95 protein-coding genes and 1 riboswitch (1 of these 96 running past the window's edge) are annotated in these 115,343 nt (G+C 61.5%); of the genes, 34 read left to right on the forward strand and 61 right to left on the reverse strand.

Annotated features, from left to right (window positions below):
* From EFQ99_RS21370 to EFQ99_RS21380, 3 genes are all read left to right on the forward strand, one after another.
* On the forward strand, positions 1-818 hold an 818-nt coding region (locus EFQ99_RS21370; RefSeq protein ID WP_164736418.1), incomplete at its 5' end, for a substrate-binding domain-containing protein.
* A gap of 56 nt (positions 819-874) precedes the next feature.
* Positions 875-2,080 (forward strand): NAD(P)/FAD-dependent oxidoreductase, encoded by a 1,206-nt coding sequence (locus EFQ99_RS21375; RefSeq protein WP_126923223.1) that lies wholly within the window; start codon positions 875-877, stop codon positions 2,078-2,080.
* Positions 2,077-2,910: a sugar phosphate isomerase/epimerase family protein gene (locus EFQ99_RS21380; protein WP_164736419.1), complete on the forward strand. Its 834-nt coding sequence runs from the start codon at positions 2,077-2,079 to the stop codon at positions 2,908-2,910. The genes EFQ99_RS21375 and EFQ99_RS21380 overlap by 4 nt, the downstream gene beginning before the upstream one ends.
* Before the next feature lie 100 nt (positions 2,911-3,010).
* Here EFQ99_RS21380 and EFQ99_RS21385 read toward each other — a convergent pair whose 3' ends face one another.
* Positions 3,011-3,199 carry a hypothetical protein gene (locus EFQ99_RS21385; protein ID WP_126923224.1) on the reverse strand — a complete coding sequence of 63 codons (189 nt, stop codon included), beginning with the start codon at positions 3,197-3,199 and terminating at the stop codon, positions 3,011-3,013.
* 536 nt (positions 3,200-3,735) lie between these two features.
* Between EFQ99_RS21385 and EFQ99_RS21390 the strand changes: the two genes are divergently transcribed.
* The 7 genes from EFQ99_RS21390 to EFQ99_RS21420 all read left to right on the forward strand — a co-directional run bounded on the left by EFQ99_RS21390 (position 3,736) and on the right by EFQ99_RS21420 (position 10,932).
* A complete protein-coding gene (locus EFQ99_RS21390; RefSeq protein ID WP_126923225.1) occupies positions 3,736-5,082 on the forward strand; it encodes an extracellular solute-binding protein in 1,347 nt (448 codons plus the stop codon).
* A gap of 63 nt (positions 5,083-5,145) precedes the next feature.
* Positions 5,146-6,447: a carbohydrate ABC transporter permease gene (locus tag EFQ99_RS21395; protein ID WP_126923226.1), complete on the forward strand. Its 1,302-nt coding sequence runs from the start codon at positions 5,146-5,148 to the stop codon at positions 6,445-6,447.
* Positions 6,448-6,449: 2 nt separating this feature from the next.
* A complete protein-coding gene (locus tag EFQ99_RS21400) occupies positions 6,450-7,292 on the forward strand; it encodes a carbohydrate ABC transporter permease (protein WP_126923227.1) in 843 nt (280 codons plus the stop codon).
* Complete coding sequence (locus EFQ99_RS21405; RefSeq protein ID WP_126923228.1) at positions 7,292-8,341, forward strand: ABC transporter ATP-binding protein; 1,050 nt, start codon at positions 7,292-7,294, stop codon at positions 8,339-8,341. Before EFQ99_RS21400 ends, EFQ99_RS21405 begins: the two co-directional genes overlap by 1 nt.
* Complete coding sequence (locus EFQ99_RS21410) at positions 8,341-9,114, forward strand: glycerophosphodiester phosphodiesterase (protein WP_126923229.1); 774 nt, start codon at positions 8,341-8,343, stop codon at positions 9,112-9,114. The genes EFQ99_RS21405 and EFQ99_RS21410 overlap by 1 nt, the downstream gene beginning before the upstream one ends.
* The gene (locus EFQ99_RS21415; protein WP_126923230.1) at positions 9,104-10,108 is read left to right on the forward strand and encodes a LacI family DNA-binding transcriptional regulator; all 1,005 of its coding nucleotides are present in this window, start codon (positions 9,104-9,106) and stop codon (positions 10,106-10,108) included. Before EFQ99_RS21410 ends, EFQ99_RS21415 begins: the two co-directional genes overlap by 11 nt.
* Positions 10,108-10,932 carry an inositol monophosphatase family protein gene (locus tag EFQ99_RS21420; protein ID WP_126923231.1) on the forward strand — a complete coding sequence of 275 codons (825 nt, stop codon included), beginning with the start codon at positions 10,108-10,110 and terminating at the stop codon, positions 10,930-10,932. Before EFQ99_RS21415 ends, EFQ99_RS21420 begins: the two co-directional genes overlap by 1 nt.
* On the opposite strand, the gene EFQ99_RS21425 is transcribed toward EFQ99_RS21420, so the two are convergent.
* The 10 genes from EFQ99_RS21425 to EFQ99_RS21470 all read right to left on the reverse strand — a co-directional run bounded on the left by EFQ99_RS21425 (position 10,922) and on the right by EFQ99_RS21470 (position 22,118).
* Positions 10,922-11,791 carry a glycerophosphodiester phosphodiesterase gene (locus EFQ99_RS21425; RefSeq protein WP_126923232.1) on the reverse strand — a complete coding sequence of 290 codons (870 nt, stop codon included), beginning with the start codon at positions 11,789-11,791 and terminating at the stop codon, positions 10,922-10,924. The two genes, EFQ99_RS21420 and EFQ99_RS21425, sit on opposite strands and share 11 nt — an antisense overlap.
* A gap of 105 nt (positions 11,792-11,896) precedes the next feature.
* A complete protein-coding gene (locus tag EFQ99_RS21430) occupies positions 11,897-12,991 on the reverse strand; it encodes a pyridoxal-phosphate-dependent aminotransferase family protein (RefSeq protein WP_126923233.1) in 1,095 nt (364 codons plus the stop codon).
* Positions 12,992-13,004: 13 nt separating this feature from the next.
* Entirely contained in the window at positions 13,005-13,787 is a 783-nt protein-coding gene (locus EFQ99_RS21435) for an ABC transporter ATP-binding protein (RefSeq protein ID WP_126923234.1), read from the reverse strand.
* The gene (locus tag EFQ99_RS21440; RefSeq protein WP_126923235.1) at positions 13,784-14,569 is read right to left on the reverse strand and encodes an ABC transporter ATP-binding protein; all 786 of its coding nucleotides are present in this window, start codon (positions 14,567-14,569) and stop codon (positions 13,784-13,786) included. Before EFQ99_RS21440 ends, EFQ99_RS21435 begins: the two co-directional genes overlap by 4 nt.
* The gene (locus tag EFQ99_RS21445; protein ID WP_126923236.1) at positions 14,566-15,399 is read right to left on the reverse strand and encodes an ABC transporter permease; all 834 of its coding nucleotides are present in this window, start codon (positions 15,397-15,399) and stop codon (positions 14,566-14,568) included. The genes EFQ99_RS21440 and EFQ99_RS21445 overlap by 4 nt, the downstream gene beginning before the upstream one ends.
* A complete protein-coding gene (locus EFQ99_RS21450) occupies positions 15,396-16,385 on the reverse strand; it encodes an ABC transporter permease (RefSeq protein WP_126923237.1) in 990 nt (329 codons plus the stop codon). The genes EFQ99_RS21445 and EFQ99_RS21450 overlap by 4 nt, the downstream gene beginning before the upstream one ends.
* A 40-nt stretch (positions 16,386-16,425) precedes the next feature.
* Complete coding sequence (locus tag EFQ99_RS21455; protein WP_126923238.1) at positions 16,426-18,036, reverse strand: ABC transporter substrate-binding protein; 1,611 nt, start codon at positions 18,034-18,036, stop codon at positions 16,426-16,428.
* Between the two features lie 124 nt (positions 18,037-18,160).
* On the reverse strand, positions 18,161-19,558 hold the full coding sequence (locus EFQ99_RS21460; protein WP_126923239.1) for an LLM class flavin-dependent oxidoreductase: 1,398 nt from the start codon (positions 19,556-19,558) through the stop codon (positions 18,161-18,163).
* A 17-nt stretch (positions 19,559-19,575) separates the two neighbouring features.
* Positions 19,576-20,637, reverse strand: a complete 1,062-nt coding sequence (locus EFQ99_RS21465; protein WP_126923240.1) for an ABC transporter permease — start codon at positions 20,635-20,637, stop codon at positions 19,576-19,578.
* Positions 20,634-22,118, reverse strand: coding sequence for a sugar ABC transporter ATP-binding protein (locus EFQ99_RS21470; RefSeq protein ID WP_126923241.1), 1,485 nt, complete (start codon positions 22,116-22,118; stop codon positions 20,634-20,636). Before EFQ99_RS21470 ends, EFQ99_RS21465 begins: the two co-directional genes overlap by 4 nt.
* Positions 22,119-22,351: 233 nt before the next feature.
* Here EFQ99_RS21470 and EFQ99_RS21475 point away from each other — a divergent pair, with 233 nt between their 5' ends.
* The gene (locus tag EFQ99_RS21475) at positions 22,352-23,398 is read left to right on the forward strand and encodes a substrate-binding domain-containing protein (protein WP_126923242.1); all 1,047 of its coding nucleotides are present in this window, start codon (positions 22,352-22,354) and stop codon (positions 23,396-23,398) included.
* A gap of 79 nt (positions 23,399-23,477) precedes the next feature.
* Positions 23,478-24,686 carry an acyl-CoA dehydrogenase family protein gene (locus EFQ99_RS21480; RefSeq protein WP_126923243.1) on the forward strand — a complete coding sequence of 403 codons (1,209 nt, stop codon included), beginning with the start codon at positions 23,478-23,480 and terminating at the stop codon, positions 24,684-24,686.
* A 229-nt stretch (positions 24,687-24,915) separates the two neighbouring features.
* Here the strand turns inward: EFQ99_RS21480 and EFQ99_RS21485 are convergent, their stop codons facing one another.
* Positions 24,916-26,133 (reverse strand): SfnB family sulfur acquisition oxidoreductase, encoded by a 1,218-nt coding sequence (locus EFQ99_RS21485; protein ID WP_126923244.1) that lies wholly within the window; start codon positions 26,131-26,133, stop codon positions 24,916-24,918.
* Between the two features lie 322 nt (positions 26,134-26,455).
* Between EFQ99_RS21485 and EFQ99_RS21495 the strand changes: the two genes are divergently transcribed.
* Positions 26,456-27,784 carry an LLM class flavin-dependent oxidoreductase gene (locus EFQ99_RS21495; RefSeq protein WP_126923246.1) on the forward strand — a complete coding sequence of 443 codons (1,329 nt, stop codon included), beginning with the start codon at positions 26,456-26,458 and terminating at the stop codon, positions 27,782-27,784.
* Between the two features lie 73 nt (positions 27,785-27,857).
* Here EFQ99_RS21495 and EFQ99_RS21500 read toward each other — a convergent pair whose 3' ends face one another.
* Complete coding sequence (locus EFQ99_RS21500; RefSeq protein WP_126923247.1) at positions 27,858-28,952, reverse strand: substrate-binding domain-containing protein; 1,095 nt, start codon at positions 28,950-28,952, stop codon at positions 27,858-27,860.
* A gap of 135 nt (positions 28,953-29,087) precedes the next feature.
* On the opposite strand from EFQ99_RS21500, the gene EFQ99_RS21505 reads away from it, so the two are divergent.
* The 7 genes from EFQ99_RS21505 (at position 29,088) to EFQ99_RS21535 (ending at position 36,240) form a co-directional block, all read left to right on the forward strand.
* A complete protein-coding gene (locus EFQ99_RS21505; protein WP_126923248.1) occupies positions 29,088-30,122 on the forward strand; it encodes a Gfo/Idh/MocA family protein in 1,035 nt (344 codons plus the stop codon).
* A gap of 11 nt (positions 30,123-30,133) precedes the next feature.
* Positions 30,134-31,036 (forward strand): sugar phosphate isomerase/epimerase family protein, encoded by a 903-nt coding sequence (locus EFQ99_RS21510; protein ID WP_126923249.1) that lies wholly within the window; start codon positions 30,134-30,136, stop codon positions 31,034-31,036.
* 62 nt (positions 31,037-31,098) lie between these two features.
* Positions 31,099-32,331 carry an ABC transporter substrate-binding protein gene (locus tag EFQ99_RS21515; protein WP_126923250.1) on the forward strand — a complete coding sequence of 411 codons (1,233 nt, stop codon included), beginning with the start codon at positions 31,099-31,101 and terminating at the stop codon, positions 32,329-32,331.
* A 179-nt stretch (positions 32,332-32,510) separates the two neighbouring features.
* Complete coding sequence (locus tag EFQ99_RS21520) at positions 32,511-33,413, forward strand: carbohydrate ABC transporter permease (RefSeq protein ID WP_126923251.1); 903 nt, start codon at positions 32,511-32,513, stop codon at positions 33,411-33,413.
* Complete coding sequence (locus EFQ99_RS21525; protein WP_126923252.1) at positions 33,410-34,237, forward strand: carbohydrate ABC transporter permease; 828 nt, start codon at positions 33,410-33,412, stop codon at positions 34,235-34,237. Before EFQ99_RS21520 ends, EFQ99_RS21525 begins: the two co-directional genes overlap by 4 nt.
* Positions 34,234-35,304, forward strand: coding sequence for an ABC transporter ATP-binding protein (locus tag EFQ99_RS21530; protein ID WP_126923253.1), 1,071 nt, complete (start codon positions 34,234-34,236; stop codon positions 35,302-35,304). Before EFQ99_RS21525 ends, EFQ99_RS21530 begins: the two co-directional genes overlap by 4 nt.
* A gap of 111 nt (positions 35,305-35,415) precedes the next feature.
* Positions 35,416-36,240, forward strand: a complete 825-nt coding sequence (locus EFQ99_RS21535) for an inositol monophosphatase family protein (RefSeq protein ID WP_126923254.1) — start codon at positions 35,416-35,418, stop codon at positions 36,238-36,240.
* Here the strand turns inward: EFQ99_RS21535 and EFQ99_RS21540 are convergent.
* Genes EFQ99_RS21540 through EFQ99_RS21555 form a run of 4 tightly spaced genes read right to left on the reverse strand, consistent with a single transcriptional unit; the run spans position 36,237 to position 40,210 of the window.
* Positions 36,237-37,316: an ABC transporter ATP-binding protein gene (locus tag EFQ99_RS21540; RefSeq protein ID WP_126923255.1), complete on the reverse strand. Its 1,080-nt coding sequence runs from the start codon at positions 37,314-37,316 to the stop codon at positions 36,237-36,239. The genes EFQ99_RS21535 and EFQ99_RS21540 overlap by 4 nt on opposite strands.
* Before the next feature lie 34 nt (positions 37,317-37,350).
* A complete protein-coding gene (locus tag EFQ99_RS21545; RefSeq protein ID WP_126923256.1) occupies positions 37,351-38,178 on the reverse strand; it encodes an ABC transporter permease in 828 nt (275 codons plus the stop codon).
* Positions 38,175-39,065 carry an ABC transporter permease gene (locus tag EFQ99_RS21550; RefSeq protein WP_126923257.1) on the reverse strand — a complete coding sequence of 297 codons (891 nt, stop codon included), beginning with the start codon at positions 39,063-39,065 and terminating at the stop codon, positions 38,175-38,177. Before EFQ99_RS21550 ends, EFQ99_RS21545 begins: the two co-directional genes overlap by 4 nt.
* Positions 39,065-40,210 (reverse strand): extracellular solute-binding protein, encoded by a 1,146-nt coding sequence (locus EFQ99_RS21555; RefSeq protein WP_126923258.1) that lies wholly within the window; start codon positions 40,208-40,210, stop codon positions 39,065-39,067. Before EFQ99_RS21555 ends, EFQ99_RS21550 begins: the two co-directional genes overlap by 1 nt.
* A gap of 186 nt (positions 40,211-40,396) precedes the next feature.
* Between EFQ99_RS21555 and msrA the strand changes: the two genes are divergently transcribed.
* Positions 40,397-40,906 (forward strand): peptide-methionine (S)-S-oxide reductase MsrA, encoded by a 510-nt coding sequence (gene msrA, locus EFQ99_RS21560; protein WP_126923259.1) that lies wholly within the window; start codon positions 40,397-40,399, stop codon positions 40,904-40,906.
* Between the two features lie 89 nt (positions 40,907-40,995).
* Here msrA and EFQ99_RS21565 read toward each other — a convergent pair whose 3' ends face one another.
* Entirely contained in the window at positions 40,996-42,021 is a 1,026-nt protein-coding gene (locus EFQ99_RS21565) for an alpha/beta fold hydrolase (protein WP_483475685.1), read from the reverse strand.
* Here EFQ99_RS21565 and EFQ99_RS21570 point away from each other — a divergent pair.
* Positions 41,974-42,753, forward strand: a complete 780-nt coding sequence (locus tag EFQ99_RS21570) for a class I SAM-dependent methyltransferase (RefSeq protein ID WP_126923260.1) — start codon at positions 41,974-41,976, stop codon at positions 42,751-42,753. The two genes, EFQ99_RS21565 and EFQ99_RS21570, sit on opposite strands and share 48 nt — an antisense overlap.
* 52 nt (positions 42,754-42,805) lie before the next feature.
* Here EFQ99_RS21570 and EFQ99_RS21575 read toward each other — a convergent pair whose 3' ends face one another.
* Genes EFQ99_RS21575 through EFQ99_RS21600 form a run of 6 tightly spaced genes read right to left on the reverse strand, consistent with a single transcriptional unit; the run spans position 42,806 to position 50,038 of the window.
* The gene (locus tag EFQ99_RS21575) at positions 42,806-44,095 is read right to left on the reverse strand and encodes an amidohydrolase family protein (protein ID WP_126923261.1); all 1,290 of its coding nucleotides are present in this window, start codon (positions 44,093-44,095) and stop codon (positions 42,806-42,808) included.
* Positions 44,096-44,121: 26 nt separating this feature from the next.
* On the reverse strand, positions 44,122-45,066 hold the full coding sequence (locus tag EFQ99_RS21580; protein WP_126923262.1) for an ABC transporter permease: 945 nt from the start codon (positions 45,064-45,066) through the stop codon (positions 44,122-44,124).
* Positions 45,063-46,112, reverse strand: a complete 1,050-nt coding sequence (locus EFQ99_RS21585; RefSeq protein WP_126923263.1) for an ABC transporter permease — start codon at positions 46,110-46,112, stop codon at positions 45,063-45,065. The genes EFQ99_RS21580 and EFQ99_RS21585 overlap by 4 nt, the downstream gene beginning before the upstream one ends.
* Positions 46,102-47,634: an ABC transporter ATP-binding protein gene (locus EFQ99_RS21590; protein WP_126923505.1), complete on the reverse strand. Its 1,533-nt coding sequence runs from the start codon at positions 47,632-47,634 to the stop codon at positions 46,102-46,104. Before EFQ99_RS21590 ends, EFQ99_RS21585 begins: the two co-directional genes overlap by 11 nt.
* Positions 47,631-49,043: an amidase gene (locus EFQ99_RS21595; protein ID WP_126923264.1), complete on the reverse strand. Its 1,413-nt coding sequence runs from the start codon at positions 49,041-49,043 to the stop codon at positions 47,631-47,633. The genes EFQ99_RS21590 and EFQ99_RS21595 overlap by 4 nt, the downstream gene beginning before the upstream one ends.
* A gap of 8 nt (positions 49,044-49,051) precedes the next feature.
* Positions 49,052-50,038 (reverse strand): BMP family protein, encoded by a 987-nt coding sequence (locus EFQ99_RS21600; RefSeq protein WP_126923265.1) that lies wholly within the window; start codon positions 50,036-50,038, stop codon positions 49,052-49,054.
* A 310-nt stretch (positions 50,039-50,348) separates the two neighbouring features.
* Here EFQ99_RS21600 and EFQ99_RS21605 point away from each other — a divergent pair, with 310 nt between their 5' ends.
* From EFQ99_RS21605 to EFQ99_RS21615, 3 genes are read left to right on the forward strand one after another with little or no spacing between them, the layout of a single operon-like run.
* Positions 50,349-50,978 (forward strand): CDP-alcohol phosphatidyltransferase family protein, encoded by a 630-nt coding sequence (locus EFQ99_RS21605; protein WP_126923266.1) that lies wholly within the window; start codon positions 50,349-50,351, stop codon positions 50,976-50,978.
* Positions 50,975-51,595, forward strand: coding sequence for a lysophospholipid acyltransferase family protein (locus tag EFQ99_RS21610; RefSeq protein ID WP_126923267.1), 621 nt, complete (start codon positions 50,975-50,977; stop codon positions 51,593-51,595). The genes EFQ99_RS21605 and EFQ99_RS21610 overlap by 4 nt, the downstream gene beginning before the upstream one ends.
* The gene (locus EFQ99_RS21615) at positions 51,592-52,521 is read left to right on the forward strand and encodes a phosphatidate cytidylyltransferase (protein WP_126923268.1); all 930 of its coding nucleotides are present in this window, start codon (positions 51,592-51,594) and stop codon (positions 52,519-52,521) included. Before EFQ99_RS21610 ends, EFQ99_RS21615 begins: the two co-directional genes overlap by 4 nt.
* A 27-nt stretch (positions 52,522-52,548) precedes the next feature.
* On the opposite strand, the gene EFQ99_RS21620 is transcribed toward EFQ99_RS21615, so the two are convergent.
* The 3 genes from EFQ99_RS21620 to EFQ99_RS21630 all read right to left on the reverse strand — a co-directional run bounded on the left by EFQ99_RS21620 (position 52,549) and on the right by EFQ99_RS21630 (position 54,329).
* Entirely contained in the window at positions 52,549-52,872 is a 324-nt protein-coding gene (locus EFQ99_RS21620) for a chaperone modulator CbpM (protein ID WP_126923269.1), read from the reverse strand.
* Between the two features lie 2 nt (positions 52,873-52,874).
* On the reverse strand, positions 52,875-53,789 hold the full coding sequence (locus EFQ99_RS21625; RefSeq protein ID WP_126923270.1) for a DnaJ C-terminal domain-containing protein: 915 nt from the start codon (positions 53,787-53,789) through the stop codon (positions 52,875-52,877).
* A 93-nt stretch (positions 53,790-53,882) separates the two neighbouring features.
* Positions 53,883-54,329: a universal stress protein gene (locus EFQ99_RS21630; RefSeq protein WP_126923271.1), complete on the reverse strand. Its 447-nt coding sequence runs from the start codon at positions 54,327-54,329 to the stop codon at positions 53,883-53,885.
* Here EFQ99_RS21630 and EFQ99_RS21635 point away from each other — a divergent pair.
* A complete protein-coding gene (locus EFQ99_RS21635; RefSeq protein WP_126923272.1) occupies positions 54,304-54,513 on the forward strand; it encodes a hypothetical protein in 210 nt (69 codons plus the stop codon). The genes EFQ99_RS21630 and EFQ99_RS21635 overlap by 26 nt on opposite strands.
* A gap of 110 nt (positions 54,514-54,623) precedes the next feature.
* A complete protein-coding gene (gene yghU / locus EFQ99_RS21640; protein ID WP_126923273.1) occupies positions 54,624-55,499 on the forward strand; it encodes a glutathione-dependent disulfide-bond oxidoreductase in 876 nt (291 codons plus the stop codon).
* Positions 55,500-55,579: 80 nt separating this feature from the next.
* On the opposite strand, the gene EFQ99_RS21645 is transcribed toward yghU, so the two are convergent.
* The 10 genes from EFQ99_RS21645 to EFQ99_RS21690 form a co-directional block, all read right to left on the reverse strand.
* On the reverse strand, positions 55,580-56,491 hold the full coding sequence (locus EFQ99_RS21645; RefSeq protein WP_126923274.1) for an acetamidase/formamidase family protein: 912 nt from the start codon (positions 56,489-56,491) through the stop codon (positions 55,580-55,582).
* Between the two features lie 169 nt (positions 56,492-56,660).
* Complete coding sequence (locus EFQ99_RS21650) at positions 56,661-57,197, reverse strand: OmpA family protein (RefSeq protein ID WP_126923275.1); 537 nt, start codon at positions 57,195-57,197, stop codon at positions 56,661-56,663.
* A 12-nt stretch (positions 57,198-57,209) separates the two neighbouring features.
* Positions 57,210-57,875 carry a L,D-transpeptidase gene (locus EFQ99_RS21655; protein WP_126923506.1) on the reverse strand — a complete coding sequence of 222 codons (666 nt, stop codon included), beginning with the start codon at positions 57,873-57,875 and terminating at the stop codon, positions 57,210-57,212.
* Positions 57,876-58,238: 363 nt separating this feature from the next.
* Positions 58,239-58,586 carry a cupin domain-containing protein gene (locus EFQ99_RS21660; protein WP_126923276.1) on the reverse strand — a complete coding sequence of 116 codons (348 nt, stop codon included), beginning with the start codon at positions 58,584-58,586 and terminating at the stop codon, positions 58,239-58,241.
* A complete protein-coding gene (locus EFQ99_RS21665; RefSeq protein WP_126923277.1) occupies positions 58,579-59,247 on the reverse strand; it encodes a cysteine hydrolase family protein in 669 nt (222 codons plus the stop codon). The genes EFQ99_RS21660 and EFQ99_RS21665 overlap by 8 nt, the downstream gene beginning before the upstream one ends.
* Entirely contained in the window at positions 59,247-60,797 is a 1,551-nt protein-coding gene (locus EFQ99_RS21670) for an ABC transporter ATP-binding protein (RefSeq protein ID WP_126923278.1), read from the reverse strand. The genes EFQ99_RS21665 and EFQ99_RS21670 overlap by 1 nt, the downstream gene beginning before the upstream one ends.
* Positions 60,794-61,495 (reverse strand): biuret amidohydrolase, encoded by a 702-nt coding sequence (gene biuH / locus EFQ99_RS21675; RefSeq protein WP_126923507.1) that lies wholly within the window; start codon positions 61,493-61,495, stop codon positions 60,794-60,796. Before biuH ends, EFQ99_RS21670 begins: the two co-directional genes overlap by 4 nt.
* Before the next feature lie 104 nt (positions 61,496-61,599).
* Entirely contained in the window at positions 61,600-62,526 is a 927-nt protein-coding gene (locus tag EFQ99_RS21680) for an ABC transporter permease (RefSeq protein ID WP_126923279.1), read from the reverse strand.
* Positions 62,526-63,656 carry an ABC transporter permease gene (locus EFQ99_RS21685; RefSeq protein ID WP_126923280.1) on the reverse strand — a complete coding sequence of 377 codons (1,131 nt, stop codon included), beginning with the start codon at positions 63,654-63,656 and terminating at the stop codon, positions 62,526-62,528. Before EFQ99_RS21685 ends, EFQ99_RS21680 begins: the two co-directional genes overlap by 1 nt.
* Before the next feature lie 21 nt (positions 63,657-63,677).
* The gene (locus EFQ99_RS21690; protein ID WP_126923281.1) at positions 63,678-64,808 is read right to left on the reverse strand and encodes a BMP family ABC transporter substrate-binding protein; all 1,131 of its coding nucleotides are present in this window, start codon (positions 64,806-64,808) and stop codon (positions 63,678-63,680) included.
* A gap of 335 nt (positions 64,809-65,143) precedes the next feature.
* Here EFQ99_RS21690 and EFQ99_RS21695 point away from each other — a divergent pair, with 335 nt between their 5' ends.
* Positions 65,144-65,836, forward strand: coding sequence for a GntR family transcriptional regulator (locus EFQ99_RS21695; protein WP_126923282.1), 693 nt, complete (start codon positions 65,144-65,146; stop codon positions 65,834-65,836).
* A gap of 64 nt (positions 65,837-65,900) precedes the next feature.
* Here the strand turns inward: EFQ99_RS21695 and EFQ99_RS21700 are convergent, their stop codons facing one another.
* The 14 genes from EFQ99_RS21700 to EFQ99_RS21765 form a co-directional block, all read right to left on the reverse strand.
* A complete protein-coding gene (locus tag EFQ99_RS21700; RefSeq protein WP_126923283.1) occupies positions 65,901-66,698 on the reverse strand; it encodes an ABC transporter ATP-binding protein in 798 nt (265 codons plus the stop codon).
* 12 nt (positions 66,699-66,710) lie between these two features.
* Positions 66,711-67,604 (reverse strand): nitrate ABC transporter permease, encoded by an 894-nt coding sequence (gene ntrB / locus EFQ99_RS21705; RefSeq protein WP_126923284.1) that lies wholly within the window; start codon positions 67,602-67,604, stop codon positions 66,711-66,713.
* Positions 67,605-67,661: 57 nt separating this feature from the next.
* Complete coding sequence (locus tag EFQ99_RS21710) at positions 67,662-68,960, reverse strand: CmpA/NrtA family ABC transporter substrate-binding protein (RefSeq protein ID WP_126923285.1); 1,299 nt, start codon at positions 68,958-68,960, stop codon at positions 67,662-67,664.
* A 484-nt stretch (positions 68,961-69,444) separates the two neighbouring features.
* Complete coding sequence (atzF, locus tag EFQ99_RS21715) at positions 69,445-71,256, reverse strand: allophanate hydrolase (RefSeq protein WP_126923286.1); 1,812 nt, start codon at positions 71,254-71,256, stop codon at positions 69,445-69,447.
* A 3-nt stretch (positions 71,257-71,259) separates the two neighbouring features.
* Positions 71,260-74,799, reverse strand: coding sequence for an urea carboxylase (gene uca, locus EFQ99_RS21720; RefSeq protein WP_126923287.1), 3,540 nt, complete (start codon positions 74,797-74,799; stop codon positions 71,260-71,262).
* Positions 74,800-74,801: 2 nt separating this feature from the next.
* Entirely contained in the window at positions 74,802-75,452 is a 651-nt protein-coding gene (locus EFQ99_RS21725) for an urea amidolyase associated protein UAAP2 (RefSeq protein ID WP_126923288.1), read from the reverse strand.
* A 10-nt stretch (positions 75,453-75,462) separates the two neighbouring features.
* Complete coding sequence (locus EFQ99_RS21730; protein ID WP_126923289.1) at positions 75,463-76,284, reverse strand: urea amidolyase associated protein UAAP1; 822 nt, start codon at positions 76,282-76,284, stop codon at positions 75,463-75,465.
* Positions 76,281-77,105, reverse strand: coding sequence for an ABC transporter ATP-binding protein (locus EFQ99_RS21735; protein WP_126923290.1), 825 nt, complete (start codon positions 77,103-77,105; stop codon positions 76,281-76,283). The genes EFQ99_RS21730 and EFQ99_RS21735 overlap by 4 nt, the downstream gene beginning before the upstream one ends.
* Positions 77,102-77,920 carry an ABC transporter permease gene (locus EFQ99_RS21740; protein WP_126923291.1) on the reverse strand — a complete coding sequence of 273 codons (819 nt, stop codon included), beginning with the start codon at positions 77,918-77,920 and terminating at the stop codon, positions 77,102-77,104. Before EFQ99_RS21740 ends, EFQ99_RS21735 begins: the two co-directional genes overlap by 4 nt.
* A 58-nt stretch (positions 77,921-77,978) precedes the next feature.
* Positions 77,979-79,052 carry a putative urea ABC transporter substrate-binding protein gene (locus EFQ99_RS21745; RefSeq protein ID WP_126923292.1) on the reverse strand — a complete coding sequence of 358 codons (1,074 nt, stop codon included), beginning with the start codon at positions 79,050-79,052 and terminating at the stop codon, positions 77,979-77,981.
* 74 nt (positions 79,053-79,126) lie between these two features.
* Positions 79,127-79,238, reverse strand: a riboswitch (guanidine-I (ykkC/yxkD leader).
* A gap of 371 nt (positions 79,239-79,609) precedes the next feature.
* Complete coding sequence (locus EFQ99_RS21750; protein ID WP_245441556.1) at positions 79,610-79,888, reverse strand: transposase; 279 nt, start codon at positions 79,886-79,888, stop codon at positions 79,610-79,612.
* A 7-nt stretch (positions 79,889-79,895) separates the two neighbouring features.
* A complete protein-coding gene (locus EFQ99_RS21755; protein ID WP_126923294.1) occupies positions 79,896-81,341 on the reverse strand; it encodes an HlyD family type I secretion periplasmic adaptor subunit in 1,446 nt (481 codons plus the stop codon).
* A gap of 14 nt (positions 81,342-81,355) precedes the next feature.
* Positions 81,356-83,071: a type I secretion system permease/ATPase gene (locus EFQ99_RS21760; protein ID WP_126923295.1), complete on the reverse strand. Its 1,716-nt coding sequence runs from the start codon at positions 83,069-83,071 to the stop codon at positions 81,356-81,358.
* A 103-nt stretch (positions 83,072-83,174) separates the two neighbouring features.
* Positions 83,175-83,747 carry a PE-PGRS family protein gene (locus EFQ99_RS21765; RefSeq protein WP_126923296.1) on the reverse strand — a complete coding sequence of 191 codons (573 nt, stop codon included), beginning with the start codon at positions 83,745-83,747 and terminating at the stop codon, positions 83,175-83,177.
* Between the two features lie 571 nt (positions 83,748-84,318).
* Here EFQ99_RS21765 and EFQ99_RS21770 point away from each other — a divergent pair.
* Together EFQ99_RS21770 and EFQ99_RS21780 are read left to right on the forward strand one after the other, a co-directional pair.
* A complete protein-coding gene (locus tag EFQ99_RS21770) occupies positions 84,319-85,410 on the forward strand; it encodes a hypothetical protein (RefSeq protein WP_126923297.1) in 1,092 nt (363 codons plus the stop codon).
* A 765-nt stretch (positions 85,411-86,175) separates the two neighbouring features.
* Positions 86,176-86,883, forward strand: coding sequence for a response regulator transcription factor (locus EFQ99_RS21780; RefSeq protein ID WP_208722801.1), 708 nt, complete (start codon positions 86,176-86,178; stop codon positions 86,881-86,883).
* A 198-nt stretch (positions 86,884-87,081) separates the two neighbouring features.
* Here EFQ99_RS21780 and EFQ99_RS21785 read toward each other — a convergent pair whose 3' ends face one another.
* From EFQ99_RS21785 to EFQ99_RS21800, 4 genes are all read right to left on the reverse strand, one after another.
* On the reverse strand, positions 87,082-89,328 hold the full coding sequence (locus EFQ99_RS21785) for a transglycosylase domain-containing protein (protein ID WP_245441551.1): 2,247 nt from the start codon (positions 89,326-89,328) through the stop codon (positions 87,082-87,084).
* A 94-nt stretch (positions 89,329-89,422) separates the two neighbouring features.
* A complete protein-coding gene (locus tag EFQ99_RS21790; protein WP_126923299.1) occupies positions 89,423-95,395 on the reverse strand; it encodes an alpha-2-macroglobulin family protein in 5,973 nt (1,990 codons plus the stop codon).
* A gap of 7 nt (positions 95,396-95,402) precedes the next feature.
* Positions 95,403-101,048, reverse strand: a complete 5,646-nt coding sequence (locus EFQ99_RS21795; RefSeq protein WP_126923300.1) for a lysozyme inhibitor LprI family protein — start codon at positions 101,046-101,048, stop codon at positions 95,403-95,405.
* A gap of 471 nt (positions 101,049-101,519) precedes the next feature.
* Positions 101,520-102,125: a CDP-alcohol phosphatidyltransferase family protein gene (locus tag EFQ99_RS21800; RefSeq protein WP_126923301.1), complete on the reverse strand. Its 606-nt coding sequence runs from the start codon at positions 102,123-102,125 to the stop codon at positions 101,520-101,522.
* 200 nt (positions 102,126-102,325) lie between these two features.
* On the opposite strand from EFQ99_RS21800, the gene EFQ99_RS21805 reads away from it, so the two are divergent.
* From EFQ99_RS21805 to EFQ99_RS21815, 3 genes are read left to right on the forward strand one after another with little or no spacing between them, the layout of a single operon-like run.
* Positions 102,326-104,110, forward strand: a complete 1,785-nt coding sequence (locus EFQ99_RS21805; RefSeq protein WP_126923302.1) for a bifunctional alpha/beta hydrolase/class I SAM-dependent methyltransferase — start codon at positions 102,326-102,328, stop codon at positions 104,108-104,110.
* Positions 104,111-104,120: 10 nt separating this feature from the next.
* Positions 104,121-105,443, forward strand: a complete 1,323-nt coding sequence (locus tag EFQ99_RS21810) for a phosphatase PAP2/dual specificity phosphatase family protein (RefSeq protein ID WP_126923303.1) — start codon at positions 104,121-104,123, stop codon at positions 105,441-105,443.
* Positions 105,440-105,880: a hypothetical protein gene (locus tag EFQ99_RS21815; protein ID WP_126923304.1), complete on the forward strand. Its 441-nt coding sequence runs from the start codon at positions 105,440-105,442 to the stop codon at positions 105,878-105,880. Before EFQ99_RS21810 ends, EFQ99_RS21815 begins: the two co-directional genes overlap by 4 nt.
* A 292-nt stretch (positions 105,881-106,172) precedes the next feature.
* Here the strand turns inward: EFQ99_RS21815 and fcl are convergent, their stop codons facing one another.
* From fcl to EFQ99_RS21845, 6 genes are read right to left on the reverse strand one after another with little or no spacing between them, the layout of a single operon-like run.
* A complete protein-coding gene (gene fcl / locus EFQ99_RS21820; RefSeq protein ID WP_126923305.1) occupies positions 106,173-107,237 on the reverse strand; it encodes a GDP-L-fucose synthase in 1,065 nt (354 codons plus the stop codon).
* On the reverse strand, positions 107,230-108,333 hold the full coding sequence (gene gmd / locus EFQ99_RS21825) for a GDP-mannose 4,6-dehydratase (RefSeq protein WP_126923306.1): 1,104 nt from the start codon (positions 108,331-108,333) through the stop codon (positions 107,230-107,232). The genes fcl and gmd overlap by 8 nt, the downstream gene beginning before the upstream one ends.
* 55 nt (positions 108,334-108,388) lie before the next feature.
* Positions 108,389-110,593: a GumC family protein gene (locus EFQ99_RS21830; RefSeq protein ID WP_126923307.1), complete on the reverse strand. Its 2,205-nt coding sequence runs from the start codon at positions 110,591-110,593 to the stop codon at positions 108,389-108,391.
* Positions 110,590-111,732, reverse strand: a complete 1,143-nt coding sequence (locus EFQ99_RS21835) for a glycosyltransferase family 4 protein (protein WP_126923308.1) — start codon at positions 111,730-111,732, stop codon at positions 110,590-110,592. The genes EFQ99_RS21830 and EFQ99_RS21835 overlap by 4 nt, the downstream gene beginning before the upstream one ends.
* Entirely contained in the window at positions 111,726-112,826 is a 1,101-nt protein-coding gene (locus EFQ99_RS21840; RefSeq protein WP_126923309.1) for a glycosyltransferase family 4 protein, read from the reverse strand. Before EFQ99_RS21840 ends, EFQ99_RS21835 begins: the two co-directional genes overlap by 7 nt.
* Positions 112,823-113,773 (reverse strand): glycosyltransferase family 2 protein, encoded by a 951-nt coding sequence (locus EFQ99_RS21845; protein WP_126923310.1) that lies wholly within the window; start codon positions 113,771-113,773, stop codon positions 112,823-112,825. Before EFQ99_RS21845 ends, EFQ99_RS21840 begins: the two co-directional genes overlap by 4 nt.
* Before the next feature lie 560 nt (positions 113,774-114,333).
* Here EFQ99_RS21845 and EFQ99_RS21855 point away from each other — a divergent pair.
* On the forward strand, positions 114,334-115,343 hold the 5' portion of the coding sequence (locus tag EFQ99_RS21855) for an O-antigen ligase family protein (RefSeq protein ID WP_126923312.1). Its footprint extends 310 nt past the window's final position; the window shows 1,010 of its 1,320 coding nt (coding positions 1-1,010); its start codon is at positions 114,334-114,336; its stop codon lies beyond the right edge, outside the window.

A 115,343-nucleotide genomic window follows, 5' to 3' on the forward strand; every position in this document is an offset into this window, starting at 1 on the left:
GCGCAAGAGCTACCCAGGTGGGCGGGGTCAGCCTCCAGATCGAGGATGCGCAGACCGACGTCTCCAAGCAGCTCAACCAGGTCAACAATTTCATCGCAGCGGGCGTCGATGCGATTATCGTGACACTGGCGGATACTTCCGCGGCACCTGGCATCAGCGAAGCGGCGCAAAAAGCCGGCATTCCGCTCGTCTATCTCAATCTTCAGCCGGACAATATCGACCGGCTTCCCGAGAAGCAGGCCTATGTCGGCTCCAAGGAAACCGACTCGGGACGACTGGGCGCCGAGGCCGCCTGTGCGCTCTTGAAGAAGAATGGAAAGGCAGGCGACGCACAGGCCTACATTCTTATGGGCGATCTTGCCCACCAGGCCTCGCGCGACCGCACCTCGTCGGTCAAGAAAACGCTCGCGGCAGGTGATTGCAAGGGTGTGACCATCGCCGACGAGCAATCCGCCGCCTGGACGCGGACCAATGCGATGGACCTGACCACGAACTGGATCACCGCAGGCCGTCCTATCGACGCGGTCTTTGCCAACAATGACGAGATGGCGATCGGCGCGATCCAGGCACTCAAGGCCGCGGGGGTGTCGATGGACAGTGTCGTTGTGGTCGGTATCGACGCAACGCAGGATGCCCTGGCCGCCATGGCGAACGGCGATCTTGACGTCACCGTGTTCCAGAATGCCAAGGGGCAGTCCGCCGGGGCGCTCGATGCTGCCGTCGCGCTTGCCCGCGGTAACAGCGTCGACAAGCAGGTCATGGTGCCGTTCGAATTGGTCACGCCCACAAACATGGCCGAGTACGCACACCAGAACTGAACCTGCCTGGCCGGCGTCTCTTCCTCACGAGCGCCGGCCTTTTTTCGGAGAGCACAATGAACGGCATCGTCATCATCGGCGCGGGGGAATGCGGCACGCGCGCAGCATTCGCGCTACGAGAGGCGGGATATTCCCGATCCATCAAACTGGTCGGCGCCGAGCCCCATCTGCCATATGAACGGCCGCCGCTGTCGAAGCCTGCGAGCGGTGCGGTGCAGATGAAGCTGATCTGTACGGAAGACATGCTCGAGGCCGCCGGCATCGATTATATTAAAGGGCTGTCGGCCTCGAAGGTCGATACCGAAGCCGGCGCCGTAACCCTGAGTAATGGACGGGTGGTGGCTTATGAAAAGCTGCTCTTCGCCACCGGCGCGCGGCCGAGGCGGCTTACCTGCCCTGGCAGGGAACGCACACTCGACTTTCGCAGCCATGCCGATGCCGAAGCGATCTTCGCCAATGCCAGGGCCGGCCGCAACGTTGCCGTCATCGGCGGCGGCCTGATCGGCATGGAGCTTGCTTCAGTCCTTCGCGGCAAAGATATCGCCGTCAGTGTCATCGAAGCGGCACCGAAGCCCCTGGGACGCGCCGTCCCTCCACGCTTTGCAGAAAAGCTGCATGCCAGGCACGTAGCCGAGGGCGTCGAATTTCACCTGGACCGCGGCGTGGCTGGGATCACGGAGGATGGCGTCATCCTGACTGATGGCCGCGTGGTTCGAGCCGATCTTGTTGTCAGCGCAATCGGCGTTGCCCCGGATATTGCGTTGGCGCACGAGGCCGGATTATCGACGGGAAACGGGATCTTGACGGATGTCCATCTTCGAACCAGCAGGCCGAACATATTTGCGGCGGGCGACTGCGCTGCCGTGGGCCAGCCCGATGGAGGCCACATGCGTTTCGAGAGTTGGCGAAATGCGAGGGCCCAGGCCGAGACTGCGGCACGCAACATGATCGGTGCCGCGGAAGCTTTCGCCGCACTCCCCTGGTTCTGGTCGGACCAGTATGATCTCGGCCTCCAGGTCGTCGGGCTGCCGCAGCCGACACATCAAAGCGTGCTGCGTGCCACTATCGACGGCGAGCTTGAATTCTATCTTGATGCAAGCCGGCTCGTTGCTGCAGCCGGTCTTGGCGTCGGCAATGGCGTCGCCAAGGACATCAAGCTTGCGGAGATGTTGATTGCAGCCGGCATCAATCCCGAACCAGCCGCCCTGGCCGATCCGAGCCTGAACCTCAAGGCTCTGCTGAAAGGCACAAGGGCCGCATGATGCAGAAGCTGCTGATTTTCCAGTCGCTCTGGGCCATGGAGCGAAGACATACGGATGGGTATGAGCGCAGCCTTGACGAAAACATCGCGATGATCGCAGAGGCTGGCTTCGATGGCATCAGCGCACATTATACCAACCGGATCGAGACCATCAGGCTGAATGAAGCGATCCGAGGGACCGGATTGAAGGTCGAAGGCATTTGCTTCCCGCGCAGTGTCGAGGATTTGCGTCTGCCGCTCGAGCTTGCCGTTGAATTTCCGGTCAGCCACATCAACCTGCAACCCGATATCCGTCTGCGCCGCATCGAGGATTGCCTGCCACTTCTGGACGGCTGGATGCAGCTCGCCGAGGATGCCGGCATTCCCGTGTTCATCGAGACCCACCGCGACAGGATGACGACGGACCTGTTCTTCACCCTGGACCTGCTGGAGCGGCGGCCTGATCTGCCGCTGCTTGCCGACCTGTCGCATTTCCTCGTCGCACGCGAATTTCCTTATCCGGTCGATGCGGAAAGCCATGCCATGATCCATCGCATCCTGCGCAATGCCCGGGCTTTCCATGGCCGGGTCGGTTCGTGCGAGCAGGTGCAGATCGAGATCTCGTTTCCGCACCATCGGCCCTGGGTCGATCTGTTCCTTCAATGGTGGGACCTCGGCATGCGAGAGTGGCGCAGTCGTGCGGCTTCGAACGCCGAACTGGTTTTTACATGCGAACTCGGACCAAAGCCCTACGCGATCACCGGGCGCGACGGCAACGACAGCACCGATCGATGGACGGAAGCATTGTTGCTGCGGCAGATGCTTCGCGATCTCTGGGCGGGGATTTCCTGATTTCTACCCCAAGTGTGGCTGGCGATAAGCCGAACAGGGATGGTTTTCGCATCGAACCATCCCTGTCGGATACAATTCGCCCGGCGAAAATCACGAGGACTCAGACCTGTTCGTCGGACAAAGCGAGATCGCGGCGCAGCCATGATGGAAAGGGGCCGAGGCTGTTTGCCATGCGACGGCGTTTCCACCGGGCAATGACGGTTGCGACAAGAATCTCTCGAAAGCTAAATCGCGAGCAAAGCTCGCTCATGGATGTCGCCAGGCTCTCGCCGGCGTGCTGATTGTTCATGATCAATCGCGGTCAGAATTCTGAACCGCCCTTCTTTCAAACCTGAAGAGCGCAGCGCCGTATCGCGCGGACGTCGCCGTGCGCAGAGGCTGCGTGCGAAACGCGTGCCGTCTTCGGATGGTGAAGCTTGAAAGGTCTCGGATGTGATCGAGGGTAGGAGCTTCGGAAGCCTATGCCAAAGAGGCGTTGGACGAAGAAATATCTGTCATTGCACGCCTCCATTGTTGGTTGGTTCCTGCACTACCAATAGCTGATTGGGAAAAAGGAGGCAAGGGGGCACCTCATTCAAGCCTTCAAGATCGCCATCGATACTGATTTTCACCCGGAACCGATGTCGCCTCTGCATCGGCAATTGACCACGTCGAGAACATCGTCATAATAATTTTTGCACACGTGCTCAATTTTGTCACTCGGTCGTTACGTTCACCCCCTAGAGCAGGATACGCCACGTTCTCGCGGGGTCTTCGGAACGGTCGTCAAAACCGGTGATGACCCGCCAAGAGGCCTCACACCGCTCTTCCAGGGAGACGAAGAAGATGACCATTTTGCCGACATTGAAATCCCTTACCGTCGCAGCCGCCATCCTGGCCTCGACCTCTGCTTTTGCACTCGCCAAGGACGTTCACATCGGCGTCTGGGCCGGCGGCACCGGCCCCAACGACGTCTATCGCCTCGACGCCATCGAGATCGCAGCCCAGCAGCTGCAGCGCCAGGCCTCTCTCAAGGGCGAAGACCTGAAAATCACCGTCGAGAAGAAGGCCTATTCCGGCTGGGACGACTTCAAACAGGCGCTGACCCTTGCCGCCGAAGCCAAGACCGCCCCGAACATCGTCGTCAGCGGCCATGAAGATATTGCGCCGTGGTCGCAGGCCGGCCTCATCGTTCCGGTCGAGGATTACGTCGATCTCGACGCCTGGCCGCTCAACGGCATCTATGAAAACCTGTTGAAGATCGCCTCCTACAACGGCGCCGTCTACGGTGTCCCGCAGGACGCCGAATCCCGCCCGATGTTCTTCTGGAAGCCTTATATGAAGGCAATCGGCTACAGCGACGCCGATCTGGACGCGCTGCCGCAGAGCGTTCAGGACGGCAAGTATACGATGAAGAACCTGCTCGAAGACGCCAAGAAAATGCAGGACAAGGGTCTCGTCCAGCCGGGCTACGGCTTCTATCCGCGCACCAGCAACGGCCCTGACTATTGGCAGTTCTACACTTCGTTCGGCGGCACGATGGAAGAAAACGGCAAACTCGTTTTCGACAAGGCCGCCATGACCCGCACCTATCAGTTCTTCGCCGACGCCGTTAAGGCAGGCGTCACCAAGAAGAACCACATCGGTATGCCGGGCGACCAGTGGTGGAAAGAAGTCGCCACCGGCAAGGCCGGCATCTGGGACGGCGGCACCTGGCACTATGCCCGCCTCGTCAACCAGGAAGGTCTCAAGGACTTCTTCGGCAACGTGATCTTCACGCTGATCCCCGCCGGCGAAGGCGGCAAGGCCAACACGCTGACCCATCCGCTCGTCTACCTCCTGACCGCAGGTCACGACAAGGAAGACACCGATATCGCAGCCCAGCTGATCACCATCGCCTCCGAGCCGCGCATCAACGCGCTGCACGCGGTCAAGTCAGCCCATCTCGGCATTTCCGAGGCGGAATCGGAAGTCGACTTCTACTCGGCCGACCGCTGGACCCGCGAAGCGACCGAGCGCCTGTTGCCGCATGCCAATGCGATGCCGAACAATTCCGATTTCGGCAAATATTGGAACATCATGTGGAAGAACCTCGAAGCATCCTGGACCGGTGCCAAGACCGTCGACGCCGCCATCGGCGACGCCGAGAGCGAGCTGAAGAGCACGCTCGGCGACAAGATCGTCATCCGCTAAGACTGAAGCATTCCTCCGGGCGGCGGCAACCCGCCGCCCGGTCGATCCCGCGAGGAGGCTTCCATGAAATCGTCCAGAAGACTCGGACTGGTGATGATCGCACCCGCGGCGATCATGATCGTCCTCTTCTTCCTGCTGCCGGTCGTTCTGACGGCGGTCTTCTCGATGACCAACATGTCGACCGCGACGGGCATATCGGGCGGGGTCTACCAGATCGCCCCCAATTCGCTGATCACGCTGAAATCGGCAATGCCCGACATCGCCGCCGAATTGGCCGAACCGCGCTATGCGATCGATGAGGCGGGCCTCAAATCCGTGGAAGGCCTCGGGCTGGCGCCCGGCATCGCCGCGGAATTGCGCGCCAAACACAATGGCGAAGTCTTCCCGACGCGGCGCGACGCCGAGCGCATGATCAAGGATCTTGCCGAACGGCCTTCGACGCGCGACGTCAAGCAGATTTCCGAACAGTTCAACCGCTCCGTCGTCAACACACGCTTCGACAGCAAGGGTGAGCTCTTTTCGGCTCTCGATACGCTGGGCCTCAAGCTGACGCCGGAACAGAAGGAAACCGTCGCAGGCGCCACTTATACCGGCTGGACCTGGACGACCGACAATTTCTCGCGCATCGCCACCTCGCCCGACATGGCGCGCGTGCTTTTTAATACGGCGCTCTACGTCGCCCTGGTTCTGATGCTCTTCAATGTCGGCTACGCGCTGCTGCTGGCGATCTGGACGCATTACATGCCGCCGACGCCAGCCTCGATCTTCCGCGGCATTTGGCTGCTGCCGCGCATCACTCCGGTCGTCATCTATGTGATGCTGTGGAAATGGCTCGCCTGGGATACCGGCTTCATTTCGGTGCTGATGGGCAAATTCGGCTATCCCCCGAAGAATTATCTGCTCGACACCGCCTATCATGCCTGGTTCTTCGTCGTGCTGATCAACGGCTTCATCGGAGCCTCGATGGGCATGCTGGTCTTCTCCTCGGCGATGAAGGCCATTCCGAAGAGCCAGTTTTATGCGAGCGAGGTCGACGGCGCCTCACGCTGGCAGCAGATCCGCTACATCATCCTGCCGCAGATGCGCTGGCCGATCCTCTTCGTCACCTGCTACCAGACGCTGTCGTTGCTCGCCTCCTTCAACGAAACCCTGCTTTCGACAAATGGCGGGCCGGGTAATTCGACCGAGATCTGGGCGCTCGCCGCCTATCATACCGCATTGAGAAACTATGCCGGCAATCTCGAATACGGGCTGGGGGCCGCCATGGCGCTGGTGCTCGTCGTCATCGGCGTGACGCTGTCGCTGCTCTACCTGCGCGTCTTCAACTACGGCACGCTTGTCGCCAAGCCCCTGATCGAGGATTGACCATGGCCGAACGATCGCAGCCATCGGCAAATTACCGCAGCTGGCCTGTCATATCGGCACTGACCATCATCAGCCTGCCGCTGCTCCTGATGTACGTCTATCTCTTCCTCGACACCGTGACGGTGAAGCAGCCGGACGCGCTGCTGCCTTCCGGCTTCACGCTCCAGCACTGGCGCTTCCTGTGGCAGACGACGGCGGGCAAGGCCAACATCTGGCAGGTGACTGTGAACACGCTGCTGTTTTCGGCCTGCACCACCAGTCTCGTGCTCCTAATATCGTCGATGGCGGGTTACGTTCTCTCGCGATTGAACGTGCCGGCGCGAGGCTTCTTCCTCGCCGGCGTCATGGTGCTGCACGCCTTCCCGTCGGTGACGCTGATCATTGCCATCTTCATCGTGCTGCAGATGATCGGCCTCTACAATTCGCTGATCGGCGTCATCCTGGTGAAGGCGGCGATCGACCTGCCGCTCGGCATCTGGCTGATGAAGGGCTTCTACGACACCGTGCCGTGGGAAATCGAAATGGCCGGCGTCGTCGACGGCGCCTCGCGTTTCCGTGTCTGGAAGAGCCTCGTGCTGCCACAGGTCAAGCCCGGCATCATGGCGCTCGGCCTGTTCTCCTTCCTCGCCGGCTGGGGCGAGTTCATCCTGCCGCAGGTGCTGGCGCCAGGCAATGAGGTGCAGGTGCTCTCGGTCTATCTCGCGGGTTTCCTCGCCGACGACAACAATTACGATTTCAACATGTTCAAGGCGGTCGGCCTCTTCTACCTCGTTCCGGTTCTGATCGCTTATGCGCTCTTCAACAAATATCTCATGAATATCTACGGCGGCGGGAGCAAAGGCTGATGCGCATCCTCCTCGACAATTTTTCGAAGAGCTTCGGCTCGACCAAAGTCATCGAGAACATGCGGCTCGAAGTCGGCAGCGGCGAGATGCTGGCGCTGCTCGGCCCCTCCGGCTGCGGCAAATCGACGACGCTCTTTTCCATCTGCGGCATTCACCGGCCGACCGGCGGACGCATTCTCTTCGGCGACCGCGATGTCACCGACCTGCCGAGCCAGGCCCGCAATGTCGGCGTCGTCTTCCAGTCCTATGCGCTCTATCCGCATATGACGGTTACTGAAAACATCGGCTTTCCCCTGAAGGTCAAAGGGATGCCGGCTGCCGAAATCCGCAAGGAAGTCGACCGGATCGCCGCCCTCGTCCAGATCGGCAACCTGATGGGCCGACGGCCGGCCGAGCTTTCCGGTGGCCAGCAGCAGCGCGTGGCGCTGGCGCGCGCGCTGATCCGCAAACCCGACGTGCTGCTGCTCGACGAGCCGCTCGCCAATCTCGACGCCAAACTTCGCCTCGAAATGCGCTCGGAGATCCGCCGCCTGCAGCGCGAGACCGGCATCACCGCCATCCTCGTCACCCACGATCAGGTGGAGGCGATGAGCATGTGCGACCGCATCGCCATCATGAAGGAAGGCGAGATCGTCCAGATTGCCACGCCGGCCGAGATGTACAACGATCCTCGCACCGCTTTCGTCGCCGGTTTCCTCGGCAATCCGCCGATCACCTTCCTGCGCGGCATCATGCAGAACGGCGCCTTCACCATGCCGGAAAGCGAGATCCGCGTTCCGGTTTCGGTCAATGCCGCCGAAGGCACGAAGCTCACCCTCGGTGTGCGGCCCGAGCATTTCAACCCGGCCGGCGACGTCGCCGTTGCTGGCAAGGTCACCTTCGCCGAGACGCAGGGCCGTGAAAATCTCTACGACGTGCAGCTTAACGGAGGTTCGCTGCTCCGCTCCATCCAACCGGTCCGCAACGACGTCCATGTCGGCGACGATGTCCGTTGGGCGATCGACAGCCGCGGCGTGCTCGTCTTCGACGAAAATGGCAGGAGGCTCTGATGACCCGTGATTTCTCTCCGTTTTTTGCGCGTTACGCCTGGCCAACGACCAAGGGCCGGCTGCCCTTCTGCATCGGCCATCGCGGCGCCAGCGGCCATGAACGCGAGAACACGATTGCCGCCTTCCGGCGCGCCGCCGAACTTGGCGCGGAGATGTGGGAGCTCGACACGCAGCTGACCAAAGACAGCGTCGTCGTCGTTTCGCATGACGACCATCTGGAACGCGTCTTCGGCATCGACCGGCGCATTTCCGAGATGACGGCCGCCGAGCTCGCCGCGCTTGACGGCGTCGATGTCCCGAGTTTTTCGGAGGTCGCCGCCCTCGGGCGCAAGACGGGAACCGGCCTCTATGTCGAACTCAAGGCGCCCGGAACCGGCATGCTCTGCTGGCGCCGTCTTGTCGAAATGAACCAGCGTTTCGCCTGCCTTGGTTCCTTCGATACGGCGCAGGTGCGCGAACTCCGTGACGCAGGCTGCGAATTTCCGCTCTCGGTGCTGGTCCGTGTCGGCCACGATCCGCATGCTCTCGGCGACGAGGCCGGTGCCGATATCCTGCATCTTTGTTGGGAGAGGGCAGGGGAACGGCCGCAAGACCTGGTCACCGACACGTTGATGCGCCGCGCCTTCGAAGCGGGCCGCGAAATCGTGCTCTGGCACGAGGAGCGACCGGCCATTCTCGGTGAGATCATGAAGCTTCCGGTTCTCGGCATCTGCACGGATCTGCCCGATCTGATGCGGCCGTCGGCAGAGAGGGAAAAGGCAGTTGGCAGATAGGGACAAGGGACCGCGCAAGGTAACCTCCTTCGACGTGGCGCGTGTCGCCGGCGTCTCGCGCGCCGCCGTCTCGCGCGCTTTCACGCCGGATGCCAGCGTCTCCCCGAAGACCCGCGAAAAAGTCTATCAGGCCGCCAAGGAACTCGGCTATCGGGTGAATTATCTCGCCCGAAGCCTCACCAACAAGCGCTCCGATCTCGTCGGCCTCGTCGCCGCCGGCCTCGACAATCCGTTCCGCACGTTGCAGATCGAGCACCTCGCAAGAGCGCTGCTCGCCCGCAATTTCCGCCCCATCCTGCTGCCGACCTCGCCGGAGGCGGATACCTCGACGGTTATCGGCCAATTGCTGCATTACGCGGTCTCGGGCGTCATCGTCACCTCGGACGCTCCGCCGACCGAGATCTGCGAACAGTGCGCGGCCGAAGGCGTGCCGATCGTGCTGATCAACAAGGGCGACGACATTCCCTTCGTCGACCGCATCATCTCCGACGACCGCATGGCCGGGCATCTGGCGGCAAGTCACCTGATCGACAGCGGTGTACGAAAGCCCGCCGTGATGGCGGCGTCCGCGATATCCTATACGGCGCGGCGTCGCAGCGAGGCCTTCGTCGCGCGCTGCAAGCAACTCGGCGTCGAGGCTGAGTTTCTGCATGTCAGGATCAACGACTACCGAAGCGGCTATGATGCGGCGGGCGAGCTTGCCGCGTCGGGCATCGACGGGCTGTTCTGCGCCAACGACTACATGGCCTGCGGCGTGGTCGACCGCATCATGCAGGGCCGCGGCCGCGATGACGCGCCGCCGCTTGCCATCATCGGCCATGACGATATTCCGCAGGCGAGCTGGAGCGCCTACGAGCTTACGACCATTCGCCAACCCTGCGATCTCCAGGCCGAACAGACGGTCGATCTGCTGATGAGCCGGATCGCAGAACCGGATTTAACGGCGCGTGTCGAATTCACGCCGGTGACACTGATAGAAAGAAGGACTGCCTGATGAAACCCGCATTCGACGCCGCCGCCTTCCGCGCACGGGCGGAGGTCGCGATCACCATCGCTCTCGAGGTCGGACGGGAAGCAGCCCGGTTCCGGCGCGACTCCAATCCCGGCACACTGGCCGTCGAGAACAAAGGATTGCAGGATTTCGTCACCGTCGCCGACAGAAGGGCCGAGCAGGCCATTCGCGACGGGCTGCTGTCACGCTTTCCGAACGATACCTTCATGGGAGAGGAGAGCGGCGGGCAATCGGGTGGGACCGGCACCTGGGTGGTCGATCCGATCGACGGCACGACCAATTATATCAGGGGCTTCCGCCACTGGGGCGTCTCGATCGCCTTCGTCGCGAGCGGCAACGTCGAGATCGGCGTGGTCTACGACGCCGCCGAGGATAAGGTCTTCCACGCCGTCAGCGGCGGCGGTGCCTTCAAGGACGGCAGGCCGGTCCATGCGGCGGCGACCGCCGATCCGGCCAATGCGCTCGTCATTCTCGGTCATTCCCGCAAGACAAGCTTCGACGATCATCTCGCACTCTCCAGGCGGCTCCACGAACGCGGCATGGACTATCGCCGCATGGGTGCCGCCGCCATCGATCTCGTCCGCGTCGCCGAAGGCACTGCCGATCTCTATTACGAACGCCATCTCAACGCGTGGGACATGCTCGCTGGCGCGCTGATCGCTAGAGAAGCCGGTGCGATGGTGGCAATGCCGCCGGTTGAAAGACTGCTTGCGGATGGCGGACCAGTCATTGCCCATTCGCCCGGCCTTGCCGGCGAATTCGCCTTCATCCTCGATCTCGAAGGACTGGCGCCCGTTACTCGTTAATGCGCCTGCGCCATGCGCGTTCGGTCGCCGGCGCCTCGTCGGTGGTGATCTGATCCGGCTTGAGCGCCATCAGCGCCGAGAAGTTCAGCCATTCCTCCTCGCTGAACCCGGCCTCCGGATCCTTCAGGGTGAAGGTCCAGGCATCGACGCGTTTGCCGTGGTCCTGGCAGAGCGCGATCATATCGAGCCCCTCTTTGGCGGCATCCAGAATCAAACGCCAGTGCAGATAGACCGTGTCCGGTTCGGTCGGGCCGGTGAGGTCGGCGCGCAATTCCGCCTCGACCGCCTTCCAGCCATTGGCCTTCCAGATGTCATAGAGCTTGTCGGTGGGATCGATGCCGCGCAGCAGGTGCGGCAGCTTCTCCTTGACGGCAACGATGAGATCGAGGCTGCCGCCGCTGACGATCACCGATGCGGCGACATCCCGGAAGTGCGCGGCAAGATGCTCAATGCCTTTGGCACCGATCGCTTCATAATCGTCCTTCATGTCGAATTGCAGCAGTGCGTCCGGATGCGTCGATTGCATCATCGCGGCGAGATCCTCACTGAGGATCAGCGGCCGTCCGCCTTCCTTCATCAGCACACCGCTGAAGTCATCGATGCTCTTCTCGGCGATCGGTCCATGGCCCGTCGTCTCGCCTTCGAGCTCTCTATCGTGCAGCACGACGAAGCCGCCATCGGCGCGCACGCGCAGATCGAGCTCCATCGAAGCGCCAGCCGCAAAACCCTCCGCCATCACCTCGGCTGAGAACAGCGGATCGGCAAAGCGCTTGCGCAGCCGATGCCATTTCAGCCGGGTGCGATGCCCCTCATGCGAAATCTCAAGGCCCTGAACATTCGCCACGTCAGTCATCTGCATCAGCCTCCGCGATGCCAATCTCCTGCCTTGACTGCTGCCGATTCTCAAGGGCCGAAAAATGCTTTCATCGGGATGCCGGACAGTTTTCGCCAGGCCGGCCGGACCTCAGCGGCTATAAGCCGCGGCGATCGCCTCGGAGGCGGCTGATATATCCGCGGAATGGCCGGCCTGCCTGAGCGCAATTCCATAAGCCACGACATTCGAAAGCACCGTCTGCAATGTGGCGCGCGGGCCGGTGTGGTTGAACCGTATCAGACGGGCCGGAGCGGTTCCCACGCCTTCCGTGAGCTCGACGCCCACGCGCACGGCGGTTGCGATCAGCGAAGCGGGCGTGAGCGTTTCGGGTACAGGCACCGCCGTCACCAGGTTCGAGGCCTTTGCCGGCGGCACCCAAGCCCCAGCACCGAGTGCTGCAAGCCCCGCCTGTGTCGCCGATGCCGCCAGCGCGTGACGGGCGATAACGTTTTCCAGCCCTTCGGCCTCGATGCGGTCGAGTGCCGCTTCCAGCGCGAAGAATTCCAGCGGCGCCGGCGTTCCGGGCAGATCACGCCGGCCGCCGTCGAGCCACACCTTCAGATCGGCCAGCGACAGGATCGAATCGCGCGGTGCGCCGTCCCTCAGGATCAGCTCCCAGGCGCGGCGGCTGACAGAGAGCGCGGATATCCCAGCGGGACCGGCGAGCGCCTTCTGCGGGCCGATCACTGCGATGTCGATGCCGAGAGCGTCGACGGAGAGTGGATGGCCGCCGACCGAGGCGACCGCATCGACGACGGTGACGATGCCGCGGGCACGTGCGAGCGCCAGGATCTCGGGCAAAGGATTGAGAATACCGCTCGCGGATTCGGCATGAACCAGGGCGAGCACATCGATGTGAGGAGCCGCGTTTAGTGCTTTGGCCACGGCTTCGATCTCAATCGGCAGGCCTGGTTCGGCAACGATTTCCCTGACCGTCGCACCGCCCCGGCGCAGCCATTGCCCGAACCAGCCGCCATAAGAGCTGGTGACGATATTGAGGGCCGAAAGGCCGGGGCGGGCAAGGCTGGCGGCCACGGCTTCCAGCGCGACGACGGCCTCGGCCTGGACGAATACGATATCGTTGCGGCTCAGCAATATCCTGCCGATCCTGTCGGCGAGGCAGGCATAGTGCTCCGCGGGATAGGAGGGGACACCGTGCAGGGGATTCCAACCGGGATCGGGCATGACGACTGCTCCTTCAGGACGGTTCGGTCACGAGACGGGGGACGGCGGCAACAAGCGCACGGGCGGCATCGGATTGCGGCGCGGCAACGACGGATGCCGCAGGACCGGTTTCCACGATCCGCCCGCCATCCATGACGGCGATGCGGTGGGAGACGGCGCGGACCACGGCAAGATCGTGCGAAATGAAGAGGCAAGCGATACCCATTTCCCTTTGCAGGTCGACCAGAAGCTCGAGAATCCTGCCGCGCACGGTGACGTCGAGTGCAGACACCGCTTCGTCGAGCACCAGCAACGAGGGCCGCGTCGCTATCGCCCGGGCAATCGCCACGCGCTGGCGCTGGCCGCCGGAAAGCGATCTTACAGGGCGAAAGGCATAATCGGCGGGCAGGCCGACGCGTTCGAGAAGCATCGCGATCTCGCTGGCGCGCCGGTCCCGTGGGACGACGTCATGGATGCGCAGCGGATCGTCGAGCACAGTATCCACGGCTGCCAGCGGATTGAAGGCGGCAAGCGGGTCCTGGAACACCATCTGCATACGCGCCCGCTTGCGGCGAAGCGCGGCACCTTTCAAGGCGAGCCAATCCTCCCCCTCGAAGCCGATCGCACCAGTATCGGCGGCAAGCAGCCGCAGCAGGACGCGCGACAGCGTCGATTTTCCGCTGCCGGAGGCGCCGACGAGACCGAGGGTTTCCCCGGCTGCGATCGTCAGCGAAACATTGTCGAGGGCGGCAATCCGGCGGCCGGAGGAGGAAAAACCTTTCGACAGGTTCTCGATGGAAAGCAGCACATCGCTCATGACGCCGCCTCCGCAACCAGCGGCGGCGTCGCAAGATCGCGATGGCTGGCGATGAGCGCGGCAGTATAGTCGTTTTCCGGGGCCGAAATCACCGAACGGACAGGCCCGGCCTCGACCAGCCTCGAATTTTGGAAGACGGCGATGCGATCGACGAAGCCGGAAGCGAGCGCGATGTCGTGGGTGATGAAGAGCAGCGTCGTGCCGTCCTCGCGCACCAGCCCGTCGAGCAGGCGGACGATCTCTGCCTGGACCACGACGTCGAGCGCGCTCGTCGCCTCGTCGGCGATCAGCAGCGCCGGCTTTGCGGCGATGGCCGCCGCGATCGCCACGCGCTGGCGCTGGCCGCCGGAAAGCTGATGGAAAAAAGCCCGCATCGCCTTGTCAGGCTGCGGCATTCGCACCCGCCCGAGCAACTCCTCAGCTCTGGCATAGGCCTGCTTCCAGCTGAGGCCGAGATGGCGCCTGGCGCCTTCGGCAATCTGCTCGCCGATTGTCAGCACGGGATTGAGGCTGGAGCCCGGGTCCTGGAAGACGAAGCCGAAATCGCGGCCGGGGCGGGGCGGATGACCAAGCCCGGGCCAGAGGATCTCGCCACTGACCTTTGCTCTCTCCGGCAGCAAGCCGGCGAGCGCACGGGCGAGCGTGCTCTTGCCGGAACCGCTTTCGCCGATGATCGCCAGCCTTTCACCGGTGAGGATATCGAGATCGATGCAGTCGAGTGCGCCAGCGCCGCGCCCGTAGGTGACCGAAAGCTGCTTCAGGCTGCAGAAGATGCCGCTCATGCTGCCCTCGCGCCGTCATTGCCGAGCGCCTTGCCGAGCCCTTCGCTGAAGAGATGGACGCCGAGCACGGTCACGGCGAGCGCTGCGCCCGGAATGATGGAGAGATAGGATGCCGAACGCAGCACGCTGCGGCCCTCGGCGATCATCGAACCCCAGGTGGCGATATTGGGGTTGCCGAGACCGAGGAAGGAGAGCGCCGCCTCGGTGAGGATCGCGCCCGCGACGATGGTGGCCGAGAGCGCCAGCACCGGCGGAAGCGCGTTCGGCAGGATTTCCCGGAAAGCGATCTCAGCCGGATGCATGCCGATCACCCTTGCCGAGGCGACGTAATCCTGCTCGCGGATCGCCAGCACTTGTGCTCTCGTCAGCCGCGCCGGGTCGGCCCAGGCGCCGAGCGCGATGGCAAGAACAATGATAGGCGTCGAGACCCCGATGGTGCTGACGAAGGCAAGGGCGAGCAGAAAGCCCGGCACGATCTGGAAGGCATCGACCACGCGCATCAGCGCCTCGTCGACGATCCCGCCGGCAAAACCGGCCGCCATGCCGACGCAGACGCCGAGGATCATGGCCGAAAACGCCGCTGCGAGACCGACGACAAGCGAGGTTCGCGCGCCATAGAGCAGGCCCGCCAGGACGTCGCGTCCGAGGCGGTCGGTACCCAGCGGGAAAGCCCGATCGGTAAACGGCGCCAGCAGCGCGCGGCCGGCAATTCTCAGCGGATCGCCTGGCGAGATGATAGAGGCGAGCAGGCCGGCCGACAGCAGGACGAGAAGGATCGCAAGTCCTGCCAGACCTTCCGGCCTGCGGAGGAGGCGCCGCGGCCAGCTCATGCGCCGCCCTCCGATGCGCCTATGCGCGGGTCGAGCGCAGCATAGACGAGATCGACGAGGAAATTGACCGAAATGACGAGGGCGGCGCTGGTGATAATGATGCCCATCAGCAGCGGGGCATCACGGCCGTTGACCGCTTCCTGCGCCAGCCGCCCGAAACCGGGAATCGCAAAGACACTCTCGATCACCACGCTGCCGCCGAGCATCGCTGCCGATTGCAGCCCGAGCATGGTGACGAGCGGCAGCAGCGCATTGCGCGCGACGTGGCGCAGCACGATGCGGCTGCGCGATAGGCCTTTGGCACGGGCGAAGAGCACGAAATCGAGTTTCCACGCCTCGGCCATGCTGCTGCGCATCACCCGCAGGAACAAGGCGAGATAGATCAGGGCGAGCGCACCGACCGGCAGGACGAGATGATCCGCAATGTCGAGCGCACGCGCAAATCCCGTCTTGCCGGAGGCGATCGTCTCGATGCCGGCAATCGGCAGCCAGCGCAGCTTCACCGAAAAGGCGATGCTGAGGACAAGCCCGAGCCAGAAGCTCGGAATGGCGTAGACGATCAACGAGCCGATCGACAGCAACCGGTCACGCAGGCTTCCCGGCCGCGCGCCGGCGAGGATGCCGAGCGCCGAACCGAAACCGAAGGAGAGTGCTGTGGCGCTGCCCATCAGGAGCAGCGTATTCGGCAGGCGTTCTGCGATGAGCGCTCCGACCGGCCTGTTGAAAGCAACAGACCAGCCGAGATCGAGCCGCACCAGCGAAGAGAGATAGAGCCAGAGGCGGGCGAGCACGGACCGGTCGAGGCCGTAGCTTTCGCGCAGCGACTGCCTGAGTGCCGCATCGCCGCCGCCGATAGAGCCGAGATAGGCATCGACGGCATCGCCCGAAGCGGATTCGAGCAGGAAAAAGGTGAAGATCACCACGATCAGCAGCACCGGTATGCTGCTGATCGCCCTGCGCCTCAGGAGGATGATGGCTCGTTTCACGCCGGACAGGGCCTCTGGAAGGGAATTGCCGCCGATCCTATCACGATTGCAGCGCGGTATCGCCCCAGTTCGAAACGGCCCAGCGGGGGTTGTCGGAGACGTTGAGCACGGTGTCGCGCGCAACGGTGATGAAGCCCCATTCCGCGACGTTGATCAGCGGCAGATCAGCGACGACAAGCTGCTGGAACTTGCGGTAGAGATCGGTGCGCGCCGCCGTATCGATGGTTTCGGAAGCCTGCTGGATGATCTTGTCGAGCTCCGGATTGGCATAGCCGCCCTGGTTGGAGAAGGGCACACCGTCAGGCGTGCCGGACCGGACGAGAATGGTGGTCGAGATTGCCGGATCGCCGCGGAAAACAGGCGGGCCGACGGCGAGGTCGAAATCGTGGTCGGTATAAACCGCCTTCAGATGCGCGGCCGCATCGGCATTGACGATCTCAGCATTGATGCCGATCTTGGCCAGCGCCTGGCGAAGGTAATCGCCGAACTGACGGGTCTCGTTGAAATAGGGTGCAGGACGGAGCTTCAGCGTGAAGCGGTTGCCGTCCGCTCCCTTGATGTATCCGGCCTTGTCGAGGATGTCGTTTGCGGCCACTGGGTCGAAATTATAGGTCGCGACCTCAGAGGTATAGAACTCCGGCGCATTCTTCGGCACCGGGCCGGTCGAGGCAGCGGCGTAGCCCAGGAAAATCGTGTCGACCACGAATTTCTTGTCGATGGCCTGGGCGATCGCCTGGCGGACTCTCAGATCGGCGAGTTCCTTGCGGCGGTGATTGATCTCGACGACGAGCTGGTAGGTCAAAGCCTCGTAGCCCTTCGAGATCACCTTGATGCCGTTGACCTTGGAGATGCGGTCGAGATCGGCGAGCGGCACCGCCGAGAAGGCGGCGAGCTGAATCTCTTCGGCTTCAAGTGCCGCACCCGCCGACTCACGGTCCGGCAGCACGCGGAAGACGATCTCGTCGAGTTTCGGCTGGTCCTTGTCCCAGTAATTCTCGTTGCGCGTCAGCCGGTAATATTCGCCGGGCTTGTATTCGGCGAACTTGAACGGGCCGGTACCAACAAGCGCGTTGTTGGCCGGATTGGTGGCGATATCGGTCCCGTCGAAAATATGCTTGGCGACGACGCTTGTCACGACAGGCAGCGCATTGCGGATCAGCTGGAACGGCGTCGGCTTGGAGAAGCGGAAGATCGCGGTGTAATCATCAGGCGTATCGACGGCTTCGAGATTGGCGAAGACCAGGCGACCGAGATTCTGCAGCGGCTTCCAGATGTTGAGGGCCGAGAAGGCGACATCGACCGAGGTGAACGGCTTGCCGTCGTGCCAGGTAACGCCATCGCGCAGCTTGAAGGTGACGGAAAGACCGTCGGCCGAACCCTCCCAGGAGGTGGCAAGCCGCGGCGCAAGCCCGTCCTTGCCGTCGAACGAGGCTTCGGCCAGCGGCTCGATCACCTTGCTCGCGACGAAGAACACGCCGTTCGAGGCGACGATCGCAGGATTGAGGTTCTTCGGCTCGGAATCGGCTGCTACGATCAGCCTGCCGCCGCTCGGCGCCGTCTGAGCGAACGCCTGCCGGGCGAGCGCTGTCGAGGCAAGGAGCAGGGCAGTGCCCTTCATCAGCGTGCGCCGCGAGATAGATGGTACGGTCATGACCCCTCCTGATCGTGGAAATTCCGAATGCCCATATTCAGGGCGAAGTGCCTATTATCATAGAAATTAAATTCGAATGGTCAGGCTGGGCGAGACACTTTTTTGTCACCCAGCCATTATTTCCTCAACCGTTGGCGGCTTGGCGCGCGGGTTCGGCGAAGAGATTGCGATAACTGGCGCCCGGATGCGGCGCGACAAGCCGCGGTCCCGCTCCCCCGAGCTTTTCGCGTAGTGTGCCCTTGGCATATTCGGTCTTGTAGACGCCGCGCTTCTGCAGCTCCGGCACCAGCAGATCGACGGCATCCTCGAAACTCTCTGGCGTCACGGCATAGGCGAGGTTGAAGCCGTCAACGTCGGTGTCCTCGACCCATTCCTGCATCAGGTCGGCGACCGTCTGCGGCGATCCGACGAAGACAGGGCCGAAACCGCCGACGCCGACCCACTCGGCCATTTCGCGCACCGTCCACTCCTTGTTGGGATCGATCGTGGTGAAAGTCTCGACGGCCGATTGCACTGCGTTGGTGTGGCGGTGCCGGAGCACCTCGTCCGGCCCGAACTGGCCGAAATCGATGCCGGTCCAGCCTGAGATCAGCGTCAGCGCGCCCTCGAAGGAGGCGTATTTGCGGTATTCGTTGAATTTCCGCTGCGCTTCCGCGTCCGTCTCGCCGAGAACCACCGTCTGCAGGTTGAAGGCGAGGATTTCGCGCGGGTTGCGGCCGACGCGTTCGGCCGCCTCGCGGACATTGGCGACGTAGCGCTTCAGCACGGGTTTCGAGGGCGATGCGACGAAGATGCATTCGGCATGGGCGCCGGCGAAATCCTTGCCGCGGCTGGAGGCGCCGGCCTGATAGAGCACTGGGGTGCGCTGCGGCGAGGGCTCGCTCAAGTGAATGCCGGGCACGTTGAAATGCTTGCCGGCATGGCGGATCGGGTGGACCTTGCCGGGATGGGTGAAGATGCCGGTTTCCCGGTCGCGCACGACCGCGTCATCCTCCCAGCTACCCTCCCAGAGCTTGTAGCAGACCTCGAGATATTCCTCGGCGAGATCATAGCGATCGTCATGTTTCGTCTGCGCGGGCTTGCCGATATTGAGTGCGCCGCTGTTGAGATAGGAGGTCACGATATTCCAGCCGACGCGGCCTTTGGTCAGATGGTCGAGCGTCGAGATGCGGCGGGCGAAAGTGTAAGGATGCTCGAAGGAAAGCGATGCCGTCAGGCCGAAGCCGAGATGCTCGGTCTCGTAGGACATGGTCGGGATGAGCTGCAGCGGATCGTTGACCGGCACCTGTGCGGAATGGCGCAGTGCGGCATCGACATTGCCGTTCAGCACGTCGTAGACGCCGAGCACGTCAGCGATGAACAGGCCGTCGAACTTGCCGCGCTCCAGCGTCTTTGCCAGATGCACCCAGTAGTCGAGATCCTTGTAGGTCCAGGATTTGTCGCGCGGATGGCGCCAGAGTCCCGGCGACTGGTGTCCGACGCAATTCATGTCGAAGGCGTTCAGCCTGATTTCGCGGGTCATGTCTTTCTTCCTTGGAATTAGGGATTGCTGCGGCCGAGGCCGTAGGTCAGCGCCAGTGCTCCGACGAGCACGGCGCCCTTGACGAAATCCTGGGTGTAGTAGGGGGCATTCAGCATGGTGAGCCCGTTCAAGAGCACGCCGACAAAGACGGCACCGGCAACGGTGCCGAGCACGTTGGGACGCCTGAGATTGAGGACGGCGAAGCCGATCAATGCGGCCGCAACCGAATCCATCAGCAGCGAACCGCCGGAGGAGACGTCGCCACGCCCGACGCGGGCGGCAATCACGATGCCACCGAGCGATGCCAGCGTGCCTGACAGGACATAGGCGAGCGTCTTCAACCTGACGGTCGAGGCACCGGCGAGCCGGGTGGCGACCTCGTTGCCGCCGGTCGCAAACAGCAGCCGGCCGATGCGGGTGCGCTCGGTGAGGATGAAAAGAAAAACGGCGACAGCGACCATCAGCACCACGGAGACGGGCAGGGTGCCGAGGATGCTGTAGCGGCCGATCAGCAGGAAAGCCGGGTCGTAGGCGCCGGTCGCCTTCGAACCGTCAGGCAAGGTGAGACCCGCCGAGATCGAGCGGCCGGCTGTGGGTATCAGCTGCAGACCGGAAAGCAGGAACATCATCGCCAGTGTCGCCAGGAGATCCGGAACCTTCAGGCGCACGATCAGGAAGGCATTGACGAGCCCGATCAAAGCGCCGAAGGCGAGCACCAGCGGCACCGTCGCATAGGCATCGAAGCCCCAGACGATCATCGCATAACTCGCCGCCATCACGCTCGATGCGGCGACCGCGCCAATCGACAGGTCGAAACCGCCGACGGCCAGCGTGACGGTGACGCCGGCGCCGAGGATGGCGACGACCGAGACCGCCTGCAGGATGCTCATCAGATTGGCAATATTGATGAAGGCGGGCTCGGCAATGGTGAAACCGACGACGAGAGCCGCAAGCAGGATGAACACCGCACCCGCCCGAAGGAAGGCTCCAAGGGCGGCGAGGCGGCTGCCGCCCGATTGCGGCAATGTCTTTGGCCGGACGCTTGCCTGTGGAAGAGTGTTGTCGTCAATCGTGGTCATGCGGATATTCCCTGGATTGCGGAGGCAAGCGCGGATCCGTCCGCCGCGGGCCTCAACACGTGGTGGTCGATGACGAGGATGCGGTCGGCCACTTCATAGGCCTCTTCCGGATCGGAGGTCGCGATCAGCGTCGCCCGGTCGGTGTGGGCGCGGATTGCCCGGATGATGTCGTGACGGGCGCCGACATCGACGCCCTGGAAGGGTTCGTCGAGCAGCAGCAGCCGGCTCGGCTCCGCCTCCCATCGGGCGATCACCGCCTTCTGCTGGTTGCCGCCGGAGAGCGACCAGACCGAGGCGAGCGGACCGGTGGCCTTGATGCCGAGACGGGCGATTGCCTGTTCGGCCTCGCGTCGTTCTCGCCCGCCGACGAGGAAACCACTGGGATACCATTTGCCAAGATGCGGCAGGCTGATCGTCGCCGACAGCGAATGGCCGGGCCATGCCGGCGGCATCAGCGAGGAACGATGACGGTCCTCGGCCGCCATGGCGACACCTGCCGCAATCGCTTCGGCCGCACTTTTCGGCCGGTAAGGCCGGCCGTCGAGAAACATCGCGCCACCGCTTAGCGCGGTCACGCCGAAGATCGCCTGGAGCAACCGGCTCTTGCCGGCGCCGAGCACGCCTGTTACCGCAACCACCTCACCCTCGTGCAGCGACAGATCGAAGGGCTCAGCTTGAGGGAGCAGGCTGATATCGCGCATCTCGAAAATCGCCGGCCCGGTCGCCGGCCGCGCATCCGGCCGGGCGGCATCCAGTCTGCGGCCGATCATCGTCTCGATGGCGCTCGAAAAATCGATCGGCCGCGAGAAGGTGCCGACCACGCGGCCGCCGCGCATGACGAGCGCCCGGTCGGCGATCGCTTCAAGATCGGCCGTGCGGTGCGAGATATAAAGGATCGCCAGGCCGCGCTTGCGCAGGCTCAGCAGAATATCGAAAAGGCGGCGGCTTTCCTCTCCGGAAAGGCTCGCCGTCGGCTCGTCGAGGATGAGGAGATCGGCGCGGTTGGCAAGCGCGCGGGCAATCGCCACCAATTGTCGGTCAGCGCTGGTGAGTTCGCCGAAATCACGGTCGAGCGGCAGGCCGAAGCCGGCGGCGTCGAGCATTGCCTGCGCGGCGCGGCGGATGCCGGCGCGCGAGACAAAAAAGGGCGTGGCGCGATCGGCGAAGCGGTTGAGCAACAGGGCGTCGGCAACACTCAGGCCGGCCGCACCGACGAGATCCGTCGACTGATGCACGGTGACGACGCCGGCCCTTGCCGCCTCGGCCGGGCTGCGCGGCGCAAAGGGGCGGCCACCCAGTTGGATCGCGCCGCCGTCGGCCGGAAGCACCCCGGAAAGGATTTTGACCAGCGTCGATTTGCCTGCGCCGTTCGCTCCCATCAGCGCCACGATCTCGCCGCGCTCGATCGAAAGATCAGCACCGGCCAGCGCCCGCGTCGACCCGAAACTGCGGGTGATGTTGTCAATGTGAAGAAGCGGCATCGATCATGTCCGGGACTGCATTCGAAGCCGGAGTGTGCCCTGCCCGGGCGGTCGAATTCCAGGCACGCCTTTCCTTCGGGAACTGCCCTCGGGAAACAAAGAATCTCCCGCGGTCCGTAAATTCGGATCATTTACCCTACTAAAAACATAGAGATTATATCTAATAATTCGACGCGTCGCGAGGGCTCTCAACCTGTCAGACGACGCTTCCGATTGCTAGAAGGAACGCGACGATGAAATCCCTCGAACGGCTCGCACTGTCTGCCGCCGTCATTCCGTTCATTTTCATTCAAGGCGCAAAAGCCGACGGTCTGTCCGGCGCTCCGGCCCCCTTCGATAAGGGCGGCGTCAAGGTTGCGCTGATCAGCTACATCTCGGCCGGCGATTTCTTCCAGGCCTACCAGGCGGGCGCCGAAGCCCAGGCCAAGGCACTGGATATCGACCTGCGCGTCTTCCCAGGACGGCAGGACGCCGCCGAGCAGCGCGAGCAGATCCTGCAGGCGATCAATCTCGGCGTCTCCGGCATCGTCATCGACCACGGCCTGCCGGAATCGCTCGGCGACGTCGTGCAGCAGGCACTCGACAAGGGCATCAAGGTCGTCGCCTTCGACGTCAACCTCAACAACCCGAAGATCCCGCAAGTCGAGCAGAGCGACCACGAGCTTGCTTCGCTCGCTCTCGAGCAGGTGGTGAAGGACAACGGCAAGGACTTCAAAGCCGGTTATGTCTATGTCGCGGGCTTTGCGCCGCTCGACCGCCGCAACGAGGTCTGGGACAAGTTCAAGTCGGAGAATAAGGGCGTCACCGAAAAGGCCCGTTTCGGCAATGTCAGCGACACGACGGCGACCTCGACCGCCGACCAGGCAAAGGCCGCGCTGACCGCCAATCCCGACATATCAGTGGTTTTCGCCCCCTATGACGAATTCGCTCGCGGCGTGAAGCTCGCCGCCAACGACCTCGGCATCGCCAAAAAGCTCAAGATCTATTCGGCCGACGTCTCCACGGCCGATATCCAGGAAATCACCGAGGAAGGCAGCCCATGGGTTGCGACCGTGGCGACCAATCCTGCTGTCGTCGGCGCCGTCTCTATCCGTGCCGCAGCGCTCGAAATCGCCGGCCAGACGGTTCCCCATCAGATTACCGTGAAGCCGACGCTTCTGACGCAGGAGAGCCTGCGCGCAGCCGGCGTCAAGACGATCGAGGACCTGGCGGCGAAGATCCCGGCCTTCAGCACCAGCGATGCGGCGACCGCGAGCTGGATCCCGGACAAGCTGTTCTAAGGCTTTTCACCTCGGCCCTTCCGGCGGGAGCGTGCGGCTTCCGCCGGAGCATCTTTTTGGAGAAATTGGAGTCCCGCCCATGAGCCAGTCCAATGTCGTCTTCGCGGTGAGCCGCAATCCGACGCGAGAAGACCTCTTTGCCCATGCCAAGGAGATATCGGCTGACCTTTCCCGGCGCGCGGCAGACCTCGACCGCGAAGGTCGACCGCCGCTCGCCGAAATCGTCAAGCTGAAGAATGCCGGGCTGCTCAATGCGCTGCATCCCACCGAGATCGGCGGCGGTGGCCTCGACTGGGTCGACGGACTGAGGCTGGTGCGCATCCTCGCCCGCGGCGAAAGCTCGATCGGCCAGCTGCTCGGCTACCACTATGTCAACAGCCAGTACATCTATTGGGCCCTCGATGCCGCACGTGCCCATGCGCTGGGCAGCGATACCGTCGCCAGGAACCTCTATTGGGGTGCGGCAGTCAATCCGCGCGATCCGGGGCTGGTGCTCACCCGCCGCGGCAACGGCTATGTGCTGAACGGGCGCAAGTCCTTCTCCACCGCGGCGCGGGTTTCCGACTATATCAATGCCAATGCGACGCTCGACGACAAGATCGCCGGTTTCGCCGTTCCGACCAATCGCCCGGGCTACGTCGCCAATGACGATTGGGACAATATCGGCCAGCGCCTCTCCGACAGCGGGAGCGTCGAATTTCACGACTTTCCCGTCTACGAGGAGGATTTCGTCGGTGCACCTGCTGCGCCCGACGCAGCGCCGCCGGTATTGTCGACCTTCAACACGCCATTCATCCAGCTGGTCTTCGTCAATTTCTATCTCGGCACCGCCGAAGGCGCGCTGCAGGCAGCCGTCGATTACGTCAGAACCACCACCCGGCCGTGGCTCACGTCAGGTGTCGAGCGGGCGGCCGACGATCCCTATATTCTCGAACGCGTCGGCGAATTCACCGCCGCGCTGAAAGCCTCGGCAGCCCTTGCCGACAATGCGGCATCGGCCGTGCAGGCGGGGCTTGACCGCGGGCGTGACGTGACGGCGCGCGAGCGCGGCGAGGCGGCGGCGGAAGCCTATGCCGCCAAGGTGCACTCCACCCATGTCTCACTCGACATCACCTCCCGCGTGTTCGAGCTGACGGGGGCGCGCTCGACAGCCGACAAATACCGTTTCGACCGTTTCTGGCGCAATGTCCGCACCCATACCCTGCACGATCCGGTCTTCTACAAGGCTAAGGAAGTCGGCGAATTCGTGCTGAACGACAAGATACCGGAGGTCAGCCTCTATAGCTGAGGCCGACGATCATCACCGAAAGCAAAACTCCACCGCCCGCGGTAGGTCAGTTTGTCGACAACCTCTCGTCCGTCATGCTCGGCCTTGTGCCGAGCATCTAACCACGGCAATTTCCTGGCGACAAACTATTATTTTCAGATATTTAATTGGGCCTGCACAGATCCTCGGCACAAGGCCGAGGATGACGTTGCGGGTTTTGTCGTGGTTTATCAGAGAAGCGGCAGAAATTTCAGAGCGCGCCGTTCTTGGGCGGCGTTACGCCGTTCAGATGGTAGTTGCCGACCACGTGGTATTTCCAGCGAACGGGATCGTGGAGCGTATGGGTGCGGGCATTGCGCCAATGGCGGTCGAGATTGAGCCCGACCTGCACCGACGAGGTTCCGGCAAGCTCGAATAGCGTATTCGCCGCTTCGATCGCCACCTCGGTCGTCAGCACTTTGGCGGCGGCGACCGCAAGCGTGGCCGCGATCACCTTTTCGTCCGTCGTTTCGACCTGCGCAGCATCGACCTTGTGACCGGCGCGCTCCACGAGAGCGGTTGCGGCTTCCAGCCGGATGGCGATCTGTCCAACCTTGGCAATGGTCAGCGGGTCGTCAGACGCGCGGTCGAGGCCACTGTCCATCCAGGGGCGCGATTTCGTCCTGACGAACTCAAGCGTTTCGGCAAAGGCCGCCCTGGCGATGCCGAGATCGACGCCAGCATGGATGATCTGGCCGACGGAGCCGATCGTCGTCGGCCGCTCGAAACCCTTGTGGTGGAAGACCACGGAATCGGCGCTGACATAGACGTTGTCGAGGATCGTCGTGCCGCTGCCGGTGGTGCGCTGGCCGAAGCCGTCCCAATCGTCGACGATCTCGATGCCTTCGGTGCCCTTCGGCACGAAGGCCATGGTCAGCCGGTCCTCCGGATCGAGCGCGAAGATGGTGACCCAGTCGGCGAAGAGCACGCCTGTGGAATAGAATTTGCGACCGTTGATCCGGTAGCCCGGCCCGTCGCGGGTGATGCGGGTGTTGTAGTGGCCGACCGTCTTCGTGCCGCGTTCGGAAAGCGCATTGCCGAAGCGGTCGCCGGCCAGCACCCGGCCGAAGAAATAGCGTTGCTGCTCCTCGCTGCCATCGGTCCTCAGCGCTTCGAGAATATAGAAATGGTTCTGCGGGATCTGGCCGATCGAACCATCCGCCTCGGCGAGGATCGCGGTAATCTCGGCAAGCACGGCGTTCGAAACGTCGAGCCCGCCATATTGCGAGGGCACGGTGATCGCTAGAAGGCCGGACTGTGCGAGAAGATCGAGTTCGGCGAAAGGCAGGATCCGGTCGGCGTCGCGCTCAGCGGCGCGCGCGGCGAATTGCGCTGCCAGTCTGCGGGCGGTTGCGATCGCCTCCTCGTCGCTGCCGATACGGGCGGCCACGGGCCGAATCTGATCTGCTTGCCTGAGCACGGTATTCATCGTTGTCTCCACTTCTGACGATCCTATCGGTGAAAGAAATCGAGCGCCGAGATAAGAGCACAAATTCTATAGATGTCATCGAAAACGAAAAGTGTTTGCTTATCAGCCTCCAACGATCGCGATTAGGCTTTCGATCTGGCGTTTGTGCGAAAATGCGGGTCGGAAAAGCAATGAAATTCCTGCCGGAAATTACGATAGCCGGCCTCGATTTGATTTCACCGACCTCCTACGTAACCGATATCCGATGCGTCGCCGCAGCGGCTCCAGACAGAACGCCCAATGTGGGGCAGGCGGCCACCTAGCCCGATCCATGAGGAAAATCATGACCCGTTCACGGCAGTTGCGCCTCGGCGCCTTCATGCGTCCCGTCAGCCTGCATACCGGCGCGTGGCGCTATCCCGGTTCCTTCCCCGACGCCAATTTCAATTTTGCCCATCTGAAGTCCTTCGCGCAGGCGCTGGAACGGGCGAAATTCGACGCCTTCTTCATGGCCGATCACCTGGCCGTGCTCAACATGCCGGTCGAGGCGCTCAGGCGCAGCCACACCGTGACCTCCTTCGAGCCATTCACGCTGCTCTCCGCACTGGCGGCGGTGACGGAGCGTATCGGCCTCGTCGCCACCGCCTCCACCACCTTCGACGAGCCCTATCACATCGCCCGGCGTTTCGCTTCGCTCGATCATATCAGCGGCGGCCGCGCCGGCTGGAACATCGTCACGACGTCAAATCCCGACGCCGCGCTCAATTTCGGCCTCGACGAACATGTGGAACACGGCGAGCGCTACCATCGCGCCAGGGAATTCTACGATGTCGTGACCGGGCTCTGGGACAGCTTTGCCGACGACGCCTTTATCCGCGACCGGGAAAGCGGCCTGTTCTTCGATCCCGAGAAGATGCATGTGCTTGGTCACAAGGGCGAAGAGCTCAGCGTGCGTGGGCCGCTCAATATCGCCCGCCCGCCGCAGGGCTGGCCCGTCATCGTCCAGGCCGGTCAGTCCGATCCTGGCCGCCAGCTCGCGGCGGAAACCGCCGAGATGGTCTTCTGTTCCCCGCGCGACCTTGCCGCCGGCAAGGCGCTCTATGCCGATATCAAGGGCCGCATGGAAGTGATCGGCCGCAACCGCGACCATTTGAAAATCCTGCCCGCCGCCTTCGTCATCGTCGGTGATAGCATCGAGGAGGCGCGCGCCAAACGCGCCACGCTCGACAGCCTGGTGCATTACGACAGCGCCATCGCCTCGCTTTCGATCGCGCTCGGTCATGACGCTTCTGGCTTCGATCCAGACGCCCCGCTGCCGGCCGATATTCCCGATACCAATGCCAGCAAGACAGGCCGGGCGCAGGTGCTGAAGCTTGCAGCCGAGGAGAACCTGACCGTGCGCCAGCTCGCACAGCGCTACGGTGGCTATGCCGGCCTCGCCTTCGTCGGCACGCCGGCCAGCATCGCCGACGAAATGGAACGCTGGCTTGATGAGGAAGGCTCCGACGGCTTCAACGTCGTATTCCCCTATCTGCCGCAGGGTCTAACGGACGTCACCGAACGGCTGGTCCCCGAGCTTCAGCGTCGCGGCCTGTTCCGCAGCGAATATGAGGGAACGACGCTGCGTGAGCATCTCGGACTTCCGCGGCCGGAGAACCGGTTTTTCGCCTGAGGTAAACGAGGCATGGCTACCGCCACTCAGATCCGCGCGGCGGCAACGATAATCGCATCGACAAGGGCTGCCATCAGAACTCGACGGTCCGGTCGCCGAAACTCAACCGCTCGGGCTCGAACTCCTTTTCGTCCGCCCCGACCTCGAACGCATCGCTCTCGCCCGGCATCAGTTCGAGAGGCCAGACGATGTTGCGGCCGTCGCCTGGATAGAATTCTTGATAGGCCGGCATGGTGGCGAGAAGCATCTGGCCGAGTTCGACGCCGAGATCGTAGAGCGAGATGCGGAAGCAGCTGAGCGAGGGCTGCAGGAACCGTGCGCGCGGAGCGTCGCGGAAACCGATCACCGCAAGATCGCGGCCGGGCATGACGCCCGATTCCATCAGGCGGCGGTAAAGGCCGATGGCCATCAGCTCGTAGATCAGGATTACCGCCGTCGGCCGCTCTTCGAGCAGCAGCAATTCATGGGCTGCCTGGTAACCGCCATGTTCGCTCGACCTGACGCGGATGACGAGTGACGGGTCGAAGGCTATATTGTGCCGCTCAAGCGCACGGCGATAGCTTTCGATAAAGAGATAGCCGAGATTGGCCTCGCTCGAAGGCGCAGTGATGGCGATCCGGCGATGGCCAAGCGCGATCAGCCGCTCGACGGCATGGGCGGCCACGCCTTCGAAATCGAGATCGATCCATGGAAAACTGCTGGCCGAAAGGCTGCGGCCGAGCGCGACAAAAGGGATCTTTGCCCGCGACAGAAAATCGATGCGCCGGTCGATGCGCTGCGTGTCCGAGATGATCATCGCATCGACGATACGCCGCGCCACCATGCGCTTCAGATATTCGTGCGGGTCCTCGTCGCTCGGGCAGGGCAGCATGATCAGGTCAAGGTTGTGGCGGGCGAAGACACTCTGCAGGCCGCTGGTGACGCCGAGGAAGAAGTTGTCGGCATTTTCGACCGTCTCCTTGCTGGATTCGATCATCAACCCAATGACCTTCGTCTCGCCCTGTCGGAGGCTTCGTCCCGATTGGTTGGCAACATAGCCAAGTTCCTCGGCCGCCGCCAGCACGCGCCGGCGGGTTTCGCCGTTCACATCAGGCTTGCCGTTCAGCGCGCGGGAGACCGTGCCGATCGAAATATCCAGGTATTCGGCAAGCCGACGAATCCCTTTCATTGCTGGCGATTTTCCTCCGGTCCGCACTTTCGCATTAACCTCTATTGACATCGCAAAATATTTTCGCCTACATTCGTAAACGTTTACGGAATGCGTGTCACTAGGAGAGTTGGCGCCATTCCTTCGGAGGAAATCGTGAAATTCAGAGCCATTCTGTGCGGGTGCGGAGCTATGTCCAAAGGTTGGTTACGCGCCATTGCGTCCAACCCGCTCCTGGCCGAATCCATCGCTATCGTCGGCCTCGTCGACCTGAACCGGGAGACGGCGGAAAAGCTCGCCGCCGAGTTTGGTCTCGAGGGCGCCGTCATTGGTTCCGACCTCTCCGAGGTCATCGCTGCGACGAAGGCCGATCTTGTCTTCGACATCGTCATCCCGTCCGCTCGTTATGATGTCGTCTCGACGGCGCTGAAGGCCGACTGCCACGTGCTCAGCGAAAAGCCGATGGCCGCTTCGCTTGCCGAGGGCGCCGCGCTGATCGATCTCGCGGCAGAGACCGGCCGTATTCACGCCGTCATCCAGAACCGCCGCTTCATATCGGGCGTCCGGCGCCTTCGCCGTTTCGTCGAGAGCGGAGCGATCGGCGAACTCACCGGCATCCATTGCGACTTCTTCCTCGCGCCGCATTTCGGCGGTTTTCGCGAGGAGATGGACAATGTGCTTCTTCTCGACATGGCGATCCACACCTTCGATGCGGCGCGCTACGTCGCGGATAAGAAGCCGCTCGCCGTCTATTGCGTCGAGCGCAATCCGAAGGGTTCCTGGTACAGACACGGCGCCTCGGCCAATGCCATCTTCGAATTTTCCGACGACATCGTCTTCACCTATCGCGGCTCATGGTGCGCCGAGGGCGAGCGCACCAGCTGGGAAAGCCAGTGGCGGCTTGTCGGCTCCAAGGGGATGCTCACCTGGGACGGCGAGGAGAGCTTCAAAGCGACTGTTGCCGGCGAAGAGCCCGGCCTTATGCGCGGCGCTGCTTCCGTAAACGTTCCCGGTCCGGAACATGACGAGGAAACCCACGGCCACGCCAGCGTCATTGCCGATTTCGTCACGGCGATCCGCACCGGCAAACAGCCCGAGACCGTCAATTCCGACAATATCCGAAGCCTCGCCATGGTCTTCGGCGCGATCGAAAGCGCCAAGAGCGGCCGGCGTATCGAAATTTCAGCATAGGATGAAGTGACGTGAGCAACCCTGCAAAATCCATTCGCATCGGCACCATGGTCAGCGGCAACAAGGGCGATGCCGCCGCGCGCATCGGTCAGATTGCCGATCTCGGCTTCGAGAGCTTCGAACCCTTCTTCTGGCAGACGACGAAGGGCCAAAACCTCGCCGAACTCGGCAAGCGTTGCCTCGATACAATCGGCGACCGCGACATCACCATTTCGACGCTCGGCATGTTCGGCAACCCGCTGGAAGAGGACGCAATCGACCTGGAGACGTTGCAGGGCTGGAAGGATTGCATCGATAATGCCCATCACTTCGGCGCCACCTGTGTCGCCGGCTTCACCGGCCGCATCCGCGGCAAGCCGCTGACCGACAGCCTGCCGCGCTACAGAGAGATCTGGAGCGAACTCGCCAAACGCGCCGCCGACAAGGGCGTCAGGATCGCCTTCGAGAATTGCGCCATGGACGGCAACTGGGCAAGCGGCGACTGGAACATCGCGCACAATCCCGATGCCTGGGAACTGATCTTCAATGAGACGCCGGATGACCATATCGGGCTGGAATGGGAACCCTGCCATCAGATGGTCTATCTGATCGACCCTCTGCCGCAGATCCGCAAATGGGCGCACAAGATCTTCCACGTGCATGGCAAGGACGCGACCATCCGCTGGGAAGTCATCAAGGAGCACGGCATCTTCGGCAAGGAGAAGTTCGTCTTCATGCGCACGCCGGGCTTCGGCGACAGCAACTGGACCGACATCATTTCCGAACTGCGCCTTGCCGGCTGGTCGGGCTCGATCGACATCGAAGGCTGGCACGACCCGGTCTATCGCGACGAACTCGAAATGACCGGCCAGGTCTACGCGTTGAACCATCTTAAGCATGCCCGGGGTGGCGAATTCGTCGTCGATCCGGTCTGATGAGATCGTGGCCGGCAAGGAGGAATTGCCGGCCCACGGGATAACCACAAAGGAGGAGAACCATGGCTATCCGCAAATATGCAATTCTCGGCGCTCTGGCGCTCGCAGGCGTCTCGCTCTTCGGCCTGTCCGCCAAGGCGGAAGACGTCAAGCTGACGCTCTGGTCGCTTGACAAGGACACCCAGCCGGCGCCGACCCTGGTCAAGCAATTCAATGACCAGCATAACGGCATCACCATCGAATATCGTGTGATCCAGTTCGATGACGTGGTCACCGAAGCAATGCGCGCCTATGCCACCGGCCAGGCGCCTGACATCATTGCCGTCGACAATCCCGAGCACGCGTTGTTTTCCTCGCGCGGCGCCTTCCTTGATCTCACCGACATGATCAAGAACTCGAAGGTCATCAAGCCCGAAAACTACTTTCCCGGACCGCTGAAGTCGGTCGAGTGGGACGGCAAATATTTCGGTGTGCCGAAGGCAACGAACACCATCGCCCTCTACTACAACAAGGACATGTTCAAGGCGAAGGGCCTCGATCCGAGCAAGCCGCCACAGACCTGGGACGAACTTGTCGAAGATGCGCGCAAGCTCACCGATCCCGCCAAGAACGTCTATGGCCTTGCCTTTTCGGCCAAGGCCAACGAGGAGGGCACCTTCCAGTTCCTCCCATGGGCCCAGATGGGCGGCGGCAGCTACGAACACATCAATGCCGACGGCGCGGTGAAGGCGCTCGGGATCTGGAAGACGATCATCGACGATAAGCTCGCGTCTCCCGATACGCTGACCCGCGGCCAGTGGGATTCCACAGGCACCTTCAACTCAGGCAATGCGGCAATGGTGATCTCGGGTCCGTGGGAACTCGACCGCATGCTGCAGGAAGCGAAATTCGACTGGGGTGTCACCCTGCTTCCGATCCCGAAGGAAGGGGCTGAACGCTCCTCGGCCATGGGCGACTTCAACTGGGCGATCTTCGCCTCGAGCAAACATCCGGCCGAAGCCTTCAAGGCGCTCGAATATTTCGCCTCGCAGGACGACAAGATGTTCAAGAACTTCGGCCAGCTTCCGGCTCGTTCCGACATCTCGATCCCCGAGACCGGCCAGCCGCTGAAGGATGCCGCCCTCAAGGTCTTCCTCGAACAGCTGAAATACGCCAAGCCCCGCGGCCCGCATCCGCAGTGGCCGAAGATCTCCAAGGCGATCCAGGACGCCATCCAGGCGGCGCTGACCGGCCAGATGAGCCCGAAGGACGCGCTCGACCAGGCCGCGGACAAGATCAAGGCTGTGCTAGGGTGAGGAGCGGTTCGGCGTAGCCGAAGCGACGAACGCCCGAAGCGCAAGCGCAGGGCCGGGGTCGCCACTTTCTCCCTCTTCTCCCCGCACGGGGAGAAGAAAAATTCTAACCATTTCCTCCCGGCAGGGGCCGTCTTCCGCATCATGCGCCAGGCGGCCCCGTTCGGAGCATCGGAGGACTCATGAAGAGGATCCTGACGAGCGTCAGGGACGGCCGCGGTTTCGATATCGTGCTGGTCGCATTTCCCCTAGGCTTTCTGTTCCTGATGGCGGGTCTGCCGCTCATCTACAATGTGGTGATGAGCTTCCAGGAGGTCGACATGTTCAGCCTCGGCACCTTCTCGCGCCCCTTCGTCGGCTTCAAGAATTACACCGACCTCTTCGCGCAGCCGGAAACGCTGCCGATCCTCTATAACACCGTCATCTTCGTCGTCGGCTCCATCGCCGGCCAGTTCCTGATCGGCTTCGGCCTGGCGCTGTTCTTCTGGGTCAATTTTCCCGGCGCTTCGTGGATGCGCGGTCTGTTTCTTGTCTCCTGGATCATGCCCGGCCTCGTCGTCGGCGCCATCTGGAACTGGATTCTCTCGGGCGATTTCGGCGTGCTGAACTTCATCCTGAAGGAAAGCGACGTCATCTCCGCCAACATCTTCTGGCGCTCGGACCCGCATTATTCGCTTTATGCCGTCATCATCGCCAATATCTGGCTCGGCACCTCATTCAACATGATCCTGCTGTCCGTCGGTCTCGCCGGCATCCCGGCCGATCTCTACGAAGCGGCCGAACTCGACGGCGCCAATGTCTGGCAGCGTTTCTGGACGATCACGCTGCCGATGATGCGTTCGACCATCGGCGCCATTGTCTCGCTCGGTCTGATCTTCACCCTGCAGCAGTTCGACCTTTTTGCCGCGATCACTTCGGGCGGACCGAACAATTCGTCGAACGTCACACAATACTGGGCTTGGGATCTCTCCTTCCGGCAATATGACTTCGCCAAGGGCGCGACGATCTCCGTCATCATGATCGTCTTCGTTATGTTCGCGTCCGTCGTCTATGTCCGGTCCACACGCCACGAGGTGCGCGGATGAATACGACGAACCGCGACCGCCTGATGCTCGCAATATCGATCGTCATGGCGGCGATCTATCTCTTTCCACTCTACTGGATGTACATCACGGCGCTGAAAAGCGGCTCGGAGATGTTCGCCACGCCGCCGAGCTTCTGGCCGGCAGCACCCCAATGGAGCACCTATGCCTATGTCTGGGAAACCCGCGACATGGGCCGCTATCTCTGGAATTCGCTGGTCATCGCTCTCGGCTCCATGGCGCTCATCGCTCTGCTCGGCATCGGCTGCGCCTATGTGCTCGCCAGATACCGCAACGTTTGGGTGGATATCGGCCTGTTCCTGATCCTGATGCTGCAGGTTCTCCCTGCCTCGCTGATGATCACGCCGATCTTCGTCGGTTTCTCGCAGATCGGCATGCTTTCTTATCCGCGCCTTGCCGTCATGATCGCGATTGCGGCAAAGAGCATGCCCTTCTTCGTCGTCCTGGTGCGCGCCACTTTCATGAGCGTTCCCCAGGAACTGGAGGAGGCGGCCCTCGTCGACGGCAATTCGCGCGTCGGCGCCTTCTTCAACATCGTGCTGCCGCTCGCCCGCAACGGCATTCTCGTCAGCGCCATCCTGATCTTCATGCAGGCCTTCGGCGAATTCGTCTATTCCAAGTCGATGATCCAGGCGGCCGAGCTTCAGCCGGCAAGCGTCGGCCTCAACTCCTTCATGGGGCCGAACACCAACGAGTGGAACAACATCATGGCCTACGCCACGATGTATGTGACGCCGATCCTTGCCATCTTCGTTCTCTTGCAGCGCCGCATCGTATCCGGCCTCACCTCTGGAGCCCTCAAATGACCACGCAGATCGAGCTCAGAGGCGTCAACAAATACTACGGCGCCTTCCATGCCCTGAAGAATATCGACCTTTCGATCGCCAAGGGCACCTTCGTCGCGCTCGTCGGCCCGTCGGGTTGCGGCAAGTCCACGCTGCTGCGCTCGCTCGCCGGCCTCGAAAGCATCTCGACTGGCGATCTCAAAATCGCCGGCGAGCTGATGAACGGTGTGCCGCCGCGCAAGCGCGACGTCGCCATGGTCTTCCAGTCCTATGCGCTCTATCCTCATATGACGGTCGAGGAGAACCTGACCTACAGCCTGCGCATCCGCGGCACCGCCAAAGCGGAAGCCAAAAAGGCGGCCGAGGACGTGGCGGCGACGACAGGTCTCTCGCATCTCCTGAAGCGCTACCCGCGCGAGCTTTCCGGCGGCCAGCGCCAGCGCGTCGCCATGAGCCGCGCCATCATCCGCCATCCCAAGGCCTTCCTGTTCGACGAGCCGCTCTCCAACCTCGACGCGGCGCTGCGTGTTCACATGCGCAAGGAAATCCGGGCGCTGCACGACCGGCTGAACGCAACCTTCGTCTACGTCACGCATGACCAGGTCGAAGCGATGACGATGGCCGACCACGTGGTGGTGATGCGCGACGGCATCATCGAACAGCAGGGCGCGCCGCTTGATCTCTACGACCGGCCGGCAAACCGCTTCGTTGCGGGTTTCATCGGTTCGCCTGCGATGAATTTCATTCCCGCGATCACCGGGGAGGACGGCAAGAGCTTGATCCTGGATTTCGGCCCGGTGAAGCAGACGCTTGCGATAGCCCGCGCCGTCGAGCCGGGACGCAAGCTTATCGCGGGTATCCGGCCGGAGCATATCGAGGTCGTGGCACCCGGCCACGGCAGCTTCGACGTGCCGATCGCCTTCATCGAATCGACCGGCTCGTCGACCTTCATCGTCGCCGAAACCCAGCCGGAACTGACGATCGTCGAGACACGGCGCGACAGGGTCAAGACGGGAGACACAATCGGACTTTCGGTCGATCCGACCCACGTCCATCTCTTTGACGCATCGACCGAGCGACTGATATAACACCCGCTGGGCAGGGTGCGGCCAGCTTCATAAAACCATCATCGGCCTCTGCGAAGGGAGTGGTTCCGCACGATTCACTCCCGTCATATTTGCAGCACCCGGATTTTCAACATGACATCCTCCCCGATATCAGCGCGTCTTTCCCCGAACGCATCGCCCCGCCTCGTCGTACTTGCCGAAACGGTATTGAAGGCGGGCGACACGGCCCGCACCTCGCTGCGGCGGCGGACATCTGAGGAAATGCTCGCCAAGGCGCCGCGCGACTATCAGACCGAGATCGATGTCGCCGTCGAGCGCATCATCGTCGAGGAGGTGACCAAGGCCTTTCCTGACTACGCCATCCAGGGCGAGGAAGCCGTCGGCAACCGCATGGCCGGGCCGGAGACGCCGATCATCTACATCGACCCGATCGACGGCACCACCAATTACGCCTGGGGCATCCCGCATTTCGGCATGACGATCGCGATCGTCGAAGGCGGTAGGCTCGTCGCCGGCGTGGTCTACGACGCCATGCAGGACGAGCTGTTCAGCGCCGAGATCGGCGGTGGCGCCTATCTCAACGGCGAGCGCATCCGCTGCGCCGATGTCGCCGATATCGAGAACGTACTCGTCGGTGCCGGGCTGCCGATCCCGGGCCAGGTCAAGGCGGTTTCGGAAGAGACCTATTTTGAAGCCATCAAGCGCCTGATGGCCAACACGGCAGGTGTGCGCCGCCTCGGCTCAGCAGCCCTATCGATCGCCTATGTCGCCTGCGGCCGGCTGGACGGTTTCTTCGAAGACGGGCTCGCGATCCATGATTTCGGCGCCTCGGCGCTGATGGTCGAAGAGGCGGGCGGCATCGTCACCCGTTTCTCCGGTGCCAAAGTCTATGGCCGTGGCGATATCCTCGTCGCCAGCCAGGCGCTGCATCCCTGGCTGCTGGAAGGTTTCCTCTAAATCCGCAGGAGCTCTTCGATCTCCGCGGCGCCGGTTGCCGGCGCCGACTGATGAACGAGTTCGTTGTCGCGGAAGACGAAGAAGCTGGAAAAATTGGGCTCAACCCTCATTCCGGCCCAGCTCCGATCATCAGGCGCCGCCATCGCCTTCAGGCGGATGCCGTCGGCAAGATCGATATCGACCATTTTGTGGGTGCCGAAATCGACGACGCGGTGGACCGTCGCCGCGTTTGCTCGGTCGGAGGGACGGATCGTTAGCGCTTCGGGGCGAGTAGCAAGCGTCACCGGACCGTCCTCGACGGGAACGGCAAGCGGAAAGAGCGCGTGCTCGCAGACCCCGTTTCGGACGCGGCTCTGGACAAAATTCATCGAGCCGATGAAGCCGGCGACGAAAGCCGTCTGCGGCTGCCGGTAGATGGTGCTCGGCGGCGCGATCTGTTCGGTGCGTCCGTCGCGCATGACGACGATACGGTCGGCCAGCGCAAGGGCCTCGTCCTGGCCATGCGTAACGAAAAGCGTGGTGATGCCGAGGCGCTGCTGGATATCGCGCACCTCTTCCCGCAACCTTTCGCGCAGGTGCTGGTCGAGGCTGGCGAAGGGCTCGTCGAGCAGAAGGATCTTCGGTTCGAGCACGAGCGAGCGGGCAAGCGCGACGCGCTGCTGCTGTCCACCCGACAGTTGTGTCGTCATCCGGCGGCCGTAGGCTGCAAGGCCGACCAACGCCAAAGCGCTCTCGACACGCTCGCGGATTTCCGCTTTCGGCAGCCGGCGGAGCTTCAGGCCGAAGGCGATATTGTTGAAGACATCCATGTGCGTCCAGAGCGCGTGGCTCTGGAACACCATGCCGGTCGGGCGCCGCTCGGGCGGCAGGGTCGTCACATCTTTCGCATCGATGCGGATCGTTCCGCCGCTTGGGCGTTCGAAGCCGCCGATCATTCTGAGCAACGTCGACTTGCCGGAGCCGGATGGTCCGAGCAGGCATACGAGCTCGCCGTCGCCCACTTCGAGCGAGAAGTCGCGAACGGCAAAGGCAGTGCCGAACAGCTTGGAAACGCCCTCGATCGCCAGATGTGCCATTCTCAAATCCTTCCCTGAATCCGGGGTCGCCGTCTCACGCGCCAAAACCTCTCGCAAAGGCGCCGGTGCCGATCACGCGGCGCGCAAACATCAGCGCGATGAAGGACGGCACCCAGAGCATGACGGAGAGCACGGCGCCGTATTGCACGACGATCTGGTTGTTGATGAAGCTGATCATCAGCACCGGCATGGTGCGGATCTCGGGCGCTCCGATCAGCCAGGCGCCCTCGGTCTCGTAGAACGTGCCGACGAAGGTCAGGAGCAGGGCTGCTGATATCGTCGGTGCGGCCTGCGGCAACGTGATCGACCAGAAGACGCGCAACGGCGTGGCGCCGGCATCGCGCGCCGCCTCTTCCATGCGCCTATCGACGTTCTGGAAGGCCGCCACCGGAATCCAGATCATCAGCATCAGCGTGCCGACGAGCTGGATCAGCACAACACCCCAGAAGGTGCTGATCAGGCCGAGTTGCAGGAAAATGCCGGCAATGGCGACGAGCAGACCGAATTTCGGAAAGGCATGCGATGAGAGAAACGACAGGAACAGGATGTTCCGGCCGGGAAAGCGCATGCGCGCAAAGGCGTAAGCTGCGGGAAGGCAGATGATGGCGGACAGAATGGTCACCGTCGTCGTCAGCCGCAGGCTGAGAAAGAGCGCGTCCCAGACGTCCGGACGGGCCAGCGTCTGGCCCCAGAAACGCAGGCCGAACTGCTGCGGGATCACCGAGGGGTAACGCCAGACCTCGGTGAATGCCCATGTCCCGACGACGATGAGCGGCAGTGCGATGAACAGGGTCAGCAGGCATGCGAAGAGCATGCCGATCCAGTCGAAGCGAAGGCCGATGCCCGATCTGCCCGCGCTCATGGCCTGGTCTCGCGGTTGCGGGCGATCGACCTGATATAGAAGATGCCGAAGATCAGACAGAAGCCGAATGTGATGACGGCCTGCGTCATGGCGTTCAGCGGATCGTTCATGTCGGCGAAGGTGCGCTGCATGAATGGCCCCATCATTTCAGGCGATGCCGGGCCGAGCACATAGGGAAGGGTGAAGGCGGAGAAGATGCCGAGCACGGCGAAGGAAGCGGTTACCAGCAGTGAACTGCCCATGCGCGGCAGGATGATCGAGATGAAGACCCGAAGCGGCTTTGCGCCAACGTCGCGGGCGGCCTCGATCGCGCTGTTTGAAACGGAGGAGAGCCCGGCCGTCAGCATCAGCACCGTGAGCGGAAGATTATCCCAGACGAGGCCGATGACCGGTCCCCACGGCGTCAGATAGGGCGTGCGCAGCTTGGGCAGGCCGACTGAATTCAGCAGCAGGTCTACAGTGCCGTTCGGCCCGATGGTCCTGATCAGCGCATAGGCGAGGATGATCGACGGCACGAACATCGGGAAGATCGCCAGGCCCTGCACGTAAGCCGCAAGATGCCCCTGCGAGAAACGCAGGTAAAGCGCGATCGGAAGCCCGATCGCCAAGAGCAGGACGCCGCAGACGGCGGTGGTCCAAAGCGTCACCCATAGATTGCTGAGGCTGTAGCCGTCGGTGAAGAAGAAGCGGTAGGAGGCGAGCGAAAATTCGGTCGCTCCGTCAGGACCCCTGACGAAGATCGTGCCGACCACCGCTGAAAAGATCGGAAAGATGATCAGCCATGCGAGCAGGAAAACCGGCAGGGCGACGAGGAGGAGCCCGATCGAGCTCCCCCTGTTGATGGACCGGTGTCGGCGAAAAACCGCCGGCGTAGCTTCGGCAGACATCAGGTGCGGCTGATGCCCGGAGCGACGCTGCGGTACCAGCCGTCGTTGATCGCCTTCTCCCAATCGCCGCCCGGGAAGGTCGGGATGGTCGACGGAATGACGTCGGCATATTTCTTGCGCAGATCGTCGGAAATGTGATCCCAGGAGACGGCCGGGAAGCCGCCGATCCCAGTGATGATCGCTTCCTGCATTTCCTTCGTCAGCATAAAAGCGGCAAGCTTCAGCGCCGCATCCTTGTTGGCGCCGTTCGAGAACACCGTGATGCTGGAGAAACCGCCGCAAAGGGCGAGATCGCCGAGCTGCACCAAGCCGGTGGTCTCAGGCAATACGCCCTGCGCGATCGCCTGCAGCACCTGGTCCGACCACACCGGCACCATGGTAACGACGCCTTGAGCGAGCAGCTGGATCGACTGGGTGTTGCCTGACGTATAGGCGCCCTTGTCGTAGAGCGAGGGAGCGAGATCGGTGAGGATTTTCCAGGCCGGCGTCAGTGCCTCGGTGCCGAAGTCGGCAGTGTAATTGTCGATCTTGAACTTCTTCGGATCGCGGCCGTTGGCCTCGTGGATCGCACGGCGGACGAAGTTGCCGCCCGAGCCGCCCTTGTCGGGTCTGTTATAGATGAACTGGCCCGGATTGGCCTTGATCCATGCGATGAGCTGCTCCCAGCTCTTCGGCGCATCCTTCGGATCGAGCTTGGTCTTGTCATAGGCGAGAAGGACTTGCGAACCGCGATAGGGAAGGGAATAGGGGGTGTCGAGGGCGAGCGGATTGATATGGTCGTAGCCTTCGATGTTCTCGGCGGAGAACTTGACCCAGAGGCCGGCGTCGATGCCGCCGGACGGCAGGCGCGGATCGAACTGCTCGAACAGGTCCGCCTGCGGATCGGTCTTCGTCTTCAGCGCCGCAAGCGCACGGTCGGCGATGGCGCGCAGGCCGTTATTGTCGCCGGCATCCGTCACCTTCAGGGCAACACCGGGATGCGCCTTTTCGAAGGCCGGGCGAATGATGTTGTTCCAGAGGTCGACGATATTGGCATCCGAACCGCTATAGAGGTCGATCGTATCGGCGGCGGCCGATGCGAAACGCGGAAGAACCAGAAGACCGGCCGCAGCCGACGATGTGATCAGAAATTCACGCCTGTTCATAACCCATCTCCATCAATGTCGAGGCTCTGCCTCCACGGGATTGTCCAGCCTTTGCTAGCCCCGGCGCGTAACATCGACATGACAGGATGAGTGGTGATTCAGAGAAATTGCACAGCTGTGCTGATTTCCGTCGTATGGAAATCGGCGGCGGGAGACACTATCTTTCGGCAAACAAGGAGATTTCAAATGACCGAAGAACGTGCAGTGCTCGCCGGCGGCTGCTTCTGGGGCATGCAGGACCTTATCCGCCGGTATAACGGCGTGATTTCGACCCGCGTCGGCTATACCGGCGGCGATGTGCCGAACGCCACCTACCGCAACCACGGAACCCATGCCGAGGCGATCGAGATCGTCTTCGATCCGACCAGAATCAGCTATCGGGAAATCCTGGAATTCTTCTTCCAGATCCACGACCCGAGCACACGCAACCGCCAGGGCAACGACGTCGGCACGAGCTATCGCTCGGCGATCTTCTATGTCAGTCCCGAGCAGGAGCGCGTCGCCAGGGATACGATCGTCGATGTCGACGCATCGGGCCTCTGGCCCGGCAAGGTCGTCACCGAAGTCGTGCCGGTTAGCGATTTCTGGGAGGCCGAACCCGAGCACCAGGACTATCTCGAGCGCATTCCGAACGGCTACACTTGCCACTTCGTCCGGCCCGGCTGGAAACTGCCGATTCGCCAGAAGATCGCCTGACGCCGTTCATGCATGCCGGCGTCGAGATGCCGGCATGCATCGGCTGACCTGTCACTTTGGCCGAGCGGATTGAACGGACTTTCAAACCTTTAAGGCGCGGTATGGGCTGCGACGACGCGCGCTATCTCATCAATATCCCGATCGTGGACTTCGTGTCCTCCGCTGGCGATCCGGTGCAGTTCTGCGTTCGGAACGACGCGGGTGAAGGCTTCTCCGTGCTCGATCGGGAACAGCGGATCTGATGTGCCGTGGATTGCAAGAACCGGCGCCACTATTTCCGACGCATGCAGCTTGGCGCCCTTATCCTCGCCCAATAGCATGAAGTGGTTGGTCGCACTGACATAGGACGGTGCGCGAGCCATGTCGCGCGCGATCAGGATTTTCGCCGACTCGGCATCATGAGGATGCCTGGTGCCGGCAAGCATGGCCGAGTCGCGACGCAGGAAATCGGCAATGGCTTCAAGGTCTGACCAGTCGATGCTCTCGGCAGCCGCAGAGTGTTCCTTATAGGTCGCAGTGGAGGAGGGCAGGCCGTCGACCCCAACCGGCGACGAGCTGATCAGGGTGAGCGTCCGCACACGCTGGGGATGGCGCAATGCGGCCTCCTGCGCAACGAAGCCGCCCATCGACATGCCCACCAGATGCGCGCCATCGATTCCATAACCATCAAGAACGGCGATGGCGTCATCGGACAGATCGCTGAACGAATAGGTGGGCTGACCTGGCGGATAATGCGTGGAAAGGCCGGTGTCGCGTTGGTCGTAGCGGATGACATAGCGTCCCTGTGCGGCGAGTTCCTCGCAAAACCGTTCCGGCCACCACAACATCGAGGACATTACCCCCATGATCAGCAGTACGGCTGGGTTGATCGGGTTGCCGAACGCTTGGGTTCGCAGTTCTGCATCCTTGAGTTCGACAATCTTCTCGGTGACGAAAGGCGATTTCACAGGGTCCATGATCGAGTTCTCTGATTGCAATTTGAAACTGGTTCTATCTTGCATAACTGATCCTGATATGCAATTCGTTTTGCAACGAAATCGAAAATGCAAGGCCAAGGAGAGGGAGTGATGGCGTTGGATCGTGCCGACTTTTACGACGCAGAATTGGCGCGGCATAATCGGCACCTGCGGGTTGCTGCAAATGTCGGCCGCGTAGATCGGGTGCTCGATATCGGCTGCGGTGCGGGGCAAACGACACGTGAGGCCGCCCGCGCGGCGACTGAGGGAGACGCGGTCGGTGTGGATACTTCCGCAGAGATGCTTGAGATCGCAAGGCGACGGAGCGCCGCCGAGGGTCTGCGGAATGTGGCGTTCGAACAGGGCGACGCGCAATTCCACGCATTCCCGACCGCCAGTTTCGACCTCTGCATCAGCCGGTTCGGCGTAATGTTTTTCGCCGATCCGGCGGCGGCCTTCGCCAATATCGGCCGGGCGATGCGTCCAGGTGCCCGTCTTGCGTGGATGGTGTGGCAAAGCCGGGAGCGCAACGACTGGTCCGGCGCCATCCGGCAGGCCCTGGCGCCTGCAACTCCCGTTTCTGCAGGAGCTCCCAATCCGTTTTCACTCGGCGAACCCGCTATTGCAACCGATCTTCTGCACGCAGCAGGCTTTACCTCGGTCGACTTTGTCGACGTGCGGGAGCCGGTCTTCTATGGATCAGACGTCGATGCGGCATTTGATGCGCTCAGCAGCCTCTATCTTGTAACGGACGCGCTCGCGCAGACAAATGAACCGCCTGACAAACCGCGGCAGCGGCTGCGTGATTTACTCGAAGAGCACATGACTGCGGAGGGCGTATTCTTCGACTCGCGCGCATGGATCATCACCGCGCGCCGGGCAGAGGGCTAGCGGAGAGTGGGCAACGCTGCGGGACTTGACCGATGGTCGGTGCCGTAGCCTCTCAATAGCGAGAAGCGTAGTCCAGGCCGCCGTCGATCTGGGCTGGGCGCCCGTCCAGGAAGAGCTCGCCGATGCGCGGCGCCGAGCGGGCGACGATCTTGCCCCGACGGATCACCGCCAGCCGGTTCGGCTTCAGCCGCAGCGCTTCCAGCGCATCGCGCGCCTGGAGGATGACGAGATCGGCATGGCGTCCCTTCTCGATTCCATAGCCTTCAAGGCCCATCGTCTTCGCCGAATTGACCGTCAGCGCATCGAAGATCCTCTTCTTGTCTTCGATGCCGGCCATCTGCGCGACATGGATCGCCATATGGCCGACCTCCAGCATGTCGCCGGACCCCATCGAATACCAGGGATCCATGACGCAATCGTGCCCGAAGGAAACGTTGAGCCCGGCATCTATCAATTCCTTCACACGGGTCATGCCGCGCCGTTTCGGATATGTATCGTGCCGTCCCTGCAGCATGATGTTGATCAGCGGATTGGGGATGACGTTAATCCCGGCCTCTGCCATCAGCGGGATGAGCTTGGAAACATAGTAATTGTCCATCGAATGCATCGAGGTCAGATGCGAGCCGGCGACACGTCCCTGCAGGCCGAAGCGGATGGTTTGCGCAGCCAGCGTCTCGATATGGCGCGAGAGTGGATCGTCGGTTTCGTCGCAATGCATATCAACAGGCAGGCCGCGATCGGCGGCGATGCGGCAGAGCGCCTCGACCGACGCCGTGCCTTCGCCCATCGTCCGTTCGAAATGCGGAATGCCGCCGACGATATCGACGCCCATGTCGAGGGCGCGGTTCAGCGCATCAATCGCGCCCGGCGAGCGGTAATAGCCATCCTGCGGGAAGGCGACCAGCTGGAGGTCGATATAGGGCGCGACCTTCTCTCGAACCTCGATCATCGCCTCGACGGTCACCAGCCTGGGATCGCTGGTATCGACATGGCTGCGAATGAAGAGAAGGCCCTGCGTGACCGCCAGATCGCAATAGCGCAACGCGCGATCGACCAGTTCCTCTTTCGTCACGATCGGGCGCAGCTCCCCCCAGAGCGCGATGCCTTCGAGCAGGGTGCCGGACACGTTCATGCGCGGCAGGCCGAGCGACAGGGTGGCGTCCATATGGAAATGCGGGTCGACGAAAGGCGGGCTGGCAAGCCGGCCCGTCGCGTCGATCTCCTCTTTCGCCTGTGCCTGGAGATTGCGCTCGACAGCAACGATCTTGCCGCCCTGGATGCCGATATCGATACCCTTTGAGCCATCGGGGAGATTTGCATTTCTGACAATCAGATCGAACATCGGAGCCTCATTGGATGTGGGCGGTTTCAGCGTTCGCCGCGCCGATAGGGCTGCATCAGCGCCTGCGGAACGCGGGCGCGGCGAGCCATGACGGCAAGGGCGGCGATGGAAAGGATATATGGCGTCATTAGGAAGAGCTGATAGGGCACGAGCCCGCTCAGCGCGGTTTGCAGCCGAAGCTGGAAGGCGTCGAAGAAGGCAAAGAGCAGGGCGCCGAACAGCGCGCGGCCCGGCCGCCAGGAGGCGAAGACGACGAGCGCGATGCAGATCCAGCCGCGCCCCTGCACCATGGTTGGGAAGAAGCTGTTGAACGCCGACAAAGTCAGGAAGGCGCCGCCCATGCCCATCAGCGCGCTTCCTGCGATGACCGCGCCGTAGCGCACGTTCATCGGATTGACGCCCTGGGCTTCCGCCGCATGCGGGTTCTCGCCTGTCATACGGATCGCAAGCCCGACAGGCGTGCGGAAGATGATGTAAGCCATCAGCAGGGCCATGGCGATCGCGAGATAGGTCGGCGCCGTCTGCGTGAAGAAGGCCGGCCCGATGAAGGGCAGGGTCGAGAGACCCGGAATGGCGATCGGCTGGAACGGCACGATGGTGGGCGGCGTATTGGCAAGCGGCACGATCAGCCGGAAGACATAATAGCTGAAGCTGGAGGCAAAGAGCGTCACGCCAAGGCCAGCGACATGTTGGGAGAGGCCGAGTGTCACCGTCAGGCCGGCATGCAGCAGGCCGAAGACACCGCCGGCCACCGCTGCGACCAGCAGGCCGGTCCAGAGATCGGCGCCGTGATAGACGGAAAGCCAGCCGATCATCGCGCCGAAGGTCATGATGCCCTCGATGCCGAGATTGAGCACACCGGCCCGCTCGCAGAGCAGGGCGCCGAGCGTGCCGAAAATCAGCGGCGTGGCGATCCGCAGGATTGCCGCCCAGAGCCCCGCGGAGGCGATGATGTCGAACAGCTGCATCATCGTCGTATCCTGTATTGGGTGAAGAACAACGCGATCAGCATCGTCAGCAGTGACAGGGCCACCGTGACATCGGCGATATAGGTCGGGATGCCGAGGCCCCGGCTCATGCCATCAGCGCCCACGAACATGGTGGCGGTAAAAATGGCGGCGAAGACGACGCCGAGCGGATTGAGGTTGGCGAGCATGGCAACAACGATCCCGGAATAGCCGAAACCCGGCGACAGATCGGTCGTCACATAACCCTTGACGCCCATGACCTCGATCGCTCCGGCTAGCCCCGCAAGCCCGCCCGAGAGACAGGCTACTTTCACCAATGTTCTGCCGAGCGGGACGCCCGCGAAAACCGCACCAGTGGGGTTGAGGCCGGCGGCGCGCGAGTGCAAGCCGAACACGGTGCGGGACTGGACGAAATGGACGATGACGGCCAGCCCGACAGCAATCGCGAAGCCGATATGCAGGCGCGAGCGGGCGATCAGCTTCGGCAGCATGGCATGATCGCTGACCGATTGCGACTGCGGCCAGCCGAAGGCGAGCGGATCCTTGAGAACACCGTCGATCAGCATCGAGACGAAGAGCACGGCGATGAAATTCAGCAGCAGGCTGGTGACGACCTCATCGACGGAGAAGCGCAGCCTGAGCCAGAGCGGGATCAGGATCAGCACCATGCCGGCAATGGCGCCGACCAACAGCAGCAGCGGAATGAGAATGGGGGCGGGAAGATTGCCCAGCAGTTTCGAGCTCGCCGCCGCAACGGCGATGGCGCCGAGATAGAACTGCCCCTCCGCACCGATATTCCAGAGCCGCGCCCGGAAGGCCACGGCGGCGGCAAGTCCGGTCAGCATCAGCGGCGTGGCCCGCGTCAGCGTTTCGGTGGCCGACAGCCGCGAACCGAAAGCACCGGTCAGGATGCGCCAATAGGCATCGAGAACAGGCGCGCCCGCGATAGCGATCAGGATACCCGCCAGCGCCAGCGCGGCGATGACCGCGATCACAGGCGTGACGATCAGCAGGTAAAGCGGGCGGTGCTCGCGACGCTCAAATCGCATGATCGGCCTCTGGAGTTTGTTGCCATTCGCCGGCCATCATCAGCCCCAGCCTGCGGGCATCGGCGCCTTCTGCCTCGACGGGTGGCGACAGGCGGCCGCCGACGATCGCCTGTATGCGATCGGCGAGCGCGATCACCTCATCGAGGTCTTCCGAGATCAGCAGCACGGCGCTGCCCTGCCGGCGGGCTTCGAGCAGGCGGGCGTACACGGCCGCCACCGCTCCTTCATCGAGGCCGCGCGCGGGCTGGGCGGCGATCAGAATGCGCGGCCGCCGATGCAGATTGCGGCCGAGAATGAGCTTTTGCATATTGCCGCCGGAGAGCAGCCGGGTGCGGATGGCAGGGCCGCCGCCGCGGACATCGAACCCGTCGATAATTTCGCTGGCGAATGCCATGCCCGCCTTGCGGTTGACGAGGCCGCGGCGCGAAAAGACTGCTGAGGTGATGCGTTCCAGCACGGCGTTTTCCCAGATCGCCATTTCGCCGATCACGCCCTCCTCGTTGCGGTCTTCGGGAATGCGGCCGATGCCGGCTTCGACGACATCCGAAACACCGAGATTGCCGATGGCTTCCCCGAACAGCAGAAGGTCGCCACCGCTGCGCGTCAGCGTGCCGGAGAGAAGATGCGCCAAGGCCGCCTGGCCATTGCCTGAAACGCCGATGATGCCGAGGATCTCTCCCTGGTGCAGCCGGAAGCTGATCGATTTCAGCCGATCGACGCCGCCAGTGCGCACCGTCACGCCGACCGCTTCAAGGGCAACCGCCCCGGGTGTCGACGGCTCGCGCACGGGCCGTGTCACGCGGCGGCCGACCATCAGTTCGGCGAGTCCCGCCTTGCTGGTGTCCGACGCCTTACGTTCGGCGACCATTTTACCGCTGCGTAAGACGACGATGCGGTCGGCTGCCGCCATGACCTCGTCGAGCTTATGGGAGATGAAGATCAGCGACAGGCCCTGGCGGGCCATTTGCTTCAGCGTCGTGAACAGCCGTTCGGCCTCGATATTGGTCAGCACCGCCGTCGGCTCGTCGAGGATCAGGATGCGGGCATCGTTATAGAGCGCCTTGAGGATCTCGACGCGCTGCTGTTCGCCGACCGAGAGGTCGCCAAGGCGGGCATCGGGATCCACCTTGAGGCCGAAGCGTTCGGAAATTGCCAGGAGCTTCTTCCGCGCCGCCGATGTTCCCGAGCGCCACGACCATAGTTTTTCGGTGCCGGTCATGACATTTTCGAGAACGGTCAGATTGGGCGCCAGCGAGAAATGCTGATGCACCATGCCGACGCCGGCGCGGATCGCCGCACGCGGCTTGCCCTGCGGCACCTCCGTGCCTTCGATCAGAATGCGGCCGGCATCCGGCATGTAGTGGCCGAAGAGGATGCTCATCAACGTGGTCTTGCCCGCACCGTTCTCGCCGAGCAGGGCGACGACCTCGCCTCTGGCAAGCGTCATGGAAATATCGTCATTGGCGAGATTGTCGCCGAAGCGCTTGCTGACGCCTATGATCTCCAGCACAGGTCCGGTCATGACGGCAATCCAGCGACCGGAGACCGATGCTGCCATCGCCCTTCCGCCTCCAGGCGTGCGGCAAGCGACAGTAGACGCGGCTCGTGACCCATCGGCGCCATGATCTGCACCGGCAGCGGCATGGCATGCTCATCCTGTCCGAAAGGCAGCGTCAAAGCAGGAAAACCCGAAATATTGGCGAGGCAGGCAAGCGGCGCGAATGCCGTCATCCGCTCGAGATGCAGATCTGTGTCGGCATGATCTGATGGAAAGGAACCGATCGCAAGAGGCGCGGAGGAAAGCATCGGCATCAGGATGCAATCGACCCTGTCGAACAATGTCCAGAGGTTACGGCTCACCAGAACGGCATCATTCAGGGTGTTCCAGAGCGATGTCGCCGGAAGCGCCCGTCCGCGCGCAACGAAGGCTTGCGTCAGAGGCTCGGCCCTGCTTTCATCGAGAGCAGCGGCCTTCATGAGTGCCGCAAGATTGACGGAGACGATGTCGGCGAAGGCGCGGCCGCCGGCGGCGACGCTCCATTCGAAATCGGCCCAGCTCAGCGGAACGATCTCGTGTCCGTCGCTTTCGAGTGCGCGGGCCGCATCTTCGATGGCTGCAAGCCGATTATCCTCAGTCGGATAGGCCGTCCCGGTATCGGCAAGCAGGCCGATGCGCAAAGGGCCGTTGCCGCTATCGACAGGCGAAGGGTCCGGAAAAGGTCCTCGGGAATTCCCGCTCAGCCTGTCGAAAATCAGCGCCGTATCCCGCACCGAGCGGCAGACCGCGAGTTCGCTGCTGATGCCGGCGAGGTGGTTGCCGAAGGATGGCCCGCCCGGGATGGCGCCACGCGTCGGCTTCATTCCGACGAGGCCGCAGCAGGCGGCGGGCACGCGGATCGAGCCGCCGGCGTCGGTCGCATGCGCAATCGCCACGATCCCAGCGGCGACCGCTGCCGCCGCACCGCCGGAGGAGCCGCCCGCGGTCTGCGTGGGATCGAGCGGATTGCGGCAGAGAGGCCCGATCGCCGGTTCGCTGGCGAGCGACAGGCCGAATTCCGGGCTCGTCGTCAGGCCGAACAGACAGAAGCCGACATCGCGGAAGCGGGAAGCGATATCGGAATCCACTTCGCCGCGCTTTCTCTCGAAGAGACGGGAACCGGCGGTCACCGGTAGCCCGGCGAAGGGACCGCCGAGATCCTTCGCCAAGGTCGGCACACCGGCAAAGGCCCGATTGGCGAAGCGCTCGGGTTCGCTCCGCCGTTCCCTGTCGCTTTCGTTCGCCGAAGCGAGGCCTATGACGGCATCGAGATAGGCGATGGCGCCGAGCGGCTCCTGCCGCGCAGCCGCCTCGAGGGAAGCCTGCATCGCCTCCGCAGCGCTCAGGCTGCCATGCCTGATCGCCGCCGCCAGATCCGTCGCATCACCTTGCATGAGCAGGATTACTTCGGCTCATCCATCATCTTCGGAACTTCGAAGGTGCCTGCCTTGATCTCCGCCCGCTTGGCTTCCATCGCCGCTTCCGCATCGGCGGGCGCCACGCCCTTCACGAAGACGATGTCGCTGCCGCCTTCCTTCATCAGACCGTAGGAGGTGTAGTTTCTGCCGACCGGCTTTCCGGCTGCAACATCGGCAATCGCTGCATTCAGGATCGGGCGGAAGTACCACATGGCGTTGGCGAACACAGTGTCAGGGTAGCGCGGGGTATAGTCGATCAGCGAGCCGACCGACTTGATGCCGCGTTCCTTGGCGGCATCGGCGGTGCCGATACGCTCGCCGAATAGGATATCAGCGCCGGCATCGATCTGGGCAAGACCGGCTTCGCGGGCCTTCGGCGGATCGAAGAAGGTGCCGATGAACGAGACGAGGTGCTTGGCATCGGGATTGACCGCCTTGACGCCTGCCGCGAACGCATTGATCAGCATGTTGACTTCGGGGATCGGAATGGCGCCGACCGAGCCGACGACGTTCGATTTGGTCATCTTGCCGGCCAGCATGCCGGCAAGATAGGCGCCGTCATGGTTCCAGGTGCCGAAGACACCGAAATTGTCGCCGGCCTGCTCGCCGCTCGAACCCAGCACGAAAGCGGTATCGGGATAATCGGCAGCGACCTGCCGAGCCTCTTTCTCCACTGCATAGGCTTCGCCGATGATCAGCTTGTTGCCCTGTTCGGCATATTCGCGCATGGCGCGGGGATAGTCGGTGCCGGAGACGCCTTCGGAGAAGACATATTCGATGACGCCTTCCTTGGCCGCGTCCTGCAGGGCCTTGTGCAGACAGGAGTTCCAGGCATTCTCAACCGGCGACGCATGAATGCCGGCAACCTTCAGCGGCGCAGCCGCTCTCGCCAGCGGGGCGAAACCGCTGACGCCAAGCGCAATGCCCGACGCGATCACTGCGCGGCGTGAAATCAGGATGTCTTTGGTCATTGATTGTTCCCCTTTTTTACCATTTGGTTCAAAAATCATAGTAGCGCCTAAAAATGTGTCAAGCAGCGAATGGGCTTAAAAATCAGGCGGATCGGCCCTTTGCGCGCTTTCTTCGTAACCGACTTTTTGCGCGTTCGCATGGCGTTGCGACTTGGCTGAAAGAAGAAGGCATGGCAGGCTCCGCGCCTGATGTCGCCGCGCCTCCCGGTTGAGACTTCTGTTCGAACAAGGACGTCCCGGGCCGGGATCTACAGGGCTTGGCGCGACGACATTGGCAGGATATGCAGAGAATATCGGGTGGGGAAATGAGATGGGTGAAGAAGAGGACGCTTCGCGGCGACCGATCGCGAGCCGGTCGTCGTCCTGGGCGATCGGCATGAGCGCATGGCTGGCGCGTACCGGCGTGACGCCGAACAGCATTTCGCTTTTCTCGATCCTATTTGCCGGCATCGGCGCGGCGCTCATCCTGTTCACGACCCATCCGATCGCCATGGTCTGCGCTGCGATCTCTGTGCAGATGCGGCTCGTCTGCAATCTGCTTGACGGGATGGTCGCGATCGAAGGCGGCAAGAAAACCAAGAGCGGGGCGATCTACAATGAGTTCCCCGACCGCATCGCCGACAGCCTGCTTCTTGTCGCGGCCGGCTATGCCTGCGGCTTTGCCTGGCTCGGCTGGTTGGCTGCGCTCTTTGCCGCGCTCACCGCCTATATCAGGGTCTTCGGAGGAGCGGTCGGTCTTCCCCAGGATTTCAGCGGCATCATGGCAAAGCAACGCCGCATGGCGGTCTTGACGGCCGGGCTTGTCGCCCAGAGCCTAGAGACGCTGATATCCGCCAGCCATTGGTCGCTGATCTTCGCCTCTGTCATCATCGCGGCCGGCAGCTTCGTCACCTGCATCACGCGCACGATAAGCCTCAACCGCTCCCTGGAGAGCCTATGATTGCCATCATCCGTCGTCTTCTCGTGCTGTTCGTCCGTATCATGGTCGGCGCCCGAAGCGAGTGGCGGGGCTGTGCGCCCGACACTCGCCGCCGCATCTATTTCGCCAATCACAACAGCCATGTCGATACCGTCGCCGTCATGGCCGCCCTGCCATGGCCGGTGCGGCGGCTGACCCATCCGGTTGCTGCGCGCGATTACTGGGGAACGACCGCCTTTCGCCGTTTCATCGCCGAGAAAGGCCTGCGCGCCGTCCTGATAGACCGCAAGCCTCTGCCGGACAGCAATCCGCTGGCGCCTCTCGAGCGCCTGCTCGAGGAGGGTCGCTCCATCCTCATTTTCCCGGAAGGAACGAGAAGCGCCACTGATGAGGTCGCCCCGTTCCGCAGCGGCATCTATCGCCTCGCCTGCCGATTCCCCGATGTCGATCTCGTGCCGATTCATCTCGACAATCTTCAGCGAATCCTGCCGAAGGGAAGCTGGCTGATCGTGCCGATCACCTGCACAGCGCGCTTCGGCAAGCCCCTGCGCGTCGAGCCGGGCGAGGGAAAGGACGCATTCCTGGCCCGCGCCCGTGCAGCGGTCATGGAGCTCGCAGACGGAGGGCGCATCGCATGACCAGCCTTTTCTCCATCGTGCTTGCCGCTATCCTCGGCCTGCTTGCGGTCGCCTCCGCCATCGGTTTCATCCTGCAACGGCGCGCGACCGAGCCCGGCCCCATCGCCACCGTCCACAACCTTAATGCCCGAATTCGCTCATGGTGGATCATGGTCGCCGTCTTCGGTGGCGCGATCCTGCTCGGCGATACCGCGGTGGTCATCCTGTTCGGATTCCTGTCCTTCATGGCGCTTCGCGAATTCTGGACGCTGACGCCGTCGCGACGCGGCGATCACCTGGCGCTGTTCCTATCTTTCTTCGTCGTCCTGCCGGTGCAATATTGGCTGCTCGGAACCCTATGGTACGGCCTCTTTGCGATCTTCATCCCGGTCTATGCCTTCCTGATCCTGCCGGCGGTGGCGACCTTGACGGGCGACGTCAACGAATTCCTGGCGCGAACCGCCAAGGTACAATGGGGATTGATGCTGACGGTCTATTCGATCAGCCATGCGCCCGCACTCCTGATGCTGCAGACCGGCACGCCGTCCGCACTTCTTCTCATCTATCTCGTCATCGTCGTGCAGCTCAGCGACGTCTTCCAATATGTCTGGGGCAAGCTCCTGGGTAAGCACCGTTTCTCGCCGAACATCAGCCCATCGAAGACGCTCGAAGGGCTGATCGGCGGCGGCGCCTCGGCCATCCTCGTGGGCACGCTGCTCTATCGCCTGACCCCGTTCTCACCGCTGCAGGCTGCGGCCGTCAGCACCGTCATCGTCGTCGCGGGCTTCTTCGGCGGCTTCGTGCTCTCGGCGATCAAACGCGATCTCAACGCCAAGGACTGGGGCTATGTAATCGAAGGCCATGGCGGCGTGCTCGACCGGCTGGACTCCATCACCTTCGCAGCGCCGCTGTTTTTCCACATCGTCCGCTACTGGTTCACCACCTGAGGATATCCGTCGGCATGCCCCGTTCGCTCAAAACCGGTCGATATCCTCAAGGCTCTCGAACAGACGCAGCTGAACGTCCCGCTCCTGCCTGCTGATCGCCGTCATCAGCTTGCCCATGGTTCCCCTGAGGCCATGAAGCTGATCGACCAGATCCATGACGACATCGACGCCGGCTTCGTTGACGCCCATATTGCTCATGAGATCCAGGATCAGCCGGGCGCGGGCGACGTCGACGTCGCGAAACTGCCGCGCTCCGCTCGAGGTCTCCGGGATCAGCCAGCCCTGTTCGACCCAGAAATCGAGCTGGACGACATCGATTTTCAAGTAAAGACGGAATTCGAGATCATCCATGATCAGGCCTCCATGTTCTTTCTCGGATCGTATGGATGTGCCGTCGCCCATTCCTGCACCAGGGACGTCAGCCGTTCGTCGGGACTGTCGGGAAGCACAATTTTCAGGGAGACGTAAACGTCGCCATGTCCGCCGCCACGTTTGGCAACGCCCTTGCCCTTGAGGCGCAGGAGCTTGCCGGTGTTGGAATGCGGCGGCAGCGTCAGATTGACCGGCCCGGAAGGTGTGGGCGCGCGAACCTTGCCGCCAAGGACCGCCTCAGAGAGCGAAATCGGCAGCTCCAGGCGGATATCGTCGCCGTCGCGCGTGAAGAAGCGGTGCGGCCGCACGTGGATTTCAATAAGGGCATCGCCCGCCGGCCCTCCGCCTTTATCAGGCTCGCCTTTGCCGCGCAGCCGCAGGGTCTGGCCGTCGCGGGTTCCCGGCGGGATCTGCACCTCGAGCGCAGGGCCGTCAGGAAGCTTGATCTCCGTCCTGGTGCCGTTGACGGCTTCGAGAAAGCCGACCTCCATCGAGAAATGCCGGTCCTGGCCTTGGCTGCGCGCCCGGCCGCCGCCGGCGCGGCGCGAAAAGAAGCTGGCAAAGAGATCGTCGGCGTCGCCAAAATCGGCGAAGCCGGCGCTGTTGTGATAGGGATCTTCGGGACCGCTCGCCGAGGCGTAGTCGCGGTAATAGCTGCGCTGCGCCCGCTCGGCGCCCGTGATGTCGATCTCGCCGCGATCGAAACGGCCGCGCTTTTCCTCGTCGCTCAAAATCTCGTAAGCGGTCGAAATCTCCTTGAACTTTTCCTCCGCCTTTTTGTCGCCGGGGTTCAGATCGGGGTGAAGCTTCTTGGCAAGTTTGCGGAACGCGCTTTGAATGTCCTTCTGCGTCGCATCCCGTTTCACGCCCAGAAGCTCATAGGGATCCTGGCTCATGCACATCTCCAGTCAGGCAGCGAATATCGCTGGTTGGCTTGCCGGTGATATAGGTTGCCGGTCCGCTACCGGGGAGGGGGAGGCCACGGAAGGTTAGAACAGCGCGCCGTCTTCCTGTGGCTGGCCGGGACGCCGGTCGATAAGAACCGAGCATCCGGCATGACGCACGACCTTTTCGACAATCGAGGAGAAGACGTAGTCGGTGATGTCAGTCACATGGGATGAAAGCAGGATGAGGTCGGCAGACTTCTCCCTGGCGGCCGATACCAGCACGGAACCGGCAACGCCGATGCGGACTTCGACCGTCGCCGGAATCGCGAACTCCTTGCAGAGCGACATGAGTTTTTTCTCTGCTTCGACGATCGCGGTCGTTTCGAATTCCTCGGGAAGGTCCGTCAGATGGCGGCGCGGAATATTCTCGACGACATGTATGACGAAGATGCTGCCGCCTTCATCCACCAGCGCCGCAGCCCGGCGCAGGAGGCGGTTTGCCGTTTCGCGGGAGCCCATGCCGATGGCGCAGATGATCGTCCGATACATGCAATCAATACCTTCAAATAGGAACGGCTTCGCCGATCATACCGATATCGGCTGTGCCTGCTTTGACCGATATCAAGCAGAAACTTTGCAACATCGCAACGCCGACGCGCAGGAAGCCAGCAGCGGGCGTCTTCCTGAAGCGGCCGTTTTCTTCAGGTCTGCCAAGGCTGTGACGATTGCGTGAAACCGCGCCAACACCTCTGACAAAACCTCATCGCCTCTGCTATGTCAGGACAAATGCGGCAACCCCAACCTGCGCCGCACTCTGTCTGACCAATCCCAGGAGTTTGAAAGATGAGCGGTTCTCCCGAGTATGTCCCCCCGAAAGTCTGGACCTGGAACAAGGCGAATGGCGGCCAGTTCGCCAACATCAACCGCCCGATCTCCGGGCCGACGCATGACAAGGAGCTTCCGATCGGCCGTCATCCGCTGCAGCTCTATTCGCTCGGCACGCCGAACGGCCAGAAGGTCACGATCTTGCTCGAGGAGCTGCTGGCACTCGGCCATAGCGGTGCGGAATACGATGCCTGGCTGATCAGGATCGGCGATGGCGACCAGTTCGGCAGCGGCTTCGTCGCGGTCAATCCCAACTCCAAGATCCCGGCACTGATGGACCGCAGCGGTCCGAAGCCGATCCGGGTCTTCGAATCCGGTGCCATCCTTACCTATCTCGCCGAAAAGTTCGGCGCCTTCCTGCCGACCGAACCGAGCGAGCGCGCCGAATGCCTGTCATGGCTGTTCTGGCAGATGGGAAGCGCGCCCTATCTCGGCGGCGGTTTCGGCCATTTCTATGCCTATGCGCCGACAAAGATCGAATATGCGATCGACCGCTTCGCCATGGAGGTGAAGCGCCAGCTCGACGTGCTCGATCGCCGTCTTGCCGAAAGCGAGTATCTGGCAGGCAGCCAGTACACGATTGCCGATATTGCCGTCTGGCCCTGGTATGGCGGCCTGGTGAAGGGCTGGACCTATGGTGCAGCCGAGTTTCTGCAAGTCGAGGACTATAAGAACGTGCTGCGCTGGGCCGACGCCATCCACAGCCGGCCGGCCGTGCAACGCGGGCGAATGGTCAACCGCCTCTCCGGCGATCCCTCGGGCCAGTTGCATGAACGTCACGACGCCAGCGATTTCGACACCAGAACGCAGGACAAGCTCGCGGCGGCCGAGTAAGCAAGTCTGCGATCAGCTCGAAGGCCGATGACCGGCCTTCGGCACCGCTCGATACCAAGCGCGTCAACGCTTGAGGATGCCTATCGGCGGACCAGCCATTTCTTGGCAATTCGGCAAGCCATCGTATAGGCCGGATCGAAGACATTGCCGACATCGTAACGCACCACCTGGCCGAGCAGATGGCTGGCCGCCGTTCTGTCCAGCCCATAATCCGACGCCAGCCAGTTCAACATTTCCGTGGTCGCATGTTGGAGCGCCTGATCGAGGGGCCGGGCGTTGCCGATGGTGAAGATGTCATCGGCGGTTTCCCCGCGCGGCCAGACCAGCCCGGCCTTCTTTTCCACCGTCAGCCGCACCGTGACTTCGAACGTCGTTTCGACGCCGGTTCCGACAATCTCGCCATCCCCTTGCACGGCATGGCAGTCGCCCAGGAAGAACAGAGCGCCAGGAACTGATACCGGGAAGCGGATCGTCGTGCCCGGCCCGAGCAGCCGATAGTCCATGTTGCCGCCATATTCGCCGCTGGTGGCGGTCGATATCGCCTGGCCGAGGCCGGGCGCCACACCGAAACAGCCGATCATCGGGGAAAGAGGCAGAACGAAATTTTCAAGACCGGCGACCGGCTCGGAAAGCCGGACGGTCATTGCCTCACGGTCGATGGCCCAGATGGCCATATCGCGCGGCGGCAGGTCGCGAACGGTCTCGGGATCGACGACATTGGCCGCGACGACACTGCGGGTAAACCCCGTCTCCCTGGTCGGGATCATGCTGACGATCTCGACTTTCAACGCATCTCCAGGTTCCGCACCGTCCACGAAGATCGGACCGTTCATCGGGTTGCCGCCGGGTGCCTGCTTGACGCCATCCTTGTCATGCCCGGCAGCGTCGAGCGTTTCGGTAACCACGGTATCGCCGTCGGCGATGTGCAGAGCCGGCGGCAGAGAGCCGATGACATTGTGAAAGCTCGTCGGAATGAAGCGGTGCGTGGTCATGAGAATTCAGCTCTCGCTCGTTTCGAATGTCATGGGCCTGCAGTTGCACGGCCTGGCGGAGAGTTGAAGATAGATCAGAGATCGCTTGGAATGCCAACATCCGCGGCACCGCCCGGTTACGCTCGGGCATCAATTCGGCGCAGATCGGCAAAAGGCATGCAGACTGCGACTACGACTCGTCGCGCTGGGCGCGCAGATTGGCGACGACGCGACGGTTCTGCACCTTGCACGAACGCTCCGTGCAGTCGCGGACTTCGCGGTCGTTGCCGTAACCTCTGGCCCACATGCGCCTTGCATCTACGCCCTTCGAGGCGAGATAGGCCATCGTCGCATCGGCGCGCTGCTGCGATAACGTTTTCATCTTGGACTCGGATCCGGAATCATCGGAAAATCCCTGCAGCTTGATCAGCCAGCTCGGGTTCCTGTTGAGCCAGGCGGCCTGATTGTCCAAAGTCGCCATGGCGACGGAATCGAGCTTGGCGGAATCCTGTGTGAAGTAGATCCGTCTGCCGACATTGAGGATAAAATCCTCCTCGCTACCCGCCTTGACGTTCTCGAAACCGGGCGCGGGATCGTTGGTCTGGCCGGTCGTCGGCACCGCTGGCGGTTCTTCCACGGAAGCAATATCGGTAGTGCTGCAGGCGGTGAGCGCCAAAAGCATGGCCGCGGCGAGGAGGCGGCTCTTTTGTCCGGTCGAAGCAGGCATCAGGGCTATTCCTTATTCGACCGCGGTTACTTCGGTGACTGGAGGCGCCTGGTCGGCAATGTGCGGCAGGACCTGAACGGCGGTGCCGATCGGGCAACGCTGGTAAAGATCGATGGCGTCCTCGTTGAACATGCGGATGCAGCCGCTGGAGGCATCCTTGCCGATGCTCCATGGTTCCAGCGTGCCGTGGAAACGATAGCCAGTGTCGACCCCATCGCGATGCAGGTACATGGCGCGGGGGCCGAGTGGATTCTTCGGTGAGCCTCCTGCCACGGATTCTGGCAGTTCGGGATGGCGCTTGCGCATCTCCGGCGGCGGCGTCCAGAGCGGCCAAAGTGATTTAGCGTCGATCGTGGCGCGCCCAAACCATTTGAAGCCGTCGCGGCCGACTCCGACGCCATAACGGATGGCCGTCTTGTTTTCCATGATCAAGTAGAGAAAATGATGTCTGGTATCGACGACGACGGTGCCGATCGGCTCGCTGCTGAAATATTTGACGACCTGGCGGTGCCACTGCTTGTCGATCTTGGCGAAGTTCGTCGCTCGAAACGTCACGCCATTGTCGACGGCGGTGCCGGCAAAATAGGAAGACGCCTGGGCGAATGCCGGTTTCTGAAGAGCGCCGGCGCCAAGTAACGCCAAACCGCCAAGCACAATATCCCTGCGGGTCCACTCCATCGGCAATATCCCCCAAAGCCAAGCAGCGAAACCGCAGTAAATCAGATTTTTCGAATGCGACAACAGAAAACTCCTTTTCGCCGGTCCTTTTAAGAGACTGATGAGCAAAGAACGTCTTACTGATTGCGGTAGGCGATCGTGCCGGCAATCCGCTGGTGAGCACGACGACGCACCCGACCGCCCACTGACCGCGGTGACCAGTTCGCGCATGAGTTCCCCGTGGCCTGGAGTCCCGAGGGCTGCCGGTCGCGGGTGTTCGGCCGGGGAATATGTTTGTGCCGGACCTTCCTCTACAGCGCTGCCGCTGCTGCGATAAAAATCACAAAGCGAGGGATATCGACGGACGATATCCTCGGCTTCATGCTAGTTCTCTTCCAGTATTTTCACTGGCCGGTCCCACTGGATGAGCACGACACAGCCGGTATCGCTCCAGACCGAATGTTCGGTGCCGGGCGCATTGACGATGTAGCTGCCGCGGCCGTAATCGCCCGCTTCGTCGGATTGCACACCTTCGAGCACGAGAATGGTTTCCAGCCCCTCATGCCGATGGCGGGGAACAGCGGCGCCGGCTTCGTATTTCAGGAGCGCCACGCCTGGTTGGTCGCCTTCGAACGGTCGGATCCAGTGGATCGTCACCTGATCGCGGAACGGACTGAATTCGAGATCCCTCCAGCCGCCTGACGTCAGCAGTTCGCGGGTGGTTTCAGGCATTGGCGATGCTTTCCAATATGTCGTCGATGTGAGCCGTCCAGCCGACGATCGCGCCCTGAGCGCGGATCATGGCGATGGCTGCGGCCTTGAACTCCGGAAAATAGCTTTCCGTCGCGTCCTCGGCGAGCAGGCACTCGTAGCCGCGGTCGTTTGCCTCACGCATGGTTGTCTGCACGCAGACTTCGGTCGTCACGCCCGCGAAAACCAGCTGTTTGATACCCTTCTGCTGCAGCACTTCGCCGAGTTCGGTCGCATAGAAAGCGCCCTTGCCGGGTTTTTCGATAACCACTTCGCCTTTGACCGGCGCAAGCTCCGGCAAGATCGCCGTGCCGGGCTCGCCGGAGATGAGGATGCGGCCCATCGGGCCTTCGTCGCCGATCCTGAGTGTGGGATTGCCGCGGTCGCGTTTTGCCGGCGGCAGATCCGAAAGATCGGGCTTGTGGCATTCCATCGTGTGGATGACCGGCAGTCCGGCATAACGGAAGCCCTGGATGAGACGTTTGACATCAGGCACGATCCTGGTGATGCGGCCGACATCATTGCCGAGACTGGCGCCAAAGCCTCCCGGCTCGGCGAAATCGCGCTGCATGTCGATGACGATGAGGGCGAGCCGGTCGAGCTTCACCGGAAACGCGAAGGGTTCTGCCTTGATCTCCGCCATCAGTGATGCCCCGCCATATGGGCGCCGATCACGCCGATGTCAGCCGAGCGCGCCGGCGTCTCGTAGACCAGTCTACCTTCGGAAATGACCAAGATGCGATCGGACATCTCGAGCAGCTCGTCGAGGTCCTCGGAGAGCAGCAGCACGGCCGCGCCGGAATTGCGGGCCTTCATGATGCGGGCCCGGATCTCGGCAACGGCGGAGAAATCGAGGCCGAAACACGGGTTCGAGACGATCAGCAGATCCACCTCGCCTGTGAGTTCGCGGGCAAGCACGGCGCGCTGCACATTGCCGCCGGAAAGCGAGGCAATCGGCGAGGAAGACGAGGCCGTCTTCACCTTGAAGTCGGAAATCAGCGCCGTGGCGCGCTTCCTCATCTTACCCTTGTTCAGCCAGATCGCGTCCTTGCCGTCCCCCTTCAGGTCGAAGGTCCGAAAGGCGAGATTTTCGCTGACTGTCATGCGCGGCGCACACGCATTCTGCAGCGGCTCCTCGGGGATGAAGCGGACATTGTTCTTGCGCGTCTCGCGACGTGTCGCGCCGTAGGCCTCGCCTTTGACGCTGACGCGGCCGCTATCGGCCGGCCGCTGGCCGGCAAGGATTTCCGTCAGTTCCTTCTGGCCATTGCCGGAGATGCCGGCAATGCCGACGATCTCGCCGGAACGAACCATCAGATTTTCGATCTCGATGGTTTTGAGACCGGAACGATCCGGCGCCTTCACCTGTTCGACCTTCAGTACCGGCTCGGCGCTCTCGGAGACTGGAATGCGGGTATCGAGCTTTGCCAGCTTGACGTCCCCGATCATCATGGCCGCCATATCTGCGGTGGAGAGCTCGCCGACCTTGCCTGTGCCGACCAGCTTACCGCGCCGCAGGATCGAGACGGCATCGGCGAATTTCGTCACCTCGTGGAACTTGTGGGAGATCATCAGCACGGTCAGTTCGCCGCGCTCGGTCATCCCACGCACGAGGCCGAGCATCTCGTCGGCTTCCGCCGGCGTCAACACCGAGGTCGGCTCGTCGAGGACCAGAAAGGAGCGGCCGAGATAGAGCTGCTTGACGATCTCGAGCTTCTGCTTCTCGCCGGCGGCAAGCTCGCTCACCGGCCGCTCGAGCGGGATCTTGAAGGGCATCCGCTCCATGAAGGCGGAAAGATCCTTCCGCTCCTTGGCCCAGTTGATGATGGCGGGGACTTCCGCGCGGCTGATGACGAGGTTTTCGGCACCCGTCAGCGACGGAACCAGGGTGAAGTGCTGATACACCATGCCGAGGCCATAACTCGCAGCATCCTTGGGCGAGGCAATCGCCACCTCGCGACCATCGACGGAAAGAGAACCCGATGTCGCGTGATAGAAGCCCATGATGCATTTGACGAGCGTCGACTTGCCGGCGCCATTTTCACCGAGCAGGGCGTGGAAGCTGCCCGAGGGCACCTTGATCGAGACATGGTCGAGCGCGGTGAAACTGCCAAAACGCATCGTCATGTCGATCGTGTCGATGCCGACGGCCTTGCCGGATTGCGGAAGCGGGGTGTCGCGGATCGTGCTCATGGCAGCTGGCTCACGAGCGTTGCGGAATTGGAGACGGAGCCGAAGACGCCGCCTTGCATCTTCACCATCTTGATGGCTGCGAGGTGATTGCCGTAATCGGTCGCGCCGCAGCAGTCCTCGAGCAGCAGGCATTCGAAGCCGCGATCGTTGGCCTCGCGCATCGTGGTGGAAACGCAGACGTCGGTCGTGATCCCGGTCAGGATGATGTTTTCGATGCGTTTCTGGTTGAGGATCAGTTCCAGATCGGTGGCGCAGAAAGAGCCCTTACCGGGCTTGTCGATGATCGTCTCGCCCTCGACCGGATAGAGCTCCGGAATGATGTCCCAGCCGGGTTCGCCGCGTGTGAGGATGCGTCCGCATGGGCCTGGATCGCCAATGCCCGCGCCGATGCGCTGTGAACGCCAGCGCTTATTGGCCGGCAGGTCGGCAAGATCGGGCCGATGGCCTTCGCGGGTATGGATGATGTGATAGCCCTTGGCGCGCATGGCGGCCAAAACCTTTTTGATCGGCTCGATGGGCGCCTGAACCAGCGACAGGTCGTATCCCATGTGGTCGACATAACCGCCCTTGCCGCAGAAATCCGTCTGCATGTCGATGATGATGAGGGCCGTATTGTCCGGCCGCAGGGCTCCGTTGTAGGGCCAGGGATAGGGATCAGCGTCGATATAGTGTCCTTTGGTCTCGACCATGGCGTCCATCGTCTTCATCTCCTATTCACCCGCGGGTTTGAATGTTCTTCCGCAGCGGTTCGACCAATTCGATCGGCTCAGTTCACCGAGGCTGGACATGGGCTGCCGCCTCCTCATTTTGTCAGCGACAGCGCGCCTGGCGCACCGACAAGCGAACGTGTGGGCGAGGAGGTCGCGATCATGATGATGAGGGTGAGCACGTAGGGCGCGGCATAGAAGAGGTAGTAGCCCTGGGTCACGCCGATCGATTGCAGCGCAGGCCCGAGCGCACCCGCTCCGCCGAACAGCAGGGCAGCCAGGAAGCAGCCGATCGGATTCCAGCGGGCGAAGATGACGAGCGCCACGGCCATCAGGCCCTGGCCTGAAGAAATGCCCTCGTTCCAGGAGCCGGGATAATAGAGCGAGAGGTAGGCGCCGCCGATCGCCGCCAACGAACCGCCGACGGCGGTGGCCAGCAGACGGACGCGATCCGGGTTGATGCCCATGGCGCGGGCCGCATCCGTGCTGTCGCCGACAACGCGCAGGATGAGGCCCACCCGCGTATTCCTGAAGGCCCACCAGAGGCCGAAGGCAAGCAAGGCGCCGAGGATGAACAATATATTGATGTTCAGCGCTGCCTGGATCTGCGGCAGGTTCGACCAGGAGCCGAAGGGGATCGACGGCAGATGCGGCGCGGCCGGCTGAATGAAGGACTTTCCGAGGAAGAAGGCGAGGCCCAGGCCGAACTGCATCATGGCGATGCCGATTGCGATGTCGTTCACCTTCGGCCATTTGCAGATCCAGCCGTGCACGAGACCGAAGACGGCGCCGGTCGCCATGGCGGCGAGCACGCCGAGCCAGGGCGAGTTGGTCATGACAGCGACGGCGTAGGCCGTCATGGCGCCGAAGACGAGCGTGCCTTCCAGCCCAAGGTTGATGCGGCCGGAACGCTCGGTGATCGTCTCACCAAGGCTGACGAAAATGAAGGGAGTGGAAACGCGGATCGCGCCTGCCAGGATCGCGAGCGGCACACCCCAGATGCCGATGCCCGTCTCTTCCATCAGAGGCTCCTTTTCCAGAGGTCGGGATTGAAGATCTTGAAGCGGCCGTAGAAGGTCTCGCAAAAGAGGATGACGATGAAGAGTGTACCCTGCAGCACGAGCACGGTGGCATCCGGCAGGCCCATGCGGCGCTGGATGAGACCGCCCGAGGCATCGATGCCGCCGAGCATGATCGCGACCGGGATGATCGCCAGTGGATTGTGGCGGGCGAGGAAGGCGACGAGAATACCGGTATAGCCGTAGCCCGCGGCCAGCGAGGCATTGGCGCTGCCTTGCACGGCGGCGACTTCGATCATGCCGGCAAGACCTGCAAAACTGCCGGCGATCGCCGTGAAGCCGGCAATCAGCCTGCCGACCGGCAAGCCCTGGATCTGGGCAGCGCGCACGTTGCCGCCGGCAATGCGGGCGGCGAACCCAAAGCTCGTCACCTCGATCAGGAGCCAGGAGAAGATGCAGGCGAGGATGCCGATCACAAGGCCCCAATGCACATCCATGCCGGGGATGTTGCCGAGCAGGTATTCTGATGGCAGCGGTTTGGTCGAGGGTTTGTTGAGGCTGGCGGGATCGCGCAGCGGCCCTTCGACGAACTGGTTCATCAGGGCGATGGCGATATAGGAAAGGAGCAGCGACGAGATCGTCTCGTTGACGCCGCGATAGTGGCGCAGGAAGCCGGCAAGCCCGATCCAGATGCCACCAACCACCATGGCGGCAATGCCCATGAGAGTGAGGGTGAGAAAAACAGGCGCGGTGCCGGCAAGCGGCATGGCCATGGCCGCGGCGGCAACGCCGCCCAGCACGACCGCTCCTTCCCCGCCGATGATGACAAGGCCGAGGCGGGCGGGCAGGGCGACGCAGAGTGCCGTCAGGAGAAGGGGTGCGGCACGACTTAGGCTGTTCTGCACCGAAAACCAGCTGCCGAAGCCGCCGGTGTACATGAGCTGGAAGAGCATGGCCGGCGATTTGCCGACTGCCAGGATGAAGAGGGAGAAGAGCCCGAGGCCGATCAGGATGGCCGCAAGGCCAATGACCAAAGGTTCGGCCCGGCGCGCGATCCACTCCAACATGGGTCGCAGCGAGGCCGGCCTGTCGGAAGCGGCCGATATTGCGGGATCGTTGGCCTGAACGGTCATGGCGCTTCTCCCTGTTGCGGTTTACACCGTGGACCCGACGACACCCTCGACCAGGTAGTCCATGCTTTCGAGCTCGATCGCATCTTCCGCGTAGCTCTTGTCGGCCGTGACGACGGTGCTGCCCTTGTTGTCCTTCAGCGGTCCCTTGAAGACCGAGAAGCCGCCCTTCATCATGTCGGCATGGGTCGCCTCGAATGCCTTGCGGCCCTCCTCGGAAACGCCGGGACCGAGCGCGCTCATCTTCACGAAGCCGTCCTTCAGGCCGCCGCGCACGAAGTTGCCGGGCTTTTCGCCGGCCTGGGCCTTCTTGACGAAGCCGCTATAGACATTGCCCCAGGCCCATTCGGCGCCTGTGAGATATTTCTCCGGCGCAAGCGGGCTCTGGTTGGCGTGGTAGCCGCAGACGAAGGCGCCGCGGCCGGCAGCCGTCTCGACGACCACCTTCGGGCTGTCGACATGGCAGGTGATGACGTCGGCGCCCTGGTCGACCAGCGCGTTGGTCGCTTCCGCCTCCTTGACTGCAAGCGACCATTCGCCGGTGAAGATCACCTGGCAGGTAATGGTCGGATCGACGCTGCGCGCGCCGAGCAGGAAGGCATTGATGTTCTGCAGCACCTGCGGGATCGGCTTGGCGGCCACGAAGCCGATCTTCTTGCTCTTCGTCGCATGGCCGGCAGCGATGCCGTTCAGATATTGGCCCTGGAAAATATAACCGAAATAGGAGCCGGTATTGGCGGGGTGCTTGCCCTCCTGCCACAGCCCGCCGCAATGACGGAACTGGATATCGGGATATTTGGCGGCGATCGCCAGCATGTGCGGATCGAAATAGCCGAAGGAGGTCGGGAAGAGCAGGGTGGCGCCATCGAGATTGATCATCGATTCCATCGTCTTCTGAACGTCCACGGTCTCGGGAACGTTCTCTTCTTCGACGACGGTGATGCCGGGCAACGCCTTGACGGCGGCAGCACCCTCAGCATGCGCCTGATTATATCCATAGTCATCCTTGGGACCGACATAGATGAAGCCGACGGTCAGAGCGGTCTGCGCAGATGCGCGCGAAGAGAGGAGACCAGGCGCTGCACCGAAGACGGCGGCGGCGGCGGCAGAAGCCTGAAGGAAATGGCGTCGTTTCATGGAAAGGAGTCTGGTCATCGGAATGCTCCCTTACGGCAGTTTTGCCGTTTCAATTGGTTACGGAAAAGTGTATGCAATGGCTGTGCCAGATTTTAATCTATTGATTCAAAACGAAAAATTTTTGACAAGTAACGGCACATTGCAATGTGCATGCAATTTCACCTCGAAATTAGATCAAAAATTATTCACCGCCTAGAAAATCGTCACGCATCTGCATCTGAGAGCGGGAGATGCTATGCAATCCAACAATGTTATTTAGATTATATAAGTTAAATCAATAATATAGGCTCGCATTTGACTTTGCTGTCTTGAGCGGGCATGTGTATGCAACAACAACGGCGCAGAATCATTCGTTGAAGCAAGTCAGGCGCAAAGAGATCATCAGGGCAGGCACCACCGTCGAGCAGATGGTGCGTGCGATTGCCGACATGATCGTGACCGGGCAGATGCTGCCCGGAGAGAAGCTTGACGAAGTCTCGTTGGCGGCTCGTTTCGAGGTATCGCGCACACCGGTGCGTGAGGCCCTTCGTGAGCTCGGGGCGATGCGGCTTGTCGACCGGGAGCCGAACCGCAGCGCCGTCGTCACCAACGTGACGGAAACCTATCTGCATTCCATGTTCGAGGCGATGGCGGAACTCGAAGCGATCTGCGCCAGGCTCTCGGCCGAGCGCATGACAGTCGATGAGCGGCGCACGCTGGAGCTCGATCACAAGGCATCGATGAGGCTCGTGCATACCGGCGCGCAAGAGGAATATGCAGCTCACAACACCGAATTTCATACCCGCCTTTATCGCGGCGCGCATAACGATCATGTTTTCGAGATGGTGACCCAGACGCGGGCGCGGCTGGCGCCCTTTCGGCGGGCGCAGTTCCGTCTGCCCGGACGCCTGGCGAAATCCTATGAGGAGCACGGCCGCATCGTGACCGCGATCATGCGAGCCGATGGCGCCGCCGCTGCGCAGGCGGCTTATTCCCATGTCGAGATTGTCAGCGATGCCAGCGCGGTATTCGCAACCGCCGGCGAGCCGGGCGTGCGCGACGCCTGAAATCAGGCCCACGGATCCGCTGGAAAGCCACGGCGGCCAAAACCACCGTGGCTATGTGCGGCGTCTACTCCGCAGCCTCGATGAAGCGATGGCGTTCATAGAGAAACTTCAGCACGGCTTCACGGCATTTGAGATACGCCCGATCGGACGCGAGTTCGATGCGATTGCGAGGGCGGGGCATGGTTACGTCGAGCAATTCGCCGATGCGGGCCGCCGGGCCGTTGGTCATCATCACGATGCGGTCGGACAGCAGCACCGCTTCATCGACATCATGGGTGATCATCACCATCGTGTTGCCGAGCCGGCTATGGATCTCCATCACCGCGTCCTGAAGATGGGCTCGGGTCAGAGCGTCGAGGGCGCCGAACGGCTCGTCGAGCAACAGGATCTTCGGCTCCATTGAAAGCGCGCGGGCAATGCCGACGCGCTGCTTCATGCCGCCTGATATTTCCGAAGGTCGCTTGTCCTTGGCATGCGCCATCTGCACGAGGTCGAGATTGGCCATCACCCAGTCATGCCGCTCGCTCTTGGTCTTCGTTCGGCTGAAGACCTTGGAGACGGCGAGATTGACGTTCTCATAGACCGTCAGCCAGGGCAGGAGCGAATGGTTCTGGAAGACGACGGCGCGTTCGGGACCCGGCTCGTTGACCTCGCGGTTTTCGAGGAGCACGGCGCCTGCCGAAACCGGTGTCAGGCCGGCAATGAGATTGAGCAGGGTAGACTTGCCACAGCCCGAATGGCCGATGATCGAGACGAACTCGCCTTCGGAAATCGTCAGGTTGATGTCCTTCAGGACCTCGGCGCGCACGCCGCCGCGGTCGAAATGTTTGTCGATACGGTCGAGCTTCAGATAGGCGTTCATAAGTCGCGCTCCTCAATTGGCCATGGCGCCGCGGGTGACGAGGTTGCCGAGTGCCGCCACCAGCTTGTCGAGGGCAAAGCCGACGATGCCGATATAGGCCAGCGCAACGATGATGTCGGGGAGGCGCGACGAATTCCACGCGTCCCAGATGAAGAAGCCGATGCCGACGCCACCGGTCAGCATTTCCGCCGCGACGATCGCAAGCCAGGAAAGACCGACGCCAATCCTGAGGCCCGTGAAGATGTAGGGCGCGGCCGAAGGCAGCATGATCTTCAGGAAAAATTCGAACTGGTTGAGGCGCAGCACCTTAGCGACGTTGCGGTAGTCCTGCGGAATGTTGCGGACGCCGACCGCGGTGTTGATTATGACGGGCCAGATCGAGGTGATGAAGATGACGAAGATCGCCGAAGGCCTGGAATCCTGGAAGGCTGCGAGCGACAGCGGCAGCCAGGCGAGCGGCGGAACCGTGCGCAGCACCTGGAAGATCGGATCGAGGCCGCGCATCGCCCAGACCGACTGTCCGATAACAGCTCCGATGATGACGCCGGCCACCCCGGCAAGCCCGAAGCCGTAGGCAACGCGTTGCAGCGAAACGAGCACGCGCCAACCAAGCCCGATATCCTGGGAGCCGTAGCTGAAGAAGGGATAGGCGATCAGGTCATAGCTCTCCTGCCAGACCTGATGCGGTGACGGTAGAGACGCATCCGTCGACGAGCACAGCACCTGCCAGACGAGCAGGAGGAGCGCCAGGACGACGGCCGGCGGAACGACATTGCGAAGTGCGGTCAGCCCCGCATGACGAAAGTCGATCCACGGTGCATGTTTGCCGGAAAACGGCAGGACCCTTGCCGCCGGCTTGGCGGCGGCGGTCGCGGTGGGATTGTGTTGATTTGCCAGGGCGGACATCGGCGCGCTCCTCACGGGAAAACGGGCCAGCGCGCTCATCGCGCGCTGGAAGGCGGATTAGGAGACGACCTTGATCGAAAGGCTGTCGAGATAGGCGGAGGGATTTTCAGGGTCGAAGACCTTGCCGTCGAAGAAGGTCTCCTTGCCGCGGGAAGACGATGCGGGAATGTCGGCGGCAGCGATGCCGAGATCCTTGGCGGCGTCGCGCCAGATGTCTTCGCGGTTCACCTGGTTGACCAGCGCCTTTACATCCGTCGTCGCCGGCAGATTTCCCCAACGGATGTTTTCCGTCATGAACCAGGTATCGTGGCTCTTGAACGGGTAGGAGGCGCCGTCTTTCCAGAACTTCATATAGAGATCGGTCGCCTTGACCTCGCGACCGTTGCCATAATTAATGTCGCCCTTGAGGCGGCCGAGCACATCCTTGGTCGGCACGTTGAACCATTGGCGCTTGCCGAGAAGCTCTGCCATCTCCGCCTTGTTGTCCATGCTGTCGCACCACTGCTGCGCTTCCATGACGGCCATCAGCAGAGCCTTGGCGGCATTGGGGTACTTTTCGATCCACTCGGCGCGGAGCCCCAGCGCCTTTTCAGGATGGCCCTTCCAGAGCTCGCCCGTGGTGGCCGCGGTGAAGCCGATGCCCTGATTGACGAGCTGCTCATTCCAAGGCTCGCCCACACAGAAGACGTCCATGTTGCCGACCTTCATGTTGGCAACCATCTGCGGCGGCGGTACGACGATGGTCGAAACGTCCTTGTTCGGGTCGATGCCGCCAGCGGCGAGCCAGTAGCGGATCCAGAGGTCATGAGTGCCGCCCGGGAAGGTCATGGCGGCCTTGATCTCTTTGCCCTCTGCCTTTTTCTTTTCGAACGCGGCCTTCAGCTTCGAGGCATCGAGCTGCACGCCGGTGTCCGCATATTCCTTGGCAACGGAAATGCCCTGGCTGTCGAGATTGAGCCGGGCAAGGATCGCCATCGGCACCGGCTTGTTGTTCTGCGTTACCTTCCCCGTATGCATGAGGTAGGGAAGCGGCGAGAGGATATGAGCGCCGTCGATGCCGTTGGCCGCACCGCCCAGCACGAGATTGTCACGGGTCGCACCCCAGGACGCCTGTTTGGCGACATCCGCTTCCGGAAGACCATACTTGTCGAAAAGGCCCTTCTCCTTGGCGATGATGAGCGGCGCGGAATCCGTGAGCGCGATGAAGCCGAGCTTGATGCCTTTCACTTCAGGGCCAGGCCCGGCTGCGAAGGCGCCAGATGGAAAGGCAGTCTTGACGGCGCCGATGAGGGCGGCCGTCGCAGTCGTCTTGAGCATGCTGCGGCGGGTAATGCCGGGTGTCGAATTCTTTGTCATGCGCAGGTTCCCTCTGCTGGCTGAATTTGGACACAAAAAAACGCCGCCGGAATGCGTCCACGGGATAGGAGAATCCCGGATGGCAATCCTTGCGACGTCGGTGTCGAATGTAAGCGCTTATGCCGCGCCTATCTGCGCCGGTCGCCGTTGACCGATGCATTTAGGAGGCCTGCAATCGGCGTGCCAGTTCTCATGAGTCCGGCAAATAACTGACAAAGAAATGAAATTTTCGCTTTTTCGCGAACGTCTATTTCTTGGGCAATATTGCTATTCGCCGATGTTTTAAGCACTCGATGCTGCAATTGCGTCTGTGAAAGCCCTCAATTGTGCAATGCACTCGAGATTGAATACCATTCCAATGCTGCTGCGAAGGGATTCCCGACGGTTGATCACCTTCTTGCGCGACGGAACCGTCGCGAGTCGCTTCGTGCTTCAAGGCCGGCGAGTATCGCCAGGAGGATTTTTCTGAGACGATCCTTCATGCTCATTTCCGGATACTTTGACCCGTGACATAGGCGCGCCAGCCTCCCAATTGGGTGATTTCGCGCGCGCCTTCGATTGCGTGAGCTTCGCAGAGAAAACCTGAGATTTGGGAGCCGTCATCGAGCGTTACCTTCCCGATGCCGAGCGGGGCCGGGATGTTCTGGACAAAGCGCCCGAAAGCTTCCGGAGTGACTTTCCAGACCTCAACTTCGAGGCCCTTGCCATCAAAACCGGGTTCGCGGACCAGACCTGGCTTCGGCGGCACGGTATCGGGCAGAACGAACAGGCGGTAATCCGGTGCGGTGCGGCAGGATTTGATGTGCCTGCCGCCCGGCCGGGTCAGTTCGTGATTGAGAGGCATGCCGGTAAGATGCGCCCCGACGACGACGATCGGTACCAAGCCGTCATCGGCCGACGGCACGCGACTTGCCTCGGGTATTGTCGTCAGGCGGTCCTTGCCCATTCCTGCGTTCAAGGTCCGATGCATGGCATCGGCGAAGGGAGCAAGGGCGTCATCGGTGAAGGCAGGCCCGATTAGAGTCACGCCCGCCGGAAGATGACCGCTGGCGTCGAAGCCGGCTGGAACGGCGATCGCCGCGCAATCGAGCAGATTGACGAAGTTGGTGTACCTGCCGAAATGGCCGTTTTTCACAATCGGATCCGCCATCATTTCTTCGACCGTGTAGGTGGTCGGCGAGGTCGGCAGCATCAGGACGTCAACCTTTTCCCATTCTTCCCCCGTCTTCTGGCGCAGCGCTTCGAGCTTGTATCTGCCTTCGAAAGCGGCGACCGCGTCATAGGCTTTCGCGCCCTCGATGATGGTGCGAACCGTCGGGTCGAAGTCGGCGGCATTCGTGGCTAGAAAATCCTTCACCGCCGCCAGCCGTTCGGCGACCCAGGGGCCGTTGTAGAGCAGTTCAGCCGCCTCGCGGAACGGCGCGTAGTCGAAGGGAACGATGGTGGCGCCTAGTGCGCGCGCCCTTTCGATCGCGGCGTCATAGAGAGCTTCGACATGCCTGTTGCCGAAGAATTCCCGCTCGGCTCCGTCGAGCACACCGATCCGCAGACCCGAGGCGGGCAGGCTGGAGGGAGCCGCCTTTCGCGAGAATGGATCGGCGGCATCATAGCCCTCCATCACCCTGCGGATCGCGACGCCGTCGCCGACCGTTGGGGCAAAGACGGTGACGACATCGACGCTGCGGCAGGCAGGCACGACCCCGACATTCGGCACCAGCCCCGGCGTCGGTTTGATGCCGACGAGATTGTTGAAAGCCGCCGGCACGCGACCGGAGCCGGCCGTGTCCGTGCCGAGCGCGAAGCTTACCAAGCCCGAGGCGACGGTAACCGCCGAGCCGGAGCTCGAGCCGCCCGACACATAGTTCTTGTCGAAGACCGAGCGCGGCGCTCCGTAGGGCGAGCGTGTACCATTAAGACCGGTCGCAAACTGATCGAGATTGGTCTTGCCGATGACGATTGCGCCCGCAGCCCGCAGCCTCGCAACGACGGTTGCGTCCTTCTCCGGCTGGTAGGAAAAAGCGGGGCAGGCAGCTGTCGTCGGCAGGCCCGCTACGTCGATATTGTCCTTTACCGCGAAGGGAATGCCCCAAAGCGGCAGGCTGTTCGGCTGCGGTGCGCGCTCCATCAGGGCGCGCGCTTCGGTCCGCAATATGTCGTCAGGCGTCGGCGTGATGAAGATGGCGGGATCCCTCGAGGCAGCCCGACGGGCAATGACGATCTCGATGATATCGAGCGGGCTTTTGCCTGCCTCATAGGCTGCGCGAAGGCTGGTCAGATCAAGAATGGTCGGCAGCATGGGTCAGCATTCCTCCAGAACTACAATGATATCGCCCGCTTTGACGTTTCGTCCGGGCCCGGCACGCAGGTCGCGAACGCGGCCCGGAGCATGTGCAGTGACGTTGATTTCCATTTTCATGGATTCGATGATGGCAAGCGTGTCTCCGGCCGCAACCGGTGCGCCCGGTTCGACCAGCAGTTTCCAGATATTGCCGGGCACGGCGCTGGCAACGCCGAAGCATCCCTCTGGGATATCTCCATCCGGGCCTTCCCCGGTGCCTTCGTCGGTGACGAAGCTGTCGAGGCCCGCCTCCTTCCAGCGTTGGCGCTCGGCATCGAAGGCGGCCTGCTGGCGCGCCTTGAAGGTCCCGATCGAGGCAGCATTCGCCTGCAATTCCCGTTCGTAGGCCGCGTAGGAGAATTCCGTTTCCTCGATCCTGACCGGATATCCGCCATGCGGGAAGGCGCTGCGCGCTTCGGCCAATTCCTGATGGCTGACAGGGAAGAAGCGGATCTGATCGAAGAAATCGAGCAGCCAGGGCTTGTCTTTGGCAAAGACCGGCGTCTGCCGCCAGGTATTCCAGACCTGTATGGTACGGCCGAAGAGCTGATAGCCGCCGGGACCCTCCATGCCATAGATGCACATATAGGCCCCGCCAATGCCGACGGCGTTTTCCGGCGTCCAGGTGCGGGCCGGATTGTACTTCGTCGTCACCAGCCGATGGCGCGGATCGACCGGGGTGGCGACCGGTGCGCCGAGATAGACATCGCCAAGGCCGAGGACGAGATAGCTGGCGTCGAAGACGACGTCGCGCACGGCCTGTGCGTCGGCCAGCCCATTGATGCGGCGGATGAACTCGATGTTATCAGGGCACCAGGGCGCGTTCGGCCGCACGAGTTCCTGATACTTGCGCATGGCAAGTTCCGCATCCGGATCGTTCCAGGACAGCGGCAGATGCACGATGCGGCTCGGCACCTTGACGTCCTGGGCTGCCGGCAGGCTCGCCTCGATCTCGGCGAGCAGGCCGAGCAGGCGTTTACGCGTGAGCGACGTACCGTCATAGTGGATCTGCAGCGAGCGGATGCCGGGCGTGAGATCGATGATACCGGGCAGGCGGGCCTGCGATACAGCCTGCATAAGTAGGTGCACCCTGAGCCGCAGGGCGATATCGAGCGACATCGGCCCGTATTCGACCAGCAGATTGTCATCGCCCTGGCGGCGATAGACGACCGAGACGGGCCCGTCGTCGCGCTTGCCGATAACAGGCGAGGCTGTTTCCTCCTTCGCCCGATGCACGACCGGTCCTGCAATCGGATCGTCTGGTCGCGCAACGGGATGGAAGCGGATGCGATCGCCCGGCTTGAACTGGCCCATCTTCCACTGCTCGTCGCGAGCGATGACCGCCGGGCAGACGAAGCCGCCAAGGCTTGGCCCGTCCGGCCCGAGGATGATCGGCATATCGCCGGTGAAATCGATCGCGCCGATCGCATAGGCATTGTCATGCAGGTTGGAGGGGTGAAGGCCGGCTTCGCCGCCATCGCTGCGCGCCCATTTCGGTGCGGGGCCGATCAGGCGTACGCCAGTGCGGGCGCTGTTGAAATGCACCTCGTAGCTCGTTGAAAACAGCGTCTCGATATCGCCTTCCTGAAAGAAATCGGGCGCGCCATGCGGACCGTAGAGAACGCCGACATTCCATTCGCGCGCCAGCTCTGCCGGCTCGGTTGCCGGCTTCGGCGGTTCGGCGGCGGCCTGACGGGCAAGGTGCAGCACATGGCCTGTTTTCAGCGTGCCGGTGGCATTGCCGCCGAATTGGCCGAGCCCGAACGTGGCGCGTGAGCCGAGCACGACGGGGGCAGCAAAACCGCCCGCCACAGCGAGATAAGCCCGCTGTCCCGGTCCATCGATGCTGCCGATCGAGAGGATCTGGCCAGCGCGGATGGTGACGGCTTCGTCATGCGGCAGTTTCTCGCCGTCGACGCTCATCGCCATCCTCGCGCCGGCAAGGGCCACCACCGTATCGGTATGGAATTTCAGGACCGGACCGGCAACTGTCAGCTCCAGTGCCGCGACCATATCGCCATTGCCGACGAGGCGGTTGGCATGGCGGAAAGAGCGCTCGTCCATCGGGCCACTCGGCGGCACGCCGACGTGCCAGAGCCCAAGCCGGCCCGGCAATTCCTGAATGCTCGATTGTGCGCCCGGGGCGATCACCTCGATAACGTCAGGCACGAAGGAAAAGTCACGCAGCGCTGTCGTCGCGACTTTACCGCTGGCAAGCAGCTCGGAGCCGGCGATGGCGCTGAGATAGTCGAGATTGGTCTCGATGCCCGATATCGACGTGCGGGACAGTGCCGCCTTCAGCTTCTCGATTGCCGCCGGGCGATCTTCAGCGGAAACGATCAGCTTGGCGAGCATGGGGTCGTAGAAAGGCGTCACCTCCGTGCCTGTCTCGATCCAGCCGTCAATACGGACATCCTCCGGAAAGACAACCTCCGTCAGCAGGCCGGCGCTCGGGCGGAAATCGGCATGCGGCATCTCGGCATAGACGCGCACTTCGATGGCCGCGCCCTTCGGCTGTAGATATTCGGTGCTTGAGAGCACGTCCTCGCCGGCGGCCTGACGGATCATCCATTCGACAAGGTCGATGCCGAACACGGCTTCGGTGACGGGATGTTCGACCTGCAGGCGGGTGTTCACCTCGAGGAAGTAGAATTCCTCGCGGACGGGATCATAGATGAATTCGACGGTACCGGCGGATTCGTAGGAGACCGCCGAGCCGAGATCGACGGCTGCCTTGTGCAGACGGGCGCGGACCGCGTCCGAAAGACCCGGGGCAGGGGTCTCCTCGACGACCTTCTGGTTTCGCCGCTGCAGCGAGCAGTCGCGCTCGCCGAGCGCGATGACCTTGCCTTTGCCATTGCCGAAGATCTGCACCTCGACGTGCCGGGCCTCTGCCACGAAACGCTCGATATAGACGCGCGCATCGCCAAAGCTTGCCCGCGCGGTGCGTTGCACGCTTTCGAAGGAAGCCTTCAGGCCTTCAGCATCGGCGCAGAGCTGCATGCCGATGCCACCGCCGCCGGCCGTGCTTTTCAGCATCACGGGATAGCCGATCGTTCCTGCTGCCGAGAGCGCCTCATCGGCGTTCGACAACAGGCCGGTGCCGGGCAGCAGCGGCACACCGCTCGCCTTGGCGAGTTCGCGCGCCGTGTGTTTCAGGCCGAAGGCCGAGAGGTGTTCCGGCCGGGGGCCGATGAAGGCGATGCCTTCGGCGGCAAGCCGCTCTGCAAAACCGATGTTTTCCGACAGGAAGCCATAGCCGGGATGAACCGCCTCTGCCCCCGTCGCCTTGCAGGCGGCGATGACGGCATCGATATTGAGATAGCTTTCGCTGGCCGGCGCCGGCCCGAGGCGCACAGCTTCGTCGGCCATCATCGCGGGTTTGGCGAAGCGGTCGGCATCGGAATAGACGGCGACGGAGGCAATCCCCATCCGTCGCAGGGTCTTGATGACCCGGATAGCGATCTCGCCCCGGTTGGCGATCAGGACTTTCTTGAACATGCTCAGTCCTCGCCATCCCAGATCAGCACACGGATCGGCGTCGGGTCGAAACCATTGCAGGGATTATTGATCTGCGGGCAGTTGGAGATGACGCAGAGCACGTCCATCTCGGCGACGAGTTCGACATAGTCGCCCGGCGCGGAGATGCCGTCGACGATCGTCATCTCGCCGGTCGGCTGGATCGGCACGTTCATGAAGAAGTTGATGTTCGGCACGATATCGCGCTTGCCCATGCCGTGTTTCGAAACTTCGAGCAGAAAGTTGTCGCGGCAGGCATGCAGATATTTCGTGCCGTGGCCGAAGCGCACCGTATTGCTCTCGCAGGAGCACGCGCCGGCCGAGGTATCGTGGCGGCCGCAGCTATCGGCCGTCATGGTCAGCATGACATTGCCTTCGCTCGACATAATCTTGGTCCCGATGCCGACATAGGCGGCACCTTGCATGCGCATCGTATCCTGGTTGGAATAACGCTCGGAGAAATCATCCGCACGGTAGAAGAGCGTGTCGATAGCCTGCTGGCCGTAACTGTCTTCGATTCGGATCGTCTGGCCCTTGCGCACGAGGCCGGACCATGGGGCTTCCGCCGCGATGAAATGATCCTGAACGGCGGTTTCCGCGCTACGGGCAGCGGAGGTCTGGATGAAATCGGACATCGTTCTCTCCTCAGGCCTGCATCAGGGCGTTGTTTTCGAAACCGCGCACGGCTTCGGCACTAGCCGTTCGGCAAAGATCATCCGCAGCCGGGAGTGCCGCCTTGTAGCGGGTGATGACAACAGGTTTCGGCTGATAGCTGGGATCGGGATCGAGCGGATGCGGGCAATTGGAAAGGCCGACCAGCATGTCCATCTCGGCACGCAGCTCGACATAATCGCCGCTGTTGGAGCGCTTGCCCTGCCAGCCGAAACCGCCGGCCTCGGCAAGGCGCACCGGCGCGAAGAGATTAAGGATGCCGGAAATATCGCGACGGTCGAGGCCGAGCTTGCCGGCAACGAGAACGAGGTTGTCACGGGTGTTGCGTGTCTTTTCACCCGGATATTTCGCCGCGTTCGAGGCAGCCGTCGAGCCGCCCATCAGGCAGTCATGGGCGCCGGAACTATCCTCGATCATCGAGAACATGACACGGCCCATATCGGAGAAGATCACCCGACCCTTGCCGAGTGCCGTCGTCCACTGAACCTTGGCAGTATCGACGAGATTGATCCGCTCGCTTGTATCCTCGGCATTCCAGGCGACGAGCGCCACGGTAGAATTGCCCTCCGCCTGATCGATGCGGATTGCCTCGCCGCGCAAAAGCTTCGTCGACCAGTACCAGCCGCCCGGAATGATCTCCTGGTGGATGACGGCGGCGGTTTCGATGCCCGGTGCCGGCAACGGGCTCAGGCCGGGCAGGGCTTTCGGCGCGAATTCCAGCCCCTTCTTCTGATGCTCCTCGTAGCGCGCACGGTTGGCGGCGATCTCTTCGGGCGAGCGTCTCACATGCTTCACGGCTTCTCTCCTGACGGTGCCAGGTCGTCCTGGCGTTGCCCCAGGGAAGCGACCGGGCCGTCCCGGTCGGGGCTGAAGATCGATGACTGGCCGGCAAGGCGCGGCGGCCAGATGGAAATATCCTTGGTGATGGTGGCGCCGTAGCGCTCCTTTTCTTCCGGCCGGTCTCGACGTCGCTCGAAGGCGACGACGCGGCTTGCCAGCGTAAAGGCTTCGCGCATGTCATGGGTGACCATGACGACGGTCATCTGCGTTTCGTGCCAGAGCCGCTTCATCAGCGTGTGGATTTCGGCACGAATGCCGGGATCGAGCGCGCCGAAAGGCTCATCGAGCAGGAGCACCTTCGGCTTCATGATGAGCGCCTGGGCAAGCGCAAGGCGCTGTTGCATGCCGCCGGAAAGCTGGGCCGGATATTTGTTCTCCGAACCGGCGAGCCCGACCTCGGAGATCAGCTCGCGTGCTTCTTCAATGGCGTTGCGGCGTGCGGCGCCGAAAAGCTTGGCCTTGTAGCGCGCAGCGGACAATTCCTTGCCGAGCAGCACATTGCCGAGCACCGTCAAATGCGGAAACACGGAGTAGCGCTGGAAGACGACGCCGCGATCCGGTCCCGGCTCCGGCGGCAGGGGCTCGCCGTCGAGCAGGATCTTGCCCTTCGTCGGTTGCTCCTGGCCGAGCAACATGCGCAGGAAGGTGGTCTTACCGCAGCCGGAGGGGCCGACAAGGGCAACGAAAGCACGCGAGGCGACGGTCAAGGACACGTTTTCGAGCACGATCTGATCGCCATATTCCTTCCAGACCCTTTCGATCTTCAATTCGCTCATGCCTGCTTCTCCAGCTCCGACCAGGGAAAGACGGCGATACGCAGGCGATCGAGCAGGGCATTCATGACCACCGCGAGCAGGGTGATCCAGACGACATAGGGAAAGATGATATCCATCGAGAGATAGCGGCGGACGAGGAAGATGCGGTAGCCGAGGCCGGAATCCGACGAGATCGCCTCGGCAGCAATCAGGAACAGCCAGGCTGGGCCGAGCTGCAGCCTGAGGCAGGTGATCAACCGCGGCAGGATCTGCGGCAGCACGACGCGCAGGCCGATCTGCCAGGAGGAGCCGCCAAGCGTCTCGGCCTTGACGATCTGCTCACGCGGCAATTCCAGCGCCTTCAGCGCCAGGTCGCGGATCATCGTTGGAGCGACGCCAATGACGATGAGGGCGATCTTCGAAGTCTCACCGAGACCCATGACGATGAAGAGGATCGGCAACAGCGCCAGCGGCGGAACCATCGAAATGACGGCAATGAACGGGGCGAGCAGCGCCCTGAGATAAGGCAGCATGCCGATCAGCATGCCGATAATGAGCGCGATCGCCGTGGAGATCCCGAGTCCGGAAAGCAGGCGAACCAGGCTTGCGCCCGTATCCGACCAGAGCAAAAACTCGCCGGTGCGCTGGTCGGCGACGAAGGCCAGACGGTTGATCGCATCGGCAAAGCCGGCAAGGCTCGGCAGAAGCTTGTCATTGGCGTTTTCCGCAAGTCGTGCGGCCGAGCCGAAGGCATAGGCAAGGGCAAGCAGCACGAAGGGCAGCAGCATCAAGGCAAACTGCGTGCCCCGGCTCGGCCTCGTGTTGATCCAACGCATGGGAAATGCTCCGCTGGTGAAGGGAAGGGGCGCGGGGTAAGCCGCGCCACCATTGCGGTCAGAGCGAAGCGTCGGCGGCTGCCTTCATGTAGGTCTCGGTGAAGCGGAGCTTCACGTTGCCGGTATCGCCCAGCACCTTGCCATCGGGCATTTCGATGCCGATGACGTCAGCGGACGGCGCGCCATTGCCGAGCAGCCCCTTCTGGAAAAGGAAGTTGCGCACCAGATCCATGGTCTTCGGCAGGCTGGGCGAGGCGGTGAAGGCGACGGCATCGGCCGGCTTGTCGAACAGCTTGGTCGCGGCAAGCTGGGCTTCGAAACCGGCGAGATCCGTGCCCGATGCAGAGCCCATGGCCTCGCGAGCCGCCTTGCCTTCTGCAGTATCGGCACGCAGCAGGGCAGCCGTCTCATACCAGATGCCGGCGAGCGCCTTGCCGAAATTCGGATTGTCCTTGAGCACGCCACTATTGGCGACCATCAGGTCGATGATTTCGCCCGGCACCTGCGAGCTGTCAAAAACCTTCTTGGCTGTGGGATCTTCGAGGATGGTCGAGACCAGCGGGTTCCAGGTGACAACGGCGGAGACATCGGCAGTCTTGTAGGCAGCGACCATGTCGGCATCGGACGTGTTGACTACCTTCACGTCGCGCTCGGTCAGCTTGATGCTTTCGAGCGCTCGGGCCAGCAGATAGTGCGAGACGGAGAATTCGACGAGATTGACGTTCTGGCCCTTGATATCGGCAAGGCTCGCCTTGTCCTTCAGGATGACTGCGTCATTGCCGTTCGAGAAGTCGCCGACGATGACGGCGGTCGTATCGACGCCGCCGGCCGCCGGGATCGACAACCCGTCCATATTGGTCAGCGTCACGGCATCGAAGGCGCCAGCCGTATACTGGTTCATCGACTCCACGTAGTCGTTGAATTGGGTGACATCGATCTTGATGCTGTACTTGTCGGCCCATTTCTTGACGATGCCGTGGTCAGCTGCATAGCCCCAGGGCATCCAGCCGACATAGATGGACCAGGCGACCTTGAATTCGGTCTTCTGCTCAGCCTTGGCGATGGAGCTAAATCCGAGCGCCAGGGAAGCGGAAAGGGCGGCGATGGAAAGGATCTTCGAAAAAGTCTGCATTGAAATTCCCCTTTTGCTTTTCTTCAAAAGGGATCGGCAATGACCATCGTGCCGCCAATCCCTTGGCTTACGAGGTCTCCCGGGCTTTTGTCCCGCCGTGCACCCGACAGGATTTCTCCCCCGCCGGTAGTAGCTCTCGGACCAGTCGCGCTTTTTGAAAACGCCGGAACCCTAGCCACCAACTCAGCAAATTCCTTGCAAGAGGTGTGCCACCTTATAACTCATTGATTTTTCTAATCGCCGTTTCCAGGTCGTCGTTGTACTGTGTACACTCTACGGCATTTGCTTAATATTTGAGCGCTGATCGGCGCGATGCGCCAGGGCGGTAGTTCTGGTGCGTGGCTGACGGCCGCTGAGGCACGGAACCGTTGCTGGCGCGTGCAACAATGACCTCCTGCGACCATCCCCATCGATGCGCTCGTCCGACCGTTGCGAACCTCGCACAAAACGAAGTATGTGGTTTCCGTCAGAATCGGGGCCACTATGCAGCCACTAGACCAAGCCGACATTGCCGCGTTGGTTCGAAAAGGCGGCCAACAAACCCCTTTGTTCAGAGGTCAGTTCCGCCCTTTCGATGCCTTCGCCAGCATCTCGCTCAGGGTTGCCGCCGAGAGCATGGATTCGGCCAAAAGCTTCTTGAGCTTCTGGTTCTCTTCCTCCAGTGCTCTCAACCTTTTGGCATGGAGTCCGGCATTTCCGAACTGCAAGGATTGCCACCGATAGAAGGTCGGTTCGCTGATGCCGTGCTTGTGGCAAACATCTGCCACCGTTACTCCGGCCTGGTGCTCTTTCAGAATGACCGTAATCTGGTCGTCGTCGAATTTTCTCTTGCCCATCACCGCTTCAGTCCTCACGAAATGCTCTGTTGAAACTGTCGAGGAGGGGCCTGATAGCATAGAGCGCCACGCTGCTTTTGCCCGTTTCGATCAGTGTCTGTGCGGGCATGCCCGCGACCAGTTCGACATCTTTCATTTTCGCCAACCGCTCGTCCGTGACACGGATTGTCGCGGCAAAGTAGGGCTGGCCGCTCTGTGCATCGATGAGACGGTCCGCCGAAACATATTCGACCTGGCCTTTAAGGAGCGGAACGCGCCGCTGATTGTAGGGAAGAAGGTGAACCTGTGCCTCGAGCCCCGCGTGGACGAGATTAATGTCTTCCGGCCTGACGTGGGCGGAGACGACAAGGCGATCGGCGCGTGGCAAGAGATCGACGAGCGGTTCACCGGCGCCGACCACGCCGCCGGCCGTGTGGATGCGCAGGTTCATGATTGTTCCACCTTCGGGAGCGCGGATATCGGTCCTTGAAAGCTGGTCGTCAATCGCCCGCAAGCGCTCGCGCAGTTGCATGATCCGGCTTTCCGTATCGCGCATGCCTTGGGCGACTTCGCTCAACCGGTCGCTCTCAAGCTTCGCGAGATCGGCCTGTGACTCGCTGATCACCTGATAGGCACGAGAGATCTGTGCCTCGACTTGACCCTGCTGGCCATCAAGATCTGCTTTTTCCCGCTGGAGGTTGAGAAGTCTGCTCCTTGTTTCCAGTCCCTTGGCGTTGAGGGCCGTAACCTGAGCCAGTTCCTGGCTCGATATTGTGGCCCTGTCGGTCAGTGCGGCCTTCTGCGCGCCAAGTCCGACGATTTCCTGCCGCACCTGCGCGATTTTTTCATTGGCGATCTGAATTTCCGCCTGCATGACCCGGCGACGGGCTTCGAAGATTTTCTGTTGACCGATCAGAATCGCGCCGACCGAAGGATATCTGTCCATGGCTGCCCTGAGATCCTCAGGATAGGCGACATGGTCGCCGCCCGTCTGCTCCGCAAGCAGGCGGGCACGGCTTCCTTCGGCGTCCCAAAGTTGCCCTTGAATGCTGTCGCGCTCCGAGCGAGATTTCGTATCGTCGAGCTCGATTACGATTTGCCCGGCCATGACAGCATCGCCGTTTTTGACGAGGATCCGTCGCACGATCCCGCCTTCCAGATGCTGAATGGTCTTACGGCTGGATTCCGGTTCGATGACGCCCGATGCGACCGCAGCGCTTTTCAGCGGCGCCAGAACCGACCAGATCCCCAATCCGACGATAAAGACGAGGATTAGCATATTGCCCATCCAAACAACGCCTCTGAGCCGCGGCATGGGCGATGGGGGGGCGGGTCCGCGCTGTTTCGCTTCGATCACCGGCAAATAGACCGTCTGTCGCCTGGATGTCGCCGTCGGTTGTTGAGGCAATCGCTGACCCGTCCCTGACGAATCTGAAAATCTCGCCCGCGTTGCGTTCAATTGAACAAGGGTCACGGCAGCGTTCCTCCCTATGTTCCTGTTCGAGCCGGCGGTTGAAGATACGTTTCATAAATCCGCTCACTGTCGCCGAAGGCAGCCACCGTTCCGTTACGGATGATGGCAATCTTGTTGGTGACCGGCAGGATCCCCATCCGATGCGTTATGATGACGACGGTCATCCGCATGGATCTCATGCGCTCGATCGCCCGGAACAGCATGCGTTCGCCGTCATAATCCAGGCTCGAATTCGGATCGTCGAGAACGACAAGAGAGGGATTTCCATAGGCCGCCCGCGCCAGTCCCAGCTGTTGGCGCTGAGCTCGAAGGAGCAGGTTTCCACCTTCACCGATATCGGTCTCATAGCCCTGAGGGAGGCGCATGATCGCGTCGTGCAATCCAACCAGCTTCGCGGCGTCGATCGCCTTGCCGGGATCTCCTCCGTCCAGCCGGCCGATCACGTCCTTGATTGCGCCGCCGAAGAGTTCGATGTCCTGCGGCAGGTATCCGACGTGGCGGGTCCCCCCGCAAAGGCGCAGAGCCGAGATATCCACCCCACCAAGAAGAACAGAGCCGCTCGTTGCCTGCGCAACGCCCGCCATGATGCGACCCAGTGTCGATTTTCCCGATCCCGATGGGCCGATGAGCGCGACGCAATCGCCTGGCGCGAGGCGCAAGGTGATGCCTGTCAATATCGGCCGATTGGCAAATGGTTTGATATAGTTGACGTTGTCGAGAACGAGGCCGCTGGGCTCCGGTATTGGCACCATTCGGCCGTCGCGTTCCGATGCAACTGCTATCAGCATTCTGTTCAGGCGATTGAAGGCATTGCGCGCAAACGTAAAGGCGCGCCATGCACCGATCGCGCCCTCGATTGGTGCAAGCCCGCGACCGAGCAGCAGGCTCGCAACGAAGATGATCCCGGGACTGCCGCTGTTTATGAGCACCAGCCATGTCGCCGAGCCCATCATGAGGATCTGCGCGAGCGTGCGGATCGATTTGGAGAAACCAATAATGATCTCCGTGCGATGCATCGCGATGTCCTGCGCCCTTCTTGCCATTTCCGCATCGCGATAGACGATCTGCGCTGCGCCATCCTGCATGCCCATTGCCCTGATGACCTCGATGTTTTTGAGGGCGGTCGCAAATCTGAGATAGCTCATCGAAAGGGCAAGATTGGCATGGGCAAGCGGCTCTCGCGTCGCCAGTTCCGTCAGGAACGCAAACAGCAGAAGTGCAACTGCGCTCAGAAGACCGATGGTCCCAAGCAGCGGATGAACGAGAAAGAGCAGGAGCAGGAATACCGGCGCCCAGGGAACGTCGAAAAAAAGCGAGCTGGCCGGGGAATCGAGAAACTGGCGTAATGCCGCAAGGTCCCTATAGCACTCCGTGGCGGCTCCCGTATCGGCGCGCGTGGCATATTCGAATGACGCGGTGAGCACCATGGGCCGCAGCCTGTGGTCCAGCCAGCTGCCGATGCGCGAAAGAGCTGCCCTGCGCACGATGTCCAGCATGGACCCGACCAGCACGGCGATGGCGATAATGATCGTCAGCATCAGGAGCGTGTCGGCGCTTCTGCTCGACAAGACCCTGTCGTAGATCTGCAGGAGATAGATGGACGGCGCCAGAAGAAAGAGATTGTAGCCGCAGCTATAGAGGAAGACCAACCCGAAGGCTCCGGCACAGGCTCGGAGCGCGACAACGAGCTGTGTCTGCGGGCGCAATGGTTTTATGGAAATCGTTGTCATTATCAGATCTCGCTGCATTTGATACTGACGAGAAAAGACTGCGTGCCGGTTCAGCAATTCAGGAGGGCCGCCAGCCGAAACCGGCGACCCTCAGGGTCTGAGTTCATGAGCCAAGATGGCTGACGTCGATATGGCCGAAGGCGTTTATGAAATGATCGAGAGAATTGTTCACCGTCGTCGTTTCGGGATCCGTGTGAACCAATGCCGACGCGATATCTCCGCCCCGAGCCATGTTGCCGTTGCCGCCGTTGCCGCCGACGCCTGCGAGGATGGTGGCATGCTGATCGGCCATGAGCTGCGTATATTGTGTCGCGGTCGTAGCCGCAGCCACCGAAGCGGTGTCGTGGCCGCTCGTGTTTCCTTGATCACCGTTGGACTGAGCGTTTCCGCCTGCGCCGCCGTTGCCGCTGGTGAGCGATGCCAGGAAGCCGTTCTGGGCCTGGCTGTAGCCACCGGCTCCACCACCGCCGGCGTCCCAATCTGCCGTCTGCCAAACGTGATCGCCGTTGTGCAGATGGGTAGATGCCCCATCGACCGTTTGCACGGGGTCGACATAGGCGACCGGGTTGTAGTCAATGTTGCCATGATTGATGCCATCGCCGCCGTTGCCGGCTTTCGCGTCGCCTGCATCCGGGTTGTGGAGATAGATCGTGTCAGATATCTGTGGAATAGGCATTGATGTCACTCCTTCTACTTCGTTTCGTCCGTGTTCCTTTTACGGCGTCCCTTTACGGCGTGGGTATTCAGATGTCACCGCCAGCCAATACAACCGCAGGCGAATATTGCCTGCGATTTAAACTGCGAACTATCTAGATATTCGGCGACGCTCTTTCGGATGTATACTTGGCCGTGGCAGGGAATTATTCTGGATTAGTACCTGGTGATTTGGCGCCGGATGGCATGATCAGGTCTGCGACCCCGTCGGAGCACGCCATTTTCCGGGCTTCTGATCGGGCTGCGCTTGGCGGGGGAGACCCTACCTGGGGCTGAAAACTTTCATCACTCGCCGCGAGAACGAGGGTGCAAGATGCAGGGCCTCTCACTCCAAGGTGGATTTGGCGCTCGCAAACTCGCGAGATGGCGCTACGGCCATGACAGCCAAATGGCTACAGCACTAGCCGACCGGATGTAGACGAATTGCAGGCTCTGCTTTTCCCAACTTCAGATGCACAATGCCTGAACAAATTCAGGCTGCGTAGCGCCGCACGCTCGGTGGACGTGCGGTTGACGGCGGAATGGAGACGGTAATGGCGGAAACTCGTCCCTCATTGGAAGACTTGCCCAAGACGGGCACCGATCAACACCTCGCCTCCAACCTGGCCGCGGGTCATCTGGCACTGGTGCCGACCTGGCTTCCGTTGGATGTCGCTTCCGGCCCAAGCTATAATTCAGCCGGCAGCGGTGGTGATGGATTTAGCGAAGGCGTGATCAGCAGCAACGCCTTGGCCGTCTTCATGCCGTCCAATGCCGCGATCGCGGGACCTCATTCGAGTGCCGACGCTTTCCAGGGCAACGATGCGCTCATCAATCAGCACCCCACCGAAATGGCTGGGATAGGCGGGAATGGTGGAAGTGGCAATATTGCCATCGGCGGCGGTGACAACGCCAGTCATGCCGGCACCGGTGGCAATGGCGTCTTCTACGGCGGACTCGTCAGCACTGAGGTCGCACTGTTTGCCCCCGTCAATACCGCCGTGGCTGCAGGCCCTGGCGCGGAGGCTCACGCCGACCAATCGAACAACGCCCTGTTCCTGCAGGGCGCAACCCAGATTGGTGGCATGGGCGGCTCGGGTGGAGACCATAACGCCGCGGGCGGCCATGGCCCAACATTGAGCCCGGGAACGTCGCTCACATTTACCGGCGACAATTATGCTGGCCACGGCGGCGATGGATATTTCGTCGGCAGCATGGTCGATGTGAGTATAGCCATCTTCTCGCCGATCAACATCGCCATCGGCGCCGCAGGCGGCTCGGCGGAGGCTCATCAGACAAACAATGTGATTTTCGACCAGGGCACTGTGCAGATCGCCGGCATCGGCGGCAATGGCGGCGGCTTCAACCTGTCGTCGGACACGATTTTTACCGGCAACCATGCGGGCGGCGGCGGCGGGGTTGGATCGTCGACCGGAAGCATGCTGGACGTCAACTTCGGCTATTTCCATCCTATCAACATTGCCGTTCCCGCCGGCGGAACCGCGGACGCCCAACAGATCGATCATGTTCTCTATGACCAGCATGCGCTCCAGTTGGCCGGCATCGGGGGGCATAGTGGAGAGGGCAACCTCACGGACGCCCATTCGGCTCTCGTCGACGACATTCTGGGCTTCATGCATAGCTGACAGATAGGCCTCCCAGAGCTCAACTGCACGAGACTGTTCTTCGTGCCATTTTTCAAGCCATATGTCGCTTCCTCGGCCGGCTTTCGTCTCATTGGCCGACATCGCACGGACGCCGGCTCCTTGAGAGATACCGAACACTCCACCACGACCTGATCTGAATTGTCGTAGATTTCGACCGCCAGAGGCCGGCACCTCTGGCCGGCATAAGTCGGCGCCGGCGCAGGATTGCCCTAGTGAAAGCGGTGCCGACGGGTATTAATGCGCCGCTTTTCAGTAATCATTATGGATAGTCAGCGACCTCAGTCTTTTGTTGCTTTTCGCGCCGGTTGTTTTGCTGGCAAGGTCTCCGCCCGTTTTGAATTGAGATTAAGAAATAAAGTCGAATTGATCGACATCTCGTCATGTCCGGCGACTCTTTCTTGAATAGGTTTGTAGCATATAGGTTGCATTTTCAGTGCCTTTGAAAGCTTTGTTGACTCGCTTTCCATACGTAAATTCGACAAAGACTGGAAAGTCTACGGCGACAAGTCGAACCAGCAGGTCCTCGTAAATAAGCCTTGCAAGGTGATCTGCAGTCCTAGTGACCTATCACTGAAATCTTATAGACTATAAGAATTATCCTGAGAGATCAGACTATTGATATCCGGAATACACTCTCTTTTTATCATGACATGAAGCAAGAACAGGAATAATATCCAAAGCTGTTGGGTTGCACAAATTCTGGGGAGCACGCAAGTGTCCGACAGTGCTGGAACTAAGCGCCGTATGGGGCGCAATGCACCAACTGTGATCATTATTGAGCATTCTACACTGGCGCGCACTACCGTAGTGAAGCTTCTCGAGCGTGAACTCGCAGGGTGGAAATTTATCGATTTGATCTCAACCGAGAGTCTCGATCGAGCCCTTGGAGCAGAAGTGCGCTTGATTGTATTAGAGCTGGCCGGCAGGAGTGTTGAGAGCGCCAGCCTGCGTGATGACCTCGCAGCGATTGCTGCACGTTTCCCTGAGGCCCCTATCACGTTGCTCTCAGGTACGGATGACGTCATCATAGCCCGTCAGGCGCTCAAGATTGGCATCCGCGGCTTTTTCTCGACTTCACTTCCCATTGACATTGCGCTTGCCGGTCTTCGTCTCGTTCTGGCAGGAGGAACATTCTACCCGCAGCTATTGGGAGCTGTTACAGCAGGCTCAAACGAACAGACCCCGGCCAGAAACGAGGCCGAAAAAACCTTGGATGATAGGACGCAGTATTTGGCGATTGCTGATTTCACTCCTCGGGAGGCCGACGTCCTCGCAGAATTGCAATCCGGCTGCTCAAATAAGGTGATTGCGGGAAAACTCAATTTATCGGGGCATACGGTAAAGATGCATTTGCAACACATTATGCGTAAGCTGCAAGCGCAGAACCGCACCGAAGTGGTTGCCCGCTTGATTCAAAGAGCCGCCGGTGAGCAGGACGCCTCACCGAGTTAGGCGGTGTCTCCAGCACCGGGGGCTGTCGCAACGTTTTGTTGGGTTCCGGAGCACGCTTTGACCCCACGATAAACGCCGAGAATCCTTGCACATCCGCACTGCCATGTCGCTGAGGCCGAAGGCGGGCATCGTGCGGGAGCACGTCAGAATCCTTTCCCTATTCCGCCGAACGAACGATATTTTTGCCCGTGGTCGTTTTCATTGCACATATACCGGTACTACTGCAGAGGTTTCGTCGCGGTAGGGCAGGCGAATTTGGAAGCGATGCTCACCACTCTGGATGGGCCAGAAGACGGTCCGGTCCGGGTCTGTGACCGCGAAGGGCTGGCCGTCGACATACCAGACGATTTGCGGCACATGGGGCTGCACGTCGGCCTTCAGAGCCAACCGGTCGAAGGCCGCCGGCTGTTCGGGATTGCGCCAGATCTGACTGTTGCGGGCAGGCGTCGATATCGCGATATGGATCTGCGGGTTGGAGGTATCGGCGTTGGCCAGCGAAAAGCCCTGGCTTCTCCCCGCTGTTGCACTGATCGGCAAAGACTTGAGAATTCCATCCGGACGCGACGGCAGCGCCGCCAGCTTCGGCGTCTCATCGGGCTTTAGCCATTCCACCAGCGTCTGGCTGCAGCTATTGTCGTTCGTCTGTCCGTTGACGACGCAGACTTGCATGGGCTTGCGGTCCGGCGGCGTCGGAAAGCGCGCGTCGGCTATATCGCCGGGCTTGTTGCCGTGTACCCGGTCGATGACTGCGTGCACGAGGCGGGCGGCACTTCCTGCGCCGGTCATTCGGTTCATGGTCCCGCTGTCACCCCGCCCGATCCAGACGCCGACGATGACCTTCTCCGAATAGGCCATGGCCCAGGCATCCCGGTAACCTTGGGAGGTGCCGGTTTTGATGGCGACCGGAAAGGGATATTCCAGCGAGCCATAGCGGTGGAAGCTCGGCAGCCGGGCCTGCGGGTCAGACAGGAAAGAGGTGATCAATCTGGCCGTATCGAGCGAAATGACCCGTACGGATTGCGGTTGCGGCTGTTCAAACGCCCAGCGCAGATCGCGCAATTGGCCGTCATTGGCGAGCGCGCCATACGCGCGCATCAGTTTGTCCAGACGTGTTGGCAGCGAGCCGATTGCCATCGACAGGCCAAAATAATCCGCTGGCGTTTCCAGGTCGTGCAGACCGAGTTCGCGCAGAAAGCGGAATGTCGTCTCAAGCCCGATGCTGCGAAGTAGATTGGTGGCGGGGACATTGCGCGAATTGGCCAATGCCTGGCGGGGTAACATCGGCCCAAGGAATTCGCGGTCCGCATCGCCGATGCCCGAAGCGCCTTCCGGCAAATCCAGCAACATGTCGGTTGGCTTCAGAACGCCGTTCTCGAATCCCAGCGCATAAATAAAGGGTTTGAGCGTGGAGCCTGGCGAGCGCTGTGTCCGCGTGTAGTCGAACGCGCCGGCATGTCTGTCGTAATAGTTGCTCGAACCCACCTGCGCGAGGACTTCGCCCGTCTGACGCGACACCACCATGACGCCGACCTGCTGCGCGCCCGCAGAACGCCAGTGGTCGAGATATTCGCGCGCAAGCGCGGTAACGTCTGCCTGCAGCGCGAGATCGATCGTCGTGTGGATCAGCGGCGCGCTCGCGGAGGCGGGCGCTACCTGGCCGTTTTCGATGAGGTCGTGAAAACGCAATATCAGATGCAGGGCATCCGGACGGCGGGGCAGGTCCGGCATCCGCATGCTGGCGAGCTGACGATGGGCGATTTCTGCCTCGTCAGCATTCATGACGTTCTGCTTCGCCAGCGCATTCAGTATTTGGTGGCCGCGCTGAACGGCGTGACGCAAGCCCCCCGGCCGCAGCGGATTCATCCGGGTCGGCGATTGCGGGATGGCTGATAGCAGCGCGATCTCAGCCCACGAGAGGTCGGCCACCGGCTTGTCGAAATAAAGCCGCGACGCATGGGCGATGCCGTGGCTGCCATTGCCGTAGGGTGCCAGCCGCAAATACTGCGCCAGCATCGCCTCGCGGCCGTAGCGAAGGGTCAGCAAGATACCGGTACCGGCCTCAAGACTCTTGTGCATGAAGGTGCGCGATTCCGGCTGCTGCATCCGCGCCACCTGCATCGCAATCGTCGAGGCGCCCGAGCGGCGCCCGGCACCCACGAAATTTTGCCAGGCTGCGCGGCCGACGGCATAGGGATCGACGCCGACATGCTCGTAGAACCGCCTGTCTTCAAGGGCAAGCGTTGCCTTCACGACGCGGTCGGGCAATTGCTCCAGCGGCCAATAGCCATAGTCGATGCGCCCGCTCGCGTTGTCGACATGGCCGATCTGAGCGAGGAACGCGCCGCTACGGTCATAAAGGATCGGTGTCGGCGCCGGTGCGTTTAGCTGCGCGCGCTGATCGATGAGATAGCCATAGGTCAGCGTGCCTGCCGCCAGGATCAGCAAGGAGAAAAGTACGAGCTTTGATCGGCGGCTTCCCAAAAACGTCATTGCCTGACTGGCCGGCTCCTTGCCTGATATTCGACCTGATCGCGATAACTTACTTCGTCACCACCAATTGCACGGCAGCGCTCATTCCCTGCACGCCCTTCTGGTACATGGTTTCGGCCGAGGCCTGCGGCTGCGTATACGAGCCGGGGATCAAGGCGCGTGTCCGGTAGGCAAAGATGTAGTTGCCCTTTGGAAGCCTGCCTGACGCGCAGAACACCTGATCGTCGCCATAGGAAACCCAATCGGTCGGCAAGGTCGACGCTATTGCCGGCGTGGCTTCGGCCGGTGCGGTGGCAATATTGGGGTTCAGAGGATCCAGCCCGGCCGCAAGCGGCAGGGTGAGGGCCACATGGGTTCGATCTTCCGACACGACCAACTCGACCCTCTCTTCCAGGACATCGCCGACTTTGAGCTGGATTGCACCCTCGGCATCGGGAACCAGCTTCTCCGGCGGTGCATTGCCGGTGGGGATGCGGTAGAGCGTGCGCGTCAGGGCAAAACCCTGGCTCCGGGCCTGCGCCTTGTAGCCGGCTTCGCTCGACAGATAACTGGTTTCCACCAGCGCGAGAGCCGATGTGGAGCCGGTATTGCTGATGGTGATGGCGCCCGAATCCATGGTGACCTCTCGCAACACGGGTGTATTGGCGTCGAGCGTCAGAGCCTGGACGTTTCCGTTCTGAGTGAGCGTCAACGGCAAGGGCGTCGTCGGCCTTTGCCAGGCGGCCGCAAGTGCCCGGATCGCCGCCGAAGTGGCATTGGTCGAGCCCCAGCCATCGCCTTCGCCCAATTGCAGCAAGGCGGTTTTCAAGGCCGGATAGCGTGGGTCCGTTTCAGAGGTCAAAGCCGCCGCCCGTACCATTTCGGCCAGGCTGCGGGTTTCCGAGGGCAGGATGACGGGATTACCCTGATCCTGTGTCTGACCGCTATAAACCAACTGGCCATCGCGGGAGAGGATGCGCACGCGTGACCACATCGTGTCGGCCAAACCGCCGACAAGGCGCTGATCGGCGTCCGGCGCACCGGCTGCCGCCGCCGTCATCCGGGCAACGCTGACATTGGGCATCAGGGCGGCCGAGCGGGCCAGTTCCGCCGTATAGGCGGAATCCAGCTGGCCGCCTTCGGCCAGCGCAGTCAGCGCCTCGACCCGTTCGCGAATCTCGTCGCCGGTGAGCAGACGCGGATAATCCGATCGCAGCGATAGTTTCAGGACGCTCGCGAGGCGATCGGTCAAAGCCTTGTCGGTGGGCTCGCCGGCTTTCTCGGCAGCGACCAGGAAAGAATAGGCCCAGGCCGTCAGCGAGACATTGCCCTTGCTGTGCGGCCAGAAACCGACAAGACCATCGGCATCGATCGCCTGGCTGATTGCCAGCACGGTGTTGTGCACATCGCCGTCGATGCGTTTGTCGAGCTTCGCCGCCGCGAGGATGGGGGCGAAACTTTTGAAGGCGACGCCGGAGGAGGCCAGGGAAATCCGTTGTTCGGTGGAGCCATAGGGAGATTCCACCAGAGTGTTGAGCCCGGCGACCAGCTTCACCAAGGCCGGATCGGAAGCGAGCGTGATCGCCCGCTGAAATGATCCCGGTCGGACGTCTTCTTGCGGCGCCGGCAGCATCTTCGAACCGGCGGCCGGAATTTCGACGATCTCGTAATGTTTGATCGGGACGCGGTCGGACTTCAACGGGAGTGTGATTTCGACGGCGTCTCGGGCATGGTCGGTGACGCGCTCGACCCCGAAACGCAGCCGCACGTCGTCCTTGCCAGGCTTTGGCTCGGGCACGCTCGCGAGAACGCCGATATGAGCCGGCTTGTTCTGTTCCCACGTAAAGGAAAGTTCATTGCTGCCCTGCAGCGACAGTCCGTCGGATACGATGGATGCAGCGCCGGCGCCGCCACCACCTTCGACGACGCGAGCAATAACGCCTGCCTCGAATTGGTCGTCATACCGGAGGAAACGGGGCAGTGCGGGCTGAGCCACGATCTGCTGCCGGATCAGCATTTCGCCTGTGCCGTAGCCGAAGCGGTCGGGACCGCTGACGGCCTTGGCGCGCAGCTTGAAGACGGTCAGCGAGTCCGGCAGCTTCACCTTGATCTTGGCGGTGCCATCCGGGCCGACCTTTACGTTGGGAAGATAGATCGGTATCGGGGTAAAATTCTTGCGGACGGAAATATTATTGTCCGTGCCCCACTCCTCCCGCTCGTCACCGCCCGGCACTTCATCCAGAGGGATAATGCCGAAGGCCATGTTGCGGGTGTCGCGCAGCGCCATGGTGGATTTGCGCTTGACGATGAAATTCGGCAGCGGGTCCAAGGGCTGTTCGGTGGCGAGCGACAGTACGGCCTGGTCGATCATCCAGAAGGTCGCTTCACCCGCGATCGGCTGGCCCGTGTCATCGGCCAGATGCAGCGTGACCTCCACTTCCTCGCCGGGGCGGACTTTCTTAGGATAGTCCATGGTTACGGTGACGGTGTTCTTCACGGGCTTTACCGTCACGGTCTTCGTCGCGGCGATTGTTACAGGCTTACCTTGGTCGAAGGGCGCGTTTGGCGAAGGCGTGCTCGTCTCCAACCGGCCGCGCAGGATGAGGAAATGCACGGGAATTTCCGGCATATGTTCCTTACGGACCGGTACGGCATAATGGCCGTACCCATCGGCGATATCGACCCAATCGTAGCGGAATTTCCCTTCGGGCTCTTCGACGACGGCGAGCGCGCGGGCAGTTTGGAAGGGGGATTGGATCAGCAGGTTGGCGGTTTCGCCTGGGATGTAGCTATCCTTGTCTGTCGTAACGACAGCGGTGCGGGCGGGTGGCTGCGCCCAGGTGACGGGTGTCGTGCCGCCGACGAAGAAGTCGACGCTCACCTGCTGGCGGCGGCCGATGCGGTCGCTGGCTTCGAGCTGAATGATGTAGACGCCAGCATCCTTTGCCTCGAGCGCCAGGGTCTGGATATCGCTGGTGCTGGTAATCTTGCGCTCCAGAATAGTGTCGTCCATCTCCTGCGTGACGTATTTCGCCGAACCCTGGCTGAAGTCGCTCGCTTGCAGGGTCGAGGTCCAGTTGCGATGGATCAGGCGCGCGGTCATCTCCAGCCCTGCGACCGGATCGCCATTGCCGTCAACAGCCAGGATCTCAGGCTCGATGGCGCCGGGCTTCGGCACATAGCGGGGCACCTTCAGGCCGAGCACGAAAGGCGGGACGGCATTGACGTTGGTGATGCTGCGCACCTGCAGATCGTCGTCGCCGGTCACGGTCGCCTCGATCATGTAGCGGCGGGGTTGCGCCGTGGGCTCGATCGTGGTGTCGAAGCTGATGCGCGAGGCGCCCCCGGCATCCGTGCTGCCATCCCGTTCGAGCGCCGGCGAGGATTTGAATTCATCGCCGCCGGAGTAGCGGGAATCCGTCGAAAAGAGAAAGCCGTCATGGCCGGGCGGCGTCCAATTGTAGGGATACTGCACGGCTCGCCAGCGGATGGGACGATCCGCCAACAGACCGCCGGCAAAATAACGCGCGATCAAATCAACGTTGAAGGAGGAATCGAGCGGTACTGTTTGCGGATTGTTGAGCACGACTTCAAACGTCGGCAGGCGATAGGCCTCCTTCTTGAAGGAGATGCTGCCGCATTGGACCGTGTTGTCGGCCGTATCGCTGGCGCTGCCATCGCTGTCGGCGGTCTGCGCGGTATCGGCTTGGGCATCGTCTGCCTGACCGTCATCGGCATTGTTACCGCTTGCTTCACCGTCGGCATTCTCGTCGTCGTTACCGGATTGCTGCGGCGATCGAGTTTGGTCCTCGGCCTGCGACGTATCGCCCGGTTCGAAGTGCACCTTATAGTCGCCCGTCGCCGCCGTTTCGGCGTCGAATTTGTGATAGAAGTCGCCGAACGCATCCAGCTTTACGGGTATGCGCCATTCCTGTTTGTCGGGGCCGGTAACCACGATCTGGCCGCCTTCAGTCGGCAGCGTCAAGTGGCCGCCGAGATAGCTGCGGACATATCCCTTGATATGAACAGGCTCCTCCGGGCGGTAAATCGGCCGCTCGGTAAAGACGTGGCAGAGGGTGCGGGCATGCTCGGCGCGATTTTCCTCTGGATTGGTCGTCCAATCCAGCCAGGAGGTCGTCGGCTTGGTCCAGTTATCCCCAGCATATTGGGCAGGGGCGTTGTCGGGGTCGACCACCAGAGTATCCAGCCCCTTGGTTACGATGACGCGCCGGATTTTTGCCTCGGCGCGCTGCTGCAGCTCCCAGGAAAAGAAGCCCTGTGCATCCGTTGTCCCGGTCGCGAGCGTGACGAATTCGCCGTCTCGCAAACCGTCAAGGCGAATTTGCGCCCCATCGATCGGCTTGCCGCTGGCAAGCGAGGTGACGGCAAAGCGCACGCGGTCCGGCTCCTCCACCGCACTCAAGGTCAGATCGGTGACCTGAACACGCAGCCAATGGCGCGTCTCGTTATCCACCGCGCGCAGGCCGACAAGATAGGTGCCGGGTTGGTCCGCACCCGCAATCCTCGCAAGAAGGGACTTCAGGTCCAGGCCAAACTTGGTGTCGACGCCGCCCTTGTGGATCGGCAGGTCCACGAATTGCGATATGGCGGGCGAGCCCAGCGCCTTGACGCGCGCTCCGATCGCATCGCCGGAGATGTCATCCTCGTCGTTCCATTTCTGCGGCTCCTTGCCGGGCAAGGGTGGTGCTTCATCGTCGTTCGTATCGAGGCCTGCCTGCGGGAAAGGCCAAAAATCGCGTGATTGCGGATCAATTGCATGGATGCGCACATCGGCTCTGTCGTAGCCGCGCCCGCGCAACGGCACGAGCTGCGGACCAAAGCGTTCGACGACGCCCTGAGACGCATCCCAGACGAGCGAGGCCTGTTCGGGCGCGAAAGCAAATTTCCGGCTGAAACCGGCAGCCAGCGGTCTGCCGCGGTCATCCGCCAAGGCTCCCGCGGTCGCTTCGAGCATATAGACCTTATCCGTGAGAAAACGGCCATGGACATAAAGCCGTCCGTCGCTTGCTTCCGCCGTCAGATTATCTACCGGCGGAGAAATGCGCAGGGCATCGCGAACCGAGAACTGTTCTCCCGCCACTGGATTGCTCGAAAAGCGGAAGATCAATCCACGGCTCGACCGATTGGTGGGCGCTGCATCGGCATTCTCGACGGGATTGCCGTCGTCATCGACCGCCATGCTGCTATCACTGACGGTCGCGTTGGATGTACAGCGCATGACGCCATCGGTTGTGGTGGCGTCGAAACCCCGTCCGCAATCGGAACTGATCATCGCGAAGGGTACCGCTGTGCGGACGCGCAATTCAAAGGTCTGATCGCTGAAGTCGGGCGTGTCGGCAAGTTTCAATCGTAGAAGGGCGACGCGGCCATCGGGTACGCTGGCGTGCAGCTTTACCACGTAGGATTGCTCGTCGCTGCGGCTGTTGCGTTCGAGCGGCTGGATATCGAAATCCTGCGCTCCCAACATCAAGCCGCCTTCATCGCCGATGCCGGGCGTTGGGCGCAGCTCGATAGACAGAAGACGGGCGAGCGCTGCGACGTCGACCGGTTCGGCAAAGGTCAATGTGATCTGGTCAAGTTCATTGACGGGATCATCGCCTGAAGCCGGAACCGTGGAGACCGGCACCGGCAGCAGCGGCACCAGTTCAGTCTCGCCACCAATGTCTTTATCGTGGCCCAGCATCTTTATCTTGACGCGAGCGAGCGGCTGCCACTTGTCGGCGGGCCTGAATTGCAATGCGCGCGGGCCGAGCCATTGCCACGCGCCGGCGGCGGCCGGTTCCATGACCACAAAACGCTCGGGCGAATCTTCCGAGCCACCAGCTGCAGGGCCGGTATCAGTGGGGAAGAAAATCGTCACCGGGTCATAGGCGCGCAAGAATCTCTCCGGCACGATTTTGACGCCGTCGGCGCGTTGTAGAATATCCAGTGTCGGCGAAGCAGCGCCTTGCTGAGCGGAACCGCTTGAGATCAGCGTTGAAGAGACAAGGGCGAGGGCAATGAGAAATACGATCTTTTTCATTGGTTTTTCACTTCGATCCCGTGGGCTTCAAACCGGCACGCTGCAGATAGTCCTTGATAATTTCAGGCGGCGGACCTGCGGGCGGCGGAGACAATCCCACCACCGCAGGCCTGACGACAAGCGTCGGCGCATCGGCCGGAGCGCGCGCTTCCAGCAGATAGTAGCCGGCCGAAAGCTGCCTGAGCTGATTGATACCTTCACCGAGTACTTGGCCCTTCGCATCCAGCAGGCGGGCGACGGCAAGGTCCGGATCCGAGCGCAGACCGACACCGATATTGCTGTTGTTCTTGACCTCAAAGCCAAACAAAGCCGTCGCGCCCGGGGCAAGAACGACCGGAGCGCCGATGCCGTCATTCGCCGGGACGACTGGTGTTGCCGACACGTTCAGGCTGCCTGACAAAGGGCCTTCATGCGTGGAATAAAGCGTCAGAATCGCGTCACCTGCCGCGAGGTAGCGGTGGAATTCAGCTCCCGTTGGAAACAGCTGCAAATCTCGGTGACCATTTTGCTCGAGACCGACGATGACAGGGGCGTCGGTGCTGACGTCGAGCACCAACGGCTGGGCCGGATTGAGACGGAAGGCCATGGCCGCACCCTCAAGCGTCACGCTCTGCGGCAGGGTCATCGATTTTGGTTCGGGCTTGGGCCAGGGTGATTGGCCGTCACGCTCCAGCCACAAGGCGACGAGCCCGGCACCATGATCGACGATCAGTTGGCCGGGTCCGGACACCGTAATGCTGTCGCCACGGGAGACCCGACCATCGGCCCCGACAAAGGTCGCCGCGCCGCCGGAGACGTTGAGGACATCTCCTGCCACGGCATCAACCGCGATTTCTTCCGATCCGACCGTGCCAAAGAAGCGGCGCTTGACCTCATTGCTACCCAGGGTAACGGCCTGTCCGGGCGAGAGGCTAACGCGGGCCGATCCGGCATCGCCCCCCAGATTGACGAGCCAGATTTCCTCGGCGGACGTTGCGATGCTGCGCGATAGCGGAGCCGCGCCGGACCAGACGTTCAACAATTGAGAGGCCGAAGGGGCGGAAACCACAGCGATCCCCGGCGCGAGGTCGAGCGTGAGCCGTTTCACGCCGGTTGCAAGTTTCACCGGCCGCGCGCTGAGGGCAGGAATTGTTGCCGTATAGGTACCGTTCAGTTGCACGGCCTCGAGGGCCGCCGCATCGATTGGCCTTAACCGCATCTGCAGGCTTTCGTCGCTTGCGGCGTTCCGGACATGAAGATCCTGGTTGTCGGCAAGGGCAGCCGCGCTGTTGAGGCTGACGCCCATACCGCGCCCGGTCGTCAGGCCCGGCTGTCCAAACGCCGATTCCGCGCGCCACAACCTTACTTTGCCTGGTAACGAAGGCGTGGCTGGAACAATTGCCTGATCTCCCGGCGCAAGCGTCAGCGCGATCTCCGCATCGGACTGCGCAGGGCTTACCTGCACGTGGCCTGCCGCGCGGGAGACCAGCCATAGACGATCCGATTGCGGAGCGAAAAGTCCCGAAGTGGCCGCCGTGAGCGGGCGATCGGCGCTTGCGCCTACAAGCAGGTCCGCAGTGGCGCCAAGGTCCATAAGGCCCGCCGATGGTGCATGCGCGAGTGCGACGTTCAGTGAGAGGCCAAGGCCGTCGATGCTCAAGGGCTCCAAGGCGACGTCGCCGGGCTCGTGCATATCACGGGCAATGCTGCGCGCGGCGATCTTGATAGGCGCGGTTCCGCCGTCAAGGGTCCAGACCGATGCGCGCCATTGCGCCTCTTTCTCGGACCCGGGCCAGGCGATAACGGGCATGCGGCCACGGGCAAGGGCCTGCGGCTTCCAATTGCCATCGGCCTCCCGCCTTTCGACGGAGAGAACGAGATCGCTGGTCGACTGCGCCGCCAGCAGCGCCAGTTGATCCTTTGCATTGGCCGGCAGCGGAAACGCAAAGACGGAAGCGCCGTCGACTTCCGCGATGCCGTTGTCGGTGAGCGCCGGCTGCTGCTGCTCCTGCGGCAGGGCGAATTGAATCTCAATGTCTGAGACATCGGCAGGATCGTCGCCGGCTGCCTCCTGGTCGTCGCTATTGGAGTCAGCATCCTGATCGTCGGAATTTTCGTCCGATTGGCTGCTGCCCGTGCCCGACGCTGCCGCCTGATCGAGGGAGAGCGTATAGGATCCGGCCGGCAGACGGGTGGACAGCGTAATGTTCCAATCATCGCTGCGGCCGGCGAGGCGTTCGAGGACGGTGCCATTCCCGTCTTTCAGCACGCCCTTGATTTCGCTGCGGCCGTACGTCCCGAGGCTGACGACGCGATCATTCTCGACATTGAAGGGAAGCTCTGCCGGAAGGTTGACGAAACGCGCCTCGCCGGGCTGCAAATCCTCGGTGTTCAAGGTAATCTGATAATCCAGCCGGTCATCATGGGCGAGGCTCATAAGATCGATCCGATAGCGCCCGGCCTTCAACTTACCACTGAATTGCGGTGCGGCGACAAAGCGGGCGACTTGATCCTTATCGTCGCGTACCAAAGTGCCGATCATGCCTTCGGTCAGATCAATGCTGACATCCGCGTCGGCCTGGAGATCGAAAGCCCAGCTATCGGGAACGCGCGCCTCGCCCTTGCTTTGAGGCTCGCGCCACTGAAATGCCTGGGCCTGATTGAAGGTCAATGGATGTGGTCCGTGACCCTGCAGTTGCGGCGGCTCGATCATGGGCCTTAGTCGCGCGACAAAGCGCGTGTCGACGTCGCGTGGCAAGATCACGAGGCGATAGTGCCCGGGCGTAAAATCCTCAGTAAGGCTGGAGAGCGAACCCGGCGCGGTGAGCGGCCACCCCTCCGCATCCTCCAGGCGAGCCGTGAGATCGCCGCCAAGAGAATAGAGATCAAGCTGATAGGAGCCTGCGCTGGCGATCTCGATCGGCACGATGGCGCCGCGTCCGCCGGAGAGGATTCCGCGGCTGGTACCATCGGCGACCAGGGTTGCCGCCGTCAAAAGCGATGCCGGGGTGACGGCGACGCCAAGATGGCCAGCAGAATTCTGAGCGGAAACATCGATCTGGTAGGCTCCCGCGCGCAGATAGGTTTGCAGCAGCGCGTTATGGCCATCGCCATTGTCGGACGCTTCTCCCAGTCCCGGCAGGAATGATGTGCCGAGGCTTATCGACGTCTGCAGGCGGCCAAGGGTCTCGATGCGATAAAGCCCTCCTTCGGCGACGTCGAGCCGATAGGATTTCTGCTCGTTTTCGGCGAGATCGAGAAACTGGCGTTGTCCGGCAATCAGCGGGGATGCGGGAGTAGGCGGTGTGCTCTCTTGCGCCGCAGCGGGATCCGGCTGCCAGCTGACGAGGATGGAGCGAGCAGCGGAAGGTGCAGGGAAGCGCAGCGTCAAAGTTCGGCCCTTGACGTCTGCTCGCTGGTTACTGGTGGCGAAAGCGACAGGCGCATTGTGCATGTCCGCCGCGGTGATCGTCCCGCCGGCAGGCACACGGACGTCAATACGCAAATCCGCTGGTGATGCCGGCCGCGAGAGAGCGTTCGCGTCATCAGCGGCAGCGCCTTTTCTCCGCGGCACGGGCGCTGGAATATTGGACATTGGCTGGTTTTGCAGCGGCTCCGGATGCGCCGCAGCGTCCACAGGCTGCCACAGCGCCAGTGGACGCGCCTGCAGATCCGCCGGCAGGGCCACGGCACGAGGTCCGGTCAGCAAGCCGGGAGCTGTATTGGTGATGATCACGTAGCTTGTGGCCTTTTCGGCTGGCCGGATGCCGAATGAAATGGTCGTGCGCGCCGGCGCTGCCGCCTGGACCGGCGGTGTAAGGCCTGGTGTGCCGAAGGTGAGATCGACGATCCCCACTGCATCGTTGTCGGGGACCACGCGGAGCAGATAGTAGCCGGCGTTCAGATCGAAATGACCGGAGTTTTGGCCATCGGCACGCGGCTCATTGCCAGTCAATATCGGACTGATCTCAGCCTGCACGGCGATGCCCGCGCTACGGATCTCTATCGGACCCGCCTGCGTCATCTCGAACAACAGCGATGTCGGGCCGCGTAAGTTGAAACGCCGTCGCCACGCCTCGCCCGGGCTCAAATGAGGCACGTCGGATGCGACAATCGTGGCTTTGCCGCTGGCATCCTGGCGCAGGAGCAAAGCTGTGGCCGGAATCTCGTCGCCGCCTTCGCCGGCAACGTCGAGACTGATGAGATTGGGAACCGAACCGTCGAATCGGATCTGGCTGCTGAACCGCAGCCCTCGGACCTGGAAATGCTGGCCTTCGTAACCCGAGACCTCGACGATGCTCGGCTGGCCATCGGTCGAAAGTGTCAGCGTGGCCGTCGGTTCACGATTCGACTTGCCGATAGCAGCACTTTGAAAAGAAGTCGCCGCATTGGATATCCGACCGGCCCGGAGCGTGGCCGGTGCCGATTGCGGCAGCGCGAGACGGAATGTATCGAGATCCGCCGGAGCTTCAAAACGTACCGAGCCAAAAGGCCCGATGACGCCTTCGGCAATTCCTCCGGCCAGCGACACCTGGGTACCGGTGCGGATATGGAATGGCTCCGCGGCGTCCGAGTTGGTCCAGACAAGCTTCTGGCCACCATAGGCCGTCACGAGGTAGCGGCCGGGCTCGACCGTTCCCTTCAGCGTGGCCCGGGTCATCGGCAGCCCCGGTTTCAGTTCGAAGATCGATATTTTCGGCGAGAGAGCGGCAATATCAGTGCCGTTTCGCCACAAGCGCAGATCCCGAAGCGACCGGCCAACGGCCTCGATATCGACGCGCGCGGAATCGGGAATGTCGATCCAATAGGATCGTTGTTGCAGATCACTCAGATTGGCATCGACTGATGTGGCGGAGGTCAACGCGGCGTCGGGTTGTTCAAGCTCCTGATAGGCCTGTGCGGTAAGCTTGACGTTGCCGACTACTCCCGGGGCGCCGAACACGCGGATCTTGTAGGTGCCTTTGTCGAGCAGCGCATCGATTCGGCCGTCGCTGACGCCGGCTGCTCCCATGCGGTCTCCGGGCCCTGCGATCATATCGACGAGCTGAAGTGCCATGCCGGAGGTGCTTTGCGTGCGGATGGCGATGTGGCCGGGCGTGTCGACGGTCAGCAGGGTACTGCCGTCCCGATCGGCAGGCATTTGATCCAATGCCAAATGCGGCTGCGACACGGGCCGGGGCTGGGCTTTTACGGAAGCGGGTTGTGGTGCACCGATCGTCGATGGCGCCACTGCATCTTGCGTTCCCTGCGCCGGCGTTTCAGCTGCGGTTGACGTTGAAGGCTTGGCTGTCGGATCAGAGTCGAGCGCATTTCGGTTTGCCGACGGGCTTGCTGCCTTCAGTTCGGCAATTCGTGCCTGGTAGATTGCCGTCAGGCATTTCGACAGGCCGGCCGGATCGGTTTCGACACAGGATTTATTGCGCCCTGCCAACCAGCGGCGCTGTTGCTGGCGCAAGCCGTTCAGCTTCGTCTGGTCGCCTCCGAGATCGGTCAATACCTGATGATAGGAAGCCGCCAAGTCAGTATCCTGAACGATCAAGTCAGGAGAGGCACAAATCGCCTTTTCAATAACGGTCTGCGCCTTGCTGCAATCAAAGGATTGCGCAGCGCAGACCGTCGAAAAGAGACAAAAACCAAGGGCAACAAGCACACGCAGACGGGAAGCGAAAGCCATGGATATCTCGTTTCTTAAGTGCCGGCACGCTAGTCAATATGAACTATCTTTGATCAAGACAAGAGCGCCTCAGCGGGTGCAACAAGTCTCAGAACCGCCAAACGAACTAAAACTTTGACGGTGGGACTCGCGGGAGCGAGACCGGCAACTTCTACGGACCAGATCTGCGCGAAAATTTCGCCTCTTCGCTCTGGTGTTCATCAAGACGGTTCGAAGAAAAGCCTGCTGTTCCTACAGGCAAAATTCTTTCTGTTTCAAAACTCCTTTTATGCATTCCCGATCAGCGTGTCTTGGACTGGGCCGCACTGGACATGGACCGAAACACGCGCGCCATTCTCCAAGCCTCCATACGAAATACCGCCGAGCCTACCCCGCTCAGGGTCATCCCGAGGAATAGTCGGGGGTGCAGCCATACGGTTTTCAGGGTAACATCTGCCGATGGACGAGACGGCAGCATCGGCGGTCCGCTCGCTATCGGGCGACCGCCTCGCGAATGCCGGCGCTGATACGATTGATGATCGTCCATACGAGAAGCAGAGCCACAACGGCCCAAAGCCACGAAGTCCATCCTGCAAACGTACCACCCGCCGCGACAAAGATGCCGAGCGCGCCGAAGAGCACCGCACGGTCGCTCTTGCCCAATGGCCCGTCGTAACGCCGGCTTGCCCCGACCGTTTGACCCAGAACACCGGTAAATTCCGTCAACGCCGAGAGGAAAATGACGGCCATTGCCGGCATCAAGCCGTTCGAATCGATGAGCGCAAACGGCAAATACAAGGCGACATCCGACACGACGTCACCGATCTCGTTCAGATACGCGCCTAAAATGCTCTTCTGCCCATGTTCGCGAGCAAGCATGCCGTCGATGGCATTGAGGCCCATCCGCAGGAGAAACCATACAGGCACCAGCAGGAACCAATGTGGAAGCGGGGCGACACTCAGAAAAAGGCCCAATGCAACCGAAACGGCGGCAGCAACTGAAGTCACCTGATTGGCGGTGACGCCTCGTGACGCGAGGGAGCGCACCAGAGGGCGAAGAATATTCTGAAATCGGGACTTCAATTGATATACGGACATGCTACCTCAGTGGAATTTCGTGGCATCGGAAAAATCTATCCCGGCTTCGGCAGTGCAGTTCGTCTTACTTGTGGGGAAGCCCATACTTCCTATCGGTTCTCGCATAGCACTTACATTTGCGACTAGACTTTTGCAATGAATGTAAATCACTGTTCTGCCAATGGTTGCAACCTATCCACCCATGAGAATTGGAGAAGACCATGCTGCAAACTGCCGATAGTGTGCAACCGTCCTCGACGGCCAGACCAATGCTCGAATCCGAATTTGTGTCGCACGATGGCACTCGACTGTTTTATCGGACGTGGCCTGCGACCGGCGCTGCACCGAAGGGCGCAATCATTCTTCTCCATCGCGGCCACGAGCATAGCGGCCGCGTCGCCCATCTCGCCACCGAGCTCGGCCTCGATGATTTTGCCTTCTACGCCTGGGACGCGCGCGGCCACGGGCGCTCACCGGGAGAGCGCGGCTATTCGCCATCCTTTGCTGCCTCGGCGCGTGATCTCGATTGCTTCGTCCGCCATGTCAGCGAGACAAGCGGCATTTCCGTCGAAAACATTGCCGTCATTGCGCAGAGCGTCGGCGCGGTGCTGGCCACCACCTGGGTGCACGACTATGCGCCGCCGATCCGTGCACTCGTGCTTGCCTCACCGGCCTTCAGCGTCAAGCTCTACGTGCCTTTTGCCAAAGAAGGTATCGCGCTTTGGGAAAGGCTCAAGGGAACGTTCTTCGTCAATTCCTACGTCAAGGCCAAGTTCTTGACACATGATCCCGAGCGCATCGCCTCCTACGAATCCGACCCATTGATATCTAGGCCGATTGCCTCCAACATCCTGGTGCAGCTCTATGAGGCTGCGGCCCGCGTCGTCGGCGACGCCCGCGCCATCACCGTCCCGACCCAGCTGCTGATCTCCGGCAGCGACTGGGTGGTGCGACACACGCCGCAGCACCGGTTTTACGAAAATCTCGGTAGCCGCATCAAGGAACGGCATGTGTTTGCCGGCTTCTACCATGACACGCTTGGTGAAAAGGACCGCGCGATTGCGCTCGCCGAAGTCCGCCGTTTTATCGACGCGCGTTTCGCCGAGCATCGGGCGCCTGCCGATCTTCGCACCGCCCATGTCCAGGGCTATACCAAGGACGAGGCCGACCGGCTGGCGAGCCCTCTGGACGCCATATCCCCACGCGGCATCTACTGGGCGCTCAGCCGCCTCAACATCAGGCTCGGCGCCTTGGTGTCCGAAGGCATCAAGACCGGCGTCAAGACCGGTTTTGATTCCGGCTCGACGCTCGATTACGTCTACGAGAACGAGCCGCGCGGGCTCGGTCCCGGCGGGCGTTTGATCGACAAGGTATTCCTCGAGGCGATCGGCTGGCGCGGCATCAGGCAGCGCAAGCTGCACTTGCAGGAGCTGATCGATCGCGCGCTGCAGCGCCTGAAAGCAGATGGTCGCACGACTAACATGCTCGACATAGCGGCCGGGCACGGTCGTTATGTCCTCGATGCGATCGAGATGGCTGCCGTGCGTCCCGACAGTGCGCGTTTGCAGGATTATTCTACCATTAACGTCGACGCTGGCCTCAAGAGCATTGCTGCACGTGGATTGAGTGAGTTCGTGAGCTTCCGCCAGCAGGATGCTTTTGACGGCGAGGGGCTGGCCGCAATCACGCCGGCTCCGGATCTCGCAATCGTCTCCGGCCTTTACGAGCTGTTTTCCGACAATGCGATGATCGCCGCTTCGCTTAACGGGATCGCCCGCACGATGCGGCCCGGTGGTCTGCTTGTCTACACCAACCAGCCATGGCATCCACAACTGGAGATGATCGCCCGCGCCCTGACGTCCCACCGCGGGGGCGAAGCATGGGTGATGCGGCGGCGGACGCAAGAGGAAATGGACCAGTTGGTCGCCGCAGCCGGTTTCCGCAAGATTGAACAGCGCATCGACCAGTGGGGCATTTTCACTGTCTCGCTGGCCGAGAGGGTCTGAGGGCAAAGCGTTGGGGCGGGCACGTTTTACTCTTTCGCAGGCGGTTCTGAAGCGAGCGGCGCTCTGGCTCCTCTTCCTGGCGCCGTTCTTCTATCTCAGCTATGGCGGCGCCAATTGGCTGGCATCGCAACGCACCCATGTGCCGAACATCGCCTTCACATGGGAAAGCGGCATTCCGTTCCTTGCGTGGACCATCATTCCATATTGGTCGATTAATCTGTTCTACGGGCTCTGCCTGTTCATCAACACGACGCCGTGCGATGTGGATATACTCGCGAGGCGCTATCTGACGATCCAGTTAATAGCGGTCGCCTGTTTTATCGCGTTTCCGCTCGAAGCAACCTTCGTGCGGCCGGCAACGAGCGGTCTGCCCGGTTTCATGTTCGCCGTCCTCGGTGGCTTCGACAAGCCATTCAACCAGGCGCCGTCGCTCCATATCGCGCTCCTGGTGGTGATCTGGGACCATCTGCGCGGCCGGCTGCCGCGCAGGGCCCGGCTTCTCTGGCACTTCTGGTGCTTCCTCATCGGTGCCTCCGTGATGACGACGTGGCAACATCACGTCATGGACATACCGACCGGCGTGCTGCTCGGTCTATTTGCCGCCTGGCTTTTTCCGCGCGATGCCGGTTCTCCTCTTGCGAATTTTTCGATGAGCGGAGATCCGAAGTCGCGCCGTCTCGGCATCTACTATCTGTGCGGCGCAGCCGCATTTCTCGGCCTGACAGCGCTCTTTACTCCTCTATCGGCCGCAGCACTTCTCTTGCTCTGGCCGGCCGTTGGGCTGGCGATCGTCGCAGTGGGATACTTCGGCGCCGGTCCGCAGATATTCCTGAAACGCCCCGATGGCCGGGCCGCGTTTGCCAGCCGCTGGCTACTAGCGCCCTACCGGCTCGGCGCTGTCATCAACGTTTGGCTCTGGACCCGCAGAATGCCGGCATCTGTGGTGATCGCTGACGGCGTCCATCTCGGTCGTTTTCCGCGTCGCCACGAGGCCAACCGTTTTGCCACGGTGATCGACATTACCGGCGAACTTCAGCGCCCGAGCGGGGCGCTCGCGCGCTGGTGCAGCTTTCCCACCCTTGATCTTACAGCCCTCGACAAGATCCAGACGCTCGCCGCGGCAAACCTCCTCGAGGCTGCTCGTCAGCAGGGACCGGTCCTCGTCTGCTGTGCGCTGGGCTTCCAGCGGAGCGCCGGCGTCATCGTGCGCTGGCTGCTCATCAGCCGACGTTGCAACGATCCTGCGGAGGCGCTGCGGCTGATCGAAAGGGCGGGGTGGCGCGTTCATCTGCCCGTGGAAAGCCTCCATGCCGTGACGGAGGGCTTGCAATGACGCAGTGGAATACGACAGCCTCGGCGGTTGCGCGAAATCTCGGTCGCAATGCGATATTCTCCGGGATTGCAGCGCTCCTGCCACTGATTGTCGGGCCGATCACCGGGGGTTATCGAGGTTTCGTCCCACCGCTCGGCTGGCTCTTGGTGCTCGTTTTCTGCGTGATAGTCCTTGCGCTGGCTATCCATCTCCTCTTCGATGCGCTGCTGTTTCGCCTCGCATCGAGCCACGAGACGGAGGCCGCCGGCCTTGCCGCCGTCGACGACCTGTTGTCCCGCATGCGGCTTCGCAAGCCTGACAGGATGCCGCCTGGCCTCGAGAGGCGGATTGCCGGATCGCGCCGCATCGTCTGGCGGCTGCGTTTTGCGCTCGCCATCTATCTCGCGATTTTCGCGATCCTTCTGCTCAATGCGAGCGACGGCCAGCCGCTATGTTGAATCGCGGCCGCTCACGCGAGCGCTTGCCGGCGCGCGTCTGGCAAAGTCTTGCCCGCGCAATCACGGGTGTCATGCTTTGTCGGGTGAACTAGTTGCGGAGGAGCGCGACGATCGATATCGGCATCTCGACCGCAAAAAAATCCATTGCCGCACCGATAATCACAGCCCACGCGACGATTAGGAAAATCAGCGCTGCAATCCTGATTTCTACTGGTTGCATCATTTGCCCCGTCCCAGCATATACCTCCCCCGAGGCAAACCCTTATTATCCCCCCCGTAAATTCGCCATGCGCTAGGGATGATGCGCGACTGGAGATAGCGTGGGCGCTTGCAGCGCCGAAGTCTTGGCTCTCTCAAAACTGATGTCGCTTTGACCGATCAAGTCGCTGGACACCGTCCCGTTGCTTCGCTCGAGATAATGCCCCTCGAGGAAGGAGCGGTAGGCGTCTGCGATACCCTCCTTCAGACCTATCTTGGGAGACCAGCCGAGGGTGCGAAGCTTGTCGACGTTCAAGAGTTTACGTGGCGTGCCATCTGGCTTGGTGAGGTCACGCGTGATCTTGCCTTCGAAACCAACGACCTTGGAGACGAGGTATGCCAGTTCGAGGATGGAAATGTCTTCGCCGGAACCTACGTTCACATGACTTTCGGCGGAATAGGTTTTCATGAGATGGAGGCAGGCGTCGGCACAATCGTCAACATGCAGGAATTCGCGCCGCGGCGTGCCGGTACCCCAGATGCATATTTCTTGCTGCTGGTTGATCTTGGCCTCATGCGCCTTGCGTATGAGCGCCGGCATGACATGGCTTGACCCGAGGTCGAAATTGTCCCCTGGACCGTAAAGATTGGTAGGCATGGCCGAGATGAAATCTCTACCGTGCTGTTTGCGATAGGCTTGGCAGAGCTTCAAACCGGCAATTTTGGCGATCGCATACCATTCATTCGTTGGCTCAAGCAATCCAGTCAGAAGCGAGTCCTCAACGATCGGCTGATCGGCGAATTTCGGATAGATGCAGGACGAGCCCAGAAACATCAGTTTCTCGACGTTCGCTTTGTGGGCTGCGTGGATGACGTTCGCCTGGAGAATCAAGTTGTCGTAAAGGAAGTCGGCCGGATAGGTCGCGTTGGCGAGAATGCCGCCGACCCTCGCAGCAGCCAGGAAGACAGCGTCGGGACGATTCTCACTCATCCAGGCCTCGACCTGGTCCTGCCGTCTGAGATCGACCTCGGCGCGGGTGGCCGTCAAAATCTCGCAGCCCTCGAAAGCCAAACGCCGCACGATCGCAGAGCCCACCATGCCGCGGTGGCCCGCGACATAAACCCTTTTTCCGGCGAGGCTGTAGATTACCTCAGGCATAGGCAAAACCTTTGGTTACGCCTACCGACGGAACATTTCGTGCCATCACTTTCAGATCCTCGCGAACCATCTCCGCAACCAGTTGGTCAAGACTGGTCTCATGTTTCCAGCCAAGCTTCGTGTGCGCCTTCGTTGGATCGCCAATCAGAAGATCAACCTCCGTTGGCCGGAAGTAAGCTGGATCGATCTCCACCACACACCGGCCGGATGTCTTGTCGTATCCCTTCTCCTCAACCCCGCTCCCACGCCAATCAATTGGCATGCCCACCCTGGCAAAGGCTTTGTCGACAAAGGACCGAACCGAGTGCGTTTCGCCGGTCGCAAGGACATAGTCCTCCGGTTCGTCCTGTTGCAGCATCAGCCACATGCCGCGAACGTATTCACGTGCATGTCCCCAGTCGCGCTTGGCATCCAAATTGCCGAGATAGAGCCTTTCCTGCAATCCAAGATGGATCGCAGCCGCCGCTCGGGTGATTTTACGCGTCACGAATGTTTCGCCACGGATCGGGCTTTCATGATTGAACAAGATGCCGTTCGAGGCGTGCATGCCATATGCTTCGCGATAATTGACCACTATCCAATAGGCATAGAGCTTAGCGGCGGCATAGGGTGATCGAGGGTAGAACGGCGTCGTTTCGCTCTGCGGGACTTCCTGGACTTTGCCGTAGAGCTCCGAGGTAGACGCTTGATAGAAGCGGGTTCTCTTGGTCAGCCCCAGAAGGCGAATTGCTTCAAGTAGCCGAAGGGTGCCGGTTCCATCGGCGTTCGCTGTATATTCCGGCGTCTCGAAAGAAACTTGAACGTGGCTCTGTGCGGCGAGATTGTAGATCTCGTCCGGCTGCGTTTCCTGAACGACACGGATGAGGTTCGTTGAATCGGTCATGTCCCCGAAATGCAGAATAAAGCGAGGATCCTCGACATGTGGATCCTCGTACAGATGCTCGATGCGGCTGGTGTTGAAGGACGATGAGCGCCGCTTGAGGCCGTGCACAATATAGCCCTTTTCCAGGAGCATTTCGGCCAGATACGCACCGTCCTGACCTGTTATACCCGTAATCAGCGCGACTTTTGGGTTCTTTCTCATTCCCGTATCCATGGTTGCCCTCCAACTCGAATACTAGTGCAGAAGCAGACGTCTAACGTTCATGTATTTATTCTTCTAGTTTGTAGTACTTCATCAGTGATTTCGAAAAAAGCTCGGAGTCACTGAAGTTATACAAAGCGTGTTTCTTGGGATCGACCCCGTTGATCGCGACGATGATGTCCGAATTTCGTGAGCTTTTCATTTGCTGCAGGCTGAACTCGACAGCGCGGCGGCTCGTTTTTCCCCACCTGACAACTGCTAGTGTTCTTTCCGCCAGGGCAGTCAGATGCACGGTGTCTGTCGAGGCGAGCACTGGCGCGCTGTCGAAGATGACAATCCGGCCGGCCGCGCCCGCCATCTCGATGATTTCTGCGAAGCCATTCGAACCGGCGCGCCGCTGGAGACTGAATTTTCCGGATGGAATGAAGGCGACGCCGCTTGGATGGCGATAGACGATGTCGCGCAGATCGGCCAAACCATTCAGGAATTCGTTCAGTCCGTAGACCAACCCCGACCTGAAAAACGAATCGAGTTTTCCCCGTCGAAGGTCGCCATCGACCAGCAGCACCGGGATTGCGGCGGCGGCAAGTTCCATGGCCAGCGATCTCGCGATAAGCGACTTGCCTTCTCCGCTGTGAGCCGAGGTAACGACGATACTGTTCGGCAACTTGCCGCCATTGGACTGCTTGAGTGAAAGCACCATGGTCCGGATTGCTTCGTCGAACATCGGGACCTGCATATGTCCGAACATCGTTTTCGGATTTTCCCTCCGCGCCAGACGGGGGATAAGTCCAGCCGGTATTGTGCGACCTATTCCAGCTATCTGGTCGAAACTCCGGACCGTCCGGTCCCACATTTCGATCACGAAAGCAGCCGTTACGGCTGCCGAGATTGCAGCCAAGAGGGCGCCCATCATATAGAAAAGCCGTCCACGGCCCTGTGGCACGAGCGGCACTGAAGCCGGTGAGAAAACCTCCAGTTCCGCCCCCGGCAGCATGGCCCTGGCGGCAAGGTCACGGCGCTGGTCCTCAAGCTTGTCGAGTGCCGCTTGTTCCTTTTCCGCAATACGCTGCAGGCGCGCCAATTCCGTCTGCGCCAAGGCATCGCGTGTGCGTTTTTCCTGAGCAACCACCAAGATGGATTGCACTGCGTTGGCTTCATGATCGAGTGCGGCGAGCTTGGCGCGCATGGCTTGGAGATATTTCTTGTTGGCAAGGTCGAGATCGATACGGGATTGTTCGATCTTCCGACGTAAATCCACCACGGCCTCGGCATTGCCGTCATATGTCTCAAGAAGACGGGCGAGATCTTGCTCCTGTGCGTGAAGATCGCGTTGCTTAGTGGTAATGCTGTCGGGGAAGACGATGTTCTGCAGCGCAACCGAAGCGCTATCCGTTCCTTCCAGCGCGGATATCGTCGCCTTTACCTCAACCCGACTTTCCTCGATCTTCGCATCGCGGCCGGTGATCTCCAGGAGCGTTTTGATACGTTCCTCCTGAGCGTCCTCTCTCGAGACGATGTCCATCGATTCCTGATAGTTACGGGCAGCGTCGCGAGCAATATCCGCGCGGCGTTGCTGCTCGGAGATGCGCTGTCGGATCCATTCCCCCGCAAAATCCAGGCGGCCGTGGACACTGCCCTTCCGCTCATCGAGGTAAATGCCGACGAGCCGGTTCGGAACCGCGGCTGCGAGTTCAGCATCATTGGCAGTGAAGCTGATCTGGATAACTTCACTCTTATCGTCGTGCCACACGCCGAGTGCTTGATAAAATTCCGGGATGGTCGCCTCGATACTTTCTCGATCCGGCGATGCCGGTTTTTTCGTGTCAAACAGGCTGCGCAACTTTGCCCGGATACTGTCAATGAACGAGGTTTTCCGCAGCGCCGGATTGAATTCCGGCAGCGCGTTAAGCTGCAGGTCGCGGACGACTCGCTCCGCGATGCCTCTGGATAGAAGCCGCTCAGTCTCCGATTTCACGTCAAGTGGATCACTGCGGCTGGTATCATCCGCACCAAGTGATGTCGCGAGAGGCTGGTGGATAATCAATCGGGCCCAGGCCTGGTAAGTGGGCTTCAATCCCGAAATCATGATCGCCGCAGGCACCATCAGCAGCACTGATATCGCAATGATCATGATCATTCTTCGCCTGATGAGGCCGAAGATGGATGCCAGATCGAATTGGTCCGCCTTGGTCTCAACCTGAAAGCGAGGATCGTAGCGCATCGACGAAATCGGAAGATTGCGGTCCGGCGGAAGAGTGGAAATCGTCATCGTGCGCCAACCATTGTTTGAGGTTTCGCGGAAACGGTTTCGTAAAGTCTCTCGAGCAACCGCATATAGGCCCTCATGCTGAAGTGGTTGAGGTAATGTGCGCGCCCCTGGGCCGCGAGGCGGATGCAGATTTCAGGGTCGGACACCAGCTTCGCCAGGGCGGCAGCCAGGGCATTCGGATCTCCAACGGGGACGAAGATCCCGGTTTCACCGTCGGTAATGACTTCCTCATGCGCCCCAACGCGCGTGGTAACGACCGCGAGCCCATGGGACAGCCCTTCGAGTACGGCCATCGCCAAACCTTCGGCGTGCGAAGGCAGGACTAGGATGTCTGAACGCGCACACAAGGCCCGTGCCTCGCCGGCGTCAAGCCAGCCAGGCATTTCTACCCGATCTGAAAGCGCCATGCCGTCAGCCTGGCGGCGATAATGCTCGACAGGCCCGTCGCCCGCCAGCACAGCCCGCCACGGGAGTTCTTTCATGACCGGGTGGCTCAGGGCCGATAGAAGCTCGCTGACACCTTTGCGTTCGCTCAACCGGCCAAGGAATACGATCAACGGTATCTGGCCGGCGCGGATATTGTGCGCTCCTGGGTCGGGGACGCAATTATTTGCGACGACGGTGCGGCGCTCGTCAACGCCAAGAAGTGTCGTCAGGGTCATGCGATCGCGCTCGCCCAGCGCCACAACGCGATCGGCGTTCTGAAACATCCGACGTATGAGCCGCTGCTGACGCAGCGAGCGTTGCGCAAAGTCGCCGGCGTAATCGTAATCGTGCAGGTGCAATATGTGGCAGCACCCGAACAGGCGGGCAGCCTCCGTCAGGATCAGTTTTCGGGTGGTGCTGCCGCGGCCAGCAATATGGATATGGTGAATGCGGGCCGGCGCAACGATCCGGTCCTTTGCCATCGTCAGGATGGCGCCGAGCAGGCGTGCGGGTGACGTCACCTTCGACCATCGAGCCCCTCTGGTATCGGTGATGAAATGTTTCGTGCCGGTCTCTTTCGCTGTCTCTGTTATATAGCCGACCAGCCTGCCAATGCCGCCGCCGTTCTCGCAGCCGCCCGGAACATAGTGGCGAACGCTGGCCGCTCTCCGTGCAGCCATTCGATTTCTGTCCGTGATGGCCTCCATCAGCATGATCCGACCACCTCCCGATAAACCGCTGCCGCCTGGGCGCCGACCCGTTCAGGCGAATTCGGTCCCTTGGCCCATTCGAGCGCGTTGTCACCGAAAATGCTTCTAAGCGCACCGTTGTCTGCCAATGTCCTGATAGCTGCGGCGAGCTCTTTGGCATCTCCGGGAGGGACCACCAATCCCAACCCATTCGGCTGAACCGTGTCCCGCAACTCGCCGACGTCAGTCACGATGACGGGTTTGCCAAACGCGGCGGCGAGGTTGAGCACTCCGCTTTGAGATGCTTCCGTATAGGGAAGCACGACGATGTCGGTATCGAGGAAAAGCTGGGCGACCTCTGCATCCTCGATAAAGCGATTGCGAATATCGTAGCGGCCGGGATCCCCCATAAGCTGCTGGAATATCAGCGGATTGTCGCCACGGCCTGCGACCGTGATTTGCAGGTTGGGAAGCGCGTCCTTGAGCATCGCCTCGGCCCGGACCAGATGTTCGAGGCCCTTGTAGGCAAAAATCCGTCCGAAGAGCAGGACGCGGATAGTCCCATCCGCTTCGCACGGCGTCATTTTCTCTCGCCGCGCGAGTTCCGCGTAGCGAAGGATGGAGGGATGCGACAGGACGTGGACATGGTCCGGCGATTTTGAATATCGATCGAGGATCAGCCTCTTCAGTCCCTCGCCGTGGACGACAAGATGTCCGGATTGCTTCACCATCAATTCAGGAGCCCAGCCGGGCAGCGTGCGCGTATCGGCATCGCCGGGATGGATTTGCACGTCATGAACGGTCGTCACAAGCGGGATCGGGCGCCAGAACGGCACGGCGAGGTTCAGCCAAAGTGTAGAATTGCTGAGGAGATGAATGAGGTTCGGCTGCTCCCGCCGGATCAGACGTGTAAGCTCGTACAGAAACCAGGGATTGGAGGGAGAACGGTGCCTCGGCCAGTCCAGAAGGTGCAGATCGACAGCCGGATCGATGGAAGAGGCGAGATGCGCATAGCGCCGGCGCGGCACAGCAAGCACGACGTTCAGGTGTTGGGCAACGCCGCTGGCGAAGGAAATGGTGTAGTCTTCCAGTTCGGAAACCAAAAGCAGCGCCTTCATTTCGCTGCCTCCGACAAGCCGATGTCCAGGCCAAGCCGTGACAGGCCGAGCGCCGAACGCAAACTATCGCGCATCCGCCTGAGCAGGTTTGGTTCGCCGGCAAAGAAGAGGCCTTCGACGGCAAGCTTGCAACGGGTGCGCGCATCGGCTCCCTGCAGCTTTGCCGACGCGATGTGATAGGGATAGTGATCCGTCAGATGTAGTCTTGCCGGCAGCTCATGGGCTGAGAGAAACAGGTTCGTTGCTTCAACGGTACGTTGCCAGTGCGTCATCCGCCTCCTGAGCGTGGTGGCATCCTCGGCCGAGCGATACCAGTTGTTATTGTGGATGCGGTAGAATCCCAGCGGATCCGGCATGGCAATGACGTCCCCCAGAAACGGATAGATCCCCACGAGCCAGGCGTCGGCTGATATGCGGAACTGTTCGGGAATGTTGCCCGCGGCATTCCACGCGCTACGTCGTACCGCGACGGCTGACGTCATCGGAAAAGGCCACCAGCCGGCCGATCTGGTGAGCAGCGGCGACAAGGCGCCCGAACACAGGGTCCGAGGGATCGGCTTGGAAGTCGGCGTGCCATCGACAAGTGTCGGCTGCAGCCGGTGATAGACGAGCGATGCTTGAGGGTTTGCGCGGAACGCTGCAACGGTCGCCGACAGCTTGCCCGGAGCCCACCAGTCGTCGGCATCGAGAAAACAGAGGATCTCGCCCATGCTTGATGCGACAGCCGTGTTGATCGCAGCGGCCTGCCCGCCGTTCTCCTGGAAGATCCCCTTCACTCGGCTGCCATACGCTTCCAGAACAGACCGCGACTGGTCGGTAGAGCCGTCGTCGACGACGATTATCTCGACATTGCCAGCGTCTTGGCTCAACACGCTGTCTATCGCCCGCCCGATGAAGCGAGCGTAGTTGTAATTATTGATGAGGACACTGACGGCCGGCCGCTCCATGGCGCGCCCTCAGGCGGGTTGCCGCGATGCACCGCTGTGCAGCGGTGCAAAGTTGCTCAAGAGGTCGACCTCTATCCCTTCTCGGCCGAACAGTATCTCGCGCAGAGCCGATGGGATCACCACTGACCGTGCCACGACGAGTGGGGCGCCCGTCGTGTCGCATAGAGAACTAGGATCATGACGCAGAAACATAGCAATCCTAACCTTCCAGGCTTCGACTGCAGAGAGAGCCTCTGTCAGAATTATTGCCTCATTCCAGTGAAGCCGCGGCTTACCGACCACAAGACATTCATCGTCACGGTACCGGTGAACGGACACGTGCAACATCTGCTCTTAAGGGCAATCCCGCGGGCATGAAGACCCGTCTTTTGGGTAATGCCGGCTGAAAGCTTAAGCGCAACATCGCCTTTGGGTGGAGCGAAGGTGCATTAGGCGTAGCCCGACCTTCACTAGGACAGGTTGACTGCGGATGCGGCTGGATGATTGCTTGAGAGCAGCGCGCCCACGAAGGCCGACGCGATGAATAGTCGCTTTTCTGTTCAAGTCAGTCGAGACGGGTAATGAGAGTAGAAAAGCTCAGAACAGCCGGCGGACCAACCATCAGTTGGCGAGCCATAGAATGCTGGGGCGCCGGCATATCCATTTTTCTTCAGGCAGGCGCTTTTCTGCCGCTTATCCTGGCAGATGCCGACGGAGCGCTCAGCGAATCTGCCAAGTCTATACTGCGACTTCCTTGTTTTCCCGTATATGTATTTACAATTATTATCCTGATACGCAATTTTCCGCAATTTTTACTGGCGCTCAAGCGAAATCTGATCGTTCCAATGATCCTTGTCATGCCGTTTCTGTCTACGCTGTGGTCAATAGACGCTACAACGAGCTTGAGGCGCGCAATCGCCCTTTTGTTTTGCATGCTTCTTTCCTACGTCCTGGCGATACGTTTCACGCCGAGGCAGTTGCTGTTCCTGTTATTCGTGACCTTCGGAGGCTGTATCTTCCTCAGTGTGGTAATGTCCGTGGTGTCACCAAGTCTCGCCAGCATGCCGGATGGTGCTATGCGGGGCGTCTTCATTCACAAGAACGTTCTGGGCTGGTACGCGTGCTTGATGATTTTGGTGGCGACGGCGGTACTGATGGACGGGACGCTCGGCCTGCGGCGAACCGCGTTCGTCTTGTTGGCAGCGGGTATCATCTGCCTTTCAAGCTCCGGATCGATGACCGCTATCATTGCAACGTCAGCGGCGTTTTGCCTGATCGGCTTTTATTCCCTCCTGCAAAGAAGCAGCAGCATCGGCCGCGTCGTCATCGTCCTGTTTTTCGTTCAGCTGGCTATCGGCATTCTGATCTCGCTTCACGAGTTCCTGGTTCCGGCCCTTGAAGCGCTCGGCAAGGACGCGACTTTGACGGGTCGGGTGCCATTGTGGGAGCTGGTTGATCGCGAAATAACCGCTCGCTGGATGCTTGGCTATGGTTACCAGGCTTTCTGGACAATCGATAACCCCGAAGCGACGCACATGTGGTTCATGTTGGGATGGGCGGCGCCCCACGCGCATAATGGATACCGCGATAT

This window comes from Rhizobium vallis (assembly GCF_003985155.1).
GTDB classification, from domain to species: Bacteria; Pseudomonadota; Alphaproteobacteria; order Rhizobiales; family Rhizobiaceae; genus Rhizobium; species Rhizobium vallis.

Coding starts and splice junctions, on each gene's coding strand:
- EFQ99_RS21765 (WP_126923296.1), bottom strand. CDS start 83,747: ATGCCTATTCCACAGATATCTGACACGATCTATCTCCACAACCCGGAT.
- atzF (WP_126923286.1), bottom strand. CDS start 71,256: ATGCTGCCGACCATTCTTGATCTGACCAGCCTTCGCGCAGCCTATGAG.
- EFQ99_RS21400 (WP_126923227.1), top strand. CDS start 6,450: ATGGCCGAACGATCGCAGCCATCGGCAAATTACCGCAGCTGGCCTGTC.
- EFQ99_RS21515 (WP_126923250.1), top strand. CDS start 31,099: ATGGCTATCCGCAAATATGCAATTCTCGGCGCTCTGGCGCTCGCAGGC.
- EFQ99_RS21680 (WP_126923279.1), bottom strand. CDS start 62,526: ATGGAAGAGACGGGCATCGGCATCTGGGGTGTGCCGCTCGCGATCCTG.
- EFQ99_RS21605 (WP_126923266.1), top strand. CDS start 50,349: ATGGGTGAAGAAGAGGACGCTTCGCGGCGACCGATCGCGAGCCGGTCG.
- EFQ99_RS21520 (WP_126923251.1), top strand. CDS start 32,511: ATGAAGAGGATCCTGACGAGCGTCAGGGACGGCCGCGGTTTCGATATC.
- EFQ99_RS21700 (WP_126923283.1), bottom strand. CDS start 66,698: ATGAACGCCTATCTGAAGCTCGACCGTATCGACAAACATTTCGACCGC.
- EFQ99_RS21375 (WP_126923223.1), top strand. CDS start 875: ATGAACGGCATCGTCATCATCGGCGCGGGGGAATGCGGCACGCGCGCA.
- gmd (WP_126923306.1), bottom strand. CDS start 108,333: ATGGATACGGGAATGAGAAAGAACCCAAAAGTCGCGCTGATTACGGGT.
- msrA (WP_126923259.1), top strand. CDS start 40,397: ATGACCGAAGAACGTGCAGTGCTCGCCGGCGGCTGCTTCTGGGGCATG.
- EFQ99_RS21830 (WP_126923307.1), bottom strand. CDS start 110,593: ATGACGATTTCCACTCTTCCGCCGGACCGCAATCTTCCGATTTCGTCG.
- EFQ99_RS21440 (WP_126923235.1), bottom strand. CDS start 14,569: ATGAGCGGCATCTTCTGCAGCCTGAAGCAGCTTTCGGTCACCTACGGG.
- EFQ99_RS21475 (WP_126923242.1), top strand. CDS start 22,352: ATGAAATCCCTCGAACGGCTCGCACTGTCTGCCGCCGTCATTCCGTTC.
- EFQ99_RS21380 (WP_164736419.1), top strand. CDS start 2,077: ATGATGCAGAAGCTGCTGATTTTCCAGTCGCTCTGGGCCATGGAGCGA.
- EFQ99_RS21725 (WP_126923288.1), bottom strand. CDS start 75,452: ATGTCCGATTTCATCCAGACCTCCGCTGCCCGTAGCGCGGAAACCGCC.
- EFQ99_RS21455 (WP_126923238.1), bottom strand. CDS start 18,036: ATGACCGTACCATCTATCTCGCGGCGCACGCTGATGAAGGGCACTGCC.
- fcl (WP_126923305.1), bottom strand. CDS start 107,237: ATGCCTGAGGTAATCTACAGCCTCGCCGGAAAAAGGGTTTATGTCGCG.
- EFQ99_RS21575 (WP_126923261.1), bottom strand. CDS start 44,095: ATGTTCGATCTGATTGTCAGAAATGCAAATCTCCCCGATGGCTCAAAG.
- EFQ99_RS21610 (WP_126923267.1), top strand. CDS start 50,975: ATGATTGCCATCATCCGTCGTCTTCTCGTGCTGTTCGTCCGTATCATG.
- EFQ99_RS21425 (WP_126923232.1), bottom strand. CDS start 11,791: ATGCAGATGACTGACGTGGCGAATGTTCAGGGCCTTGAGATTTCGCAT.
- EFQ99_RS21500 (WP_126923247.1), bottom strand. CDS start 28,952: ATGAAAGGGATTCGTCGGCTTGCCGAATACCTGGATATTTCGATCGGC.
- EFQ99_RS21845 (WP_126923310.1), bottom strand. CDS start 113,773: ATGGAGCGGCCGGCCGTCAGTGTCCTCATCAATAATTACAACTACGCT.
- EFQ99_RS21685 (WP_126923280.1), bottom strand. CDS start 63,656: ATGACCGTTCAGGCCAACGATCCCGCAATATCGGCCGCTTCCGACAGG.
- EFQ99_RS21580 (WP_126923262.1), bottom strand. CDS start 45,066: ATGATGCAGCTGTTCGACATCATCGCCTCCGCGGGGCTCTGGGCGGCA.
- EFQ99_RS21410 (WP_126923229.1), top strand. CDS start 8,341: ATGACCCGTGATTTCTCTCCGTTTTTTGCGCGTTACGCCTGGCCAACG.
- EFQ99_RS21630 (WP_126923271.1), bottom strand. CDS start 54,329: ATGTATCGGACGATCATCTGCGCCATCGGCATGGGCTCCCGCGAAACG.
- EFQ99_RS21565 (WP_483475685.1), bottom strand. CDS start 42,021: ATGCCGCGCCAATTCTGCGTCGTAAAAGTCGGCACGATCCAACGCCAT.
- EFQ99_RS21760 (WP_126923295.1), bottom strand. CDS start 83,071: ATGACAACGATTTCCATAAAACCATTGCGCCCGCAGACACAGCTCGTT.
- EFQ99_RS21435 (WP_126923234.1), bottom strand. CDS start 13,787: ATGAGCGATGTGCTGCTTTCCATCGAGAACCTGTCGAAAGGTTTTTCC.
- EFQ99_RS21645 (WP_126923274.1), bottom strand. CDS start 56,491: ATGACCACGCACCGCTTCATTCCGACGAGCTTTCACAATGTCATCGGC.
- EFQ99_RS21460 (WP_126923239.1), bottom strand. CDS start 19,558: ATGACCCGCGAAATCAGGCTGAACGCCTTCGACATGAATTGCGTCGGA.
- EFQ99_RS21595 (WP_126923264.1), bottom strand. CDS start 49,043: ATGCAAGGTGATGCGACGGATCTGGCGGCGGCGATCAGGCATGGCAGC.
- EFQ99_RS21540 (WP_126923255.1), bottom strand. CDS start 37,316: ATGGCACATCTGGCGATCGAGGGCGTTTCCAAGCTGTTCGGCACTGCC.
- EFQ99_RS21545 (WP_126923256.1), bottom strand. CDS start 38,178: ATGAGCGCGGGCAGATCGGGCATCGGCCTTCGCTTCGACTGGATCGGC.
- EFQ99_RS21615 (WP_126923268.1), top strand. CDS start 51,592: ATGACCAGCCTTTTCTCCATCGTGCTTGCCGCTATCCTCGGCCTGCTT.
- EFQ99_RS21390 (WP_126923225.1), top strand. CDS start 3,736: ATGACCATTTTGCCGACATTGAAATCCCTTACCGTCGCAGCCGCCATC.
- EFQ99_RS21465 (WP_126923240.1), bottom strand. CDS start 20,637: ATGACCACGATTGACGACAACACTCTTCCACAGGCAAGCGTCCGGCCA.
- EFQ99_RS21740 (WP_126923291.1), bottom strand. CDS start 77,920: ATGCGTTGGATCAACACGAGGCCGAGCCGGGGCACGCAGTTTGCCTTG.
- yghU (WP_126923273.1), top strand. CDS start 54,624: ATGAGCGGTTCTCCCGAGTATGTCCCCCCGAAAGTCTGGACCTGGAAC.
- EFQ99_RS21485 (WP_126923244.1), bottom strand. CDS start 26,133: ATGAATACCGTGCTCAGGCAAGCAGATCAGATTCGGCCCGTGGCCGCC.
- EFQ99_RS21495 (WP_126923246.1), top strand. CDS start 26,456: ATGACCCGTTCACGGCAGTTGCGCCTCGGCGCCTTCATGCGTCCCGTC.
- EFQ99_RS21385 (WP_126923224.1), bottom strand. CDS start 3,199: ATGAACAATCAGCACGCCGGCGAGAGCCTGGCGACATCCATGAGCGAG.
- EFQ99_RS21735 (WP_126923290.1), bottom strand. CDS start 77,105: ATGAGCGAATTGAAGATCGAAAGGGTCTGGAAGGAATATGGCGATCAG.
- EFQ99_RS21525 (WP_126923252.1), top strand. CDS start 33,410: ATGAATACGACGAACCGCGACCGCCTGATGCTCGCAATATCGATCGTC.
- EFQ99_RS21585 (WP_126923263.1), bottom strand. CDS start 46,112: ATGCGATTTGAGCGTCGCGAGCACCGCCCGCTTTACCTGCTGATCGTC.
- EFQ99_RS21470 (WP_126923241.1), bottom strand. CDS start 22,118: ATGCCGCTTCTTCACATTGACAACATCACCCGCAGTTTCGGGTCGACG.
- EFQ99_RS21655 (WP_126923506.1), bottom strand. CDS start 57,875: ATGGAGTGGACCCGCAGGGATATTGTGCTTGGCGGTTTGGCGTTACTT.
- EFQ99_RS21795 (WP_126923300.1), bottom strand. CDS start 101,048: ATGGCTTTCGCTTCCCGTCTGCGTGTGCTTGTTGCCCTTGGTTTTTGT.
- EFQ99_RS21445 (WP_126923236.1), bottom strand. CDS start 15,399: ATGAGCTGGCCGCGGCGCCTCCTCCGCAGGCCGGAAGGTCTGGCAGGA.
- uca (WP_126923287.1), bottom strand. CDS start 74,799: ATGTTCAAGAAAGTCCTGATCGCCAACCGGGGCGAGATCGCTATCCGG.
- EFQ99_RS21835 (WP_126923308.1), bottom strand. CDS start 111,732: ATGCTGATGGAGGCCATCACGGACAGAAATCGAATGGCTGCACGGAGA.
- EFQ99_RS21420 (WP_126923231.1), top strand. CDS start 10,108: ATGAAACCCGCATTCGACGCCGCCGCCTTCCGCGCACGGGCGGAGGTC.
- EFQ99_RS21840 (WP_126923309.1), bottom strand. CDS start 112,826: ATGAAGGCGCTGCTTTTGGTTTCCGAACTGGAAGACTACACCATTTCC.
- EFQ99_RS21750 (WP_245441556.1), bottom strand. CDS start 79,888: ATGGGCAAGAGAAAATTCGACGACGACCAGATTACGGTCATTCTGAAA.
- EFQ99_RS21590 (WP_126923505.1), bottom strand. CDS start 47,634: ATGACCGGACCTGTGCTGGAGATCATAGGCGTCAGCAAGCGCTTCGGC.
- EFQ99_RS21690 (WP_126923281.1), bottom strand. CDS start 64,808: ATGACCAGACTCCTTTCCATGAAACGACGCCATTTCCTTCAGGCTTCT.
- EFQ99_RS21780 (WP_208722801.1), top strand. CDS start 86,176: ATGGGGCGCAATGCACCAACTGTGATCATTATTGAGCATTCTACACTG.
- EFQ99_RS21670 (WP_126923278.1), bottom strand. CDS start 60,797: ATGAGCACGATCCGCGACACCCCGCTTCCGCAATCCGGCAAGGCCGTC.
- EFQ99_RS21635 (WP_126923272.1), top strand. CDS start 54,304: ATGGCGCAGATGATCGTCCGATACATGCAATCAATACCTTCAAATAGG.
- EFQ99_RS21710 (WP_126923285.1), bottom strand. CDS start 68,960: ATGACAAAGAATTCGACACCCGGCATTACCCGCCGCAGCATGCTCAAG.
- EFQ99_RS21745 (WP_126923292.1), bottom strand. CDS start 79,052: ATGCAGACTTTTTCGAAGATCCTTTCCATCGCCGCCCTTTCCGCTTCC.
- EFQ99_RS21815 (WP_126923304.1), top strand. CDS start 105,440: ATGACGCAGTGGAATACGACAGCCTCGGCGGTTGCGCGAAATCTCGGT.
- EFQ99_RS21620 (WP_126923269.1), bottom strand. CDS start 52,872: ATGGATGATCTCGAATTCCGTCTTTACTTGAAAATCGATGTCGTCCAG.
- EFQ99_RS21625 (WP_126923270.1), bottom strand. CDS start 53,789: ATGAGCCAGGATCCCTATGAGCTTCTGGGCGTGAAACGGGATGCGACG.
- EFQ99_RS21555 (WP_126923258.1), bottom strand. CDS start 40,210: ATGAACAGGCGTGAATTTCTGATCACATCGTCGGCTGCGGCCGGTCTT.
- EFQ99_RS21480 (WP_126923243.1), top strand. CDS start 23,478: ATGAGCCAGTCCAATGTCGTCTTCGCGGTGAGCCGCAATCCGACGCGA.
- EFQ99_RS21800 (WP_126923301.1), bottom strand. CDS start 102,125: ATGTCCGTATATCAATTGAAGTCCCGATTTCAGAATATTCTTCGCCCT.
- EFQ99_RS21790 (WP_126923299.1), bottom strand. CDS start 95,395: ATGAAAAAGATCGTATTTCTCATTGCCCTCGCCCTTGTCTCTTCAACG.
- EFQ99_RS21530 (WP_126923253.1), top strand. CDS start 34,234: ATGACCACGCAGATCGAGCTCAGAGGCGTCAACAAATACTACGGCGCC.
- EFQ99_RS21405 (WP_126923228.1), top strand. CDS start 7,292: ATGCGCATCCTCCTCGACAATTTTTCGAAGAGCTTCGGCTCGACCAAA.
- EFQ99_RS21805 (WP_126923302.1), top strand. CDS start 102,326: ATGCTGCAAACTGCCGATAGTGTGCAACCGTCCTCGACGGCCAGACCA.
- biuH (WP_126923507.1), bottom strand. CDS start 61,495: ATGGACGCCATGGTCGAGACCAAAGGACACTATATCGACGCTGATCCC.
- EFQ99_RS21770 (WP_126923297.1), top strand. CDS start 84,319: ATGGCGGAAACTCGTCCCTCATTGGAAGACTTGCCCAAGACGGGCACC.
- EFQ99_RS21660 (WP_126923276.1), bottom strand. CDS start 58,586: ATGCCTGAAACCACCCGCGAACTGCTGACGTCAGGCGGCTGGAGGGAT.
- EFQ99_RS21395 (WP_126923226.1), top strand. CDS start 5,146: ATGAAATCGTCCAGAAGACTCGGACTGGTGATGATCGCACCCGCGGCG.
- EFQ99_RS21430 (WP_126923233.1), bottom strand. CDS start 12,991: ATGCCCGATCCCGGTTGGAATCCCCTGCACGGTGTCCCCTCCTATCCC.
- EFQ99_RS21650 (WP_126923275.1), bottom strand. CDS start 57,197: ATGCCTGCTTCGACCGGACAAAAGAGCCGCCTCCTCGCCGCGGCCATG.
- EFQ99_RS21570 (WP_126923260.1), top strand. CDS start 41,974: ATGGCGTTGGATCGTGCCGACTTTTACGACGCAGAATTGGCGCGGCAT.
- EFQ99_RS21535 (WP_126923254.1), top strand. CDS start 35,416: ATGACATCCTCCCCGATATCAGCGCGTCTTTCCCCGAACGCATCGCCC.
- EFQ99_RS21600 (WP_126923265.1), bottom strand. CDS start 50,038: ATGACCAAAGACATCCTGATTTCACGCCGCGCAGTGATCGCGTCGGGC.
- EFQ99_RS21665 (WP_126923277.1), bottom strand. CDS start 59,247: ATGGCGGAGATCAAGGCAGAACCCTTCGCGTTTCCGGTGAAGCTCGAC.
- ntrB (WP_126923284.1), bottom strand. CDS start 67,604: ATGTCCGCCCTGGCAAATCAACACAATCCCACCGCGACCGCCGCCGCC.
- EFQ99_RS21550 (WP_126923257.1), bottom strand. CDS start 39,065: ATGTCTGCCGAAGCTACGCCGGCGGTTTTTCGCCGACACCGGTCCATC.